At 69.7% G+C, this 110,774-nt stretch carries 75 protein-coding genes, 1 pseudogene and 1 CRISPR repeat array (1 of these 77 only partly in view); of the genes and pseudogenes, 26 read left to right on the top strand and 50 right to left on the bottom strand.

Going from position 1 to position 110,774, the window contains the following annotated elements; genetic code table 11:
• On the bottom strand, positions 1-591 hold the 5' portion of the coding sequence (locus ACFVUT_RS13160) for a peptidase S1 (protein WP_389658793.1). The gene continues 294 nt to the left of window position 1, outside the view; the window shows 591 of its 885 coding nt (coding positions 1-591); it begins with the start codon at positions 589-591; the stop codon falls past the left edge of the window.
• A gap of 333 nt (positions 592-924) precedes the next feature.
• A complete protein-coding gene (locus tag ACFVUT_RS13165) occupies positions 925-2,193 on the bottom strand; it encodes a hypothetical protein (RefSeq protein ID WP_389658790.1) in 1,269 nt (422 codons plus the stop codon).
• A gap of 414 nt (positions 2,194-2,607) precedes the next feature.
• On the opposite strand from ACFVUT_RS13165, the gene ACFVUT_RS13170 reads away from it, so the two are divergent.
• Positions 2,608-5,040 (top strand): GTPase-associated protein 1-related protein, encoded by a 2,433-nt coding sequence (locus tag ACFVUT_RS13170; protein WP_389658787.1) that lies wholly within the window; start codon positions 2,608-2,610, stop codon positions 5,038-5,040.
• Between the two features lie 201 nt (positions 5,041-5,241).
• On the opposite strand, the gene ACFVUT_RS13175 is transcribed toward ACFVUT_RS13170, so the two are convergent.
• A complete protein-coding gene (locus ACFVUT_RS13175) occupies positions 5,242-8,703 on the bottom strand; it encodes a DNRLRE domain-containing protein (protein WP_389658784.1) in 3,462 nt (1,153 codons plus the stop codon).
• Between the two features lie 607 nt (positions 8,704-9,310).
• Between ACFVUT_RS13175 and ACFVUT_RS13180 the strand changes: the two genes are divergently transcribed.
• Both ACFVUT_RS13180 and ACFVUT_RS13185 read left to right on the top strand, forming a co-directional pair.
• On the top strand, positions 9,311-16,147 hold the full coding sequence (locus ACFVUT_RS13180) for an RHS repeat-associated core domain-containing protein (protein ID WP_389658781.1): 6,837 nt from the start codon (positions 9,311-9,313) through the stop codon (positions 16,145-16,147).
• A gap of 87 nt (positions 16,148-16,234) precedes the next feature.
• A complete protein-coding gene (locus ACFVUT_RS13185) occupies positions 16,235-17,062 on the top strand; it encodes a hypothetical protein (protein ID WP_389658778.1) in 828 nt (275 codons plus the stop codon).
• A 117-nt stretch (positions 17,063-17,179) separates the two neighbouring features.
• On the opposite strand, the gene msrB is transcribed toward ACFVUT_RS13185, so the two are convergent.
• From msrB to ACFVUT_RS13205, 4 genes are all read right to left on the bottom strand, one after another.
• A complete protein-coding gene (gene msrB / locus ACFVUT_RS13190; RefSeq protein WP_389658775.1) occupies positions 17,180-17,587 on the bottom strand; it encodes a peptide-methionine (R)-S-oxide reductase MsrB in 408 nt (135 codons plus the stop codon).
• A gap of 9 nt (positions 17,588-17,596) precedes the next feature.
• Complete coding sequence (murC, locus tag ACFVUT_RS13195) at positions 17,597-18,991, bottom strand: UDP-N-acetylmuramate--L-alanine ligase (RefSeq protein WP_389658772.1); 1,395 nt, start codon at positions 18,989-18,991, stop codon at positions 17,597-17,599.
• A gap of 41 nt (positions 18,992-19,032) precedes the next feature.
• The gene (locus ACFVUT_RS13200; protein WP_389658857.1) at positions 19,033-19,485 is read right to left on the bottom strand and encodes an indole-3-glycerol phosphate synthase; all 453 of its coding nucleotides are present in this window, start codon (positions 19,483-19,485) and stop codon (positions 19,033-19,035) included.
• A gap of 143 nt (positions 19,486-19,628) precedes the next feature.
• Positions 19,629-20,420 (bottom strand): pyrimidine reductase family protein, encoded by a 792-nt coding sequence (locus ACFVUT_RS13205; protein ID WP_389658769.1) that lies wholly within the window; start codon positions 20,418-20,420, stop codon positions 19,629-19,631.
• A gap of 281 nt (positions 20,421-20,701) precedes the next feature.
• Here ACFVUT_RS13205 and zapE point away from each other — a divergent pair, with 281 nt between their 5' ends.
• The 4 genes from zapE to ACFVUT_RS13225 all read left to right on the top strand — a co-directional run bounded on the left by zapE (position 20,702) and on the right by ACFVUT_RS13225 (position 25,714).
• Positions 20,702-21,790 carry a cell division protein ZapE gene (gene zapE, locus ACFVUT_RS13210; protein WP_389658766.1) on the top strand — a complete coding sequence of 363 codons (1,089 nt, stop codon included), beginning with the start codon at positions 20,702-20,704 and terminating at the stop codon, positions 21,788-21,790.
• Between the two features lie 117 nt (positions 21,791-21,907).
• Positions 21,908-22,333: an OsmC family protein gene (locus ACFVUT_RS13215; RefSeq protein ID WP_389658763.1), complete on the top strand. Its 426-nt coding sequence runs from the start codon at positions 21,908-21,910 to the stop codon at positions 22,331-22,333.
• A gap of 125 nt (positions 22,334-22,458) precedes the next feature.
• Positions 22,459-23,838 carry an alkaline phosphatase PhoX gene (locus tag ACFVUT_RS13220; protein WP_389658761.1) on the top strand — a complete coding sequence of 460 codons (1,380 nt, stop codon included), beginning with the start codon at positions 22,459-22,461 and terminating at the stop codon, positions 23,836-23,838.
• A gap of 565 nt (positions 23,839-24,403) precedes the next feature.
• The gene (locus ACFVUT_RS13225) at positions 24,404-25,714 is read left to right on the top strand and encodes an MFS transporter (RefSeq protein WP_389658758.1); all 1,311 of its coding nucleotides are present in this window, start codon (positions 24,404-24,406) and stop codon (positions 25,712-25,714) included.
• Positions 25,715-25,818: 104 nt separating this feature from the next.
• Here ACFVUT_RS13225 and ACFVUT_RS13230 read toward each other — a convergent pair whose 3' ends face one another.
• Positions 25,819-27,165, bottom strand: a complete 1,347-nt coding sequence (locus ACFVUT_RS13230) for a carboxylesterase family protein (RefSeq protein ID WP_389658755.1) — start codon at positions 27,163-27,165, stop codon at positions 25,819-25,821.
• The gene (locus ACFVUT_RS13235; RefSeq protein ID WP_389658752.1) at positions 27,162-28,538 is read right to left on the bottom strand and encodes an MFS transporter; all 1,377 of its coding nucleotides are present in this window, start codon (positions 28,536-28,538) and stop codon (positions 27,162-27,164) included. Before ACFVUT_RS13235 ends, ACFVUT_RS13230 begins: the two co-directional genes overlap by 4 nt.
• A gap of 147 nt (positions 28,539-28,685) precedes the next feature.
• Between ACFVUT_RS13235 and ACFVUT_RS13240 the strand changes: the two genes are divergently transcribed.
• Together ACFVUT_RS13240 and ACFVUT_RS13245 are read left to right on the top strand one after the other, a co-directional pair.
• Positions 28,686-29,654 (top strand): LacI family DNA-binding transcriptional regulator, encoded by a 969-nt coding sequence (locus tag ACFVUT_RS13240; protein ID WP_389658749.1) that lies wholly within the window; start codon positions 28,686-28,688, stop codon positions 29,652-29,654.
• A 299-nt stretch (positions 29,655-29,953) separates the two neighbouring features.
• Positions 29,954-32,299: a DUF4158 domain-containing protein gene (locus tag ACFVUT_RS13245; RefSeq protein ID WP_389658746.1), complete on the top strand. Its 2,346-nt coding sequence runs from the start codon at positions 29,954-29,956 to the stop codon at positions 32,297-32,299.
• A 223-nt stretch (positions 32,300-32,522) separates the two neighbouring features.
• Here ACFVUT_RS13245 and ACFVUT_RS13250 read toward each other — a convergent pair whose 3' ends face one another.
• Entirely contained in the window at positions 32,523-34,010 is a 1,488-nt protein-coding gene (locus ACFVUT_RS13250; protein WP_389658743.1) for an FAD-dependent monooxygenase, read from the bottom strand.
• On the bottom strand, positions 34,007-34,642 hold the full coding sequence (locus ACFVUT_RS13255; protein ID WP_389658740.1) for a PadR family transcriptional regulator: 636 nt from the start codon (positions 34,640-34,642) through the stop codon (positions 34,007-34,009). Before ACFVUT_RS13255 ends, ACFVUT_RS13250 begins: the two co-directional genes overlap by 4 nt.
• Positions 34,643-35,186: 544 nt before the next feature.
• On the opposite strand from ACFVUT_RS13255, the gene ACFVUT_RS13260 reads away from it, so the two are divergent.
• On the top strand, positions 35,187-35,909 hold the full coding sequence (locus ACFVUT_RS13260) for a recombinase family protein (protein ID WP_389670953.1): 723 nt from the start codon (positions 35,187-35,189) through the stop codon (positions 35,907-35,909).
• Here ACFVUT_RS13260 and ACFVUT_RS13265 read toward each other — a convergent pair.
• From ACFVUT_RS13265 to ACFVUT_RS13335, 15 genes are all read right to left on the bottom strand, one after another.
• Positions 35,885-37,081, bottom strand: coding sequence for a hypothetical protein (locus ACFVUT_RS13265; RefSeq protein WP_389658737.1), 1,197 nt, complete (start codon positions 37,079-37,081; stop codon positions 35,885-35,887). The genes ACFVUT_RS13260 and ACFVUT_RS13265 overlap by 25 nt on opposite strands.
• A 66-nt stretch (positions 37,082-37,147) precedes the next feature.
• Entirely contained in the window at positions 37,148-40,537 is a 3,390-nt protein-coding gene (locus ACFVUT_RS13270; RefSeq protein WP_389658734.1) for a protein kinase, read from the bottom strand.
• Positions 40,538-40,602: 65 nt separating this feature from the next.
• Positions 40,603-41,910: a hypothetical protein gene (locus tag ACFVUT_RS13275; RefSeq protein WP_389658731.1), complete on the bottom strand. Its 1,308-nt coding sequence runs from the start codon at positions 41,908-41,910 to the stop codon at positions 40,603-40,605.
• 401 nt (positions 41,911-42,311) lie between these two features.
• Positions 42,312-42,668, bottom strand: coding sequence for a type I-E CRISPR-associated endoribonuclease Cas2e (cas2e, locus tag ACFVUT_RS13280; protein ID WP_389658728.1), 357 nt, complete (start codon positions 42,666-42,668; stop codon positions 42,312-42,314).
• Positions 42,665-43,648, bottom strand: a complete 984-nt coding sequence (cas1e, locus tag ACFVUT_RS13285) for a type I-E CRISPR-associated endonuclease Cas1e (RefSeq protein ID WP_389658851.1) — start codon at positions 43,646-43,648, stop codon at positions 42,665-42,667. Before cas1e ends, cas2e begins: the two co-directional genes overlap by 4 nt.
• Before the next feature lie 4 nt (positions 43,649-43,652).
• Positions 43,653-44,429 (bottom strand): type I-E CRISPR-associated protein Cas6/Cse3/CasE, encoded by a 777-nt coding sequence (cas6e, locus tag ACFVUT_RS13290; protein WP_389658725.1) that lies wholly within the window; start codon positions 44,427-44,429, stop codon positions 43,653-43,655.
• Complete coding sequence (cas5e, locus tag ACFVUT_RS13295) at positions 44,429-45,148, bottom strand: type I-E CRISPR-associated protein Cas5/CasD (RefSeq protein WP_389658722.1); 720 nt, start codon at positions 45,146-45,148, stop codon at positions 44,429-44,431. The genes cas6e and cas5e overlap by 1 nt, the downstream gene beginning before the upstream one ends.
• Complete coding sequence (gene cas7e / locus ACFVUT_RS13300; protein ID WP_389658719.1) at positions 45,145-46,365, bottom strand: type I-E CRISPR-associated protein Cas7/Cse4/CasC; 1,221 nt, start codon at positions 46,363-46,365, stop codon at positions 45,145-45,147. The genes cas5e and cas7e overlap by 4 nt, the downstream gene beginning before the upstream one ends.
• Positions 46,362-47,096 (bottom strand): type I-E CRISPR-associated protein Cse2/CasB, encoded by a 735-nt coding sequence (casB, locus tag ACFVUT_RS13305; RefSeq protein WP_389658716.1) that lies wholly within the window; start codon positions 47,094-47,096, stop codon positions 46,362-46,364. The genes cas7e and casB overlap by 4 nt, the downstream gene beginning before the upstream one ends.
• Positions 47,093-48,793 carry a type I-E CRISPR-associated protein Cse1/CasA gene (casA, locus tag ACFVUT_RS13310; protein WP_389658713.1) on the bottom strand — a complete coding sequence of 567 codons (1,701 nt, stop codon included), beginning with the start codon at positions 48,791-48,793 and terminating at the stop codon, positions 47,093-47,095. Before casA ends, casB begins: the two co-directional genes overlap by 4 nt.
• A gap of 686 nt (positions 48,794-49,479) precedes the next feature.
• Positions 49,480-52,446: a CRISPR-associated helicase Cas3' gene (cas3, locus tag ACFVUT_RS13315; RefSeq protein WP_389658710.1), complete on the bottom strand. Its 2,967-nt coding sequence runs from the start codon at positions 52,444-52,446 to the stop codon at positions 49,480-49,482.
• A gap of 240 nt (positions 52,447-52,686) precedes the next feature.
• Positions 52,687-52,897: direct repeats of the CRISPR family, unit length 28 nt; unit sequence CTGCTCCCCGCACCCGCGGGGATGGCCC.
• 271 nt (positions 52,898-53,168) lie between these two features.
• Positions 53,169-53,366 carry a hypothetical protein gene (locus ACFVUT_RS13320; RefSeq protein WP_389658707.1) on the bottom strand — a complete coding sequence of 66 codons (198 nt, stop codon included), beginning with the start codon at positions 53,364-53,366 and terminating at the stop codon, positions 53,169-53,171.
• 14 nt (positions 53,367-53,380) lie between these two features.
• Positions 53,381-53,962, bottom strand: coding sequence for an ABC transporter (locus ACFVUT_RS13325; RefSeq protein WP_389658704.1), 582 nt, complete (start codon positions 53,960-53,962; stop codon positions 53,381-53,383).
• The gene (locus ACFVUT_RS13330) at positions 53,959-54,855 is read right to left on the bottom strand and encodes an ATP-binding cassette domain-containing protein (RefSeq protein WP_389658849.1); all 897 of its coding nucleotides are present in this window, start codon (positions 54,853-54,855) and stop codon (positions 53,959-53,961) included. Before ACFVUT_RS13330 ends, ACFVUT_RS13325 begins: the two co-directional genes overlap by 4 nt.
• The gene (locus ACFVUT_RS13335; RefSeq protein WP_389658701.1) at positions 54,852-55,529 is read right to left on the bottom strand and encodes an AIM24 family protein; all 678 of its coding nucleotides are present in this window, start codon (positions 55,527-55,529) and stop codon (positions 54,852-54,854) included. Before ACFVUT_RS13335 ends, ACFVUT_RS13330 begins: the two co-directional genes overlap by 4 nt.
• Positions 55,530-55,734: 205 nt before the next feature.
• Between ACFVUT_RS13335 and ACFVUT_RS13340 the strand changes: the two genes are divergently transcribed.
• The 4 genes from ACFVUT_RS13340 to ACFVUT_RS13355 all read left to right on the top strand — a co-directional run bounded on the left by ACFVUT_RS13340 (position 55,735) and on the right by ACFVUT_RS13355 (position 59,959).
• Positions 55,735-56,493: a peptidyl-tRNA hydrolase gene (locus ACFVUT_RS13340; protein WP_389658698.1), complete on the top strand. Its 759-nt coding sequence runs from the start codon at positions 55,735-55,737 to the stop codon at positions 56,491-56,493.
• Between the two features lie 197 nt (positions 56,494-56,690).
• Complete coding sequence (locus tag ACFVUT_RS13345; protein WP_389658695.1) at positions 56,691-58,010, top strand: DUF692 domain-containing protein; 1,320 nt, start codon at positions 56,691-56,693, stop codon at positions 58,008-58,010.
• A gap of 5 nt (positions 58,011-58,015) precedes the next feature.
• Positions 58,016-59,074 carry a TIGR04222 domain-containing membrane protein gene (locus ACFVUT_RS13350; RefSeq protein WP_389658692.1) on the top strand — a complete coding sequence of 353 codons (1,059 nt, stop codon included), beginning with the start codon at positions 58,016-58,018 and terminating at the stop codon, positions 59,072-59,074.
• Between the two features lie 90 nt (positions 59,075-59,164).
• Positions 59,165-59,959 (top strand): TIGR04222 domain-containing membrane protein, encoded by a 795-nt coding sequence (locus ACFVUT_RS13355; protein ID WP_389658689.1) that lies wholly within the window; start codon positions 59,165-59,167, stop codon positions 59,957-59,959.
• 195 nt (positions 59,960-60,154) lie between these two features.
• On the opposite strand, the gene ACFVUT_RS13360 is transcribed toward ACFVUT_RS13355, so the two are convergent.
• The gene (locus ACFVUT_RS13360) at positions 60,155-60,349 is read right to left on the bottom strand and encodes a hypothetical protein (RefSeq protein WP_389658686.1); all 195 of its coding nucleotides are present in this window, start codon (positions 60,347-60,349) and stop codon (positions 60,155-60,157) included.
• A gap of 327 nt (positions 60,350-60,676) precedes the next feature.
• Here ACFVUT_RS13360 and ACFVUT_RS13365 point away from each other — a divergent pair, with 327 nt between their 5' ends.
• Positions 60,677-61,204 carry a DoxX family protein gene (locus ACFVUT_RS13365; RefSeq protein WP_389658846.1) on the top strand — a complete coding sequence of 176 codons (528 nt, stop codon included), beginning with the start codon at positions 60,677-60,679 and terminating at the stop codon, positions 61,202-61,204.
• A 331-nt stretch (positions 61,205-61,535) separates the two neighbouring features.
• Here ACFVUT_RS13365 and hemQ read toward each other — a convergent pair whose 3' ends face one another.
• Complete coding sequence (gene hemQ, locus ACFVUT_RS13370; RefSeq protein WP_389658683.1) at positions 61,536-62,249, bottom strand: hydrogen peroxide-dependent heme synthase; 714 nt, start codon at positions 62,247-62,249, stop codon at positions 61,536-61,538.
• Positions 62,250-62,253: 4 nt separating this feature from the next.
• Positions 62,254-63,741 carry a protoporphyrinogen oxidase gene (gene hemG, locus ACFVUT_RS13375; protein WP_389658680.1) on the bottom strand — a complete coding sequence of 496 codons (1,488 nt, stop codon included), beginning with the start codon at positions 63,739-63,741 and terminating at the stop codon, positions 62,254-62,256.
• A 322-nt stretch (positions 63,742-64,063) separates the two neighbouring features.
• Here hemG and ACFVUT_RS13380 point away from each other — a divergent pair, with 322 nt between their 5' ends.
• Entirely contained in the window at positions 64,064-64,912 is an 849-nt protein-coding gene (locus tag ACFVUT_RS13380; protein WP_389658677.1) for a DUF4349 domain-containing protein, read from the top strand.
• 37 nt (positions 64,913-64,949) lie between these two features.
• On the top strand, positions 64,950-66,338 hold the full coding sequence (locus ACFVUT_RS13385) for an FAD-dependent oxidoreductase (protein WP_389658674.1): 1,389 nt from the start codon (positions 64,950-64,952) through the stop codon (positions 66,336-66,338).
• Between the two features lie 28 nt (positions 66,339-66,366).
• On the opposite strand, the gene hemE is transcribed toward ACFVUT_RS13385, so the two are convergent.
• The gene (gene hemE, locus ACFVUT_RS13390) at positions 66,367-67,440 is read right to left on the bottom strand and encodes a uroporphyrinogen decarboxylase (RefSeq protein WP_389658671.1); all 1,074 of its coding nucleotides are present in this window, start codon (positions 67,438-67,440) and stop codon (positions 66,367-66,369) included.
• A 91-nt stretch (positions 67,441-67,531) separates the two neighbouring features.
• On the opposite strand from hemE, the gene ACFVUT_RS13395 reads away from it, so the two are divergent.
• The 5 genes from ACFVUT_RS13395 (at position 67,532) to ACFVUT_RS13415 (ending at position 74,241) form a co-directional block, all read left to right on the top strand.
• Positions 67,532-68,191, top strand: a complete 660-nt coding sequence (locus tag ACFVUT_RS13395) for a DUF3000 domain-containing protein (RefSeq protein WP_389658668.1) — start codon at positions 67,532-67,534, stop codon at positions 68,189-68,191.
• A gap of 259 nt (positions 68,192-68,450) precedes the next feature.
• Entirely contained in the window at positions 68,451-69,113 is a 663-nt protein-coding gene (locus tag ACFVUT_RS13400; protein WP_073785139.1) for a response regulator transcription factor, read from the top strand.
• Between the two features lie 117 nt (positions 69,114-69,230).
• Positions 69,231-70,505 (top strand): HRDC domain-containing protein, encoded by a 1,275-nt coding sequence (locus tag ACFVUT_RS13405; protein WP_389660361.1) that lies wholly within the window; start codon positions 69,231-69,233, stop codon positions 70,503-70,505.
• A 380-nt stretch (positions 70,506-70,885) separates the two neighbouring features.
• The gene (locus tag ACFVUT_RS13410) at positions 70,886-72,115 is read left to right on the top strand and encodes a thiolase family protein (protein WP_389660364.1); all 1,230 of its coding nucleotides are present in this window, start codon (positions 70,886-70,888) and stop codon (positions 72,113-72,115) included.
• Positions 72,112-74,241 (top strand): 3-hydroxyacyl-CoA dehydrogenase NAD-binding domain-containing protein, encoded by a 2,130-nt coding sequence (locus ACFVUT_RS13415; protein WP_389660367.1) that lies wholly within the window; start codon positions 72,112-72,114, stop codon positions 74,239-74,241. Before ACFVUT_RS13410 ends, ACFVUT_RS13415 begins: the two co-directional genes overlap by 4 nt.
• Positions 74,242-74,424: 183 nt before the next feature.
• On the opposite strand, the gene ACFVUT_RS13420 is transcribed toward ACFVUT_RS13415, so the two are convergent.
• The 8 genes from ACFVUT_RS13420 to galE all read right to left on the bottom strand — a co-directional run bounded on the left by ACFVUT_RS13420 (position 74,425) and on the right by galE (position 87,031).
• Entirely contained in the window at positions 74,425-75,735 is a 1,311-nt protein-coding gene (locus tag ACFVUT_RS13420) for a phosphodiester glycosidase family protein (RefSeq protein ID WP_389660370.1), read from the bottom strand.
• A complete protein-coding gene (locus tag ACFVUT_RS13425) occupies positions 75,732-76,463 on the bottom strand; it encodes an Ig-like domain-containing protein (protein WP_389660373.1) in 732 nt (243 codons plus the stop codon). The genes ACFVUT_RS13420 and ACFVUT_RS13425 overlap by 4 nt, the downstream gene beginning before the upstream one ends.
• Before the next feature lie 13 nt (positions 76,464-76,476).
• Entirely contained in the window at positions 76,477-77,280 is an 804-nt protein-coding gene (locus ACFVUT_RS13430) for a rhamnogalacturonan acetylesterase (RefSeq protein ID WP_389660376.1), read from the bottom strand.
• A complete protein-coding gene (locus ACFVUT_RS13435; RefSeq protein WP_389660379.1) occupies positions 77,270-81,826 on the bottom strand; it encodes a glycosyltransferase in 4,557 nt (1,518 codons plus the stop codon). Before ACFVUT_RS13435 ends, ACFVUT_RS13430 begins: the two co-directional genes overlap by 11 nt.
• Positions 81,823-83,064, bottom strand: coding sequence for a CDP-alcohol phosphatidyltransferase family protein (locus ACFVUT_RS13440; RefSeq protein ID WP_389660382.1), 1,242 nt, complete (start codon positions 83,062-83,064; stop codon positions 81,823-81,825). The genes ACFVUT_RS13435 and ACFVUT_RS13440 overlap by 4 nt, the downstream gene beginning before the upstream one ends.
• Before the next feature lie 183 nt (positions 83,065-83,247).
• A complete protein-coding gene (locus tag ACFVUT_RS13445) occupies positions 83,248-84,777 on the bottom strand; it encodes a hypothetical protein (RefSeq protein WP_389660385.1) in 1,530 nt (509 codons plus the stop codon).
• A complete protein-coding gene (locus ACFVUT_RS13450) occupies positions 84,774-85,874 on the bottom strand; it encodes a hypothetical protein (RefSeq protein WP_389660388.1) in 1,101 nt (366 codons plus the stop codon). Before ACFVUT_RS13450 ends, ACFVUT_RS13445 begins: the two co-directional genes overlap by 4 nt.
• Positions 85,875-86,020: 146 nt before the next feature.
• Positions 86,021-87,031: a UDP-glucose 4-epimerase GalE gene (galE, locus tag ACFVUT_RS13455; RefSeq protein ID WP_389660391.1), complete on the bottom strand. Its 1,011-nt coding sequence runs from the start codon at positions 87,029-87,031 to the stop codon at positions 86,021-86,023.
• Positions 87,032-87,211: 180 nt separating this feature from the next.
• On the opposite strand from galE, the gene ACFVUT_RS13460 reads away from it, so the two are divergent.
• Both ACFVUT_RS13460 and ACFVUT_RS13465 read left to right on the top strand, forming a co-directional pair.
• Positions 87,212-88,318, top strand: coding sequence for an LCP family protein (locus tag ACFVUT_RS13460; RefSeq protein ID WP_389660394.1), 1,107 nt, complete (start codon positions 87,212-87,214; stop codon positions 88,316-88,318).
• 39 nt (positions 88,319-88,357) lie between these two features.
• Positions 88,358-88,759 (top strand): NTP pyrophosphohydrolase, encoded by a 402-nt coding sequence (locus ACFVUT_RS13465; protein ID WP_389660397.1) that lies wholly within the window; start codon positions 88,358-88,360, stop codon positions 88,757-88,759.
• 53 nt (positions 88,760-88,812) lie between these two features.
• Here ACFVUT_RS13465 and ACFVUT_RS13470 read toward each other — a convergent pair whose 3' ends face one another.
• From ACFVUT_RS13470 to ngcE, 9 genes are all read right to left on the bottom strand, one after another.
• Entirely contained in the window at positions 88,813-90,324 is a 1,512-nt protein-coding gene (locus ACFVUT_RS13470; protein WP_389660400.1) for an amino acid permease, read from the bottom strand.
• 160 nt (positions 90,325-90,484) lie between these two features.
• Positions 90,485-92,413 carry a 1-deoxy-D-xylulose-5-phosphate synthase gene (dxs, locus tag ACFVUT_RS13475; RefSeq protein ID WP_389660403.1) on the bottom strand — a complete coding sequence of 643 codons (1,929 nt, stop codon included), beginning with the start codon at positions 92,411-92,413 and terminating at the stop codon, positions 90,485-90,487.
• A 213-nt stretch (positions 92,414-92,626) separates the two neighbouring features.
• Entirely contained in the window at positions 92,627-93,943 is a 1,317-nt protein-coding gene (locus ACFVUT_RS13480; protein ID WP_389660406.1) for a sugar ABC transporter permease, read from the bottom strand.
• The gene (locus tag ACFVUT_RS13485) at positions 93,940-94,734 is read right to left on the bottom strand and encodes an ATP-binding cassette domain-containing protein (protein WP_389660409.1); all 795 of its coding nucleotides are present in this window, start codon (positions 94,732-94,734) and stop codon (positions 93,940-93,942) included. The genes ACFVUT_RS13480 and ACFVUT_RS13485 overlap by 4 nt, the downstream gene beginning before the upstream one ends.
• 168 nt (positions 94,735-94,902) lie before the next feature.
• Entirely contained in the window at positions 94,903-96,000 is a 1,098-nt protein-coding gene (locus ACFVUT_RS13490) for a substrate-binding domain-containing protein (RefSeq protein ID WP_389660412.1), read from the bottom strand.
• A gap of 123 nt (positions 96,001-96,123) precedes the next feature.
• Positions 96,124-97,323, bottom strand: coding sequence for an ROK family protein (locus tag ACFVUT_RS13495; protein ID WP_389660415.1), 1,200 nt, complete (start codon positions 97,321-97,323; stop codon positions 96,124-96,126).
• 191 nt (positions 97,324-97,514) lie between these two features.
• Positions 97,515-98,432, bottom strand: a complete 918-nt coding sequence (locus ACFVUT_RS13500; RefSeq protein WP_389660417.1) for a carbohydrate ABC transporter permease — start codon at positions 98,430-98,432, stop codon at positions 97,515-97,517.
• Between the two features lie 91 nt (positions 98,433-98,523).
• Complete coding sequence (locus ACFVUT_RS13505) at positions 98,524-99,447, bottom strand: carbohydrate ABC transporter permease (RefSeq protein WP_389660419.1); 924 nt, start codon at positions 99,445-99,447, stop codon at positions 98,524-98,526.
• A 50-nt stretch (positions 99,448-99,497) separates the two neighbouring features.
• Positions 99,498-100,946: an N-acetylglucosamine/diacetylchitobiose ABC transporter substrate-binding protein gene (ngcE, locus tag ACFVUT_RS13510; RefSeq protein WP_389660421.1), complete on the bottom strand. Its 1,449-nt coding sequence runs from the start codon at positions 100,944-100,946 to the stop codon at positions 99,498-99,500.
• Positions 100,947-101,448: 502 nt separating this feature from the next.
• Between ngcE and ACFVUT_RS13515 the strand changes: the two genes are divergently transcribed.
• Positions 101,449-105,297, top strand: coding sequence for a GH92 family glycosyl hydrolase (locus ACFVUT_RS13515; protein ID WP_389660423.1), 3,849 nt, complete (start codon positions 101,449-101,451; stop codon positions 105,295-105,297).
• Between the two features lie 146 nt (positions 105,298-105,443).
• Here the strand turns inward: ACFVUT_RS13515 and ACFVUT_RS13520 are convergent, their stop codons facing one another.
• The 3 genes from ACFVUT_RS13520 to yicI form a co-directional block, all read right to left on the bottom strand.
• Positions 105,444-106,535, bottom strand: a complete 1,092-nt coding sequence (locus tag ACFVUT_RS13520; RefSeq protein ID WP_389660425.1) for a lytic polysaccharide monooxygenase — start codon at positions 106,533-106,535, stop codon at positions 105,444-105,446.
• A gap of 293 nt (positions 106,536-106,828) precedes the next feature.
• Positions 106,829-107,473: a histidine phosphatase family protein gene (locus ACFVUT_RS13525; protein ID WP_389660427.1), complete on the bottom strand. Its 645-nt coding sequence runs from the start codon at positions 107,471-107,473 to the stop codon at positions 106,829-106,831.
• 402 nt (positions 107,474-107,875) lie between these two features.
• The gene (gene yicI / locus ACFVUT_RS13530) at positions 107,876-110,131 is read right to left on the bottom strand and encodes an alpha-xylosidase (protein WP_389660429.1); all 2,256 of its coding nucleotides are present in this window, start codon (positions 110,129-110,131) and stop codon (positions 107,876-107,878) included.
• A 290-nt stretch (positions 110,132-110,421) separates the two neighbouring features.
• Between yicI and ACFVUT_RS13535 the strand changes: the two are divergent.
• Positions 110,422-110,774: pseudogene (locus ACFVUT_RS13535) on the top strand (xylose isomerase); the annotation flags it as partial.

A 110,774-nucleotide genomic window follows, 5' to 3' on the forward strand; every position in this document is an offset into this window, starting at 1 on the left:
CCAGGCGGTGCCGTCACTGGTGAGGACGCCGATGCGGTTGCCCGACAGGTCGAGACCGATGACGTTGCCGGACTCCTTGACCCAGGTGGCGCTGAGGCCGCCCTCCTTCACCCACGCGGCGCCGTTGCCCGTCACGATGCCGATGCGGTTGCCCGACAGTTCGAGCTCCTTGACCTTGTCGTGCTCCTTGACCCACGTCGCGCTCAGGCCGCCCTCCTTCACGTACGCGTCGCCGTTGTCCTTCAGGACGCCGATGCGGTTGCCCGAGAGCGCGATCTGCTTGACGTCGTCGGACTCCCTGACCCACCTCGCACTGAGGCCGCCCTCCTTCACCCAGGCGGTGCCGTCGCCCGTGAGAACGCCGATGCGGTTGCCGGTCAGCACGACCTGCTTGACGTTGCCGGACTCCTTGACCCAGTTCGCGCTGAGGCCGCCCTCCTTCACGTGCGCGTCACCGTTGGCGCGCAGCGTGCCGATGCGGTTGCCGCCGTTGCCGGAGACCGTGCCGGGCACCGCGTCGGCCGTGGATGCTCCGGTGAGTCCGGCCAGGGCCAGAACGGCGGTGACCGCGGAGAGAGTCTTGAGGTTCATCCGAGTAACTCCTTTACGGAGAGCGACCCTTGGGACCGTATGGCGGCGCCCGCGGGGGATTCATCAATCCGAAGACGACCAACGACCCGGAAGGCGCGTGGTACGTAGGCCATTGGAGTGATGGGGGCGCACTGAGCGATGCTCTGGCCATGCGCCCGCTGCGGGCGAAGCCACGACGGGCTGGCGGGTGGGGTCGGTGGTGCCGTCACCGAGTTGCGCGTCGGCGTTCGCGTTGGCACCCCAGGCGATCACGGAGCCGTCGTCGCAAAGAGCGCCCCATGGCCCCCCGTTCGCCCTCGACTACGAGAAGGGCCGGCAGCGGCGCAGCGGAGTTCAGTCCAGCAGGGTCGCGACGGCCGCGAAGTCCTCGTGGGCCTCGCCGAACTGCTTGGCGGCGAGGAGGAACATGGAACGGTCGGTCAGCGCCCTGGCCCGCGCGGACCGGCCGCTCTCACCGTCCAGGTCGGCCAGGCGGCAGGCGAGCGCCACGCCCTTGTCGAAGACCGGCCGGAGCGGCTTCAGGATGCGGTGGCTCTGCTTCTCCCGGAGGAGTGCCGTACGGATGGTCACCCTTCGGTGCAGGGCGATCAGTTCCGGCAGGGTGCCGTGCGGGTCGGTGTCGGCCGCCTCGGTCAGGCGTGCGGTCGCCTCTTCGAGGGCGGGGAGGGCATCGAAGTACGCCTGCCTGGTGTCGTGCGACCACTCTGTGGAACCGAAGGGCGGCACTGGCGCACGAGGAGACGCGGCGGGCTCGTCCGCCCTGCCGGACAGGCCGAGCAGCATGGTCCACCAGGAGAGGATGTTGCTCCAGTCCTTCCGCTCCCCGGTCCGGTCGAGTTCGGCCAGGACGTCGAGAGCCTCCTTCCGGGCCGCCGCGGCCCCGGTCCGGCGCCCGGCGGCGTCCAGCATCTGGGAGTAGCGGACCAGTTCCCACGTCAGGATGGCCAGGGGCGTGTTCCCCGTATCGGCTCCGCCACGGTCGGCGTCGATCAGGGCCGCGAAGGCGTCCAGGGCCTCGTCGGGGCGTCCGGCCGCGTCCAGTTCGGCCGCCCATTCGACCGTGTGCCAGAAGGCGCCGCGGGCAACGCCTTCCGCGCGTGCGGACCGCAAGAACTGCCCGCAGATGTCCGCGGCCTCCTGGTGGCGCCCCTCCTCCGCCAGTACGGCAGCCAGCCGCCCGTGCCCGTATACGGGGCTCCCCACCTGCCCCCGTTCGAAGCCCTGTCGTCCGGCTTCGGCCATCTCCTCGCATATCGCGAAACCCTCCGCCCGCCGGCCGGAGGCGTACAACTGGTGTTGGTAGGCGGTCAGCGCACGGCAGAGCAGCTCTGTCCGCTTCGGCTCACCCGCGCCGATCCGCCGGGCGACGGCCACCGCCTCGCCGTACAGGGTCAGTTGTACGTCCGGGCGCTCCCGGAACTCCGCCGCGTAACCGAACGAGACCAGCGCCTCGGCCAGTTTCGGCAGATAGCTCAGGGGGCTCACTTCCGCCAGCACCCGGTATGCCTCGATCCTCTGCTCGGCGCTCACCCCACCGGATCCGAGCAGCATCGTCCGTGCTCGCAGCACCGCGTCCTGATCGACGTTCTCGGAGTGATTCATGACGGTGATTCTGAGAGTCGCGGGCAAGCCGTCACAAGGCTTCTGAGCTGTGCCGTCGGTCCTACGAAAAGGGGCGCCGAACTGTCATGATGGAGGTGGTTCACCCCTCGGCGGCCCGGGGCGACGGTCACCGGCGCGAGCGGCCGGACGCGGGGCCCGCTCCACCGCACCCACCCTGCGGGCGCTGTGCACCGTCCCGCCGGACCGAGCGCCCCGGCCGGGTTGCCCCGGTGACCTTTCGGCAGGGTGCGGAGCGGAGCGCCGCGCCTTGATAGCGTCGCTCCCGCGATCGCGGACCGCTCCCCGCCGGGGTCGTCGCCGCGCCCGGACAGCCCTGCCCTCGACGCACGGCCGACGGAGCGGGCGTGCTGACGGTACGGGGACGTTCGCGGCAAGGACGAAGAGGGCCGACGCATGAGCCTCGCGCAGTTGCATTACACCTCTGCCTCTGCGGGGGACGACGGGGGCGGCGCGCGGTTCACCGCGGTCAGCGCCGGGATACCCACGCCGGTGCTGGCCGAGGCCGAGCAGCTTCTCGGCTACGAGCCGCCGACCGGCGCCCCGTACCACCCGACAACCACCGAACTCCGTTCCTTTCCCGAGGCGTTCAGCTACAGCGCACTGTCCGACGGCAGCCATCTGCTGAGCCGCACCGTGGCGCTCGGCGGCCCCGGCGCCGGCCGTTTCCACGCGCACGCGGTGCACCTTCCGGCCGGCACCCGGCTGCCGGGCGACGCGCCGCCGATCACGGCGTGGCGGTCGCCGAACTGGGCCTCCACTCCCCCGCACGGCTCCGCACCCGGCCGCATGGACTCCCTGCCCGCCTCCGCCGCCTTCGGCCCGGAGACGCTGAACGACTTCGCGGTCTCCCGCAGCCCCTGGCTGGCTGCGGTCTTCGCCGACCTGCGGCGGGTGAACGAGGATCCGTCGGCGGCGCGGGTCGTCCTCGTGGAGCGGCAGAGCGCCGACGTGGCCCGGTGGATCGCCCTGGCCACCGCCGTACTCCCGCCGGACAACGCACAGCGGCTGACGTTCACGACCTACACCCGACGGCCGGAGAGCTCCCCTCACCAGGTCGTCGGGGTGCTGCCGGGTGACGCGACGGCAGCGGACGGCCCCGGCGACGGAGGCGGACTCCGGGTGCACGACTGCGCGGGGCCGCGCCCGGAGAAGGCCGTGGACGACGCCTGGGCGGAGACCTGTGCCCGGATCTGGCGGAATCGGTCTCCCGAGCTGTTCCGGGCGGCGGCGGAGCTGCCCGGCGAACCCTTCGCCGCGGGGCCGCTCGCCGTCACGGCACTGTGCGCGGGCATCGGGCTCGGCTCCGTCGAGCGTGCCGCGGCGGCCGACTGGGCGGCCGAGCGGCCGTACGCGCTGGACGAGGAGCGGACGCGACGGCTGACCGACGCGCTGACCGCCACCGGTATCGACCGCACGAGCACCGAACTGTCCGCCGTGGCACGCCTGTTGACCGCCCTCGACGGACGCGCCCCCGCTGCCACGACCGCGTCGCTCGCTGCTCTGCTGGTGACGGAGGCGGTCCGTGGTGGCGATGCCACCCTTGAACCGCCCGCGCGTTCGGTCTTCGCCGCACCGGCCGGGGAGCGCGTCGCCGCCGCCCTCGTCACGGCCCTGGGCGACGACCTCCGTACCGAACTCGCCACCGGCGCGCCCGCCGTGCCGGGCCGCAGTGTGGCGCGCACGGTGCAACTCCTGCGGATCGCGCGGCTGCTCGACGTGGACTGCGCGGACCTGCTTCCCGATGTCGTACGCCGCTTGGCCCGGTCCCTGCTGGACGAAGGGGCGGCCGACTGCGCACCGCTGCTGCTCGACCTCCTGGACGAGCAGTTCGACGTCCGTACCGCGCTGCTGGGCGAGCTGGACCGGATCGCGCCGGACGATCCGGCGGCGACGGAGCGGCTGCTGACCGGTGTCGCCCTGCCGTTCACCGGCACTCAGGCGCTGCCGCATCTGCGGATGTGCGCGGCGGCGCCGGACATCGGGGCGGGCGGCGACCGGGTGAAGGCGCTGCAGGCGGTGCTCCGCACCGGCGGCATGTCCCCCTTCACCGAACCGCTGGTGCTGCGCACGGCAGTGGGACTGGTCTGGGGCGAGGGAACGCCCACGGCGGGCGAGGCCCGGCAGTTGCTGGGCAGTACCACCTCCGACGCGCACCGCACGGCCGGTACCTGGTCCACTCTCGTCGCGGCGGCGCTCGGCGCACCCGCGGACGACGAGGAAGCTCCCGAACTCGCCCATGACCTGTTGCGCGGCTTCCCGCAGGAGATCGACGCGCGGGTGCGCGGCGCCCTGCTGCTCCTGGAGTTCGCGCGGGACGTCCGGTCGGGGGCGGCGGAACCCGGATGGGCCGAACGGGCCCGGACGCTGTGCGCCGGGGCAAGGCCGGTGGAGCCGGGCGTGCGCGATCAGGCGTTCGGCGCCCTGGCCGAAAGGCTGCTCGCACCGGACCGGCCGGAGGCCGAGCTGTACGCGTTCGTCCACAGCGACGACGCGGACCTCATCGCGGCCTACGGCAGGGCCGCCCGCCGCGACACGGTCCTCGCCCGGCTGCGTTCCGAGCCCGCGTACGTGGCCGACTGCTTCACCGTCTGGAGCTCCCACCCGCACGCGGGCCGCGCTTGGAGCGAGACCCGGGCGGCGCTGCTGGAGGAGGTGCTGCGGCCGGTGGTGCGGGGCCTGCCCGCCGACGCGGTGGCCGCCGTCGAGAAGGCGGCCGAACGCACGGGCAGCAGCCGCACGGCGGAGGCGTTCCGGGCGTGGAACCGGCCGGGCGGCTTCGGCCGGCGGCTGGGCAGCAGGCTGACGGCACGGGTCCGGCGGTCGTAGGGGTCGGTCATGGGGCCGGCGGCTGTAGGGCCGTCGGTCGTAAGGGACGGCGGTCGTGGGGGACAGCCGGGGGCCATCGGTCGCGCGGACGGCGGTCGTGGGACCGGCGAAGGCCGGAGATGCGGCGACCCGTCCCACCGGACGCTTCGGGCGTCAGGGCGGGTCCGAACCTCTGGCCCCGCCCTGACGCCCGCTGCCGTGTCAGCCGATGCCGATGCGTGTCTTCCAGTAACTCGCGGCGCCGATGATCTCTGTGCCGGATCCGGACAGCACGGTCCGGCCGCCCGCGTAGAACCGCACCGATCCGTCCGAGCGGACGGTCCAGATGTCGGGTATCGCGTCCCCGTTGGCATCCGGTGTGCCGATCAGGTGCGGGATGTTCGTGCTGGACCAGCCGGAGGCGCCGTACTCGGTGTCCACTCCGCCCGCCGAGTTGACCGCGGCGGCAAGGGAGTTGAGGTCCACGCCTCCGCCGGAGGCCGCGATCCCCTTGCGGAGCAGCAGTCTGCCGGTGACATCGGTGCGGTAGACGAGGTCGGTGATGCCATCGCCCGAGATGTCCTGGACCGTGACGATGTCGCGTTCGGTCCAGGGGGACGAGGACAGTCGGACGGCCTTGTCGATGGAGGCGCCGTTGTAGCCGGTGAAGGCCCACAGCGCGTCGCCGACGGTGGCGAAGAAGTCGGTCCGGCCGTCTCCGGTGGCGTCGCCCGCTGCCACGATCTGGGTGAGATCGGCGGGGCTGGGCGCGCCGGCGGGCAGCAGGATCTCCCGGCGTTTGTCGATGTTGACGGCGCCGTAGCCGTCTCCGGGGTAGACCCAGAGCTTTCCACCGACCCGGACCACCAGGTCCTGGAGTCCGTCACCGCCGTAGATGTCTCCGTTGTGCGTGATCAGGGCACCCTTGAAGTGCCCCGAAGGAGGGCCGATGAAGGGCGGCAGATCGTCTCCCTGCGGATCCTTGTCCGGGTTGCTCCGGTAGGCGCCGGACATGGAGTAGTCCAGGTCGCCGCTGCCCTTGGCGAGGTCGTTGGTGGCCTGCGAGGGATAGAGCGAGAGATTGCCGCCCTCCGTGATCACCATGAGGTCGGGGAGCTTGTCGCCGGTGAAGTCCCCCGGCGCGTCGGCCTGGTCGCGGGGCGAGACGTAGAAGAAGTACTTGGTCGGCTCCGAGACGTTCCCCGCGCCGTCGACGGCGCGGACGTACAGCACGTTGGGGCCGGCGGTCGGCGGCTTGGCGTTGCTGATCGTGGCGCTCACGGTGGTGGCCGTCCCGGCCGTGCGGGCCAGCGAGAACGGATAGCTGGCGGAATTGAAGCCGTATTCGTAGCGGACCGTGTCGCTGCTCAGTGCGCGCACGGTGAACGAGCCGGGCGTGCCGAATTTCTTGGTGCTCCAATTCGCGTCCTCGGCGCCGTTGCCGAAGCCGTTCTCGCTTCCGTCGGCGTTCGGGAAGTCCGTGGAGCTGACCTTCGGCGGCTTGGGCGCCGCGGTGTCCAGGACGAAGCGGCACGGTGTGTTCGCCGGGGAGTAGGCGGAACTCGCGCCGGCGTCGTCGACGGCCCTCACCCGCCACGAGTAGGTGGTGCCGTTGGTGAGTTTGCTGGTCGGGAAGGCGGAGGTGGTGCGCAGCGCGGTGCCGGTGTCACCTCCGACGGAGACCTTGCCCGTGGACCCGAGCAGATCACCGGAGGTGGACAGCTTGCCGGTCGGCCAGAGGTCGAAGTCGAAGTAGTCCAGGTTCTTGTCCTTGTCCGACGCCTTTGCCGTGAAGGTGAGGCTGCCGGACCCCATGCGGACGTACGGCTGGGTGGTGGTGCATTTGGCGTCCGGCCCGAGATCGAGCGAGGTGGGTGCACTCGGCTTGCGGTTGTACACCAGTTCCAGGACCGGGGCGTTGTCCCCGTCGGCCTGGAACTTCTTCCAGGCGTACTGGGACTTCTCGTCCCGGGCGCGCATCCCGAAGGTGATGCTGTCCTTGCCCTGGTCGGCCTGCTTCTGGGCGGCCTTGCGCACGTCGAAGGTCTCGTAGGCGTCGCGGCAGCCGGACTTGTACCCGTGGGCGAAGCTCTTGGCGGCGAACTCGTTGCCCTCGTGCAGCTTGGGCGCGTTCTTCCAGTTGGTGTGCGAGTTGACCGGTCCGGTGAGGTGCACGCTCATCGACCGGGCGCTGCAGGACCAGGCGTAGGTCTCCAGCACGCGCAGTTTCGCGCTGGTGATCTGGGCGCCCTTGAGGTCTTTGTCGAAGGCGATGTTGAAGTAGGACCGCGAGGTGCCCCAGGTGTCGGATTCGAAGCCGACGCGTGCCTCGTGGGTGCCTCCCTTGTTGAAACCCTTGCCGTTGTAGAAGGTGGCGTTGGGGTGGCGGCTGTACGCGGTGGTCCAGTTCTGCGTGTGCTTCTTGACCGACGGGTCGATGAAGACGGGGTACTGGGTCGCCGGGTCCGTGAGGAAGTCCTGGTCGGGGCTGATGGTCCAGTTCGCGCCCGACAGGTCGGCGTCGACGAGCTCACCGCGCGTGTCGGGTGAGGGCCCGTCGATGGAGGGCAGGCTGAGGGTCGCCGCCGAGCCGGACTGCGAGGGTGCGGGGGTCGGCTCCGGCGGTGCGGACGGCAGGGGCGACTCGGACGGTGCGACATAGGGGTCGTCGGAGGCGGACGGCAGCACCTCGGCGTACGGGTCGGTCTGCTCGTCCGCCTCGACGGGTGCTTCTTCGGACGGGCTCTGGCTCTCCTCCCCCGTGGATGTGGGGGTGGGGCCGGGTGTCTCCGACGCGGTCGGCTGGGCGCTGGCTCCCACCGTGCTGTCGGTGACCGCCGGAACTCCGCTGCTGTCCCACATCAGGGGTGTCGAAGAGGACGCGATCTCGTCGCCGTAGGCACTCTCGGCGGTGACGACGTCGGAGACCGGGTCGAGGCGGAAGGTGAGGTCGGGCGAGGTGATGCCGTACGACAGCGCCTTGACGCGCGGGTCGGCCGCGGCCTGCCGGTTCTTCAACACGATGAGCTGCGCGAATCCGTCGTCGTCGGCGGTGAGGACCAGGTCCGCGCCGGGGAAGATCTCCGGGTACAGGGCGCGCGAGCCGTCGATGACGGGTGCGGGGACGGGGCCGGGCCAGGTGAGCTGGATGGTGTACCCGTCGACGTAGAGGGTCACCAGAGGTGTCGGTGTCTCCGCCGCCGCGGCAGCCCCTTCCACAAGGGAGACGCGGCGCACCCCGCCTCGCGAGCTCCGGTCGCGGTCGCCGTCGCCCCGCTCCCCGGAACCGGCGGAGAAGACCATCCGGGTGTTGGTCGCCCTGGGTTCCCAGCCGTCGGCGGTGCGGTGCAGATCGGGGTCGATCGCCTTCCACACACCGTCCACCTCGGCCCGGACCGGAGAGGAGTACAGCTGCTTGGTCATGAGCCCGTCGGGCCGCGCCCACGTGGTGGAGCGGGGTGTTCGCAGGGAGGTCACTTCGACGGGATCACCCGTCTTCGCCGCTCGGGAGATCGCCTGGGACTCGGTGACCGTTGTGGTGTGCCGGTCGCGGCCTGTGCTGTTCCGTTCCGCCGAGTCCCGCGTGTCGAGACCTGCGTAGCCGATCGCGGTCGCCGCGAGAGCCACGGCGGCAACCGCCGCAGCTGCCCGACGGCTGGGCGCGCGGCGCCAATTGGGCGTCATGATGTGGCGGTTCCCCTTCCCCCCGGAACCGGCGCGCGCCGTCAGGGCGCCGCCGGAGATGCAGAACATGGCCGTGCGCGGTGGATCTCCCCGATCCGGACCGGGCACGGCGAAGCGAGCCGATGATGACCCATCAGGCCGGGTTCGTCACCCGTCGTGGACCGACCCGGACAGGCCGCGTCCTCCGGCTCGTTCGTCCCGCTGTTCGGGCTCCGGCCGCGAGCAGGACTGCGATAAAGGGCCGTCCTCGCAGGGCGTATGGAGAAAAAGCGTCCGAAACACCGGCGCAGGGAGGGGTTGTTCGACTGCTTTTCGCCGACTTGGCCACCTTCTGATGGCTCTGGCGAAGAATCACGTCGGGGAGCGCGATAGTCCGCATGCGCGCCGCCCGTACATGAACGCCCCGGTACGGGGCGTGTCGATCATCACATCGAGTCGTGGACAGTGGCGCAGCTTCACAGGCCCCCCACAGAATCTCCGCTATCTGATACGCCATCACGCGAGGTCCGCTTCGGTCCCGCTCTGAGTGGTCCGGGGGGACCTCGTGTTGTTCGGTCGACTTTCCCGTGCCCGCGTTCTTCGAACGCGGCTCCTCGTTGTACCCGCCGTGGGGGCGGCCCTGCTGGTGGGTCTGCTCCCCAGCCAGTCGCTGGCCCTCCCGCCCGACCCCGCTGCTGCGGAGCAGGGCCGCCAGACCCTGGAGCTGGAGCCCCTGGAGAAGGATCTTCCGGTCGACGGCAGTGCCTTCGACAGAAGCCTTGAGTCCCTGAAGGTCGATGTTCCCGACGACCGGGAACAGCCCCCCGCGGGTACGACCGCAGCGCCTGCCGCGGGCTCCGGGACGGTCACTTTCAACCCCCCGCTGAGCCCGGCCTCCACACGCACCGCCGCCCGACGCGTGGCGCTCACGCCGGTGGACGACCTGCCGGTCAGCCTCGGCCAGGCACCGGACCAGCCCGCACCGACGGGGACGTGGGAGGTCTCCGTCACCGACCGCACCGCGTCCGCCGGGCAAGGGGTGGACGGCGCCGTCGTCACGGTGAAGGCGCCGGAGAACGGCTCCGTCCCCGTGTCCGTGAAACTGGACTACTCCGGGTTCAAGAACCTCTACGGCGCCGACTGGGCTTCCCGTCTCCGGTTCGTACAGTTCCCCGAGTGCTACCTGACGACGCCCGACGACGAGGCGTGCCAGCAGTACGTCGAGCTGGAAACGGCGAACGACACCGCGAGCGAGTCCATCACCGCGACCGTCGACACAGCCGCCGACGGGACGACCACCCCGGCCGCCGACTCCTCCCCCTCGACTTCCCGGTCCGGGCCTTCGGTCCAGCAGGTCGCCTACCGCACCTCGGCGTCCGCCGCCGCGGCCGGGGACAGCGCGGTCATCGGAGCCATCGATTCGGGCAGCAGCGCGGGCGGCTCGTTCAAGGCCACACCACTCGCCTCCAACGGCAAGTGGGAGGCCGGAGGTTCCTCCGGTGCCTTCAGCTGGTCCTATCCGCTCGCCGTGCCGCCGGCACCGGCCGGCCCGGCCCCCAAGGTCGTCTTCGCCTACAACTCCCAGAGCGTGGACGGCCGCACCGCCGTGTCGTCGCCGCAGGCGTCATGGATCGGCGAGGGATGGGACTACGACCCCGGCCACATCGAACGCCGCTACCGCAACTGCGAGGACGACCGCAAGACGCTCGATGCCGGGACGCCCAACAACACGGCCTCCAAGGACAAGACTCCCGACCTCTGCTGGGTGTCGTACAACGCCGTGATGTCGCTCGCGGGCTCCACCACCGAGTTGGTGAGGGTGGCCGGCAGCAATCCCGAGAGCGACACCGAGATCTACCGGCCGCAGCGCGACGACGGCACCCGCGTCGAGCACCGCGTGGGCGCCACCAACGGCGACAACAACGGCGAGTACTGGGTCGTCACCACCCCCGACGGAACCATGTACCACTTCGGCCTGAACAAGGTCGGCGGCGGTCACGCCGACACCGACTCCGTCTCCACCGTGCCCGTCTTCGGCAACCACCCCGGTGAGCCCTGCCACGCCGCGGCGTACGCCGATTCCCGCTGCGGCGCGGGCAAGCAGCAGGCCTGGCGCTGGGGACTGGACAAGGTCGTCGACGTGCACGGCAACGTGATGGTCGTCGACTGGCACCAGTCCGTGAACCACTACGCGGTGCGCAAGAAGTTCAAGTCGCCCGAGGCCTACGACCGGGCCGCCTACCCGGACTCCATCGAGTACGGCATGCGCGCCTCGGACCTGACGAAGCCGTCCGCGCGCGTCGACCTGATGGCCGCCCAGCGCTGCCTCGCGTCAGCCACGATCTGCGACGGCGCGAACTTCGACAAGACCGACGACCCGGGTGCCTACCGACCGTGGTGGGACAGTCCCGGCAACCTCAACTGCAAGGCCACCTCCAAGCTCTGCCCCTCCTTCCCCTCGTTCTGGACCCGGCTGCGACTGTCCGCCGTCACCACCTACGCCCAGCGCCCCGGTTCGACCACACTCCAGAAGGTCGACACCTACACCCTGAACCAGTCGTTCCCCGAGGACTGGTACGACACCTCGCCAGGGCTGTGGCTCAACTCCATCACCCGCACCGGATACGGTCCCGGCGACACCACCGGCACCGTCCAGTCCAAGGACGGCGTGAGCTTCGCCCACTACACCGTCGGCTCCTCCTCACCGCTGCGCGCACGCCTGAAGGACCGTCAACTACCCAACCTCGTCCCGACCGGCAGCGGTGACCAGCGCCCCGGCTTCACCCGGCCGCGCATTGGCACCGTCGCCACCGAGTACGGCGGTGCCATCGAGGTCGAGTACACCGGCGGCTGCGCCACCGAGCCCGCGGAGGACAAGGGCAGGGACAACACCACCTGCTTCCCGCTGCGCTGGTCCCCGGACGGCGAGGAGAAGAAACCCGCCAAGGCCTGGTTCAACAAGTACGTCGTCGCTTCGGTCACCGAGACCGACAACGTCACCTCGCACGGCAAGCCCATCCACACGACCTACGCGTACAAGGACCCGGCCTGGTCCAAGAGCGACGACGAATTCACCCGTGCCGCCCTGCGCACCCACAGCGACTGGCGCGGCTACCGGCAGGTGTCCGTCACCCGGGGCAGCAAGTCCACCTCCCAGATGGGGGATCCGCAGTCCCAGTCGTACGCCGTCACCCGCTACTTCCAGGGCGTCGGCGGCGCGGTGAAGGACTCGACCGGCACCTACACCCTGGTGGCGGACGACGCCCGCCAGTATTCCGGCCTCACCGCCGAGAGCATCGCCTATGCCAACTCCGACGGCCGGGTCGTCAAGCGCACGCTGAACTACCCGTGGTCCCAGCAGACCGCCTCGCGCGCCCGCGAAGGGGAGGACGGCAGCACGCTCACCCCACTCCTGGCCCACCGGGGAGGCATCAAACGCATCGACGCCATCCAGACGGTCGACACCAGCTGGCAGGCCGTGCGCACCCTGACCGAGGTCGACGACACCTACGGTATCCCCGTCCAGGTCGAGACCATGGTCGTCAAGCCCAACGGCACCGGTGAGAGCCTGTCCCAGTACAGCTGCAGCCGGACCAGCTACGTGCACAATCCCGCCGCTTGGCTGATCGGTCTCCCCAAGGAGCAACGGACCACCGCCACCAGCTGCGCGGCGTTCGACACCGCGAATCCCGCCACCGAGCTGAAGGGCTCACGGCACACCTCCTACGACAATCTGGGCTACGGCGCCGCGCCCACCAAGGGGCTCGCCACCGAAGCCGCCGAGAGCAACGGCACCGGCACCTCCCACTCCATCGTCACCAAGACCACCTACGACCCACTGGGCCGCGCGCGCACCGTCACCAAACCCGGTGTCGGAACCACCGAGACCCAGTACACCCCCGGTGACGCCGGAGGACCGGTCACCTCCACCAAGGTGATCAATGCCAAGGGGCACGCCACCACCACGACGTTCGACCCGGGCCGTGCTCTCGCACTCACCGTCACGGACGCCAACGGCCGTGTCTCACGCACCGATTACGACGGCCTCGGCAGGTTGATCAAGGGCTGGTCCGCGACGCGGTCGACAGCGTCCACGCCGGACGTGGAGTTCGGCTACCAGCCGGCCGTCGCCACGCCCGACAAGTCCCGGCCCGCCGCCGTCACGATGAAGACCCTCAAGGACGACGGCAGCTACGCCCTCCAGGTCACGATCTACGACGGCCTGATGCGCGAGGTCCAGAACCAGTCCGAGGCACACGGCCCCGGCCGCATCATCGTCGACACCACCTACAACGACCAAGGTCTGCTGTACGAGAAGACCGGTGGGTACCTCGCCAAGGGACAGCCGACGGGCGAGCTCTTCGAGCCCAGGTCGAACACCCTGATACCCAACTGGACCAAGACGCGCTACGACGGTCTCGGCCGCCAGGTCCGCCTGTCCACCTACCACGGCGCGGACTACAAGTACGCCGCGTACACCTACTACACCGACACGAGCACGTTCGTCGACCCGCCCGGCTCCACCGCCCCGTCGAGCAAGTCCTTCACCGACGCCCTGGGCCGTGTCACCTCCGTCCAGCAGTACACGGACGGCAACAACAGCGGGCGCCGGGTCACGTCGTACACCTACGACAAGCGCGGCAACCGCGAATCGGTCACGGACCCGGCCGGCAACGCCTGGTCGTACACCTACGACGCCCGCGGTCGCGTCACCGCCGCGACCGATCCGGACACCGGCACCACCAACACCGAGTACGACGACGCCGACCGCCCGGTCAAGGTCACCACCGCGCGCGGGCAGTCGACCTACACGGAGTACGACGAACTCAGCCGTGTGAAGGCCGTCCGCGAGGGATCCGCGACCGCTCCGCCGGTCAAGGAATTCACCTTTGACAGCCTGCCCGGCGCACTGGGGCAACCGGTCGCCGCCATCCAGCACGACGCCTCCGGCGACTACATCTCGCGCGTCACCAGCTACGACGCCGGATACCGGCCGACCGGGCGGGAAACCGTCATCCCCGCGAATTCCATGACCACCGGAATCTCGGGCACCTACGCCTACTCGTACGGTTACAGCCTCACCGGCCGCCCGCTGACGGTGACGATGCCGGCCACCGGCGGACTCGCGAGCGAGAAGGTCATCACGCGCTACGACGAGGACGGGCTGGCCGAGTCCACGTCCGGACTCTCCTGGTACACGTCGAGTGCCACGTACTCGCCCTACGGCGAGGTCCTGCGCACGGTTTCCGGAGCCCAGCCCTACCGGGTCTGGACGACCAACTTCGTCGACGCGCACACCGGCCGGCTGCAGCGCACGGTCACCGACCGGGAGACCGCCTCTCCGCACGCGATCAACGACAGCTACTACGCGTACGACACCTCCGGCACCATCACCTCCAACACCCGCAGGCTCAGCAGCGCCAGCGGCTCCGTCTGGGACAACCAGTGCTTCACCTATGACGTGTTGGGTGAGCTGGTGAGCGCCTGGACGTCCAGCATCGAGCCCACGGGCAACGGCACCGGGTGCAGGTCGACGAGCGGCGCCACCTGGGGGTACCGCACCGACGCGGCCCCCTCCTCCGGGCCGGTCGCCGACGCGCCCGACTCCGAGACCGACTCCGAAGCCCCCGACCCGGCGCTCTCGGCGTCCCTGACAGCGGCAGCGCCGGCAACGGGCACGGTGTCGACGGGCGCCACCGCCTACCGGCAGTCGTTCACCTTCGACTGGCTCGGCAATCGCGCCACCATGACCGAGCACAACACGGCCGACGCGACGAAGAACGTCGCCTACACCTACGGCTACGGAAAGACCGTCACGGGCAACGGGGTCGGCGAGCCGGTCACGACCCAGCCGCACACACTCGCCTGGGTCGGTTCGACACCGTCCGGCCAGGGAAGCGCCTACACCTACGACGCCACCGGCAACACCGAGGTACGGGATCTGCCGGCGACGACGCAGAGTCTGAAGTGGTCGCCCGACAACAAACTGGAGTCCCTCACCGACGACGGCAACAAGACGTCCTACATCTACGACGCGGCCGGCAACCGCCTCCTTGAGCACTCACCGACCGGTGCGACGCTCCACCTCGGCGAGACCGAGCTGACCACCGACACCACCGGAAAGATCACACGCGCCTCGCGGTCCTACTCCCACCCCGGGGCACCCACCGTCGTCCGCACGACCAGCAACGGTGCCACCACCGGTCACAAGCTCAGTGTCCTGATCGCCGATCATCTCGGCACGGCCGGTACCTCGGTCGAACTGTCCGGCAGCCAAGCGGTCACGCGCCGGGAGTTCAAGCCCTACGGCGAGGCCCGCGGCCCGAAGCCGACGAGCTGGCCCAACAAGCGCGGCTACCTCGGTGTCGGCATCGACGACAGCGCGACCGGACTGACGCACCTCGGCGCACGTGAGTACGACCAGAACGCCGGCCGTTTCCTGTCCGCGGACCCGGTGACCGACCTGGCCGACCCGCTGCAGATGAACGGATACGCCTACGGCAACAGCAGCCCCGTCAGCAAGAGCGACCCCACCGGACTGCTCTTCTGCATGTGCGCGTGGCTGGGCAACCTCGGCTCGGGCGGCGGCGGTGGCGGCGGCGGTGACACCGGCAGCGGCACCGGCGGCGGTGGCGGGGCACCCCCCGTCCAGCGGAACCAAGGAGTCACCAACCTCGGCAACTGCCTGTCCCGGCAGAACACGGCCCACGACGGAGCCGTCTGCGCCAGCGGGTTCGCGGCGGCCTCATGGGCGAAGAAGTACGGGATCGAGGGGTACGTCACCGTCGATGTCGGACGGGGTGGTCATGCCGCCAACGAGATTCCCGGTGCCAAGGCCGACGGGTCCGGGGCCGACGGCAGAGCCGATGTGATCTTCTGGTCCAACGGCACCGTGTACATCTGGGAAGTGAAGCCCACAGCTTCCAAGAAGCCGAAGCCCGGCGACCAGAAGGCGGCGAACAAGCACAAGTACGCCTTCGAGGACGGCCCCGATCAACTGACGCGCTACGTCGACAAGATGGAGGACCATCTGGACTCGAAGGGCGACACCAGAAGGGTCGCCCGAGGACCCGCACTCGCCACGGCGAGGTTCGCCTTCGGAAAGGACCGCACGGGAACGGTCTGGAGCGACAAGGACACCGCCTACGAAGGCATGCGCTACTACGGGGTCGATCCCAAGCGCAAGAGAACGCCGTCGCCGTCGCCCGGCCCCGGCCCGAGCCCGGACGCCTCGGCGACATCCCGCCCCTCGGCGCAGTCGTCGCCGGAGCCCACGCCTTCGGCCACGGGCATGGCGAATCCGCCCGTCCCCGGCCAGCCCTGGTGGAGTTCGGAGTGGGGCAAGGCGCTGATCGTCGTCGGAGGTCCCCTCGTTCTGCTGGGAGGGGCGAGCGGTGGCGGCGGAGTGGCCGTGGGCACGACGGTGACCGTCGGCGGCATCACGCTGTACTCGCTCGCGGCATAGCGCCGCCGGGCCCGTCGGCGGCCCGTGCCTGACAGTGGTTAGCCTGTTCAGCCTGTGCGGGAGATCGTTCCAGGAAGGAGCTCGGGAATGGGATTGCGGGCCATTGCCACGTTCGATGCCGTCACCAGTGGCGGGGTCGGAACCGGGCTTGCTTCCTGGTTCGGCGCCGCCCTCGCGGGACCGCTGCGGAGCCCGGTGGAGCAGGAGGGCCGGGGCGGTGCCTTCTTCTCGGCGAGTACGCGGTCCGACGAGCGGGCCCCGAGACGGGACCACCACCCGCTGTCGACGGGGTGGGAGGCCATGCGTCAGGAGCTGCTGCGGGAGCCCGAGACCGCGCATGTGCTCTTCATGCGGGAGTACTTGGGGAGGCCGCTCGTCCATGTGCGCAGCTCGACCATCCGGGTCCGCCGCCCGAACGCGGAGGCGCAGCTGCTGTTCGGCGAGGAGTGCGGCAGGCTCGACGACCCTGATTTCTGCTCCCGGGCCGTCGAGTTCCTCGTGGCCGCGCTGGACACGGTGAACCCGGCGTTCGCCTGGGTCGGTGCCGACGCGCCGGCCGGTGAGGAGACCAACCTCGACTGGGTACTCAACCGTCGGGTACGCGCCTCCGTACGGGAGGCAAGGAAGCTGCTCCGGGGCTACTCCTGGACGACCGTGTGCCCCGAGGAGCTGTCCCAGCGGCTGGGCGGGCCCGCCGCCCTCGCCGCGACGGGGGCGTTCCACCGCGTGTTCCCGCTCGCGGCCGGCGGGGTCGTGCTCCAGGCGACCGGAACGGCGGCGGAGTACTCGGACGACGCCGTGCGGGGGGTCTTCGAGGCTCTGCACCCCGTCCTGCCGCCCGGGCTGCCCCAGTTCGACCCGGCCCACCCGGAACTGCGCTACTTCCCTGCGGACGCATCCCGCTTCGGCGGGTAGACGCCGTTCCGCCGGCCGTTCCGCCGGCCGTTCCGCCGCCGGGTGGATCCGCTGATGCAGCCGGGCAGCGGTCCCGCCCGGTGGAGCACCGCCCGGCGCACGGTCGGCTACAGGCTCTCAGCCCTCGTCGGGCGTCAGCCGCAGTGAGATGGAGTTGATGCAGTACCGCTGGTCCGTCGGGGTCGGATAGCCCTCGCCCTCGAAGACGTGGCCGAGGTGCGACCCGCAGCGGGCGCAGCGGACCTCGATGCGGACCATGCCGTGGCTGCGGTCCTGGAGGAGTTCGACCGCGTCCGTGTCCTTCGGGTCGTAGAAGGACGGCCAGCCGCAGTGCGATTCGAACTTGGTGTCGGAGCGGAACAGCTCCGCGCCGCAGGCGCGGCAGGAGTAGACGCCTGTGGCCTTGGTGTCGGTGTACTCGCCGACGAAGGCGGGTTCGGTGCCTGCCTGACGCAGAACCGCGTACTCCGCGGGGGTCAGCTCGGCCCGCCACTCCTCGTCCGGCTTCTCGATGTCGTACGGCACGTCGCTCCCTCAGCTCGACAGGTGGTCCAGGATCCGCGGGCCGAGGTCCGTGACGTCGCCCGCTCCCATGGTGAGAACGAGATCGCCGGGCTTCGCCATTCCCGCGACGGCCTCCGGGACCGCCGCATGGTCGTGGACGGCGGTGACGTCGGCGCCCGCGGCCCGCGCGGCGTCGATGATCAGGTCGCTGGTGATCCCGGGGATCGGGTCCTCGCGGGCCGGATAGATGTCCAGGACCACGGAGGCGTCGGCCAGCGCGAGGGCCTGGCCCATCTCGGTACCCAGCTCCTGGGTGCGGGAGAAGAGGTGGGGCTGGAAGACGACCAGGAGGCGGGCGTCGGACGCGGCGCCGCGCATCGCTTCGAGGTCCGCGGTCATCTCGGTGGGGTGGTGCGCGTAGGAATCGATGACCTGCACGCCCGCGGCTTCGCCCTTGAGCTGGAGGCGGCGCTTGACCCCGGTGTACTTGCCGAGGGCCGAGGCGAGGTTGTGGGCCGGGATGCCGAGGGCGACACCGGCTGTGAGGGCCGCGACGGCGTTGAGGGCGTAGTGGCGGCCGGGCACGGAGACCGTGAACGTGAGGTACTTGCCGTTCAGGACGACCGTGACCTCGCTGGTCAGGCCGCGCGGGGTGACCTTGTGGACGCGTACGTCGGCCGTCTGTGCCTCTCCGTAGGTGACGACCTTCACCGAGGACCGGGCCCGCACCCGCTCGGTCAGCTCGACGGCGCCGGGCTGGTCGGCGGAGATCACCAGCGTGCCGTCGGGGACGATCTTGCCGGCGAACGTCTCGAAGGACTCGTAGATCTCGTCGATCGAGGCATAGTTCGCGTGGTGGTCCAGCTCGACGTTGAGGACGATCGCGACCTCGGGGTCGTACTTCTGGAAGCTGCGGTCGCTCTCGTCCGCCTCGGCGACGAAGATCGGGCCCTCGCCGTGCGTCGCGTTGGTGCCGGGGCCCGCGAGGTCGCCGCCGATGGCGTACGAAGGGTCGAGGTTCAGTTCCGACAGGGCGACGGCCAGCATCGAGGTGGTGGTCGTCTTGCCGTGCGTACCGGCCACCGCGATCGCGCGCAGGCCGCCCATCAGGGAGGCGAGTGCGTCGGAGCGGTGCACGACGGGGATCGACAGCTCGGCGGCGCGCACCAGCTCCGGGTTGTCGGAGCGGATGGCGCTGGAGACGACCACGCACGAGGCGTCGTCCGCCAGATGTGCGGCGGCGTGCCCGATGTGGACGGTCGCCCCCAGCGCCCGCAGTGCCTCGGCCGTTCCCGACTCCTTGGCGTCACTGCCCGCGACCTTCGCACCGCGCTGGGTGAGGATCTTCGCGATGCCCGACATTCCGGCGCCGCCGATGCCGATGAAGTGCGGCCGTTCCATGGCGGCAGGAATACCGGGTGCCATGCGTGTGTCTCCCCAGGAGTCGAAACGAGTACCCGCCCAGCCTATTCGCTGTGCGCGAAGAGCTTCAGCACCGGTACGCCGACCTTGTGCCGGGCCCTGGACGCCCAGTCCCGGTGGAAGAACTCTTCCACGTAGTGCGGCGCGGTCAGCACGATGACCTCGTCCGCCTCCGCGTCGTCGACCACGGACTTCAGCTTGTCCAGCGGGTGGTCCTCGACCACCTGTCCGACCGCTTGGGAGCCTGCCTGCCGCAGAGCCTCCAGTGACACTTCGAGCGCCAGTTCGGCCGACTGTCTGGCGTCCTTGCCCTCCGGCACGTCCCCCTCCCGGGCGGCTTCCTTCAGTTCGCCCATTGCCAGGTCGTCGATGGCCCGCAACAGCACATCGGCCTGGTCGCCGCGCGGCTGCATGAGTACGACGAAGGAGATCTGCTCCTCCCCGTGCAGGGTGGTGACGAATTCGACGTCCTCGGAAGTGAGGGGCTTCTCGATCATCAAGACGCTGGTGAACACCACAGGTGCCCTTCTGCTTCGGTAACCGTCGCCAGTCTCTGCTGAAACCATCCTTCCCCGTGCTCGCACGGGGTCTGCGAGACTAATTGTGCCCACCGAACGCTAACCGGAACGGGAAATTCCGCTCATTGTCGGATCCGACGGTACCGAGTGAAGAGGAACCCGGCCTCTTCCAGCATCGATGTCAGGGTGAATCGTTCCGGCACGGCCACCGCGGGACCGGCGGCGATCCGCTGCGCGTCCCCGGCGGTCAGCATCGGCGCCAGCGTCAGACAGAGCTCGTCCAGCACCCCGGCCGCCACGAACTGGCCCAGCATCCTGGGGCCGCCCTCGGTCAGCAGCCGCGGGAGCCCGCGGTCCGCCAGCTCCCGCACGGCCCGGGCGGGATCCACCCGGCCGCCCTCCCCCGCGATCACCACCTCGGCGCCCGCCCGCCGCGCCGCCTCGATCCGTTCCGCGGGGGCTCCGGCCCCGGTCAGCACCAGGGTCGGAACGAGCGGCGAGACGAAGAGCGGCAACGAGAAGTCCAGGTCCAGGCTGCCGGTCACCACGGCGATCGCCGGTGCGGGGCCCTGCCCGGCTGCGGCCCGGCGGGCGGCGAAGGCCTCACGGGCCCTGGCGGGCCGGTAGCCCTCCAGCCGTACGGTCTCCGCCCCCACCACCACCGCGTCCGCCAGGGCCCGCAGCGTGCCGAAGATCCGCATGTCGCTCTCGCTGGAGATCGGCTGCGAACGCCCCTCGTGCTGGGCGGCGCCGTCGAGCGTCGACACCATGTTGGCGCGGAGCCAGAGGCCGTCCCCTTCGGGGTACGCGTACGCGTCGGCCAGATCGTCCAGACTCCATTCCTCCCTGTCGGCAGCCGGTGTCAGGTCGTCATCCGCCGGTGTCAGGTCCGTCACAGGGAAGAGGCGTCGCATGCCCCGCAGTCTGGCACGGCGCTCACGGCCTCCCCCACGACAGGGAGTGGATCAGCGAGCGGCGTCGTGCGGCTTCGATCGCAGGGGCGGAGGAGGAAGACGGATGGGGTCTCCCCTGCGTGAGCGAAGCCGAGAGCTCGCGGAAGGCACGTCGTTGCCCGACGACAACGCGGCGAACGGGGTCGCAGGGCGTCGTTGACCGACGACAACGCCGCGAACGGGGTCGCAGGGCGTCGGGAGCCCGCTCCCCGGCCTGGGAGAGGCCGTTACAGTGGATGGTTGTGTCGTCCTCCACCGCCGTGCCTGGGCAGAGCCCCATAGCCGAAACGGCCCCGCTGTCCCTGTGCGCCCGTGAGCCGCACGTCCCCGCCGACCGCCTGGTCGCCGAGATGGTGCCGCCGCCGCGCTTCGACTCCGTGCGCTTCGATACGTACGCCCCCGACCCCGACCAGCCCAGCCAGATAGAAGCGGTCAAGGTGCTCAGCGAGTTCGCGTCCGGGCTCGGCGGGGCGCACGCCACCGGCTCCGGCAAGCGCAAACTGTTCGGCAGGAGGCCGGCGCCGCGGGCCCGCCTCGGGGTCTACCTCGACGGCGGCTACGGCGTCGGCAAGACGCACCTGCTGGCCTCCCTCTGGCACGCCACGCCCGCCGCGCCCTCACTGAAGGCGTTCGGCACGTTCGTCGAGCTGACGAACCTCGTCGGCGCACTGGGCTTCCAGCAGGCCGTGCGGACACTGAGCGGGCACCGGCTCCTGTGCATCGACGAGTTCGAGCTGGACGACCCGGGCGACACGGTGCTGGTGTCGTCGCTGCTCAGCCGTCTCGTCGAGGCGGGGGTCGCGCTCGCCGCCACCTCGAACACGCTGCCCGGCAAGCTCGGTGAGGGCCGGTTCGCCTCCGCCGACTTCCTGCGGGAGATCCAGGGGCTGTCGGCGCACTTCCGTCCGCTGCGGATCGACGGCGAGGACTACCGCCACCGCGGGCTGCCCGAGGCCCCCGCGCCGTACTCCGCCGAGCGGGTCACCAGGGCCGCGTACGCCACCCAGGGCGCCAGCCTGGACGACTTCCCCTCGCTCCTCGACCATCTCTCCCGGGTCCATCCGAGCCGCTACGGCGCGCTGACGGACGATCTGCGGGCGGTCTGCCTCACCGAGGTCCAGCCGGTCCCCGACCAGTCGACCGCGCTGCGGCTGGTCGTCCTGGCCGACCGGCTGTACGACCGGGAGATCCCGGTGCTCGCCTCCGGAGTCCCGTTCGACCGCCTGTTCAGCGAGGAGATGCTGAACGGCGGGTACCGGAAGAAGTACTTCCGGGCAATCTCCCGGCTCACCGCACTGGCCCGCGACGCGAAGGGGCTGGTGGCGCAGTAGGTTCGGGGACGTACAGCCCGAAGCCTCGCCGAAGCGGGTTCGGGCGGTACGCCGAGGTGCCCCGGGGCGCCTCGTATCTCCCGTATGAACCGCGCAATCCGTTTGAAGGGATCCAGCATGGCTACCACGCGTCAGGCGCACACGGTCTGGGAAGGCAACCTGATCGAGGGCAAGGGCGTCGTCACCTTCGACTCCTCCGGCATCGGCGACTACGAGGTCTCCTGGCCCTCCCGCGCGGAGAAGGCGAACGGCAGGACCAGCCCCGAGGAGCTCATCGCGGCGGCCCACTCCAGCTGCTTCTCGATGGCGCTGTCCAACGGCCTGGCCACGGCCGGCACCCCGCCTACCCGGCTCAACACCCAGGCCGAGGTCACCTTCCAGCCCGGTACCGGCATCACCGGCATCCACCTCACCGTCCAGGGCGAGGTGCCGGGTCTCGACGAGGCGGGCTTCGTCAAGGCCGCCGAGGACGCCAAGGCCAACTGCCCGGTCAGCCAGGCGCTCACGGGCACGACGATCACGCTCAGCGCGTCCCTGGTCTGACATCGCGGGCCCCTGCGGGCCCGTGACACGCAGGAGACCCGGTGGCCCGCGTGGTTCCCGCGCGGCAATACGCGTGGTACACACATGCGGGTCACTTCTCCTGTCCGCCAGCAGGGAGTTGCCTCATGTCATCAGCAGCAGCACCACGACGCGCAACACGACGAAAGGTCCTGGCCGGCAGCGGCGCGGCCGTTGCCTCGATCGCCTTCGCCGGGGCGTTCTCCGAACTCTTCGCGGGCGCCGCCACCGCGCGCGGGTACAGCGGCTACGGTCCGCTCGTGCCCGACCCGGACGGCCTGCTCGACCTCCCGAAGGGCTTCCGCTACCGGGTCCTGTCGCGAGAGGGCGACCCGCTCCGCTCCGGCGAGGGCCAGGTCCCCAGCAATCACGACGGCATGGCCGCCTTCGCGGGCCGAAACGGGCACGTCCGCCTCGTGCGCAACCACGAGAACCGCGTGACCGCGACGATCCCGGTCCCGGCCGTCGAGGGTCTCACCTACGATCCGATGGGCAAGGGCGGCTGTACGGCCCTGGAGCTGGACGGCCGCAACAACGTCCTCGGCGAACGCGTCGCCATCGCCGGCACGGCGGTGAACTGCGCGGGCGGCCGCACCCCTTGGAACACCTGGCTGACCTGCGAGGAGACCGAGGACAAGGCCGGCACCAACGGCTACACCAAGGACCACGGCTTCATCTTCGAGGTGGACGGCGCCGATCCGCGCCGCACCGGCGCCGTACCGCTCACCGCGATGGGCCGCTTCCAGCACGAGGCCATCGCGATCGACCCGAAGACCGGGGTCGTGTACGAGACGGAGGACGCGTTCGACAAACCGTTCGGGCTCTTCTACCGCTTCCTGCCGAACAAGCCGCTCGGCGGGACGGGCTCGCTGCGGGCCGGCGGTCACCTGGAGGCCATGAGGGTGCCGGGAGTCCCCGACCTCTCCGCGATCCAGGAGACCGGTGCGAGGTTCGAGGGCGTCGAGTGGGTTCCCGTACCGGATCCACTGGCTGCCGAGACCCCGATCCGCTTCCAGGACTTCGGCGCGAAAGGCATCACCCACGCGCAGAAGCTGGAGGGCTGCTACTGGGGCGGGTCGGCGGTCTACTTCGTCTCCAGCTTCGCGCACAGCTCGCAGGGTTCGGCGGGCGACCACTACGGCCAGGTGTGGCGGTACGAGCCGGAACGGCGCCGTCTCACCCTGGTGATCGTCTTCGGCCCCGGGACGGACGTCCAGCTGCCGGGCGAGTCCCCCGACAACATCTGCCTCGCCTCCGACGGCGGGCTCATGGTGTGCGAGGACGGCGACGGCGCCCAGCACGTGTTCGGCCTGACCCGGAAGGGCGAGGTGTACCCCATGGCGCGGGGCCGGCAGAACATCGGCACGCCCGAGGAACCGGCGTGGGGCGAGTTCGCCGGGGTCACATTCGCTCCGGACGGCGGGACGATGTACGTCAACTGCTACACACCCGGGACGACGTTCGCGGTGACAGGGCCGTGGCGCTGACGCGCCGGGGACGACGTTCGCGGTGAGGTGACGGGACCGTGGCCCTGATGCGCCGGGGACGACGTTCGCGGTGACGGCGCCCGTGGCGCTGACGCGCCGGGGTCGCGATACGGCGGAGGACTCGGCGTACGGAGGCGCTGGGCCGGCCGGGGGTAGCGGTGTGACGATCCGCCTCCGGCCGGAGTGCCGCCGCCGTCGGTGTTCGACCTCTGGACATGCAGCATGAACGCCGCGCAACTGAGCTCACGCCATCGACGCGTGAAGGGCGCGAGTGGCGCGAATGGCGCGAGTCACATGATCGTCCGCCCCTGCTTCAAACCGTCTTTCCCGCCTGGCCGCCGAAGGCTAGTGTTCGGGTTCGGGTTCGGGTTCGGCGAGTGACCCACGAGGAGCAAAGAGATGCCCGGTCGTCCGAGCGCGCGTTGACGTTGTAGGCCGTGATCGGTCTGTCATCGCGTGCTGCCCTTGATGGTGCGGCACAGCGAGCCTTCCCCTGCCTGAGCCATCGATGCGCCTGTTGTGCGCCGGTGAACGGGCCTCGTTGTCGGCAATCCAAGGAATCCCCGTGCCGTCCGCTTCCTCCGCTGTATCCGATTCCCGTCGGCCTGTCCTTTCAAGCCTGTGGCGGGATGGCGACTTCCGTAGACTCTGGGCAGGTCAGACAGCCTCCCAACTCGGTGAACACGCAAGCCTGTTGGTGTTGCCGCTCTTCGCTGTCCTGACACTCGACGCCGGTGCCGGCCAGCTGGGCGCCCTCCGTGCGGTGGGGCAGGCGCCGATCCTGTTGCTCTCGCTTTTCGTCGGCGCGTGGGTGGACAGATGGCGGACCCGCACGGTGATGGTGCTGACGGACGTCGGCCGGACCGTGGCACTGGGCGGCGCCGCGTTGGCCGGCCTCCTCGGTTGGCTCGGCCTGCCCGCGCTGCTCGTGGTCGCCTTCGCCGTCGGGGCCCTGTCCGTGTTCTTCGACGTCGCATACCAGGCGTCTCTCGTGCGGCTGGTGAGACGCGATCAGTTGGTGAGGGGCAACAGCGCACTTGAGGGCAGCCGGTCCGCGGCACAGATCGGCGGTCCCGCCCTCGGCGGTGCGTTGGTGTCACTCCTGTCGGCGCCGATCGCCGCCGCCTCCAGCGCGCTGTTCTTCGCGCTGTCGTTCCTGTCGATCCGACGGATCCGTCACCGCGAAGCGATCCCGGAGCGCGCGGAACGTCCCCCTCGGGTCTGGCGGCGGATTCATGAGGGCCTCCGTTTCGTCCTCAGCGATACCTCGCTGCGGGCCGTGTGCCTCGCCTCGGCCGCCTTCCAGTTCTCCTTCGCGGCCGTGATGACCGTCTATCTGCTCTTCCTGCCGCGGGAACTGCACCTGTCGGGCGCCGCCGTCGGGCTGGCGCTTGCGGCGACGGGGCCGGGCGCGCTCCTCGGCTCGGTGCTGGCCGCCCGCCTGCCGATCCGCTTCGGCCATGGTCCGGTGCTCGTGTCCGCGGCGGCACTCGGCGACGGCGCGTTCCTGTGTGTGCCCGCGCTGCACGGCTCCTCCGCGGTGACGTTTCCCGTGCTCCTTGCGGTCAGCTTCGTGTTCGGGACCGGCGGCCAGTTGGTGAATGTCACGGTCATGGCCGTCCGGCAGGCGGTCACCCCGGACGGGATGCAGGGCCGCGCGGCCGCGACGATCACGTTTGTCGGCATGGGGCTGACCCCGCTCGGCTCGCTGCTCGGCGGCTTCCTCGCGCAGGAGTGGGGGTTGCGCACCAGCCTCCTGGTGACGGCCGCAGGCATGACACTGTCCCCCGCGCTGATGGCCCTGTCCCCGCTCGCACGCCTGGGACGGGCGCTTCCGGCCCCCGCAGAACGCGCCGCCGACCCGCGATCTCCCTGATTCCCACGCGACCGGCCGCCGTGACGGCCGGTCCGGAACAGGCAGGCAGGCAGGCAGCGAAAATCTCGCCGGAGCCACCCACCGAAGTACGCCGACACACGGTGTCACGAGCGGATGCGGAGAAATCGACGGGTGCCGCCCGGGGAATCGACGCGCTCGCCCCGGGCGAAGCTCGCCCATACGGCGCGGAGTAGGCGGCCGTCTTCATGAACATCGCTCCACGAAGACCCCTTGATCAGCGCTGCCTTCTCCCAGGCCGCTTCGTCACCGAAGAGAAGCGGAAGGTCGATGGTGTGAGCTGCGCCGAGGGGGTTGCCGGCCGCAGACCAGGAGAGGACGTACCTGCTCACCCGTCCGCCTGCCCGGCGGTGACGTCGAGCGAACCCGCGAGCCCCCCGCGAATACACCGCCCAGGTGCAGAAGGCCGCGACGCCGCGTTCGAGGATGCGGCCGAGGAGAGGCATCCGGAACCAGCGCGCCATTCCGGGGAGAGCCGGGAGGAACAGTCGCGCTTCTTCGGAGGTGCTGCCGATGAGCACGTCGATGCGGGGAGCCGTCTTCCGCCATTCGGCGTCGACATCCTGCTCCGCCGGGAGAGGCGGGTATCCGTACTGCGGAGCGATGGGCATCCCTCCCTTGAGGCCGAACGGCGCGCCCGCCCGGATGACGTCGGCCTGCACGTCTGCAACCGCCGCGATCGGTGTCGTGGCCCGGATCGCGTTCGCGCGCCGGGAGAGGGCACGGTTGAGCTTCTCGCGGCCACGCATGATGCCGAGAGGGGCGCTCTGGATGATGGCTCGCGTGAAGAGGGAAGCCGCGTCATCCGTCGCCATGAGATCCACCAGGGCAGCGGCTCCGGCCGACTGTCCGAACGCGGTGACGTTGTGCGGATCGCCTCCGAACGCGGAGATGTTCCGCCGGATCCAGCGGAACGCCTCCCTCTGATCGAGCAGGCCGAGGTTCGCCTTCGGGCCGCTTTCCGACTGGATGAACCCGAGAAGCCCCAGGCGGTAGGTGACCGTGACGACGACGACATTCTGCTCGGCGACCAGGGATGCCGGGTCCATCACCGCGAGATCGCCGGCTCCCGTGACAAAGCCGCCCCCGTGGATCCAGACCATGACCGGAAGCAGGGTCGCACTCGACTGGGCCGGCATCGTGATCGACAGATGCTGGCAGTGTTCGTCGGTGGGCAGAGCGCGCGGGTCGACCCCGAACATCGTGTCGGCGATGGCATCCGCGGGCTGGGGGCACATCGGCGACCAGCCTCGTGCACTGAACGGCTCGGCGCGGTCGTCGACGGGGCGGGGTGCTTCGAAACGCTCCGCAGTGGCGTAGGGGATGCCCGTGGCGCGAACGACGGCGCCGTCGCGCCATCCGATGACCGGACCGCTCGGAGGCTGGAAGCGGGGCTCGGTGACCGACTGCTGCGGCCTCTGGCCGGCGCTCATCGCACCGCTCGCACGCGGCAGATGATGAAGCCGCCGCCGACGGCGACGGCAGCGGCGACGACGTAGAGAACGGAGTACGACTGCGCGGCGATCGCGAGAATGAACGGCGCGATGGCCGGAGCGAGCGCTTGAGGCAGGGTCGACGCCGTATTGAAGATGGCGAGATCGTTCGCGGCATCGTCGGGGTTCGGAAGAACGTCGGTCGCCAGCGCCAGGTCCACGGCGGTGTAGCCGCCGTAGCCGATGCCGCCGAGAACCAGCCCGACGTAGAACAAGGTCAGGTCGTTCGCGCCCGCGATGACGAGGAGGGCACCCGCAGTGATGAACGACGCGGTGATCACGAAGACCTTCCTCCGTGCCAGCTTGTCGGAGAGCCGCCCGGCCACGACGCTCGAAATGATCGTGGCGACCCCCAGGAGAAGGGTTCCCGTCAACACCTTCCCCGGCACATCGTCAGCCGCTGTCCCCAGGTGACTGATCAGGTAGAACGCCTGGTAAGTCGTCAGGAACGCGTAGGCCAGCTGGAGCAGGAAGCGGCTGAGGTAGGCCCAGCCGAAATCGGGGTAGCGGCGGGGGCTCACCCAGAAGGTGGAGACCACCATGGCGACGGTCACCTTCGGAAGCGGGCCGTCGTTCGATGAAGGCCGGTCGTTCATCAATGCCGCGAAGAGCGCGAGGAGGATGACGCCGATGATGGCCGGCACGACGAACATGCCGCCCGAATTGCTCGGGAGGAGGGCCACGATCACCGAGCCGACCACCAAGGCAGCGACCGTTCCGAGCCCCAGGAACGCCGACACCAGACCGCGCTGCCGAACCGGCACGCGGTCCGACATCACGGCCAGCAGGGCCGCGACGCACGAGCTGCCCGACACCGACACGACGGCGTAGCCGATCGCCAGGCCGATGATGCTCGGCACCAGCGCCATGACGAGGGCTCCGACCAGCAGGCCGATCGACCCGAGAACGATCCAGGGGCGACGCCGCCCGAACCTCGAACGGGTGCGGTCACTGAGGCGCCCGATGATGGGGAGGGCCAGCACTTGAAGGATGAGGCCGATGGCCAGAACGGTTCCGAGCACGCCCGGGGCCTCGTCTACGGGCACGGACGCGTTGATCCGCAGCGCGAGGCTCTCCAGAGACGGCGTGAGCAGTACCAGGAGTGCGCCGAACGACGCCAAGGCGTAGACGAGGATGAACCCCGCGCTCACCGTCGACGTCGCGCTGGGCCGCTGTGCGTCGTCGGTCGCGCTCCGACCGCTCGGGGAGTGCGGCCTCCCCGCGGGCGGGACAACGAGTTGCAGCTGGCTTTCATCGAGGTGATTCATGGCTCTCTCGTCGTCGGGGAGCAGGCCGCTGATACGTATAAGCACGATATAAGCAGCTCACAGATCGCTGATACGTATAAGCACGGTACAAGCCGCTCCCCGTGCGGGCAACTCCGCTCGGTAGGATCGGTCTGAGAACCGCATCCGATGACAAGGTGCTGCATGGGAACTGCTCGAGTTACGGCACGGCAGGTGGCAAAGGCGGCCCAGGTGTCGCAGGCCACCGTCAGCTATGTGCTGAACAACAAATCGCTGACGCGGATCCCCGAAGAGACCCGGCGCCGTGTTCTCGAAGCTGCCCGTGAGCTGAACTACACCCCCTCCGCGGCCGCCCGCGCGCTGCGTCTCGGGCGGTCGGACATCGTGCTGATCGTGCTCCCCGACTGGCCTCTGGGGTACGCGATGTCGGGATTCGTGGACGGCCTCACCGAGAAGCTCGAACAGCTGAACCTCCAGCCGGTCATCCGCCGGCTGAAACGGGGGATACCCGTCGGCGATCTGTGGCGGGCGATCATGCCGGCGGCCGTCCTGCTCTTGGACGACGTGGGCAAGGGCGAGCGGTCATCGATGGAGAGCACCGGCATCTTCGTCGCCCGGGGGCTCCTGTGGGACGAGGAACACACCGACAACCCGGTGCTCGCGCGCGGCAGCCTCGTGGGCGCGCTCCAAGTGGAGCATCTGGCCGCACGGGGGCACCGGAGAATCGGATTCCTCGCGCCCAGGGCCGAGCACGACGAGCTCTTCCGCCGGTTGCGGATCGAGGGGGCCGAGGCGGCGTGTCTCGACCTCGGTCTCGACCGGCCGCACGTCGAGAGCACCGACCTCACGCCGAAAGGCGTCGCGGCCGCGCTCCGGCGCTGGTGGGACGTCGCTCCCGACGATCGCGTGACCGCCGTGTGCGTCTACAGCGACGATTACGCCTTCGCTCTCCTGAGCGCCATGCGCCACCTCGGCATCTCGGCGCCGGAGGACCTCGCCGTGATCGGAGCCGACAACATCCCGATCTGCTCGTTCGCCGACCCGCCACTGACGACCATCGATCACAACCAGGACGTGCTCGTCGGCCACCTCGCCCGTGTCATCGTGTGCGGCATCCACGGCGACGCGCCACCGGCCACGCCCCCGCTGCATCCCACCCTCATCATCCGGGAGAGCGCCTGACGGAACCGCTCCGGCGGCGTTGACACGCGATCCTGCCCGCCTCGCGGGGAACAGAGGGGAACAGAGGGGAACAGAGCTGTCTCCGACCGCTCTCGGGGTTCAGCCAAGGTACGTGCAAAAGGGGCCATGACTTGATCTTGAAGCCCTGATCCGACCCGCCCGACATCTACCACCGCCGACTGCCGTCTGTCCTGGGTATCGGGTTTTCGATCTTCGGTCGGCAGCCGGAGCGTGAGCATGCCCGCGCGGGCGGGGGTCGCCCGCGTCGGTTTCGGGTTGTCGGGTTGTCGGGCTTCGGGATGACCTCGATCGAGCGGACCGCGTATCCGCGGTTCAAGCGGCTGATCACCGCGCGTGAGCTGCACCTGTTCTTCTCTCCGAGTCGGGAGGAGGTGGAGTGGACGGTGGTCCGGACGGACTCGGACGGGCACCAGCTCGGGCTGCTGGTGCTGCTGGTGCTGCTGGTGCTGCTGAAGTCCTACCAGCGAATGGGGTGCTTCCCGCGGTGGGAGGAGGTCCCGGAGACGGTGGTCGACTTCGTGCGGCGGGCCGTGGAGCTGCCGGAAGGCGTGGTGGCCGGCTACGGCCCGGAGAAGACCGCGAAGAACCACCGGGCGCTGGTGCGGCAGCGGGTGGGGGTGCTGTACGACGCCGGGCAGGCCCGCAAGGTGGCCGAGGAGGCGATCCGGGCGGAGGCCGCGTCGAAGAACAACCCGGCCGACCTGATCAACGTGGCGCTGGAACAGCTGGTGCAGAGGGGCCTGGAGCTGCCGGCGTTCTCGACGCTGGACCGGATGGCGATGCGCATCCGCACCGAGGTGAACACCGACCTCTTCTCCCTGGTCCACCGGCGGATCGGCGCGGAGGAGCGGGCCGGCCTGCTGCGGCTGGTGACCACGCTCGGCCTGGACCGCAAGACGCTGTTCAACCAGCTGAAGCAGCCCGCGAAGCGGGCGACCTGGTCGCACCTCAAGAAGCTGGCGGACCACCGCAGGTGGCTGGACGGGCTGGGCGACACCGAGGTGTGGCTGGAGGATCTGGCGGCCGGGAAGATCGCGGACTTCGCGGGCGAGGCCGAGGCGGCGGACGCGGCCGTGCTGCAGGACTACGCGGAGACCAAGCGCGTCACGCTGATCGCCTGCCTGCTCCACAAGGCCCGGATGCGGGTGCGCGACGACCTGACCACGATGTTCTGCAAGCGGGTGGCCACCAAGGTGAAGCGGGCCCGAGACGAGCTGGAGGAGATCCGCCGCCAGCAGCAGGGAGCCGTCGAGGTGCTGGTCGGCACCTACCGCACCCTGCTGCGGCAGGTGGACACCGACGGTCCCGCGCAGACGGCGAGGGCGAAGGCCAGCGCGCTGGCCAAGGAGACCCTGGACGCCCTGGAGGGGCTGGACAAGGAAGCGCTACCCGGCGAGGCCTCGCGCCGGTTGAACCGGAAGGTGTCGGTGGCGTTCCTCAAACTCTCCGAGGGGCTGATGGTGCAGTCCAACGGCCTGTTCAGCGTCACCTCGGTGGTGGACGGCTTCGGCGGGTTCGCCGCCCGGTACGACCAGATCGAGAAGGTCTCCGCCCACCACGGCGACCTCTGGGAGGTGCTGCTGCACGGACGCCTGAAGGCCGACCGGCCGGTGATGCTGAACCTGCTGGAGAACCTGGACCTGGTGGCGACCAGCGAGGACAGCCGGGTCCTGGACGCACTCGGGCACCTGCTGCGCTTCCGCACCTCGCGGGACTACCTGCCGAGGCAGGGCCAGGACGACGAGGGCCGGGATACCGGGGTGGTGGACATCTCCTTCGCCACCCAGAACTGGCGGAAGATCGTGCGCGACCGCACCCGCCCGTCCGTCTACGTGCGCCGGCACTTCGAGGCCATGGTGTTCTACTACCTCATCGAGGAACTGCGGTGCGGCGACATCGCGGTGGCAGGCTCCGAGGAGTACGCCGACTGGAGCCAGCAGTTGCTGAAGTGGGAGGACGTCGAAGCACGGCTGCCGGACCACCTGGTCGAGGTCGGCTTCCGCGAGCCCGGCGACGCCGGGCCGTTCGACGCGGCGGCCTTCCGCGCCCAGCTGCAGGAGCGGCTCACCGAGGCGGCGGTGGCGGCCGACTCCGGCTACCCGGAGAACGAGGGCCTGTTCATCGACCCGAAGACCGGGGTGCCGACGCTGGAGAAGTACAAGGCGGACGAGCGGCGCCCGAGCGCGGTGAAGCTGGAGCAGGCCACCAAGGCCCGCCTGCCCGAGCGGTCCCTGCTTGGGGTGCTGGCGCGCACCGCGTACTGGATCGAGTACGCGGCGTTCCGCGAGGTCGGCCGCGTCATCCGCACCATCCAGCTGCTGCGATACCTGACCGACCCGCAGATGCGCCGGCGGGTGACCGCCGCGACCAACAAGGTCGAGGCGTTCAACGGCTTCTCCGAGTGGGTGCGCTTCGGCAACCGGGGCGTGCGCGAACTGCAGGCCGAGGGCCGGAAGGTCGAGCCGGAGGACCTGGCGGAGGTCTCGCCCTACCTGACCGAGAAGATCATGCGGTTCGGTGAGTACTCCACCCACGAGCTCGACCTGGCCCCGGAGGCGTACGAGCCGCACCTGGACGTCGACTTCGCCAAGCTCGACCTGCAGGACCTGGCTGCGGCGTCCTGACGGCCACTCTCGAAGGCGGTCCGCCCTGGAGTCACCATCTATGACTCTGGGCTGGACCGCCTCGTGCGCGAGGCTGAGCTGGTGGGCAGGATGCGCAGGTGGGGGCCGTGCTGGCCGGGCTCGGACGGGACGTCCTCGCATCGGTGGCCGACCCGGGGTCAGGGCGCTTTGGTCCCCCTTTCTGACCCGTCGATTGCACGCGACGGTGGCAGCACCTGGCTCGCTACTGGGACGCGGCGTCGGATGGTGTTGCCGGGCCGTGCCAGTGGTGGAGCGCCTGGTGGAGCCCGTCGGCGTGCTCGTGACTGGCGGTGCGCAGCCAGGCGGTGTGCCCGTCCGGTCGCAGGAGGACGGCGTGGAGTTCGGGGTGGTCGGGGCATGTTGCGGTGACGATGTCCACGCGGTCTGCCCATCCTGCGGCCGACTCGCGGATGGCGCCTCCTTCGGTCAGGTCGAGCAGTAGGCCGTGTCCCGAGGCGAGCAACCCGGTCAGGCTCGTACGGCCGTCGCCCGTGGTCAGGGCGAGGTCGGGGGCCAGGCGGCCCAGCCAGGGGTGGTCGGAGTGGGGGCGCGTCTCGTAGCGGGTGTCCAGTGCGGTGATGGTCTCGGCGAAGGCGCGGTTGCCCGCGGGGTGGCCGGCGACGCGGGTGAGCAGGTCGGTTATCGGGCCGAGCCGATCGTCGGCGTCGCCGAGCAGCACCTGGGCCTGTGTGTTGGCCAGCACATGCGCACCAGCGGTGTGGCGTTCGGCGTGGTAGCTGTCGAGCAGGTGGGACGGCGCGGTGCCGTGCACGGTGGCGGCGAGTTTCCAGCCGAGGTTGAACGCGTCGTCCAGGGCGACATTGACGCCGATCGCGCCGGCCGGCGGGTGGATGTGTGCGGCATCCCCGGCCAGGATGACCCTGCCCCGGACGTACTGGGCCGCCTGCCGGGTGGCGTTGCCGTACCGGGTCAGCCAGCGCGGGGCGCGTAGCTCGACGTGGCGGCCGAGCGCGTCGTCCACAGCGGCTTGGAGCAGGTCCAGGGTGACCGGGGTGTCCTTGTCCGCGGGGGGTTGCCGGTCGGAGGTAATGATCCTGACGTAGCCGGGGCGAGGGATGACGAACACGGTCCCGCCGGGGCCGGTGGTCGCGCCGAACGGCAACGCCTTGGGGTCGGCGAGCTCGACGTCGCCGAGCAGGGAGAAGCGGGTCGCCTCGGTACCGGGGAAGTCGATGCCGGCCTGCTTACGGACGGTGCTGCGGCCACCGTCGCAACCGACCAGGTACGCGGCCCGGACGCGGTACTCACCGTCGTCGGTGGCGACGGTGGCGGTGACGGACTCGGAGTCCTGTTCCAGGGCGCGCAGTTCGTGTCCGCGCCGGATGTCGGCTCCCAGGTCGAGGGCGTGCGCTTCGAGGATTTCCTCGACCCGGGTCTGCGGGATGCCCAGCGAGTACGGGTGGTCGGTGTGCGCGCCCGCGAGGGTGAGCGTCACCGGCAGGCCGGAGAACGCGGCGTGGGGCACCTGCCAGCCCTCTGCGACGAGCCTCTCGGCGAGGCCGCGCCGCGCCAGCAGGTCCAGGGCGCGGGCGTTGAGGTTGAAGCCCCGGCAGTAGCCCGGCCTCTGCGCGTGGCGTTCGACCACGACCGTGTCGACGCCGGCGAGCCGGAGTTCGCTGGCGAGTAACAGCCCGGCCGGGCCGGCTCCCACGATCAGCACGTCGGTCATTGGGTGCTTCCTTCCCGGTTGGTGGGGGCGGACCAGGTCCAGCCCTGTTCGGTTCGTTCGACCTCGGGCCAGAACAGGCTGCCGTCGCGGATCTCGGCGATGGTCTGCCGCGTCCAGGCCAACTCGGCCTCCCAGGCGTGCAAGGCGCACTCGGTTTCGATCATGAACAAACGGGGGACCTTGCCGGAGCCGACCGTGTCGGCCAGCACCGCGCTCGTCTCCTCGATCCGCTGGGCCAGATGCCCCGCCCGTTCGACCAGTGCCTCCGCCGCTCTGTTCGGGCCGAGTGCGCCGAGGTAGGACACCGCAGCCATGAACTTCGGGTACTCCGCGACGGGCGTGCGGAGGAGTTCATCGATCCAGTGGACGAACTCGCTCTGGCCCAGCTCGGTTGCCGCGTACACGGTCCGCTCTGGCCGCCTGCCGTCGCGCGCCGTCTCCACCGGCTCGATCCAGCCGTGCCGGACCAACGCCTCGACCGTGTCGTACAGCGACCCGGAGTTGACCTTGAAGCTGCCGTCCTTGTGCCGCTCCCGCAGGGTGGACGCCATCTCGTACGGGTGCATCGGCTGTTCCTGCAGCAGGCCCAGCACGGCGAGCGCCAGTGTGTTGGAGATCTTCCGCTTCGCCATCTATATCACCGCCTCCTAATAGTAGGAACCGACTATACGGCATCGGCTGCCGGAGGCGCGCCCGCGGATTCAGGTGAGGGTCGAAGGCGAACGCAGATCTCTCACAAACAGCCCTTTCCCGGAGGAAGATCGAGAAGGGATGCCCGGATCGGCCCGGAGGTCCGATCGGTTCCCAGAACTCGCTCTCACTCAATTGGTGCCGGAGCCCTGTTCTGGGAATCGTTTGTGAGAGGGATCCAGGCATGACGGACCACCAGAACACCTACGGAGGCGACGCCGACGACGTCGAGCGTCATGACGGCCCGCGCTGCCAGGTCCAGCCCGGCTCGCCCTGCCGATCCCGCTCGGGTGCCGTCGCCGGGATCTATCACACCGGCCGCTTCAAGAAGGTGGCCCGGCTCGCGAAGCTGCTGCGGGTGCCGACCCCGGCCGACCGCGGCCCCGGCCAGCTCTGGCGGCCCCGCCCACCAAAGACACCCCGGGCGCGGACATCCGCATCGGGTACGCCCGCTGCAGCCACCTCACCCAGGAGCTGCAGTCGCAACTGGACGCGCTCAGCGCGCACGGCATCCCGCGCGACAAGATCTTCTCCGAGAAGATCAGCACCCGCATCCGGGTCCGCCCCCGGTTCGAGGCAGCCCTCACCCTGGCCCGCGAGATCAAGGCCCACGCCCCGCACTGCCGGGTGCTGTTCACCGTCTACGAGATGAAGCGACTCGGACGCGACGCCGCCGAACTCACCGCGCTGGCCGACCACCTGACCGCCCACGGCCTGGTCCTGGAGATGCTGGCCGGCCCGCTGCCCGGCATCTACGACCCGTCCGGCCCCGGGCGGATGCTGTCCGGGTTTTTCGCCGCCATGGCCGAGACCGAGCGCGAGAGCATCCGCGAAGCCACCCTCGAAGGACTCGACGCCGCCGCCCACAAGGGCAAGCACGGTGGCCGGCCGCCCGTCATCACCGACGACATGCTGCACACCGTGCTCCGCCGCCGGGCGGCTGGTGAGTCCGTCGAGCAGATCCGCCCCGACCTGATCATCCCCACCGGCAAGCGCAAGGGCCAGAACCCCGGCCTGGCCAGCATCTACCGGGCACTCGCCGAGCACGAGACGCGCCAGGCCCACCCAGAAGCCGTCACCCGGGCCCATGCCGACTTCGCGGCTCAGGTGCCCGGAAGAAGAAGTAGTGCCAGAGGGGAAGCAAGAGCAGCCGCAGCAGGCGGTACACAGAGCACGGCAAGGACTCAGAGTTCGATGAGGCGGCTGTAGCGTCTGCGGATGACCTCGCGCTCACCGGCGGGGACGGGGTCGATCGCGAAGGCGATCGGCAGAAACGTGGCGGATGTGCGGGGATCATTGTCGAAGCGCGCCCTCGCGGCGGCGATTTCCTGATGGGTGCCGATGGAGATGCGCCGTTCCGACGTGAAGCTCGGCTCGCCGATACGGCTGACCGGGAAGGCCATCGGGCCGAAGACCTTGCGGCAGGCGTCCGTGAGTTGCCGGGCCATGTGCTCGCCCTGGGTCATCACGTGTATGGGCCCTTCGGTTGCTGCGGACAGCCCGGTGATCAGGAGCACGACCATGGTCAGGTCGCGCCCCGTCGGGCGAGGGAAGCCGCCATGGGTGGTGCCGTGCTGGTAAAGCATGAGCGTCACGGCCAATTGATCCGTGCTGGGTACGGAACCCGTACCTCTTCGAATCACCTCGATGAGCACCGGCAGGCGGTCCACGTCAACCTTCGGCGAAGGTCGCTCGATCGGGACGCGCGCGTACAGAACCTCTTCGTTGCGTGTCAGTTCGTTGAGCCACTGTTCCGTCACCGGGTCGCGCTTCGGGTCGAGCGCCGCAGTCACCCCGACCAGGACGTGTCCTTGTGCATGGGCCTGCGAGAAGTCGGCTTCGGAGACGGCCGCATGCCACGATGTCCCGTTGAGCGGGCCGCTCGCGCCCGTCACCGTCAGGCGGGTCGGTTCGAGGTTCAGCCTGAGGCCCTGCACGGTTCCGAACGACGGTGCCCGCTGGGCAGCCGGGGCGAATCCGGCACCTGCGAACCTGTCCAATGTGGCAATCCGCCACGGCCGGTGGCCCGTGCCCGTCCGGGTCAGAATCGCCGCCTCGCACGACGGGTTCACCAGCAGCACCGGTACGCCCGCTGCCTCCCATCCCCGTACGGATGCCCGCCATGTCAGGTTGAGGTTGAAGTTCTCGGCCTCCGTCGGCGAGTGGCGCACCCACGCCGAGGGGCGGCACTCCTGATGATGGAGCGAGGCGCACAGCCCGACGTTCAGGTCGTCGATCGCGAGGTTGAGGCCGTCCGCGTCGGTGATCTCCTCTCCGCATGTCAGACAGTCCACGGGGATCAGGCCGGCCTGCAGTGCGCCGATCGTCTCGTTGCCGAGGACCGCGCGGATGTCGTCGGCAACGGCGAGAGGGTTGCGCATGAGGTTCCCCTTCCAGGTTCTCCATGGTGGTCGGCGCGACGGCGGAGGACACGTCCGACAGCGTCTTCAGGAATCCGGTCCGGCGAGCTCCCAGTCCAGCTCCCACAGGCTCGCCGCGCCCTCGAACCCGCCGACGAGCAGGTACCGCCCGTCCTGCGTCACCTGCATGTCGAGCACGCCGCTCTGCCCTGTCTCAAGGGTGTGCACCAGCTCACCGGTCCGAAGGCACCAGACCGTGATCATCCCTGCCGTATCGCCCGCGAAGACGAATCGGCTGTCCGGACTCAGGGCCAAGGACACGAGCTGACCCGACTGCCCGACGAATTCATGGACGCACTCGCCTGCGGCGTTCCACATGCGCAGGTTCGGCGCTTCGTCCCCGCACGCGAGAACGAACCGGCGATCGTCCGTCGCGCAAACGTCCCACGGGTAGTAGGCGTCGTTGACCGGGATGTCGATCAGACAACCACCGCTCGACAGGTCCCAGACCCGGATGGAGCCGGGCGCCCCGGAGACCGCGGTTCGCCGGTCCGTGCTGATCCGAACGGCATTGACGCGTGCGGTGTGCCCGGTGAGAGTACGCAGGCGCCGTCCGCTGGTCAGGTCCCAGAGGTGGAGTGCGTGGCCGGTGTCGGCCGCGACCATCCGGTCGAGGTCGGCGGAGATGGACGCTGCTGTGAGGATGTGGGGGTCCACCGGGACAAACGAGGCGAGTTCCGTCCCGCTCGACGTCGACCAGACGCACATGGTTCCCGAGGCCAGCACACCCGCGACCCGTCGGCCGTCGGCGTCGAGCCTCGTCGTCAGCGTGCCATCGGGAAGATCGAGCAGTGGCGTGCCCCCGTGCAGATCCCACAGGCTCGCCGCACGTTGAGTTCCGCACGTCGCATATCGACCGTCATCAGAGAGACCCATCCCGAACTTGTTGGATGCCGTGCCTTGTACGGACATCGTCCGCGTGATCCACGCTGCACGCAGTCCGGTTCGGGAGAGCCGCTCACCAAGCTCTCGCCAGGCCCGCAGGAGCCTCACGTCGCGCTCATAGCCGGAGATCGCACGCGCCTTGCCGAGAAGTTCGTGTGCGGTCCGGTAGCGGGACGTGGCGATGGCCGCCTCGGCCCGGACCGCCAGCTCACGCACTTCGTCGCCGAAGCGGGCGAGGTCGACAGCGGGGTGGGGTCGGCTCACACGCAATGCGGCTCGATACCCGACAGGGACGCTGAGATTCCATGCGCGGACGGTGTTGTCCGCGGCAGCCGATCGCGCGTGGCGGCCGTCCGGGGAAAGCCACACGTCGCACACTCCCGCCGTGTGCCCCTGCAGCGTACGAAGACAGCGCAGTTCGGCGAGGTCCCACAGGCAGACTGTGCCGTCCTCGTTCCCGGTCAGTGCCCATCGGGCGTCCTCGCTGAGGGCCAAAGCCGTGATGCCCGCCTGCGTCGTCATCCGGCGCTCGCACTCACCGGTCCGCACGTTCCAGACCCGGATCGACCGGTCGTCGCTCGCGACGACCACGCGGGAACAGTCCGCGGTCCACGCCATGGCTGACACCCGAGCACAGGCATCCGTGAGAACGCGAGAGCGGTCCGGGGAGCCAGGGCGCACGAGATGCAAGCGGCCCTGAGTGTCTCCGTGATGGATGAGCAGCGCGGATCCGTCGGGGCTCACCTCCATCATGGAGAAAGTTGCACGCTCGTCGAAGGGCTCGCGGAGAACGAGCCCGCCTCGTGCCATGGTCGTTCCCTGCCGGAGATTCCAGCCGAGCAACTCGCCGTACTCGGTCACCGCATACGCTCTGGCCTGGTCAGGGGTCATGCACAGGGCATGGACGGTCTCGTTTCCGGCCGGGGTGAACATGCGCAGCGAACGCCCCGTCTCAAAGTTCCAGAGGCGAACGCACTCGCCTCTGATGAGCGTCAGACCGAATCTGCCGTCGACACTGCTGACGCGGATGGACCAGCCCGCGCCGCTCGCGCAACTGCGCAGGCACTCACCGGTGGAGGCGTCCCACAGGCGCGTCACGCCGCTCGAATCGCCACTGATCACGCGTGTCCCGTCACGCGTGAATCCCACCTGGCCGAAGGGCGGGAGACCCGGATCCGGGTACCACGGCAAGGGCGTCGTCCGGGCTGCGGTCAGGTGACCGAGGTCCCGGGAGCCCAGGGCCTGCTTCGCGGATCGCGTTTCCGGTTCGTCGGCATGCTCACCCGTGACCAGCTCCAAGAGCTCCCGCGCGCTGTCCATGGCACCGCGCTCCAGGTGCGCTTGTGCCGTCAACGTGTGTGCGTACCAAGGGTCTCCGGCATGGCTGCTCGCGGCGCGCAGCACGGAGAGCATGACCGCATCGCTGATCTCGCCGCGCCGCCACCGCAGCAACCCCGCGTTGTACGTTGCGTCGAGATGCTGGGGGTCCGCTTCGAGTGCCTTGCGCAACTGGTCCGCAGCCTGCTCCTGTTTCCCGAGGTCGAGCAGCGACAGGGCGCGGTTGTTGTGTTCGGCCGCCCTCAGCTCGGCTTGCGTCGGCGGCATCAGCCGCGGGGCATCAGGGGCGTACTGGGCGTGGAGCTCCTCAAGCTCGACCGCGATCGCCTCGATCGAGTCCGGCCGTGACCGTGGATCCTCCGCCAAGCAGCGATCCAGCAGTACGGCAAGGGGGCTCGGTATCTGCCACGTCGGCGCATCCAGGGACGGGGTGCTGCCGCGTGTCGCACGAGTGAGCGGCCCGACGGTCGTGGAGGACTGCGCCGACGAGGCGCCGCTGAACATCTCTTTCACAGATACCGCGAAGCTGTATATGTCGGACGCCCTGCCCAGTGGCTTCCCCTGCATCTGCTCCGGTGACGCGTACGCGGGAGTCATCCCACCCCCGCCCTGAGCCACCAGGGTGGTTCTGCTCCCGGACGGACCGCCGGGAACCGCGGTCAATGCCTGAGCTATCCCGAAGTCCGTGATCTTCGCGACTCCGTCGATGCCACTTTCGAGTAGCACGTTGGCCGGTTTCATATCACGGTGCAGTACGCCGCCGGCATGGGCGAATTCGAGTCCGCGCGCCATCTGGCTGCTGATGCGCAGGATGCGTGTGACGACGGTCCCGGAGTCTCCGGCGTACAGAGCGCCGGTGTCGATCGACTCGCGCAGGCTGCCGCCACGGACGTACTCGGCGAACAGACGCGGGACACCGTTCAGCACGCGCACGTAGTAGCAGCTGCAGACGTTCGGGTGCAGTCCCAGGGACACCCAGGTCTGCGCTTCGGCGACGAAGCGTTCGATGTCGTCGGCGTGCACGAAATACTGCGGCAGCGGGGACTTGACCGCCAGGTCGATGCCCCATCCGAGGTGTCGCACGCGGTGGACGACGCCCATCCCGCCATGGCCCACGATGCGGGTCAACTGGTAGAGCCCGTCGATCACATCGCCCGTGTTCCACCGATCCACCTGCTCTGCGGAAGTGCTCACCAAGTCATCTCCTTCTCTCCTTCAAGCTGTCAGGGCCGGCTTCCCGAGGAGAAAGCGCGCTGGTGCTAGCCGATGGAAAGGGACACGCGTTCGTTGAGCACGACGGTGTCGTGTCTCTGGACGAGCACGACCGCGTCGCGGCGGACGGGGACGGCTTGTTGCCCCTCGCGGAGCAGCACGGCATCGCCGGCGCCGCTCAGGTGGGTGTACGACCAGCCGTCGTCGGAGAGTTCGAAGGCCCCGTGCATGCGGCTGATGTCGGGCCGGCTGATGCTGATGTCCTTGAGGCTGCGACCGATCGTCACGTAACTCGATTCGGTCCGATGCGTGGCGACCACGGCATCGTCCACGACCACCGACACGTCGAGGGCATCGTGGAGGGTCGGGCGACCTGTCGTCAGTGCGTCGTCGTACACCACGCGCAGAGAGCGGCTGTCAGGAAATCGCAGAACGCTTCCGTTCGGAACGAATACCGTCGTGCCTGGGCGGATCTCCGGCCCCTGGCCTTCGCCCAGCACGACACGGTCCGAAGATTTCTGGATCCATTGGAAGCCGGGTCTTCCGTCGACGCTGTCGAACCAGCGGAAGGCTCCGACAACAGCGCCTTCGGCATCTGGCGTCCTGACGGTCGGCCCCTCCGCTGTCATGGAAAGCGGCAGGTCCAGCGGACGGCCGAGGTAGAACCGCACCGCGTCCCCGGCGTCCCCCGCGTCCCCCTCAGGCTCTTCGCGATGCCCTTCGAGGAGGACGAGAGTCGTGGCCGCTTGCGGAGAACTCTCAGCGACCAACGGCGACCACACGCGCTGTTCCACGGACTCCGAAGACACGCGCCGCAAGAGGTCGCGAGCAGCACTCACCCGCGCCGTCATCTCCAGCCAGCCGTGCCGGACCTCGCCCTGCCGGACGAAGAACCGGAACTCCCGGCTGCCGGCGGCTTGGCGGCGTCCGCCCGGGATCGCCCACTCCAAGTGCGTCGTGCCGATTCCGCCGACGTTGCTGACCAGTTCCTGACGGCTCGTCGTCCGGTCCAGGCCACCGCTGACCGTGCCGATACCTGGTGTGACCGAGACGTTCGCACTGGTCGCCGCCTGGACGTGGACGTACTCCACGGACGGCGACGGCGCGTAGGCCACCGGAGTCGGGCAGCCACGAGGCGCGTGGAGCCGTGCGGAGACCACGAGGTCGAGGTCGGCTTTCGGGTGCGCGGACTGGACCGTGACGGGGATCGAGATCGCGAGATAGCGCGACGCCTCGCGCGCCGACCCGGCAAGGTCCGTGCCTTCAAGCATCGCCGAGGTCGCGATGTCGCAGTCGATCTCACCTATGACAACCGCCGACGCCCGTGCGCGCGGGCCGCCGCCATGTCCAGGCATCGATCGGCCTCCTGCGAATCGAAGTGGGATCAGCGCACATTCATCATGCCCGACACCACTGATGTGCGGGGCACAGCTGGACAATTGAAAGGAATGAGGGTAACCGGGACGCCGGTGCGGCGGAGGCCGCCTCTGCTCGGCGACACTGGCCGCCTTCGGGTACGTCCCTGCGGGCGCGGGGAGCAGCGTCGCCCCGACGTCGAGGTAATGCCCGACCCTGGACCATCCCCGCGGGCGCGGGGAGCAGTGCCGCCGTCGATCGCGGCCCGGGGCCCGGTAGGGACCATCCCCGCGGGCGCGGGGAGCAGGCTTCGCGACCTGCGGGTTTAGCGCGGGCGTGGGCCGTTCTGGAGTACTTTCATAGATTCCGGCAAATCGACCGAACAGTGCATTATCGGCGTTCATGCCCTCCCGAAGCGGCGCCGCTTGGAGGCCTTGCTCCAGCCCGGCTTCGGGCTCTCGCTGCCGCTCCGCGGTGCCGCCGCAGTGTTCGGGCGGCGGATCAGCGTCAGGCCCTCGTGGTCGACGGGGTGCCAGTTGTGGTCGTGGGTCCGGAAGGTGAAGCCTTGTTCGTTGTTCGTCGTATGGGCGAGCAGGGCCCGGCCCTGACCCGCGTACTGCTGCACCTCGTCCCACAGCACGTCGCGGATTCTTGCCGACGGGTTGCCGATGAAGACGCCCGCGGAGATCTCAAGCAGCCACCGAGTGAGGAACCCCCGCAGGCCGACGGGGCAGTTGGTGAGGACGATGACGGTCACCAGAGCATCGCCTCCTCCTCTCCATGGTCCCCGTTCCCGTCTCCGTGACCGTAGTTGCGGCCGGCCGGAACCTTGTGGCCGCCGTCGCTCTGGAGCGTGACGACATCCTGGTCACCGGAGACCGCGGAGCCTGCGCCGTCCGGCAGCAGGAGACGCTTGATGTCGTCCACGCAGCGGTCCAGCAGCGATGTTTCGTTGATGCGGTCGCGCAGGGCTCTGCGGGTGCGGGAGGCGACGTCCTCCTCGTCCTCCGCGGCGATGTCGAAGGCCAGGGGGATGCCGATCTCGGTCTTGTAGAGGTCGGTGATGTCGAGGACGAAGGACAGTTCGTGGCCGGAGTGGACGAAGCCCAGCGCCGGGCTGCAGCCGAGGGAGGCCACGACCGCGTGGGCGATCCCGTACATGCACTGGGCAGCGGCGGTGATGGCCTGGTTCACCGGGTCGCCGGCGGCGAAGTCACCCGGGGTGTACTTGCGGCCGCGCCATCGGATACCGGTGCGGGCCGCCTGGGCGCGGTAGCAGTCCTTGACGCGGCGGCCTTCGCTGCCGAGGAGTGCCTGGCGGGTGAGTCCGGCCGGGTCCTCGTCGGGAAAGCGCAGCCGGTACATGGCGCGGGCGACGGCCAACCGGCTGCGGGCGTTCGCCCACTGGACCGCCTGGGCCTCGGCGAGCGCGGACGAACGGGTCAGGGCGCGCCCGCCCGCGTAGTAGCGCACGCCTTGCTCTCCCACCCAGGCGACGGCGGCGCCGGTCTCGCCGAGGACGCTCATCGCCTGGTGCGTGATGCGGGTGCCGGGCCCCAGGAGCAGGGTGCCGATGGTGGCCGACGGAATATGGGTGGTGCCGTCGGCGTCCTCGGCGGTGATGGCGTTGGCATCCCGGTGCACCGTGCAGCGCTCCAGGTAGATGAAGGACAGCCGTTCGCCGGTGCGGGTGAGGTGGCGCGGGGTGAGAGCCGTGCGCTGGGAGATCGTCGTCACCATTTCACTCCGTGCCGGGGGTGAGCGGTGCCAAGGTGATGAGGCCGCAGCCGTACGCCTTCGCCTTGCCGATTCCCTGGGTGAGGGTGCGGCGCAGCGCTGCGGGGTCGGTCACTTCGAGCCGACCGTCGAAGGTGACCGTCACGATGGTGACGGGCTTCTTGCGGGTGCCGTCGTCGCTGCGGGACTTGTCGAAGGACAGGCCTTGTTTGTCCCGGACCGTCAGTTCGTACTGGTCCCCGAAGTGCTCGTGCTTCTTGAACGTCGTCCCGCCGGGGAGCAGGCGTTTGCTGTCCGGCTTCTCGAGGATGCGGAAGCCCCTGTCCTTTTGGCGGTCGAGCAGCCAGGCCATCTGATGTACGGGATTCAGATGGGCGGTGCGTTTCGTCGGCTCGTCCGCCTTGCGGCGGATGTGATGGATGGGGTTGGCGGTCAGTCGGAATGCCCACTTCTGTCCTGCGGCCAGGCGGTCGAGGAACGGGGTGTACGGCTTGGTCTGCCAGCCCGGGGTCTCCGGGTCGGTGGCCGCCGCGGGCCAGCCGGCCTGTTCCACGAGATGGGTCAGGTCGGGCCGGGCGGGGCTGACGATGTACAGCAGCACCTCGGCCCGTGCGTTCCGGTCGAGGCGCCACAGCACCCGCGGCCCGTCGGGAGCGGGCATGTCCGAGGGGAGCAGGCCGGGAAACGATGCCATGACTGCCGCGTGGAGCACCTGGGGAGAGGAGAGCAGGCGGCGGGAGCCGGGGCGTGCGGTGTTCACGCGAAAGCGGGTCAGGAACATCAGGCGCTCTCCTCCAGGGCCTCGAACGGATCATGCCGGGGATGCCGGTGCACGGCGGCCGGGTTGGGGACATTCACCGTCCTGCTGACCACGGTGCGCAGGGCGTGCCGGCGGTGCTCGGCGGCGAAACTGAGAGGCTGGTCGCGCTGGAAGTCCGCGTCGTGCTCGTCGTCACCGGCCTCGCGCAGGACGACGAGGGACACCATGGCGTCGCTGCGGCGCTGTCGGCGGTACCAGGGGGCCGCCTGCCATTCCTCGTCCGTCAGTGCCTGGTGGAGTGAGATGCCGTCGTGGAGCCCGAGTTCCACGGGGCGGGCCGGTGGGCAGGAGCGGCGGCCCAGGAACGGCGGGTACACCGGTGCGCGCAGGGCGGCGTGCAGGGAAGCGAGATGTTCCCTGTCGCCTTCGAGCGCCGCTACGAAGACCGCGTCAGCCAGGTAGAAGCGCTCGGACAGCGGCATGGAGGTCTCGGTGACGCTGTGGTGTGCGGTCTGGAAGTCCCGTACCCGGGTGCCCGGCTGGTCGATGCGTACGCCGAACCGGAGGGCGCCCAGCCTCACCAGTGCCGCGTCGTCGCCGCGTTCGGTGCCGGACGCTGCGGCGAGCATGCCGATCACGCCGCTCTTGGTCGGTGCGGACTCGGTGGTACGGCGGGTGAAACGGGCGGAGGCCCCCCAGGACTGCAGGGGGCCCGCCAGCCTCAGGGTGAGCACACTCATGCGGGCTTCTCCAGGAGCTCGGTGACGGCCTGGCCGACCGAGGCGACGAGCTCGGTGATGTTCGCCGATTGGGTTCCGAGGCCGGCGAGCTTCTGTGTGTTCGGGCCGACTCGGAGCACCCAGGTGAGGGTGGAGTCGTCGTCTCCGTACGCCCGCTCGATGTCGGGGACGTACTCCGCCAGGCGCGCGGACGCCTCGGCAACATGGCCGCCCTGGTCGCTGCGGACGGGCTCCTCGAACGCGGCGACGAAGCTGATGGGCCGCGTGGTGCGGAGCTTGACGATCACAGCGTCGGGCAGGGTGTGGTGTCCGAAGGTGTTGATCTTCCCGGTCGGGAGTGACTTGGTGAAGCCCTGGACGAATGCCTCGACGGCGCGGCGCACCGGGGTGGTGCGCGACTCGTCCTCGCGCAGCCCCTCGCCGAGGTTGGCGGCCAGCTGATGAACGCCGAGGCCCGCGTAGCGGTAGAGGGTCGCCGAGTTGAAGTCGACGGTACCGATCATTCCGGCGCCCGGCTCCGAGTCCTTGTTCCGGTCGTCGACGGCTGTGAAATAGTCCGACTCGTTCTCGACGCGGTGGACGCTGATGGCGTGGGCAACCTGGACTGCGGCATCGACGTTGAAGTCGGCGTCGTCCGCGACCATGCGGCCGAACAACGCAATATCAACGGAGTGGTGGGTGTCGGCGATCTGCTTGGCCCGGGCTTTGTTGTCCTTGTGTTTCAGGAACGCCTTGATGTCGGCGGCTCCCTCCACGGCGAGACGGGCGAGTCCGGCGAACTGACGGGTGCTGAGAAACACGAGGTACTTGGACTGGGGAGCAGTGTCCGCCGTACCCTCCTCGCCCGCTCCGTCCTCGGCCGCTGTCTTCTTCGCGGGGCTCTTGCGCTTGGGCACCTCGGTCTTCAGGCCCGTGGCGGCGATGACCTCTGCCGCCAGTTTCAGCGCGTCTGCCTCCGCCAGCGAGGGGTCGACATCGCAGATGCGGTCGGCCAGGACCTCGACAACCTTCTTGGTACGCACACCCAGTTCGCTCGGGTCGAGGAGACTCTCGGCCTTGAAGTAGTCCCGGGTGGCCTTCTTCCATGCCTGGCTGGAGACACGGGCCCGCGGCACTCCCCCGTACACCGCACTCTTCGGAGCACCGGTGTCGTCCCGGTTCAGGTTGCTGGGCGGGACGGTCTGCAGGGCGTGCACGTCGAGGTAGAAGCGGTTCACGAAGCGTCCTTGTCGGTGGTGGTCGTGTCAGGGGTGGCAGTGGTGCCGGTGGTCGTGGCCGTGTCTCCCGCGGGCGTCCGTTCCTCGGCGTTCTGGTCGTCTTCGTGCCAGGCGTGGAAGGAGCGGCCCCATTCCCCACGTACGGCGTCCGGACCGCCGGGCTGCTGCCAGTGGTAGAGCTGTCCGGCGAGCAGGGCGTAGTCGAGCGGGAACTGCTCGCGGCGCAGCAGCAGGACGATGTCCCGCAGGCGCTGGGCAAGGGCTGTCAGATCCGGTGCCGTACCGACCCGGACCAGGCGTTTGCGCAGGGGTTCGTCGATCTCGCCCGGCTTCATCATGCGGCGCACCGCGGCGCCCACTCCGCGCGGCTTTCCGGGACTGCCGGTCTGATGCATTCCGGCCTCGCCGCGGGACTGCTGGTGCAGGGCCCACAGCGTGAGAGCGACGTGCAGGGCGTCTTCGGCCCGGGCCAGTTGCCTCTCGCTCAGCGCGTGGGGGCCCTCGTGCGGCTCGTGCAGCGGTGTCGTGTCGACGAGATTCCAGAGGTCGGGGAGTTGTCCGGCTTCACGGCCCGCCCCTCTGCGGAGCCTGGCCAGGGCTGCCACGTCCTTCGGGTTGTCGGCCAGATATCCACGCTGGAACGCGGTGATGCGTTCGGCGGCAAGTCTCTCCACGCGCTTGCGGGCAGTGGGCCATGTGGTGTCGGTGGGCGGAGCGGCGGCGGTCGTCATGCGTGCACCTTCGTGGCGGTGTCGGTCGCCGTGGCGCTGCCCGCGCCCGGCAGTCGGTCGGAGAGATTCGGGTGGCCCAGGCACTTGTTCAGGCGGGATCGGAACCACTTGCCCGCAAGAGTGGAGTTGAGCCACTCGGTACCGCTCTTGCGCGTGATAATGCGGCCCTGCCAGGCGGCGTCGCCGGCCTCGGCCATGAGGCGGTCGCCGAGCCTGCTCACGGTCCGGTACACCTGGCGCTGCCATGCGGTGCGCTGCTCGTACGGATCCTCGTGGCGGTCCAGGCCGGCCAGCCATGTGCGGTACGGGGTGTCGAGTGCGGCAAAACCGAGATCGCGTGCCGTGGCACCGGGCCCATCGCTTTCGCTGCCCACGGCACGGGCAAGGTCGGTGGCGAGGTCGCCGAGTGCGTTGACGGCGTCGTCCGCATCGGTGACGGCGCCGACGGCCTGCTCGGCGAACTCGCGGTTCTGCTGGTGGAGCAGGGCCACTGCCATGGAGATGTGGTCATCGACGACTTCGTCGATGACGGACTGCTGCGTGCCGTACCGGGCCCCGACGATCCGGGCCCGGACCAGATACCCCTGCTCCAGCTCTCCGGCCGTCACCAGATACGCGATCCATTCAAGGACACCGGGCCGCAGACGGTTCGCGGCTTCCGCGCCCTGGAACGCCTCGGTCCGGTCGGCGATCAGAGAGGCGATCCCCCGCCACGCGGAGCGGGCCGGGTCGTGTTCGCGGGGCATGTAGACCAGGGGTTCGCCGTGCTTCTTCTCCTGCGCCGTACTGCGCCGCCAGGCGGTCATCGGCTCGTAGCCGTGCTTGTTGCGCGCGTGGAGCGGGTCACCGTAGCCGAGAACCACACCGTGTACGCCGTCGGCGTCGGCGTGCAGGAGCAGGCGCCGCGACTGCCAGGTGTACAGGTCGCGTACGCCCGTGGGCGGACGGTTCGGTCCTTCGCCCGGCCCGCACGCCTCTCGCCGCCAGGCGGGGAGGTCGTTGCCGCCGTCGAAATTCAGGCCCGGGGTGTCGGCGGGGGCCACGAGGTTGAGCAGGAGGGTCTCACGCAGGGTGCGCCCCTCCGCGAAGACACCTCCGAGGTTGCCGGCCCATCCGACTCCGAGCGGATACACCTTGCCGCCCTTGACCCGGTCGTCGCCCGCGACGCCGGTCTTGATGCCGGAGGTGTCGTAGGCGTGTGTGTGGACGACCCAGCGGGCGGCCTCGGCGAAAGTGAGCCGGTCGACGGCGGGCATCCGCGAGCTGAAGAAGGGCTCCCCATTGGGGACATCAGCCACGATGCGGTTGAGCGGGAAGACCTCGTTCTTCGTCGTGTGCAACCCGGCAACCTGGAAGAACGGCGCACGGGCGTCGAGGAGGTCGAACCGGTTTCGGTACGTGTCGAGATAGTCGGCCAGCGGCGCGAAGCAGTCCTCGTCCTCCCACAGATCTGCCCAGTGGTCGGAGTCCCGCGGCCCTTCGAGCGCGTCGTGGGCCGAAGCGAGCAGCAGGCGTAAGAGGGCGAATTCCTGGGTGGGCAGATCCCCGACGAGCCGACGCAGGGCGCCTGCCTGCTCGAACACCTCCCCCAGTGACACATCGCCCTGAGTACCGTCCAGTCTCAGCACCGGAATCCAGGGCTGCGTAGTCAGGTCGAACGACAGCACGCCCGCCGTCTCTTCGCTTGTTTCAGGCACTGGTCACCTCAAGGCCGTCGCTCTCGCTGTATCGGAGTGAGAACCCTGCCAGACGGGTCCGACAGTCCTCGTCGAGCAGACGGACCGGTTGTGTGGCGAGCCACTGGCCCACAGAGGCGTCAATGTGAACTGGCGCGTGGCCGGGGACGACCGCCGGACTAAGGGGTGTGTCATGAGGTCTCGGGATCCTCTTTTCCAAGATAATGCAACACACTAAGGGGAAGGTTGACTGCACGACTGGATCCGCTAGAGTGCGTTCTCCAGTTCTGCAACACACTAAGGGGAGCCGAGAGTTGAACGGTTGGATCCGATGGTTCCTGGTGATGATGGGCATCGTCACCATCTTCTGGTTAGCCCTCTTGCTGGGTCGCTTGCTGCCGTTAGGCGGCCCTGCAGACGAAGCTGTCAGGTGGGGTGTCGCCACAGCCCTTGCAAGTGCGGTATCTGCCGTGGCGGGCCTGCCTTTGGTCCGGTGGGCAGAGAAAGCCCGTCGGCTGTCGGAAGAAGGGTGATCCGCCCTTCGCTGCTCGCGTTGCGCCAGCCGCAAAACAAGAGTCCGGCTGCGTGGAAGGTCTTCGAGTAGCATGCGATCACTGCTCCCCGCCAGGACGGGGATGGCCCGAGACTGAGGGGCGTACCAGGCTTGGTACCTCACACTGCTCCCCGCCCATGCGGGGATCCTCTGCTCAACCACTGCGCGCCGCCTTACCCTCCTGCCCTTCAGCGTGGATCACCTCAAGGCCGTCGCTCTCGCTGTACCGGAGTGAAAACCCTGCCAGACGGGTCCGACAGTCCTCGTCGAGCGCGAGAATCAGCTGGCCGGACAGCCAGTGACTGTCCTTCACCTGCCAGGCGGGAACGTAGAGTCCCTCCAGCTCCTCGATCGCGCGGTCCATGACATCGGCGTACGAGAACTGGATCGGCAGCCTCAGCCCACAGCTCGCCGCCGCCCGTGCCGTTCTCGTCGGCGGCACCTGGTCCCGGGGCAGCTCCAGCCCTGCGAGCCGGTTGCCGTGGCGGTCCGGGGCCAGCCAGGGCACCGTCGTCAGCGATCCATCGGCACGCTGCTGCACGACAACGACTTCCAGGCTCTCCCTGCTGTCGCGGACCTGGGCCCGCCCGGTCCGGGTGTCGTCCGCGTCGCCCACTCCCGCCGCCACCCATCCGAACAGCGGCTTGCCGTCTCTTCCGGCCTCCTCCAGCCGGAACACAGCAGCCCGTCCGGCCTGGTCGGCACAGTGTTGTTCGTACCGCTCGAACGCCTCGGCCATCGCCGGCGCCCAGCTCTCCGGACCTGCGGGACCATCGGCGTATGCCGTCTGCACGAGCAGGCTGATGTCCTCGGGCAGCCGTACGGGACGGCTCTTTCCCTCTTCGAAGTGGGGCAGGAGCGCGGCCGCGGACCGCAGGAGCGCGTGGGCCCCGTACACGGCGAGCGACCCCCGCACCGGCGTCGGCACGTCGGCCGTCCAGTCGGCGCCCGTGACCAGACAGCGCGCCCGGCGCAGCCGCTCGGGGCGTTCGTACTGCCCCTCGCCCCGCTGATGCCGGTGAAGACGGCCCATGCGCTGGAGCAGCAGGTCGACCGGGCAGAGGTCGGTGACAAGCAGGTCGAAGTCGACGTCGAGGGACTGCTCGGCCACCTGGCTGGCGACGACGATGTGCGGCCCGGTCGGGCGGTTCTCCGCTTTGCCCGGCGGCCCGAAGCGTTTCAGAAGATCTGCGTCCTTCGCCGCCCGGTCGACGTCGATGAAGCACGAGTGGGCGACCGTCACGTTCTCGTCGCCGAACCTGGCCCTGAGCGCCTGCGCTGTCTCCAGCACCCGCCGCACCGTGTTGCGTACGACCAGCACGCAGCCGCCGCCGTCCAGTTCGTCGGTGAGCCGGTCGACGAGGGCATCGAGACCGTCGCCGGTCCGTTCCAGGACAACGTCCGTGCCCCGGGCGGAGGCCCCGGGGCTTCTCAGGAACGGTTCCCCACCAGGCGTCACGGCGGTCAGCAGCGGATAGGCGCGGGCCTCGCCCAACGCCTCGAACTCCGTGGCACTGCGAACTGCCGCCGCCTTGCCGCCCGCGTACGCCTCGACAAGCTCGCGGCGCCTGGCCGCAGGCAGAGTCGCGGACAGCACCACCACCGGCACCCGATACGCGCCCAGCCACGACAGCACACGGTCGAGATAGACGCTCATGTACGCGTCGTAGGCGTGTGCCTCGTCGATGACGACGACTTTGCCGGCGACCGCGAGGTGACGCATCGCCAGGTGACGGCTCTTGAGCCCGGCGAACAGCAACTGGTCGACGGTTCCCGTGACGAAGGAAGACAGCATGGCCTTCTTGCGTCCACGCAGCCAGGCATGCGCGACAAGCTCGGCAGCAGCGGACCGCGTCTTGTCCGAGGGACGCCACCGCGGTTGCTCGGGTGCGTCCACGTCGACGGCAACGATCCGATGGCCGCTCTCGCGCATCAGCTCGGCGAACCTTTCGTTCAATGCGGCCTTCGAGTGGGCGAGCAGGACCGAGTACCGGGCGTCCTCGGCTCCGGGCAGCCGGTCGAGCCAGTCCAGAAGGCGGGGGAACATCGCGTTGCCCGTGGCCATGGTCGGCAACGCGAGGAACACACCGCCCGCACCCGAGCGGGCAGCGAAGACCTCGGCGACCGCGAGAGCAGCCTCGGTCTTGCCCTCCCCCATCGGTGCCTCGATCACCATCAGTCCCGGCTCGTCCATCGTCCGCGCAAGCTCGACGGCGGCTTCCTGCACCGGCCGGACCTTCGCGCCCGGCGGCAGCCCGAAGCGGGAGGCGAACAGTTCCTGAGCGTCGCCCTCGGGATGGTCCGGGCACCAGGGCGCCGGAAGGTCCAGTCCGCGCCAGGCCGCAGCCACGCGCTCCTCGCTGCTGCGGGCGATGTCCTGAGGGAAGTACGGGAAGAGGTCCGCGTTGCTGGCGACCCAGTCGGCGACGATCACCAGCGCCGTGAGCAACACCTGCACCGGCTGCGGCAGTTTCACCGACCGCCACTCGTCCAGCCGGTCCCGTACTCCGTACTCGTCGGCACACCCGTCGAGCAGCTCGTCCTGCACCCGCCGCCATTCGGCCCGGCTCGGCCCCGGAGTACGCAACAACTGACCGTGCTTGTGCAGGGCAGCGATCTGCCCGGGCTCCGGAGGCACCCCGTGGTGCCCTCCCACGACGACCGTGACCTGCCCGGTCTGCTTCACCGTCCAGCCGTGCCGCTCCTGCAGCCACTCCCCCAGCAACGCCTGCCCGGCCAGCCCGTGCGGCGCGATCCTGCGATCCGGTCCCATGGCGTCCCGCGAGCGCATCTTCAGCCCCTGCGCATCCATACGGTTCGCAAGCTGGTCGACCTGACAGGCGAACGCGGGCGTCGCCTTTCCGATGTCGTGCACCCCTGCCAACCACACGGCGAGCCGCCGCGCGTCCTGCTCACCGCTGGGCAGCGCCGAGGCGATCAGCCTTCGTACGCTTGCGGGCAGCCACGTGTCCCACAACAAGCCGGCAACAGCGGCGCTGTCCTCCATGTGCCGCCACAGCGGCAGCCACCCGTCGGAATCCCTGTCGTGCTTCGCCCACACCGTGAGAACCGGCCCGTCAAGCCTGTCCCGCAGGGAGTGAGACTTCCCCTCACCCGTCATGCCAGATGAATACAGGCAAATACCGCTGCAGGATGCCTATATGACGAAGATTCAAGAAAACGGCGTCCGATCCCGGCGCAGCCCCGCGAGAACAGACGGGAAGGCTCTAAGATGGTCGTTTTGCGCTGCCGTCGCCTGACACTTGCACGAAAGAGCCGATGAGATATGCCCACTTTGTCGGAATCAAAGAAAGTGCGGGAACCTGACATTTCCCCGCGCTAAAGCCGCAGGTCAAGCAGCCTGCTCCCCGCACCCGCGGGGATGGCCCCTGGCCGCCGCACCAGCCCGAGCCGCCTCCTCCCTGCTCCCCGCACCCGCGGGGATGGCCCTCCGTCGGAAGTAACGTGATCTTGCTTCGCGTTCTGCTCCCCGCACCCGCGGGGATGGCCCCGCCACCCCGTACGTGAGGGCGCACGTGGCCGTCTGCTCCCCGCACCCGCGGGGGTGGCCCACTGACGGCTCGTCAGGACTCAGACGGCGAATCCCACGCTCGTCCAGGAAGTCCTGGAGGGCGGTCGGGGAGGTGTAGCCGCCGTCGACCAGATGCTTGGCGGGCAACAGGCCACGCCGCGTCGGCTGTCTCCGAATCTGCTCGCCGGAACGGGGCCGGAGCGACAGCGGACACCTCGACAACTGCATCAACTTTCGAAGCAGCCCCGAGCATGCACCCTGATCATGCTGCCGCCGCACCGAGAAGCTCCAAGGTCCCCGGCAGAGTCGGGCTAGCCGGAGCACGCCGTGCGCTGGGCCTCCTGCCATTCGCAGACCGGGCAGAGCGTGATGCCCTTGGTCGACTCCGGGTACTCGGTCGGCTTCCGGCACAGCACGCACTCGGCGTACGGGAGTTCCGCGACGGTCTCCGTCCCGGCTGCGGGCGCGGGGGGCATGGCGGGTGTCCCGCAGTACGACTCGTCATCCATGCGTACGAGCGTACTCAGCCGCGCAGCGAAGTGAGCCTGCAGGCGAGCCCGGTCACCGCCGCGGCGAGAACGGCGGCCGCGAGGAGCGGAAGGAGCGGCAGGTGCACCGTGCCGCTCCGTGAACCGGTGACCAGCCCCGTCACAGCACGGTTCGCGGGCGAGCCGCTGGTCACCAGGGCCAGCAGGGCGGCGATCACCGTGGCGGCGAGGGACCAGCCGCGCCGGTGCAGCAGCGGCACCCGAACGGATCCGTCGGTGCTGGTCGGCTTGCTGATCAGCAGCACGATCAGGGTGGCGACCGCACCCAGCAGCCCGGCGCATCCGAGCGCGCTCAGGAGCGACGCCAGATGGACCCGCGGCGCCCCCGCCACAGCGGCGGTGACGGTCCGGGCAGCGGGCGGGTCCTGGTGGGCACAGAGCTGTACGAGCCAGGCGGTGACGGGCAGGAGCCCGGCGGCGGCGTACCCCAACGAGTCGAGGACGGGCTGCCCCGACTGCACACCGACGCCGACGAGGGCCGCATACAGCAGGACGGGCGCGAGCCAGCGCTGGGAGCGGATCAGCAGGGCGGTCTGGTAGCGGAGGAGGGCGGTCATGGAGCCTCGGGGGTGGAGCGGGCACACGAGGTCGGAGCGGCCGTCGGACACGGAGCCGGGCCCGGGGCGGTCGTCAGTTGTCGGATGTGCCAGGGCGGGCGGGAGGTGAGGAGGGCTCGCAGCAGCGCGTCGGAGTGCACAGCCGCGACGGTGAGCCGAACACCTCCGTCGGCCGCGGGTGTGCGCTCAGGCGCACCCGGCAGCCCGGACGGCAGCGCGACGCCCGGTGGGCCGGCCGCCTCGATCCGTACCCGCGGCCCCATGCCCGTGCCGTGCGCCACGGGCACGGCGGCGAGGCCGTGGCTCTCGACCCGGAACGCGGCATCGACGGTGCCGGCGAGTCGGCGCGGATCGTGGTCGACGAAGACGACGGTGGAACCGGCCGCGACCCGCTCGGCCACGGCCCGGTCCAGCTCGTCGCGGGCCGCGGTGTCCAGGCCGGTCCATGCCTCGTCCAGGACCAGCAGCTCCGGTTCCGCCAGGAGCGCCTGGGCGACGGCGACCTTCTGGCTGGTCCCCTTCGAGAGTTCCGCCAGCGGTGTACGGGCATGGCCGACGGCCCCGAAGCGGGCGAGCCACGACTGCGCCCGGTCGGTCGCCTCGGAGGTCCGCAGACCGTGGATCCGGCCGAGGTGGACCAGGTACCCGGCCGCGGTGAACGGCAGCGCGGCCGAGAAGCGCTCGGGGACGTACGCCGTACGGGGCCTGCGGCCGGTGATCCGGCCCTCCGTAGGGCTGTCGATCCCGGCGAGCAGCCTCAACAGCGTCGACTTGCCGGTGCCGTTGGCACCCTCGATCCGGATCAGGGTGTGCGCGGGCAGGTCGAGGTCGACACCGCGCAGCACCCATGGTCCGCCGAGGCCGTACCGACGGCCCACCCCGCTCAGGTTCAGTTGGCCGACGCCTTCTCGGGCTTGACCTCGCTGGGCCGTACGATCACGAACCCTTCCCCGTCCAGCCGCAGTTGGACAGCCTCTCCGGAGCCGCCGCGCATCATCGAGCCGAAGCTCTGCGAGCGGTGCAGCGACGTCGTCAGGTTGGCACTCCACCCGACCACCGCGTCGGTGTCGACGCACACCGGCTGATGGGGAGTGATGGGGATCACGATGGGGTGGCCCTCACACATCAGGCCGAGCTTGCCGTACCCGGTGAAGACCGTGTTGAAGATGCCGCCACCGGCTATCCCGGCGCCCTTCACCGTCTTGATCTCGTAGGAGAGCGTGGCATCGAAACAGAGCACGTTGCGGCCGTTGATGGTGAGGGTGTCCCCCTGCTCCATCTCCACGATGAAACAGTTCTCGGCCTCGTGCGCGAACCAGGCCTCGCCCTGGCCGCGGACCGCCATCAGCGGCAGCCCCTCGCCGGTGACGGCGCGCTTGAGCATGCCGCCGATCCCCTGACCCTTGCGCTCGAACTGCAGATCGCCGCGGAAGGCGATCATCGATCCCTGGCGGGCGTGCATCTCGCCGTTGACGGCGTACTTGATGGATTTGGCGTTCTGCAGGGACATCCCGGGGGCGGTTGCCTGCTGCGCCATGTTCTCGCTGGAAAAGAGATCGCTCTTCATGCCGCGCATCCTCACCCGGAGCGCTTCATTCCGCCAACATCCGTGAGATCCCGACGCTGCTCAGCCCGAATCCCGACGCCGCTCCGCCGGAATCCCGACGCCACTCAACCGAATCCCTACGCCGCTCAGCCGGAATCGGCGGGCCCCGGTGCCGTGGCGAGGTCCGCCGGGAATCGGCACTCGGGCGGCTGGCAGACTGGGACGAGTGAGCGACAACGACATCCCCGTATCCCCGTCCGCATCCCCGGTCCTGCCCTACTCGCCTGCGACGGACAGCCCGTTCAGGTCCGAGCGGACCAGCCGTGACGAGGCTCCGCAGTACGTGCTGCCGCTGGTCGTGCACATCGAGAAGACGGCTCCCCCGGCCCGTACCGACGCGCTGCGGACCGCCGCCCGCGCGGTCCTCGTGATGCTCTCCGACGAGCGTTCGGACGGCGAGGGCGAGTGGGCGCGGCTGATGCGGGACTGGCAGGACGCCCGGATCCGCAAGGTGGTGCGGCGGGCGCGCGGCGCGGAATGGCGCAAGGCGTCCGCACTGCCCGGCATCACGGTCACGGGTGAGAACGCCGAGGTGCGGGTCTTCCCGCCGGTGCCGCTGGACGGCTGGCCGAAGGAGCTGGCGAAGCTCCAGGTGTCGGGGACGGACCTGGACGACCCCGAGCCCCCGGCCGCACCCGATCCCACGGGTCCGGTGCTGTGGCTGAACCCGGAGCTGGACATGTCGGCGGGCAAGGCGATGGCGCAGGCCGGGCACGGCGCGCAGCTCGCCTGGTGGGAGCTGTCCCCGGCGGAGCGCACGGCGTGGCGCGAGGCGGGCTTCCCCCTGTCGGTCGCCGTCGCGGAGAAGGAACGCTGGCAGGAACTCACGGTGAGCGGACTTCCCGTGGTGCGTGACGCCGGATTCACCGAGATCGCTCCGGGGTCGTGCACCGTGGTCGCCGATCACCCCGCACTGCGCGCCTGAGCCGACCGTCCCGGGACATGGCCCCGGGGAGACGGTCCCTGGGAGTACGGGGCGCCTCCCGCTCGCTCCGGTCCGGCCCGGTCCGGCCGGGAACCTCAAATCATCCTCTGAACGTCCCCGTCTTCGGATTCGACACCGCCTTCCAGGGCCATGAGCCCTGCACGGAGCGGAGGAGGGGGACGGGGATGGGGACGGGTATGAGGCTGGGAATCGGCATCGGCTGGCGGCCGGAGATCGCGGACGCCGTCGAGACACTGCCGGGCATCAACTGGGTGGAGGCGGTCGCGGAGAACATCTGCACCGACCATCTGCCGGACGCGCTCGTGCGGCTCAGGGCGCGCGGTGTCACCGTCGTCCCACACGGCGTCTCGCTCGGCCTCGGCGGCGCCGAGCGCCCCGACGCCGGCCGGCTCGCGGATCTCGCCGCCCGGGCCGAACTGCTCGGCACTCCGCTGGTCACCGAACACATCGCGTTCGTACGGGCCGGGGGGCCACGCACCGCTTCGCCCCGGCTGGAGGCGGGCCACCTGCTGCCCGTCCCGCGGACCTGGGACGCACTGGACGTGCTGTGCGAGAACGTACGGATCGCACAGGACTCGCTGCCGGTGCCGCTGGCACTGGAGAACATCGCGGCACTGATCTCCTGGCCCGGCGAGGAGCTGACCGAGGGGCAGTTCCTCGCGGAGCTGGTCGAGCGCACCGGTGTGCGGCTGCTGATCGATGTCGCCAATCTCCACACCAACCACGTCAACCGCGGCGAGGACCCGGCCACCGCGCTCGACGAGCTGCCCGTGGAGGCCATCGCGTACGTCCATGTGGCGGGCGGCGTCGAGAAGGACGGCGTCTGGCACGACACCCACGCCCACCCGGTGACCGCGCCCGTGCTCGACGTCCTCGCCGAACTGCGCTCCCGGGTCGACCCGCCGGGCGTACTGCTGGAACGGGACGACGACTTCCCTCCGGCCGGGGAACTGGCGGACGAACTGACCACCATCCGCGCGACGCTGGTCGGGGCCGCCGTCCCCGACCGTGACCGCAACCTCCCGACCGTCCCAACCATCCCGATTGCCCCAGCCGCGCCGCGCCCGCCGAGCGCCACGGCCCCGGAGGCCGTACGCGACCGGGTCGCGGTCGCCCAGACCGCGCTGCTCTCCGCCCTCGTCGCCGGCACCCCGGCCCCGCAGGGCTTCGACCATCACCGTCTCGGGGTCCAGAGCCGTGCCCTGGCAGCCAAGCGCGCCGGAGTCGTCGCCAAGGTGGCACCCGAGCTGCCGGAGATCCTGGGGGCCGGCTACCGGAACGCCTTCCTCGCGCACGCCCGGGCCCGGCCGCTGTCCGGCGGCTACCGGCGCGACGCGCTGAACTTCGCCGAGGGGCTGCTGATCGCCGGTCTGCCCACCGACGACGCGGCACGTCGCCGACTGACCCGCTGGTGGCAGGACCGGGCCGGCGCGCGACCGCCACGCCGCTCCACCCAGCTGGTCCGGGCAGCCCGCGCGGCACTGGCCGGAAGGTGACTGGCGTGAACCTCCTCGCGTTGCTCGTGGATCTCGGCATCGTGGTCTCCTCGGTCCTCCTGATCGTGGGGCTCGTACGCGCCCGGAGCGGGTCCGGCGGCTCCGTCCACGACCTCTTCGAAGCCGCGTTCCTGAACGGTGGTCCGGGCAGAGTGGTGGACACCGCACTCACCGCGATGCAGACGGACGGGCGGCTCACCGTCGGTGGTCCCGGCATCGTCGCCGTCCAGCGGGCGGAGGCCCGTGATCCGGTGGAGCGCGCGGTGCTCCAGGAGCACGCCGCAGCCCCCAACGGCGCCCTCCACCCCCTGCGCGACGCGGTGATGCGACACCCGGCGGTACAGGAGATCGGCGACGGGCTCGCGGCCCGTGGTCTGCTGGCCTCGCCCGCCGCAAGCCGCACGTGGCGCCGCTGGGGCATCGCACAGGGACTGTTCTGTGTGCTGGCCCTCCCGGCGTCCGTCCTGGTGACGGTTGCGCAGGCCATGGCCGACGACTCGTACGGCGTGGACGTCCCCGTGCCGTTCGTCTTCACGGTCCTCCCGGCACTGCTGACCGGTATTCCGGTCGGCTTCGTCTGCGCCGCTGTCGCCCGGGGCCGGGTCACCGGGGCCGGGCGCCGGGCCTCCGCGGCGTACCGCAGTGCCCACGCGCACCACCCGCATCCGGCCCATCTGGTGGCCACGGCCGGACTGCGGGCCCTGCCCGATCCCGTGCTGCGGGCGCAGCTCATCGCCGCGGCCCGGATGCCCACGGTGGGGCGTTCACCGCGTCCGGGCTCGTCTTCGTTGTCGTCCTCGTCGTCGGACTCCTCCGGCATGTTGCTCGCACCGGCGATCTGGTGCGCCGGTACGAGCCCCGGCAACGGCAGCTGCGGAAGTTCCAACGACGTCGGCGGAGGAGGAGGAGGAGGCGGCGGCGGGGGCGGGAGCGGCGGAGGCGGCGGTTGCAGCTCGGGGTCCAGTTGCGGCTCGGGATCGAGCTGCGGTGGGTCGAGCGGCTCCAGTTGCTCCGGAGGCGGATCCAGCTGCGGCGGCGGATCCAGCTGCGGCAGCAGCTCCTGAACGGCGGACGGCGGACGGCACCTTTCCACGGCGCCGTCCGCATGATGAACGGCCGTGGTGTCCCACGCCCGCCTCGCATAGGAATCAACCATGCTCTGGACTCTGTTTCTGCTGGTCGCATGGGGTGCAACAGCCATCTCATGCGTCCGGCTCTGTGTCGTGTCCACCCGTGCGGGCCTGTTGCCCGACGCGTCGACGGATGCCTCACGGCAGGTGAGTCGCCGTCATGAACTGACCTTGTACGAGACCGCGTTCCTGGCCGGTGGCCCGTCACGGGTGGTCGATCTGACGCTGGTCGCCATGCATCTGCGCCGACGACTGCTGCTCGCCCACACCGGGTGGGCGACGGTCGTCGATCCGGACGGCCGTGACGACATGGAACGCATGGTGATCCATGCCATCGGTCCGGAGGGCCAGTCACGGATACCGTCGATACGGACGGCCGCGACCGCCGCCGACCCCCTGCGCGCGCTGGCCGACCGCCTCGTCACGGCGGGGCTGGCACTCCCCCGCGGCGCCGGGACCGATGTCGCCACCGCGGTCCGGGCGGTGCGGGGGGCGGCTCTGCTGGTGGTCGCGCTGGGAGCTGCCGCGCTACTGATGCCCGGTCAGGACGGCGGCGGCGACAGCCCGGCGGTCTCGCTGCTCGCCTGGTTCGGGCTGCCGCTCACCCTGGCAGTGGGCTGTCTGGTCATCGTGAGAGTCGAAGCCCATCCGTACAACTCCTGGGCCTCACCCGCCGGGCAGCAGTTGCTCACCGCGAGCGGAGCCCCGCCGGGCGGGTCCGGTCACGACCTCCTGGCGACGCTTGCCGTACGGGGGGTGAGCGCCGTGGACGATCCGGCGCTGCGGGCCGCACTCGACGTCCGCCACCCGCACGACTGAACACGTCCCCGGCCGCCCGTACCCATGGCCGAGGGCGGCTCCACGACAGACCTCCCTGCGTGGTGACAGGCTGTCAGTCGAGGTCACGGAAACCGCCGTCGGCACACAGGCCGACACGTCGGGCCGGCAGACCAACAAAAAACGTCGAAAACGGTAAAACGGTGAAAGCGGCGGACCAGCCGACACCGGAACGGTTCAGCCCTGCGGCCGGCTCGAAGCGATGAAGCCGCGCCGCCCGCCACCCGCCGCTGATCCCGTGTCGCCCGCAGCCCGCAGCCCGCAGCCCGCAGCCCGCAGCCCGCAGCCCGCCGATGGTTCCACGTCGCCCGCCGCTGATCCCGCTTCGCCGCCGGTCCGGTCGATCGCGACCCCTTCGCGTCCGTATCGCATGCACGTCTCCGCCCCGGACTCGGCACGAGGGGAGGAAAGGAGTAATGATGGGAATCAACAAGCCGACGTCACGTATTGCACGTATTTCACGCATTTCATAACGAGAAATGACCGGCGGCCTTACCGGGCTGACGCGAGAACGGCGGCGGTCCAGCGGACTTCCTGTTCCGATGTGTCCCGGCGACGTCGCGGTCTCCGCACGTGGCACTCCCCCGCCAACGCCTGCGACGGAAACAACCCGCCCCGCCGATTCTCCGGCGGTCGGTCGGCACCGCCCCGGGATCTCGGAGCAGAAGAGAGCCCCCGGTGAAATACACAGTCGAGCAGTTGCGCGCCCCTCCCGAGTCCGCGGACCACGTCGCGGCGGGGCGGGTGTCCGCCCACGACTGCGGACTGCTCCTCATCAGAATCACGATCGGCCTGCTGCTGGCAGGACACGGCAGTCAGAAACTCTTCGGTCTCTTCGGTGGCAACGGCCTCACCGCCACGGGCCAGTACTTCGCCTCCCTGGGCTTCCGCCCGGGAAAGATCTACGCCGTCATCGGTGGCGGCTCCGAGTTCCTGGGAGGCATCGGTTTGGCTCTGGGGCTGTTCACGCCGCTGGCGGCGGCTGCCCTGATCGGCGTGATGATCAACGCCATGGTGACCGTCACCGCGGCCCACGGGGTGTGGGAGACGGAGGGTGGCCTGGAGTACAACGTGTGCATCGCGCTCATCGCGCTCGCCATCGCGGCCACAGGCCCCGGGCGGCTCGCCCTCGACCGCCCCTTCCGCTGGGGGAAGGGCGGTTGGCGTGAAGCCGCCTTCGCGCTGGGCCTCGGCGGCATCGGCGCCGCCGTCGTGCTGAGCCTCTAGTACCGGGAAGGGCACCGGTGCTGTCGAGCGCGCCGCGCCACGCCGCGCAGACCGTCGCGGTCGAAGAGAAGGCTGTCCCGTACCGGCTCGACACCTTCGACGGCACCGCGGGCGGGGACACCGTCAGACAGGAACCACGCACCGCGGGCGGGGACAGCAGCGTCGGACGGGAACCACGCTCCGCGTGCCTCTCCGTGGGATTCGGGGTCGCCGCAGGTCGGAACCTGCGGCGAACCCGAAGCCAAACCCGGTGTCGCTGGAACGACGGGCGGCGCACAGCGTCGGTGCCCGTCTTCTGATCTTCCGGGTCGGGGTGGTCGAAGCCCGCTCGCTACGCGAGCCCGGCCACCAGGTCTGCGACCGACTTCCTGCGCCCCGTGAAGAACGGAACCTCCTCGCGGACGTGCATCCGCGCCTCGGAGGCCCGCAGGTGGCGCATCAGGTCGACGATGCGGTACAGCTCGTCGGCCTCGAAGGCGAGGACCCACTCGTAGTCGCCGAGCGAGAAGGAGGCGACGGTGTTGGCCCGGACATCGGGGTAGCCGCGCGCCATCTTGCCGTGGTCCGCGAGCATGCGGCGACGGTCCTCGTCCGGCAGCAGGTACCAGTCGTAGGAGCGCACGAACGGATAGACGCTGACGTAATTGCGCGGCGTCTCGTCGGCCAGGAACGCCGGGATGTGCGCCTTGTTGAACTCGGCGGGGCGGTGCAGCGCCATGTTCGACCAGACCGGCTCCAGCGCCCGGCCCAGCTTGGTGCGCCGGAAGAGGTTGTACGCCTCCTGGAGCTCGTCCGCGGTCTCGGCGTGCCACCAGATCATGACGTCGGCGTCGGCCCGCAGGCCGGAGACGTCGTAGGTGCCGCGGACGGTGATGTCCTTCGCCGCGAGCTGGTCGAACAGCTCCTGGACCTCGTCGGCGAAGCCCGCACGGTCCACGGGCAGGACATCACGCAGCTTGAAGACGGACCACAGCGTGTAGCGGATGACCTCGTTGAGGTCCTTGGCCTTCTTGCCGGCGTTCGGGATCTTCTCAGGCGCACTCATACGGCTATTGTCCCGCCTCGCTCCCTGTGCCCTGAACCGGGGTCGGCGTGGCGATGATCTCTTCCCTCGCCCCGCCGGTGAGGCCGGCGGCGATCTCGTCCGCCGCCCGGTGGGCACTCGCGACGCACGCCGGGATGCCGACGCCGTCGTAGACCGCTCCGCAGACCCTCAGGGCGGGCAGCTTGGCGATCTCGTCCCGGATTCGGGCGACCCGGGAGAGGTGGCCCACGGGGTACTGGGGCAGTCCGCCGATCCACCGGGTGACCTCGGTGTCCACGGGTTTCGCCGCGAGTCCGGTCGCCTCGGCGAGGTCGCGCAGCGATACGCCGACGAGCTCGTCGTCCTCGCGGTGCAGGTGGTCCTCCTCGCCGTAGCGGCCGACGGAGGTGCGCAGGACGAACAGGTCGGGGGCCGCGTCGGCGACCCAGTTCCACTTGTGGGTGGAGAAGGTGGACGCCTTGATCGTGCGGCCGTCGACCGGTGGCACGAGGAAGCCGGAGCGGCCGTCCAGCGCGCCGGTGGCGGCCACATCGGAGCGGCGGAACGCCATGGTGACGAGCGCCATCGACGCGTACTCGACCCCGGCGAGTTCGGCGGAGGCGGCCGGGGACTCGGCGGCGAGCAGCGTGGAGGCGGACCAGGCGGGGGCGGCCAGCACGATGCCGTCGGCGGTGATCACCCGGGCGTCCGTGCGGACGTCCCAGCCGTCGGCGCCACGGGTGAGGCCGAGGACGGGGGTGGCGGTGAGGATCTCCCCGCCGGCCGCGCGCACGGCGTCGGCCACCGCGTGCGGCAGGGTGCCGATGCCGCCGTCGATGCCCTGGAAGACCGGTCCGGTCTGCTGCCGGGCCGCGGCCCGCTCCTGGATGCGGCGCACCCCGTCGAGCAGCGAGCCTCCCTCGCGCGCCACCTCGAAGAGCTGCGGCACTGCGGCGCGCATCGAGATCCGGTAGGCGTCGCCCGCGTACACGCCGCCGAGCAGCGGTTCCACGAGCCGGTCGACGACCTCGCGGCCCAGCCGGTCGGCTACGTACGCACCGACCGCGACGTCGTCGCCGACGGCGGTCGGGACGAGGTCGCGCTCCTGCGCGATGCGCGCGAGGCCCTGGGGGGAGAGAAGTCCGCTGAGCGCCGCCGGGTCGCCCGGTACGCCCATGACATGGCCCTTGGGCATGGGCCGCAGGGCGTCGCGCGTCCAGACCGAGGCGGTGGCGGTGGCGGGCGGCTGGAGGCGGTCACCGAGCCCGACCGCGCGGGCCAGGTCGACCGCTTCCGGGCGCCTGGCCAGCATCGACTCGGCGCCCAGGTCGACGCGGGTGCCCGCGATCTCACCGGTCATGAGCTTGCCACCGAGCCGGTCGGTGGCCTCCAGGAGGGTGACCCGCAACCCCGCCCCGAGGAGCCGGTGGGCGGCGGCGAGACCGGCGATGCCACCGCCGATGACGACGACATGCCCCGTGCCTGTGTCCGCGCGGTTTGTTGAACGCTGCATGCCCCCACTCTCTCAAACCTCTTCCGAGTCCCGAACGTGACCGCTTCGAAACCCGGATCCGGCAACCCGCACCCTGGCCGGGCACGTCGAACCGGCACCATCAACCACCCGTCCGGGGGGAACAGTTATGCAGACAGAGCGGTATCCCGACCGTTCATCCGTCCGTCGTTCGCGCACGATCCTTGCCGCAGGCCGTTCACGCACGGTCCTTACCGCAGGCCGTTCACGCACGGTCCTTACCGCCGGCCGTTCGCGCACGATCCTTGCCGCCGGTCTCCTGACCGGCCTGCTCACGCTGACCGCCTGCGGCGGTGCGAGCGACATGAGTGACCGGAGCGACCAGAAGGCGGCTGCCCCGGCCGCGCGGGGCGCGGCCGGCTCCGCGGCCGAGAAGTCGGCGCAGGGTGCCGACGGTTCGTCGGCGTCGTCGAAGAAGGCCGACGCGGTGCCCTCCGGTACTCATGTCATCCGCACCGCGACGCTCTCCGTGGAGGTGAAGAGCGTGCCGAAGGCCGTCGCCGCCGCGCGTTCGGTCGCGGAGAGTTCGGGCGGTCTGGTGGCCGGTGAGGAGACCGAGCGGGTCGACGACACGCACGAGGTGTCGCATCTCGTGCTGCGCGTTCCGCAGGGTGAGTACGACGCGGCGCTGCGGGAGCTCGCGGGCGCCGGGAAGCTGTTGTCGCGCACGTCGTCCGCGAAGGACGTCACCGACCAGGTGGTCGACGTGGAGAGCCGGATCGCCACCCAGCGGGCGAGCGTGACACGGGTGCGCAAGCTCATGGACCGGGCCGACAAGCTCACCGACGTGGTCGCGCTGGAAGGCGAACTGAGCAGCCGTCAGGCCGCGTTGGAGTCGCTGCTCGCCCAGCAGGACTCGCTGAAGGACCGCACCACGCTCGCCACGATCACGCTCGACCTCTCCGAGCCGGAGACGGTGGTGAAGGACGGCGACGACGACCCGGGGTTCGTGGACGCGGTGGGTGGCGGCTGGCACGCGTTCGTCACGATGCTGCGCTGGCTGGCCATGGCGGTGGGCGCCGCGGCCCCGTTCCTGGCCGCGGCCGCCGTGCTCCTGCTGCTGTGGCGGCTGCTGCGGAACCGGCTGCCCGGACGCCGCGCGCCGCGGACGCCCGAGCCGTCGGAGCCCTCGTCCACGACCCCGGCGTCGTAGCGTGGTCCCTTCGGACTCGACGTCGGAGGGACCAGGCATGGCGGCGGAGCGACTGGTGGTCATCGGTGGTGACGCGGCGGGCATGTCCGCCGCGTCACAGGCCCGCAGGCTCAAGGGCCCCGACGAGCTGAGCATCGTCGCCTTCGAGCGGGGCCATTTCACCTCGTACTCCGCCTGCGGCATCCCGTACTGGGTCGGCGGCGATGTCACGGAGCTCGACGACCTCATCGCCCGTACGCCCGAGGAGCACCGGAGCCGCGGCATGGACGTGCGGCTGCGCACCGAGGTCACGGAGATCGATGTGGCGGGGCAGCGGGTGCGGGCCCGGGACCGGGACTCCGGTGAGACGTACTGGACGGATTTCGACAAGCTGGTGATCGCGACCGGGGCCCGGCCGGTGCGTCCGGAGCTGCCTGGCATGGACGCGCCCGGGGTGCACGGAGTGCAGACGCTGGACGACGGTCAGGCACTCCTGGACTCGCTGGACCGGACCCTGCCGGGGCCCGGGCGGGCGGTCGTCGTCGGGGCGGGCTACATCGGGGTCGAGATGGCGGAGGCGATGCTGAAGCGCGGCTTCGAGGTGACGGTGCTCAATCGCGGGGAACAGCCGATGGCGACGCTCGACCCCGACATGGGGCGGCTGGTTCACGAGGCGATGGACGGGCTGGGCATCACCACGGTCAACCGGACCGAGGTCACCGCGATCCGCACCGGCTCGGACGGCCGGGTGTCCGCGGTCGCCGCGGGCGACACCTCCTACCCGGCGGACGTGGTGGTACTCGGTATCGGTGTCGAGCCGGAGACGGCCCTGGCGCGCGCCGTCGGCCTGCCGCTGGGGCCGCACGGCGGGCTGCTCACCGATCTGTCGATGCGGGTCGTCGGACACGGCAACATCTGGGCGGGCGGCGACTCCGTCGAGGTCCTCGACCTGGTGGCGGGCCGTACGCGCCACATCGCGCTGGGCACCCATGCCAACAAGCACGGTCAGATCATCGGGGCCAACGTCGCCGGCGGCTACGGGACGTTCCCGGGGGTGGTGGGCACGGCGGTGAGCAAGGTGTGCGATCTGGAGATCGCCCGCACCGGGCTGCGCGAGAAGGACGCCCGCGCGGTGGGCCTGCGGTTCGTCACGGCCACGATCGAGTCGACGGGCCGGGCGGGCTACTACCCGGGGGCACGGCCCATGACGGTGAAGATGCTCGCGGAGTACCGCACGGGGCGGCTCCTCGGGGTGCAGATCGTGGGCCGGGAAGGGGCGGCGAAGCGCGTGGACATCGCGGCGGTGGCGCTGACGGCGGGGATGACAGTGGATCAGATGACCGCCCTGGACCTCGGCTACGCCCCGCCGTTCTCGCCGGTCTGGGATCCGGTCCTGGTGGCGGCCCGCAAGGCCGTGACGGCCCTGCGCCGGGCGGGCACCGCCTGAGAGCCTGGTGCCCGGTGCCCTTCGCCGCTCAGCGCGCGGTCCGTTCGTGGACGTACTCCACTAGGCGGGTCAGCGCGTCCGGGTCCATCGACGGCATCACGCCGTGGCCCAGGTTGAAGACATGGCCCTCCAGCCCCGCTGCCGCGTCCAGCACCTCCTGGGCCTTCTCCTCCACCGCCGCCGTCGGCGCGAACAGCACCGCGGGGTCGAGATTGCCCTGGAGTGCCTTGCCTGGGCCGACGCGGCGCGCGGCCTCGTCCAGGGATACGCGCCAGTCGACGCCGACGACGTCCGCGCCCGCCTCGCCCATCAGGCCGAGGAGTTCGCCGGTGCCGACGCCGAAGTGGATGCGCGGGATCTCGTACGCTGCGACCGCGTCGAAGACCTTCGCCGAGGCGGGCAGCACCGAGCGGCGGTAGTCGGCGGGGGACAGCGCGCCCACCCAGGAGTCGAAGAGCTGGACGGCGGAGGCGCCGGCCTCGATCTGCACCTTGAGGAAGGCGCCGGTGATCTCGGCGAGCCGGTCGAGCAGATCCGCCCAGAGCTCCGGGTCGCCGTACATCAGGGCCTTGGTGTGCTCGTGGTTGCGGGACGGGCCGCCCTCCACGAGGTAGCTCGCGAGGGTGAACGGCGCTCCCGCGAAGCCGATGAGGGGGGTGGCGCCCAGTTCGGCGGTGAGCAGCCCGATGGCCTCGGTGACGTAGCCGACGTCCTCGGGCGTGAGGTCGCGCAGGCGGGCGAGATCGGCGCGGCTGCGGATCGGGTCGGCGATGACCGGGCCGACGCCGGGCTTGATGTCGAGATCGATCCCGATGGCCTTCAGCGGCACGACGATGTCGCTGAAGTAGACCGCGGCGTCGACCTTGTGCCGGCGGACGGGCTGCATCGTGATCTCCGCGACCAGCTCCGGCATCATGCAGGAGTCGAGCATCGGGATGCCTTCGCGGGCCTTCAGGTACTCCGGCAGCGAACGTCCCGCCTGGCGCATGAACCAGACCGGTGTGTGCGGCACGGGCTCGCGCCGGCACGCCTTCAGGAACGCCGACTCATGGGTGGCGGAGGTCTTTGTCTGCTGGCCCATGGGGCGATCGTTGGCACTCACACCAGAAATCTTCGCACGAAGCCGTAAGCAGCCCGTCCCGGCCGGGTGTCCCTCCCTGCGCGCGGCTCCGGTTCCGCCTACTCTTCCCCGCATGGCTCCGGCTCAGGGACAGTTCTCCGATCAATCCGATGGCGCTGACAGCAAGGACAGCGCGGAGGGTGGTTCCGTCCCGCCCGCGTTCCGGTCGGCGGTCGACGCGTTGCGCTCGGCCCGGCTGCGCCCGGAGCTCGACGTGGAGCCGACGCGACCGCCGAAGCGGCTCGCTCCGTACGCCTACGCCCTGGAGGCCGCGGCCGTCGACGGCGAGAACGATCTCGCCGACGGCCGCCTCGTGCTGCTCCACGATCCGGCCGGGCACGAGGCGTGGCACGGCACCTTCCGCCTGGTGACGCTGGTGCGGGCCGAGCTGGAGCCGGAGATGGCCTCCGATCCGTTGCTGCCGGAGGTGTGCTGGTCCTGGCTGACCGGTGCGCTGGAGGCGCGCGGGCTGTCGTACGGGGAGGCGGGCGGCACGGTGACCCGGGCCGGGTCGCACTACTTCGGCGCGCTGGCCACGAGACGTCCGGCCACGCAGATCGAGATCCGGGCGTCGTGGACGCCGCGCGAGGGCCGTGGCGGTGTGCCGGACGCGGCGGCGCATCTGATGGCGTGGGGCGATCTGCTCTGTCAGATCGCCGGCCTGCCGCCGTCCGGACCCGCCGACGCCGGAGTGGTGACGCTCCCCCAGCGGCGCGGCCCGCACGGCCCCTGAGATTTCCTGAATCTGTCCTGAATCCATCTGAAGCCCTCCCCTTGCCGGTAACGCTGCGTCATAGTTGTCGCAGAATTACCGGCATTTTTTTCGTACAATCGATCGCATGTCCGATTTGCCCGAATTGTTACTCACCAAATAGTGATCTTCCTCTAAAGGAGGACGGGTCTGCTGCCGAAGAGGTCAATGACCCTTCAAGCACGGTTCGCCCCGGCTTCATCCCCGAGCCGGCCCGTCCCGCCACTCCCCAGGAGGCCTGGTGTCCGTTCTCCTAGAGCAGCCCGCAAGCCTGGTCGCCTACCGCCCGAACAAGCCGACGGCCATGGTCGTCGTGGCCGACCCGCGCGTCCGTTCCACCGTCACCCGCCATCTGTGGGCACTCGGAGTACGTGACGTCATCGAGGCGTCGTCCATCGCGGAGGCCCGCCCCCGCGTCGGCAATCCGCGCGACATCTGCGTAGCCGACGTCCATCTGCCCGACGGTTCCGGGCTGACCCTGTTGTCCGAAACCCGAGCCGCCGGCTGGCCGAACGGCCTCGCCCTCTCCGCCGCCGATGACATCGGCGCCGTGCGCAACGCCCTCGCGGGCGGTGTGAAGGGTTACGTCGTCACCGGCACCCGAACCAATATCGGCCACCCCACCCGTCCCGGCGCCGCCCCCATCGGCGCCAACGCCGCCCGTATGCACCGCCGGCCCCCCGGCACCCCGAGCCACCCGGGCGGCTACCGCGAACTGTCCGGCCGCGAGGTCGAGGTCCTCCGGCTGGTCGCCGAAGGCCAGTCCAACAAGGCCATCGGCGTCTCCATGGGCCTGTCCGCCCTGACCGTCAAGAGCCACCTCGCCCGCATCGCCCGCAAACTCGGCACCGGAGACCGCGCAGGCATGGTCGCCGTCGCCCTGCGAACGGGCATCATCCACTGATCCCCTCTCATCGGCGGGTCCGTACAGCTCCGCGGACCGGCTGGTTTACATACATCGGCGCCCGCCGACGGAACGTTCCGTCGGCGGGCGCCGCGTATACACCGATACCCTTGACACGTGACCGACGCCCAAGAGACCGCAGCAGACACATCACTGCGAACCACCGGGGGCGCTCCCCCGGACGACGTCGCCCCGGCGCCGATCCCCTTGCTCGAACCTCGCGAGGGCATTCCCCCGGTGGTGGCATCCGACGACGCCCTCGCCCAGGTGATCGCCGCCTTCGCCGCGGGCTCCGGCCCGGTGGCCGTCGACGCCGAGCGGGCTTCCGGCTACCGCTACGGCCAGCGCGCCTACCTCGTGCAGCTGCGGCGCGACGGCGCGGGCAGCGCCCTCATCGACCCCGTCGGCTGCCCCGATCTGTCGGGACTGGGCGACGCCCTGAGCGGCAGTGAGTGGATCCTGCACGCCGCCACCCAGGATCTGCCCTGCCTGCGCGAGATAGGGATGACTCCCACCGGGCTCTTCGACACCGAGCTGGCCGGACGGCTGGCCGGCTTCCCGAGGGTCGGCCTCGGCGCCATGGTCGAGAGCGTGCTCGGGTACTCACTGGAGAAGGGCCACTCCGCCGTCGACTGGTCCACCCGTCCGCTGCCCGACCCCTGGCTGCGCTACGCGGCGCTCGACGTCGAGCTGCTGATCGATCTGCGCAACGCCCTGGAGGACGAGCTCGACCGGCAGGGGAAGCTGGAGTGGGCGCGCGAGGAGTTCGACGCGATCGCCTCGGCGCCGCCGGCTCCTCCGCGCAAGGACCCCTGGCGCCGCACCTCCGGCATGCACAAGGTCCGCCGCCGCCGTCAGATGGCGGTGGTACGGGAGCTGTGGAGCGCCCGTGACCAGGTCGCCCGACGCCGGGACGTCTCCCCCGGCAAGGTGCTGAGCGACGCCGCGATCGTCGAGGCGGCACTCGCACTCCCGCCGAACACCCATGCGCTCACCGCGCTGCCCGGCTTCGGTCACCGCATGGGGCGGCGCCAGCTGGAGCAGTGGCAGGCGGCCGTCGACCGGGCCAAGGCGCTGCCGGACGCCGAACTCCCGCAGCCCGGCCAGGCCGTCGCCGGTCCGCCGCCGCCCCGCGCCTGGGCGGACAAGGACCCGGCGGCGGCGGCCCGGTTGTCGGCCGCCCGCGCCGCGGTGTCGGAGCTCGCCGAGCGGCTGCACATGCCGCAGGAGAACCTGATCACTCCGGACACGGTGCGCCGGGTCTGCTGGGAGCCGCCGAAGAACACGACCGCGGACTCGATCGAGTCCGCGCTCATCGCGTACGGGGCGCGGCGCTGGCAGATCGAGCAGGTGGCCCCGCTCCTGGTCCGCGCACTGGCGTCGGCGGCCTGAGAGCCTGCCGGGTGGCCGCTGAGAACGCTCTGCCGAGGGGCGTCATCGCGCCAGATTGCGGGGACCGGGCCGCTCTTTGTCCTCGATCGCCGGACGGGCCGTTCTCATCGCCCCGCCCGGTGAGCGGCGCCTCCGGCGCACCCCGCCGTCCGGCGCACATGTCCACGGCATCCGGTTCCGGCAGGACGGCCCCGGGCTCCGGTCCCCGGCTCGTCGCAGGACAGAACAGCACGTGTGGCCGTCACGCCCGCATGTGACCTTCGCCGCTCCGGACACAAGGGGTGGGCAGTCTGGTTACCCGCAAGTAGCATGAGGGGAGCGGCGCGCCTGCACGGCGTGCCCCGCAGCAGTGCCATCCCGCACCCTGGAGGAGAGCCACCGTGCCTCGTACCATCCGGGACGTCGTCTTCGTCGACGGCGTCCGTACCCCGTTCGGCAAAGCGGGCCCGAAGGGCATCTACCACGAGACCCGCGCCGACGATCTCGTCGTGAAGGCCATCCGGGAGCTGCTGCGCCGCAACCCGGACCTGGATCCCGCGCGGATCGACGAGGTCGCCATCGCGGCGACCACCCAGATCGGTGACCAGGGTCTGACGCTGGGCCGCACCGCCGGGATCCTGGCCGGTCTGCCGCAGTCCGTCCCCGGTTACTCCATCGACCGCATGTGTGCGGGCGCACTGACCGCCGTCACCACGACGGCCGGCTCCATCGCCTTCGGCGCGTACGACGTCGTCGTCGCCGGTGGTGTCGAGCACATGGGCCGCCACCCGATGGGCGAGGGCGTGGATCCGAACCCGCGCTTCGTGTCGGAGAAGCTGGTCGACGAGTCCGCCCTGTTCATGGGCATGACCGCGGAGAACCTGCACGACAGGTACCCGCAGATCACCAAGGCCCGTGCGGACGAGTACGCGGTCCGTTCGCAGGAGAAGGCCGCCAAGGCGTACGCCAACGGCAAGATCCAGCAGGACCTGGTGCCGATCTCGGTGCGCCGCACCAACGCGGAGGCCGGTGAGACGGGCTGGGGCCTGGTCACCGCCGACGAGCCGATGCGTCCGGGCACCACGCTGGAGTCCCTGGCCGGCCTGAAGACCCCGTTCCGCGCCCATGGTCGCGTCACCGCCGGTAACGCCGCGGGGCTCAACGACGGCGCCACCGCCTCGCTGCTGGCCGCCGAGGACGTCGCCCGCGAGCTCGGCCTCCCGGTCAGGATGCGCCTGGTGTCGTACGCCTTCGCCGGAGTCGAGCCGGAGGTCATGGGGTACGGCCCGATCCCGGCGACCGAGAAGGCCCTCGCCAAGGCCGGGCTGACCATCGACGACATCGGTCTGTTCGAGATCAACGAGGCGTTCGCGGTACAGGTGATCGCCTTCCTCGACCACTACGGCATCGCCGACGACGACCCGCGCGTCAACCAGTACGGCGGCGCCATCGCCTACGGGCACCCGCTGGCCTCCTCCGGTGTGCGTCTGATGACGCAGCTGGCCCGCCAGTTCGAGGAGCAGCCGGAGGTCCGGTACGGCGTGACCACCATGTGCGTCGGCTTCGGCATGGGCGCGACGGTCGTCTGGGAGAACCCGCACTTCGACACGGCAGACGGAGACAAGGCATGAGCTCCACCACCGAGCTTCTGAAGGGTGCGGCCGAACTGTTCCCCGGCGAGGTCGTCACCCAGGCGCACGTACGCCACCTGAACCTTCCGGCAGGTGCGGGCCGCTTCGCCCTCATCACGCTGGACAACGGCCTGGACCACACCAAGCCGACCACCTTCGGACCCCAGTCGCTGGCGCATCTGAACGCCGCCGTCGACCAGGTCGAGAAGGAGGCCGCCGAAGGTGCGATCACCGGCATCGGCATCACCGGCAAGCCGTTCATCTTCGCGGTCGGCGCCGACCTCAAGGGCGTCGAACTGCTGAAGAACCACGGCGACGCGCTGGCCATCGGCAAGGGCGGCCACGACGTCTTCCGCCGTCTCTCCGGCCTCGCGGTCCCAACGTTCGCGTACTACAACGGCGCGGCGATGGGCGGCGGTGTCGAGGTCGGTCTGCACTGCTCGTACCGCACCGTCTCCAAGGCGCTGCCCGCGTTCTCGCTGCCCGAGGTCTTCCTCGGTCTGGTCCCCGGCTGGGGCGGCTGCGCGCTGCTGCCGAACCTGATCGGCGCCGACCGCGCGGTCTCGGTGATCATCGAGAACTCGCTGAACCAGAACCGTCAGCTGAAGGGCAAGCAGGTCTTCGAGCTCGGGATCGCCGACGCTCTCTTCGAGGGTGCGGACTTCCTGGAGCAGTCGCTGATCTGGACCGCGGACGTGCTGAACGGCACGGTCGTGGTGGAGCGTCCCGAGGTCGACCGCGGTGACGCCTGGGACCAGGCGGTCGCCCGCGGCAGGGCCATCGCGGATGCCAAGGTGCACGGCGCCGCGCCGGCCGCGTACCGCGCGCTGGAGATCATCGCCGCGGCGAAGGACGGCGACCTGGCCGCCGGTTTCGACGCCGAGGACCAGGCCCTCGCCGACCTGATCATGGGCGGTGAACTGCGCTCCGGGATCTACTCCTTCAACCTGGTCCAGAAGCGCGCCAAGCGCCCGGCCGGCGCTCCGGACAAGTCCCTGGCCCGCCCGGTCACCAAGGTCGGCGTCGTCGGTGCCGGTCTGATGGCCTCGCAGCTGGCACTGCTGTTCCTGCGCCGTCTGGAGGTGCCGGTCGTGCTGACCGACATCGACCAGGAGCGCGTCGACAAGGGTGTGGGCTACGTCCACGCCGAGATCGAGAAGCTGCTCGGCAAGGGCCGGATCAACCAGGACAAGGCCAACCGCCTGAAGGCCCTGGTCTCCGGTGTGCTGGACAAGGCGGAAGGCTTCTTTGACGCCGACTTCATCATCGAGGCCGTCTTCGAGGAGATCGGCGTCAAGCAGCAGGTGTTCGCGGAGGTCGAGGCGGTCGCTCCGGCGCACGCGATCCTCGCCACCAACACCTCGTCGCTCTCGGTCACCGAGATGGCGTCGAAGCTCCAGCACCCCGAGCGGGTCGTCGGCTTCCACTTCTTCAACCCGGTCGCGATCCTCCCGCTGCTGGAGATCGTCCGCGGTGAGCGGACCGACGACGCCTCGCTGGCCACGGCGTTCGGTGTGGCGCGGAAGCTGAAGAAGACCGCGGTGCTGGTGAAGGACGCCCCGGCGTTCGTCGTCAACCGCATCCTCACCCGCTTCATGGGCGAGATCCAGAACGTCATCGACGAGGGCACCCCGGTCGACGTCGCCGAGAAGGCCATCGAGCCGCTCGGTCTGCCGATGTCCCCGCTGGTGCTGCTGGAGCTGGTCGGCCCGGCCATCGGCCTGCACGTCTCCGAGACCCTGAACCGTGCCTTCCCGGACCGGTTCACCGTCTCCGAGAACCTCGCGGCGGTCGTGAAGGCCGGCAAGCGCGGCTTCTACGTCTACGATTCCGGCAAGCCCGAGCTGGACCCGGAGGTCGCCGCGCTCCTCAAGCAGGGCGATGTCGTCCTGTCCGCGGAGCAGGTCCGCGACCGTGTCCTGGACGCGGTCGCGCAGGAGATCGGTCTGATGCTGGACGAGGGCGTCGTCGCCGAGGCCCAGGACATCGACCTCTGCCTGATCACCGGTGCGGGCTGGCCCTTCCACCTGGGCGGCATCACGCCGTACCTGGACCGTGAGGGCGTATCGGAGCGGGTCAACGGCAAGAAGTTCCTGGCACAGGGCGTGGCGAGCGTTCCCGCGTAACACCCGGTCGAGAACGACGAGCGGGCCGTACGGAGAACTCTCCGTACGGCCCGCTCGTCGTGTCCGTACGGCGCTCAGCAACCCGGTCGGGGAGTCGTGTCCGTACGGCGCTCAGCAACCCGGTCGGGGAGTCGTGTCGTACGGCGCTCAGCAACCCGGTCGGGGAGTCGTGTCGTACGGCGCTCAGCGACCCGGTCGGGGGATGACGGCGAGGGCGTCGGAGACCGCCCGTCGGCGCCGGTCACCGGTCGGGCCCCGGTCCGAAGGGCTGTTGTACACCCGGTCGCGTACCACCATCGTGCTCGAACCCCCGCCGTCGAGGTTCATCGCGTCCACCGCGCCCAGGTCGCGCAGGATCAGTGCTGCTTCCCGGAGCGTGACTCCGGCGCTCGTGGACGTACGGCCGTCGAAAACGACGAGCAGGAGGGAACCGTCCTTCTTGATCCCGGCCACCGTCCGGGGCAGGCGTTCGGTGGAGGTGTCCGCGGTGAACCCGTTGGCCGCGGCGTTGATCCACACCTCTCCGCGGCGCAGGAGTGCGGGCCCCGCTCCCAGCACGGACACGCCCGGTGCGAGGATGTCCCGCCCGGCCGCGTCGGTCACGCTCGTCCGTCGTGCGACCCGCTGCCCCTGCCGCGCGTGCCGCCGCAGCCAGTCGGCGCCCTCCCCCACTCCGACAAGGGTCGAGCCGGTCCGGGGAATCTCTCCGCCCGCGGGGCTGCGGAGCCGTGTCACCCGTCCGTCGCCGTCGAGCACCGCCTCCGTGCTGCCCGGCGCACCGGGCGGGGAGTGCACGCCCCAGTCCGGCGTGAAAGCGATGATCTCACTGTCGTCCAGGCAGAGCCGGTTGTGCCGGGGCCGCTGCTCCGGCAGCCCCGTGGCGGCCGACCGGTCACCTCCCACGCCTCCGCAGCCGACGATCCTGCCCGGCACGCGGTCGACCCCGTCCAGTTCGCGTGACGCTCCGTCCGGTACGGACAGCCGCAGGTCGGAGCGCACCTCGTCGATGCGGGCCGGGACACCCGGTCCCGGGAGGACCAGTGCGGTGCGCCCGTTCGCCGCCTCGCTGAGCAGCGCGCCGTCGATGACGAGGATGCCCAGCGGGTCTCCCGGATAGCCGCTGAACGCGGAGGACCCTGCGATGTCGAAGAAGGAGCCGTTCACCGCGGCGACGGCTCGGGCCCGCTGCGCCATCCGGCCGACGGTCTCGGTGGTCGCGAGGTGCTCGCCGATGACGGGGCGCACCGTGACGCGTGCGGACGGCCGCACGGTCAGGGCACTGATCGAGACCTTTTTGCCGCCCGTCAGCCGGCGCGTGATCCGCTCCGCCTCCACCCCGCACGGCAGGGCGGATCCACACGTCGTGGCCGAGCGCGACGCGCTGGGGGCGTCGTCGCGCGGGGAAGGTGCGTGCCCGGTGCACGCCGAGGCGGTCGTGACCGCGGCCAGCAGGCCCGCGCACCACCGGGCCAGGGGGCCTCCGCGCCGGCTCACCGTCCTCCGAGCAGGCCGGGGGTCGCACCGAGGTCGCCGACGTGCACCGTCACCCGGCCGGACACCAGGTGACCGCCGCCGGCGTCGAGCACGTAGTCGAACCAGTCGTAGCCCAGGTGACCGGAGAACGGCTGGTAGGTCACCGCTCCGTCCACCTCGACGCTCGTCACCCCGTGCCGGGCCGGGCCGACACCGACCAGCCGTACGTCCTCGCCCGTCCCGGCGGTGAGGTCGGTCAGCACGGCGCGTTGGCCGGGCACCACCGTCATGCTCCGGCCCTGCGGCGGCAGCGCGGCGATCCGGTAGCCGTGGTTCTGCAAGGAGAACGTGGTGGAGGTGAGCCCCTTTCCGCCGTCGGCGATGATGCCCGCGCGCAGGACGGGGACGAGGAAGGCGTCGGGTGCGACGTGCCGGTTCACGCGGAGCGAGAACCTGGCGACCCGCTCGGCGTCCGGACCCGTCGATGTCGCGTACCGGTCCCCCGAGGGCAGCAGGCTCAGACCGGCCATGTTCTCCATGGTGGCGAAAGACGTGAACGAGTCGGCCATGAGGTACCCGTAATAGCGGGTTCCCTTGCCCTCCGGGGCCAGGAGCCATTCGAAGTCGATCTGCTGCCCCGGTCGGACGGGCAGGCGCGGGTCCGTCGGGGACCGCAGCTCCATATGGGCGACGATCGAGGGATCGTCCTGCTGGACACTGCGCATTCTGGCCAGGGTGAAGGTACTCATGATCCTCCGACTCTCAGTTCGAGCCCAGCGTGCGCGTCTTGGTCAGCTCGGCATGTGTCTCCTCGTCGAGCCAGGTCACCCACTCCGGAGGAAAGTCCCGGCGGTCGAGGTTGACGGCCCAGTGCGGCGGAATGATCCGCTGCTCCACCAGCGCGTAGGCGACGTAACGCGCGCACGCGATGGCCCCTTCCGGCGTCATGTGACCGGGGTCGTGGAAGCCCTCCGGGTAGTTCGGGTGTTCCTGCGGTTCGAGATGGATGAAGAAGGGGCGCACGCCGTGCGGTCCGAGCTCCTCCCACCAGCCGTGGCTCTGGTCGTAGAGATTGATGTACGGGACGCTGCACTCGACCGCGAGGTCGCGCATCGCCATCGGATACTCCGTGATACTCCGCGGCATGTTGCCGTGCACATCGTGGGTGTCCCGTTCGGGCGGGCTGACCAGTACCGGGTGGGCGTTGCGTGCGCGCGCCCCGTCGACGAACTTCCTCAGGTGCTGCGGGAAATCGCCGTACGCCTCCGTACCGAGCCACTCCTCGGGTTTCGCGTCATTGATGCCGAACGAGGTGAGCAGATAGTCGCCGGGACGGATGTTCTGCAGGATCCAGTCGAGCCGGCCCCGTTCGCTGAATGTCCGGGCGCTGGCCCCGGCCCGCGCGCAGTTGACCACTTCCACGTCGGAGGTGAAGAAGAAATGGAGCACCTGGCCCCAGCCCGCCATGGGCGCTTTGCTCGCCTCCCGGGTCACTGCGGCCGAGTCACCCGCGAGGAAGATCCGGCAGGGCTGCCTCTGCGCTTCGGGGTTCCAGTCAGACTGCACGGTCCCACCCACCGTCGTTCGTGCCGTGGCTCATTTCGTGCATGGCCGTGCCGTCGGATCCGGCCAGGCTCCGCAACCCCTCGTGGTCCTGGCGTGCGCGCGGGAGCGGCAGAGCGGCGACGGGTTCCGCAGGGCCGAGGTCGGCGGCGCTCGCCGTCCCCAGCGCGTCGATCGCCGCGTAGACGCGTGCGCAGTTGCCGTCGCCACGGTGTGCGAAGAAGTGCTCGGCACGCTCCCTGTAGGGGCTCTCGACCGTGAAGCTCCTGGTCATGGCGGCGATGATCTCGTCGACCGCCTGGTCGACGCTGCGGCAGACCGGGCCGAAGCCGTGCTCCGTCAGATCGAAGTAGCCCCGCTTGTAGTGCCTCCCGTAGAAGTCCTCCTCGTCGAAGGGCACGTAGACGAGCGGGATCCCCATATAGGCGACGTCGAAGAAAACAGAGGAATAGTCCGTCACCATGAGGGAGCATTCCTTCATGGCTTCCTGGACATTACGTGTCTTCGGGTCTGCGACCTCGATCGCCTCGGAATCGATCCGGAAGTTGTGCAGATACGGACGGATTTCGTAGTGCGGGAAGAACTCCAGGTCGACACCGAATTTTTCCAGGGCCGCGGCGAGCCGCCGGTCGGACAGCAGCGAGCGGTAGAACCGGAAGTACTCGGACTGGGTGAACGCCGTCTTCGCCGGGCCCGCTGACTTCTTGTAGGAAGCCGTCACGATCCACTGCCGCCACGTCGGCATGAGCAGAATGCGCGGGCGCTTCCTCGGCTCGCGGCTCAACGCGTCGAATCGGGGCAGACCCGCCAGCACCGCGCGGTCACCGAAGCCCGCCTCCAGCGCGAGGTACTCGCGCTCCTGGCGCCCGGTGGTCACGATCATGTCGTAACTGGTGATCCGCTGGTCGACGCCGGAGGTCACGTCGTTGTAGATGATGCCGTGCTGCAGGAAGACACGCTGGTACTTCAGCAGCTCGCCGAACCGGTGCAGGAAGAGCACCTTGCGGTACCCCTCGGGCAGCAGATACGACTCGGAGTCGTACGATCCGATGAGCTTGGTCGCGTGCAGCAGGTACATCCGGTGCTTGAACGAACCGAGCTTGATCACCCTGCCGTAGCGGGCGACCTTCCGGTAATCGGGGGAGTTTCCGTCGATGACGTAGTACGCCTTGCGGCGCTTGCGGTGAGTACGCATCCACTTGAAGAAGTGGTACGAGTTGTCCTGAGCCGTGTCCGACCGCTCGCCGATGAGCCAGATTTCGCGGGAGTTGAGAAACGGGTATACGAGCCAGTACGCCAACCGCATGCGCCAGCCCGGATTGCGGGTCTTGAGAATGCGTATTTCACGGGCCATCCGCCACAGGGCGTGCTTCGCCCGCGCGCCGGTCTTCCGGCCGACGAGGCGGAAGTGAAGCGCCTCCTGGCCTCCGATGGTCAGCATGTAGGGGTGCCCGGCGATGCGGCCCGGCCCCTTGAGACGGTGCAGCGGAAGCCGTGCCTTCATGACGACGTTGCGCTGCCGCGAACCGTCCGCGCGATACACCCGGAGCCGGAAGTCGCCGACACCGAAGCCGCCACGCGCGAGATCCGCGACCGGGATCTCCGCGTACCAGCCGGCGTACAGGTCCCGCCCGTTGCGGGAGTTCCACAGATCGCGGCGGGCGACCTGGCGCAGCGGGACCGCGATCTTGGCGTGCGCCGTCTGGTAGACGAACTCCAGCACGTTCTCGACCGGGCCGTTGATGTCCATGCCGGGGAAGGCCAGACATCCCTCCACGACCAGTACGTCGCCACGGGTACGGACCGATTCCACCACGACGTTGGGGTCGTTGACGCGGGCGGTCCGGGTGTTCTGAACGCCTCCGTCGAAGGTGCGGTAGAACCCGTCGTCGTCGACCTCCAGCGCCAGAGCGGCATTCTCCAGAGCGGGTTCCGGACTGCAGAAGAGCTCGAAGTTCCCGCTCTTCGCCGCGTAGTGGTCGAGCTGCTGGGCGGGGTTGGTCGCGTATTCGAGGATGACCTCGTCGGGGATCTGCGCGTAGTGGCGGCAGATGTCCGGGAACATCTCCTGGAGCTGCGCCCGGCCCATGACGTTACGGGCGTTGCAGAGGAAGCCCTTGTACGTACGGGTCGCGTACCGGTGGAACATCTGCCGGATGTCGGCCCGTTCGTCGGCGGTGTAGTCCAGCAGGAAGTGGTTGAGCCGCAGGTGGTCCCGGTAGTTCGCCGGCTTGCTCCAGAGGGAGTCCATGATGGAGGAGCCGTCGGGGCGTCCGCGGTAGTAGTACACGGGCTCGTCGACCAGGCTGATCGCTTTCGCCCGCAGCAGGCACGGCAGGGTGACCCAGGCGTCCTCGAAGTGGACTCCCTCGCCGAAGCGCACGCCCAGCCGTCGCAACAGGTCCGTGCTGAACACCTTGTTGCACGCGGATCCGCTGAAGATCAGATCGGGTACCGAGGCGAAGTCGTCGATGCGCCGGTCGCCCTTGCCGAAGTACTGCTTCCACGGGCCGTACGGCCGGTCGGGGAAGTTCACCAGGTCCCCGACGACGACCTCGGAGCCGTCCCGCCACGCCGCCTGCAGCATGTGGGACAGGGCGCGCTCGCCGAGGATGTCGTCGGAGTCGAGGAAGGTGACATAGGGCGCGGTGACCTGGTCCAGGCCGTTGTTCCGCGCGTTTCCGAGGCCCCCGTTGACCTGGTGGACGACCGTGACATTGGCGTAGTACCGCGCGAAGTCGTCGAGGATCTGCGGCGTCGCGTCGGTGGCGCCGTCGTCGACCAGGATGACCTGGGTGGCGGCGAAACCCTCCTGTGCCGCGATCGAGCCGAGGCAGTCGTCCAGGTACTTGGCGACGTTGTAGCAGGGCACGACGACGGCCATCTCGAAGGGGTGGTCAAGGGTGGCGATCGGCGGATGGATCCGGTCGCGCCACCACATCCACGGCGCGTCGGGGTCGTTCTGCGCGGACTCGAAGGTCCGGCGGCCGGCCGTGGCCGCTCTCAGGGCGAGGTTGCCGCTGACGGTGCGGTAGCCCTCCAGCTCCTCCTCGTTCGCCACGAAGGTCAGCCCGGAGAGTTCGACGTCACGCACGTTGAGCGGGGACCGGGACCTGGCGCGGTTCCACTCGACGATGACGGACACGTTCCAGACGGTGCTCTCGGAGAACGCGTCGCCGAGCACGGACGGCAGATCGACCGTGCCGCCGAAATCGACGAACCGGTCGTCGACCCCGGTGCGGGCGAGCGGCACCGTGACGTCCTTCTTGGAGTGCCTGTTGCGCACGGCCAGGGTCAGCTTCAGGTCGTGACCGGACTCGATCCGCCCGAAGCGGTTGACCAGCCTGCCCTCGAAGCGGAGCTTCCCGTCGTCGACGGACCACGTGTCGAGCTGGGCGAAGAGAGGTTCCTGGGCCAGCTTCTCCGCCGACAGGCCGAGCACCGTCACGTCGAGCATGCGCCGGGCGTCGGGCAGGTGCAGATGGTCGCCCGACCAGTACACCCGTCCGTCCTCCTCCACGAGGAAGGACGACAGCACGCTCTTGCGCTGCATGTAGTCGAGCGTGGTCAGCGCGGCCTCGATCTCCTGGTACATGACGAGATAGGCCCGGACCCGGTCGACCGGGTCGCAGAGTTCGAAGGCCTCTTCGCTGATCGAGAAGAGGTAGTTGCTCGCGATCTCGGCGAACCCCTGCTGGAACTCCGGGTCGCCCTCCGCGAGCGCCCGCATGTACAGGCGCAGGTCGTGCGCGAGGAACTTCGAGTCCTTGCGTACCTTGAGCTGCCAGTGGCCGCGGTCGATGAGGAACGCGTCCGTGGCGCGGTGCACCGCGACCCGGTCCCTGATGGAGCGCAGTTCGCCCGTGCGGCCGGTGATCGATCCGCCGTCGGATTCCCATATCCACCGGTACACCGGCTCGGTGATGACGGTGATGCCCTCGGCGAGGCAGCCCGCCACGGTGGAGAAATACGTGTCCTCGTAGAACACGCCCTCGGGGAACCAGACCCCGCCGTCCCGGAGGAAGTCCACCCGGTACAGTTTCGCCGCCGCGATGGGGTCCGTGAGCATCAGCGGGAACTCCACGAGGCTGGGCACGGTGCGCCCCATGGCGTACACCTCCGGGGCCCATCCCTCGCTCTCGCCGGTGGCCCGGTTGACCCGGACCGCCTTGCCCGCGGTGATGTCGCTGCCGGTCTCCAGCGCGCCGGCCAGCAGCAGTTCGCAGGCGCGGGGCGGCAGTTCGTCGTCGGCGTCGAGGAACATCACGTAGCGGCCGGCCGCCTGCGCGATGCCCAGGTTGCGGGGCGCGCCGACGCCGCCGCTGTTCGTGGGCCGGCGCAGCACCCGTACGCGCTGGTTGTTCCCGGCGAAGTTCCTCACGACGTCGAGTGTGTTGTCGGTCGAGGCGTCGTCGACGATGACCACCTCGACCAGTTCGTACGTCTGGTTGACCGCCGACTGGAGAGCCTTGCCGATCGTCGTGGCCGCGTTGTAGGCGGGGATGACGACCGTCACCCAGACGTCCGGCGTGTCCTGTTCGAGGTTCATCCGATGGTCTCCCGGTCGCCCGGATGTCCGTGCTGCGGGGGCACGGTGTAGGGGGCGTACAGCGGCTGCCCCTGGACCGGTCGGTCGTATCCGTGCGCGGGTGGCTGCTCGTACGTCAGCGGCTGGGTCTGCTCCATCGGCGACGGGTCCTGCCGGCCGTACGACGTGTAGGGCTGCGGGTACGGCTGGAAGCCGGGATCCTCATCGGCCTGCGGAGTCAGGAACGCCGGGTCGGCGAGCGGATCGCCCTGCACCCCGCGGCGGTGCCGGCCGCGGTGGAGGTGGGGAGCGATGGAGCCCGCGTTGGACGGCGCCTCGGTCAGTTCGGCCATCACCTGCGTGAAGTCACGCGTGGAGAGCCAGAACTTGTACATGATGATCAGCTCGAAGATCCCCAGGAGGATCGCGGAGACCATCGTGGTCCAGAGGATCTGCCCGATCAGCGGCGCCACGATGAAGACGAACATCTGGAACTCGATGCCGCTGATGAGATGCGGCCTGATGCGGCTGCGCAGCAGTGCCTGCCGCACCCTGCGGTACCAGGGGAAGCGGTGGCGGAACTGGGCGTGCAGGTCGACGACCTGGCCGGAGCCCGCCTGCTCCTTGATCGTCTCCGCCTCGGCCTCGGGATTGTCGCGCAGCAGGTCTTCCATGAACCGGAGCTGCTCTGCCTCGGGTTCGGCCTCGACGGCACCCGCGGCAGCGCGTTCGGCCTCCTTGCGTTCCCGGGTGACCTTCTCGATCTTCGTCCGCATCGACATGCGCATCTTGTAGATCTGCAGGGCGTCGACGTACCGGAGCATGTCGAGGAAGACGACCATCAGCGCGGCCAGCAGAAACCTTTCGTCACCGTGCCGCAGGTACTGACCGCCCATCAGCGCGAGGGCGCAGAACAGGACGCGGATGCGGTCGAAGACGTAATCGAGCCAGCCGCCGAAGACGGTGCCGTTGCCCTTGAGCCTCGCGAGCTTGCCGTCGATGCAGTCGAGGATGAAGCTCAGGTGGTAGAGGGCCGCCCCGATGACGAGGGACCGGGTGTCGCCCTTGAGGAAGAAGCCTGCGGAGCCGAGCCCCACGAACAGCGCCGCCCACGTCACGCGGTTGGGCGTGATGAATTTGAACCGCGCCATGACGATGAGCATGCGGGTGGCCACGGGGTCGACCAGGATCACCGTCCACCAGGCATCACGCTTCTTGCAGGTGAGCTTCTGGACAGCACGCAGAGACAGCTTGGCCATAACCCCTCAGTCACGAGAACGACAGCGACTAGGCCCCCGTCCATGCACTCGCAGGCGTGGGTGTCCGGACATTCACGAGACTCCCCCGCATCCTTCACATGAAAGATTCACAGACTTTATCAATAACTGAACAGATTTCAGCCAGTGCAACGTCTAAAAATGATCACGGCCGACGACCGAATGTCACACTGTGTACCAGCGGTCGAAGTCGAAGCCGTCCGAAGGTGACTCTCGGTGAGAAATGGCGAGCTGTGCACCCGCTGTGACCGCGGCCAAAGTGACCAAGCCGGTATGTTTTCGGACGGCTGCGGTCAGCCTGCCCGACTCCGCGCCCAGCTCGTTCCACCACACACCCGCGTCGGCCCGGCCCTCCGCGTACGCCCCGACGGCACAACCGCCACCGGAACCGGACCGGACCAGCAGGGAGTACGCCCAACCGTCCTTCTGCACACCACGGACACCGGTGACGGGTCCGTCGCCGTCGGTCCCGCCGAGCGGCACCGGGGCCGTCGCGCCCGGCCACCAGAGACAGGGCTCGTTGGTCAGGAGGTCACGGAAGACGAGCGTCCCCGGTTCGGGGCCGGCCGCCATCGATCCCGGACGCGGCGAGAGGGGCACGGTCCTGTCCTCGGTCCAGGCACCGTCGGGGCCCGTGCGGTACCACCGGACCACCGCCGCGGAGTCCCGTGCCCGGGCGAGGAGTTCGACCTCGCCCCGGGCGGTGGTGACGGTGACGAGCTCGTCCGCGACACGGACGCCCCGCAGATGCTGCCACGGAGCCCAGACGCCGTCGGCGCCCTGATACCGGTAGCTGACGCTGTGCCCGAAGTTGCGTGCGAAGACGACGAGGCCGCCCGCGGCATCGAACCCGGCCGCCGGGAAACCGACCTCGCGGCCCCTGTGCCGGTTGCCGGGGTTCGGACTCCCCAGGGAGTGCCAGGGGGTGAGCGGGCGTCCGGTGCGGTACTGCGCGGCCCGCACGATCGAGACCTCGTCGCCGCCGCCCTTGAGGCCGGTCCGGCGCAGCGCGAAGAGATGCGGGAACCCCTGGAGGTCGCGGACCACCCTGAGGCCGGGCATCAGCCTCGGGCCGGGCAGCAGTTCCGGACCCTGCCAGGCGGCGCCGCCCGGCTCGGACTGGGTCCACCGCACCACACCGGCCGCCGAGGGCTGGAAGGCGGACAGCCGGCCGTCGAATCCCTCGGTGAGCCAGTGCGCCGTCCGCGGATAGCGCAGCGTCGACGCGGTGCCGAACCGCTCGTCCGCATCGGCGCGACGGCAGTCGACGAAGACCGGGGATCCCGACTCCAGCTGGTAGTCACGCACCGCCGAGAGCGCGTCCAGCGCCACGGCGGCGTGCTCCTCCGGCACGTCGTACACGGGGACGTCGCGTTCCTCGTCGTACCCGACATGGACCGGATCGGGATCCTGCAGGCACACTCGCCGCGGGCACAGCGCACGCAGTTCGCGCAGCAGCCCCGCCGCGGCGCCGCCCTCCTGCATGCCGACGGTCTTCGGGGCGCCGACGATCCGGCAGCCGCGCCGGCCCGCCTCCGCGAGCGCGCGGTCCAGCGCGGCGCGTCCGTCCTTGTCGTCCTCCGCGACGCAGAGCACGCCGATCTCGGCGCCGGGCTCCTCCGCCGCGACCAGGGGCACGGCATCGCGGTGCCGCGCGACGACGACCGCCACCCGCTCGGTGACCGCGGCGCTCATATCCGGCTCCAGTCGCTGAGGGTCAGCCCCTGGCCGTCCTGCTGCCGCGCGACGGCCGGCCGGCCGTCGGGGCCGACGGCGGCGACGACCAGCCTGCCCCGGCCGTCCGCGGCCAGCGCGGGATCCCCGGCACAGTTCATGCCGGTGCCGGTCCACCACACTCCGCCCTGTTCGCCCTCGGTCGGACAGACGCCGAGGTTGACCGTGCCGTCGGCGCCACGGAGCGCGAGCACCGTGCAGTCGTAGCCGTCCACCGTCGTCCTGAGCGCGGCGATGCGCCCGTCCCCCGGGGCGCCGCCCAACGGCAGGGGCCAGTTGCCCGCCCGGAAGGCGACGACACCGCCGCCCCGCGCGTCCGTCAGGTAGTACGTCAGTCGGCCCGGGGCCGTCTCCAGCGCGGTCACCGATCCCGGCAGGGGGACCGCCCCCACGTCGTAGCCGCGCTCCAGGGCGCCGCCGGGCTCGGACTGCCGCAGATGGAGTGCGGCGGTGCGGGTGGGGACGAGAACCTCCACGAGGCCGGACGAGGTCGCGGCGGGTGCCGGTGCGTCGGTGCCGCCGGCCACCTGGAGCTGGGTCCAGGCCTGCCACTGGCCCCGCTTGTCCTCGCGGCGCAGGGCGACGCCCCCGGATCCCGTCGGGACGCAGACGTGCAGGGCGCCGTCATGGGCCACGGCGGCGGCCGGAACCCCGACCTCCACCGCCTTCTCGATCTCCTTGAACGGATTGCCCAGCGAGCGCCACTGGGTCAGCGGGCGGCCCGTCTGGTACTGCGTGGCGCACATGATGTCCACGTTCGTCCAGCCGTCGGCCCGCGGGCGGACCCGGCGTCCCAGCAGATGGGCGTACCTGTTCGGCCCCTGCACCACCACGAGTTCGGCGATGTCCTTCGCGGGGAAGACCGTCGGCCCCTCCCAGCGCCGGTCGCCGGGAGCGCTCTCCGTCCACCTCAGCACCGCACCGTCGGTGTGCACATAGGCGGTCAGCCGGCCGTCGTGTCCGATCAGCAGCCACGGGCCGCTCCGCGCGTCGGCGGACGGCGCGGTGGCCGCGGGCTCGTTCCGCTGCCCGGATTCGCGTAGGGAGGCGCTGCGCATCGTTGTTCGTCACCCTCCCTGGTGGCAGGCCCGTGGTGCGCGGGCTTCGGATCGAGACATCATAAACAGGCGGAGAAACGATTAAGCAGGCATATCCGTGAGGCGCGGACGACAGGCAGCGGGTGCCGGAGACCGCGGAGAAACGATCAAGCAGGCATATCCGTCAACCGCGGACGGCGAGCGGCGGGGTGCCGGAGACACCAGCCCTCCCACGCCGACTCCACCATCGCGCGGACGTCGCGTCGGGCGGACCAGCCCAGTTCGGCACGGATCCGGTCCGCGGAGGCGACGACCCTGGCCGGGTCTCCCGCCCTGCGCGGGGCCGTCACCGGAGCCGCCTCGGCCCCGTACCCCGTCACCTCACCGATCAGTTCGATCATCTCGCGCACCGAGACGCCTTCGCCTCGGCCGATGTTGACCGTCAGGTCCGTGCCCGGCTCCCGGTCGAGGAGCGCACGGGCGGCCGCGAGGTGGGCCGAGGCGATGTCGTCGACGTGGATGAAGTCACGTACGCAGGTGCCGTCCGCGGTGGCGTAGTCGTCACCGAAGACGACCGGGGCCGAGCCCTGCGTCAGCTTCTCGAAGACCATGGGCACCAGGTTGGACACGCCGGTGTCGGCGAGCTGCGGGGTGGCCGCACCCGCGACGTTGAAGTATCGCATCGAGGCGGTGGCGATGCCGTGCGCCTTCCCCGCGGCGCGCACCATCCACTCGCCGGCGAGCTTGGTCTCGCCGTAGGGATTGATCGGGGCGCACGGAGTGTCCTCCGTCACGAGCGGTACGTCGGGCATGCCGTAGACGGCCGCCGAGGACGAGAAGAGGACGGCGCGCACGTCACTGCCGGCCACCGCTTCCAGCAGGGTCTGCAGACCCTGCACGTTCTCGCGGTAGTAGTGCAGCGGGCGCTCGACGGACTCGGCGACCTGCTTCTTCGCCGCGAGGTGGACCACACCGTGCACCGGGATCTCCGACAGGGTCTCCTTCAGCCGGGCCTCGTCGAGCGTGGATCCCCGCACGAACGGCACGTCCGCGGGAACCCGGGAGCGGTCGCCCGTCGAGAGGTCGTCGTACACGGCGACCGATTCGCCGGCCTCTCGCATGGCACGCACCACATGTGCGCCGATGAAGCCCGCCCCGCCCGTGATCAACCAAGTCATGGGCGAATGATAGTTCGAGATGCCCAGGTCACCATTCCGGCTACCAAAACACCCATTCGCACGATCCTCTGTTCTATAGTGCTCCGTCAGTCATGCATACACGGACCGGCCACACCCCCCACCCGAGTCCCACGCACTTCACCGCCCATCCCGGGCCATGAGATTGAGGACTCGACCACGATGAGCCACGACCCCATGCCGACGGGCACCCGGGACAACCGTCCGGACGCGCATGACGGCGGACGGAAGCGGCGAGGCGCGCCGCGCAAGCGCCGCCGCGGCCTCAAGATCACCCTGGGCGTTGTCCTCGTGCTTCTCCTCGCCGGCGGGGGCACCGTCTACTGGCTCTACAGCAGCCTCGACGGGAACATCAAGGGCGTCGACATCGACAAGGCGCTGGGTGACGACCGCCCCGAGAAGCTGCCGACCAGCGGTCAGAACCTGCTGGTTCTCGGCTCCGACTCGCGGGCCGGGGCCGAGAACAAGGAGCTGGGTGGCGGCGGCGACATCAGCGGCGCCCGGTCCGACACCGCGATGGTGGTGCACATTCCCGAGGGCCGCACCAGGGCCGTCGCCGTGTCCATACCCCGTGACACCCTGGTGACCCGGCCCGAGTGCACGAAGGCCGACGGTTCGACCGTGGCGTCGGCGAACCGTGTGATGTTCAACTCCGTCTACTCGCAGGTCGGTCCGGCCTGTGTGGTCAAGACCGTCGAGGCGATGTCCAAGGTCCGGATCGACCACTACCTGGAGATCAACTTCGCCGGGTTCAAGGATCTGGTCGACGCGATCGGCGGCGTCACCGTCGATGTGCCGCAGGACATCCACGACACGTCGTCCGGCCTCGACCTCACAGCGGGAGAGCACAAGCTCGACGGCACCCAGTCGCTGGCGTACGTACGCACCCGGCACGGCATCGGGGACGGCAGCGACCTCGGCCGCATCGGGCTGCAGCAGCAGTTCCTGCTGGCGCTGCTGAGCGAGGTCAAGTCGCAGGACCTGCTGGGCAGCCCGACGAACACGTACAAGATCGCCAACTCGGCGACCAAGTCGCTCACGACCGATGACGGCCTCGCCTCACTGACGTCGCTCTCGAAGTTCGCCCGCTCCATGCACGGTGTCGATCCCGCCTCGATGGAGACGATCATGCTCCCGGTGGCGTACGACAAGGTCGATCCGAACCGGGTCGTGGCCTCGCAGCCGCAGGCCAATACGCTGTGGAAGGCGATCCGCGAGGACGCCGAGATCCCGGAATCCGCGAAGAAGTCCCCTGCCACCGGCGGCTGACGGGCCCGCGCCGCAGTGGGCGCATGGCACCCTTCGGGGATGCGGAGCGATACGACCCTGGTGATCGTCGACTCGGCCAATGTGGTCGGGTCGGTACCGGACGGCTGGTGGCGGGACCGGCGTGGTGCCGCCGTACGGCTGCGGGACTCGCTGGTCCCGTTCGCCGCCGACGGTCCGGCCGCCGTTCCCGGCCCCGTCGAACTGGTCCTGGTTGTCGAGGGCGCGGCCCGGGACGTCGACTCGGTGCCCGGGGTACGGGTGGAATCGGCGCCCGGCAGCGGTGACGACCGGATCGTCGAACTGGTCGCCGCCGCGATGTCCCCTCCGGCGCCCCGCGTCTGCGTGGTCGTCACCGCCGACCGGGAGCTGCGGCGGCGGGTGGAGGCGCACGGGGCGCGGTGCCTGGGCCCCCGGACGGTACGGCCGCCGCGCACCGGCTGAGCCGGTGCTGCGGCCGGACGCCGCGAGCCGGTGAACCCCTCCCGGTCGCGGCGCTACGGACGGCGGGCGGACTCGTTGATCCGGCTGTGCCCGCGCCCGTACGCGAAGTAGATGACCACGCCGATCGCCATCCAGAGGCCGAACCGCAGCCAGGTCTCGGCCGGCAGATTGAGCATCAGCCAGACCGAGGCGGCCACCGAGAGGACCGGGATCACCGGCACCCACGGGGTGCGGAACGCACGGTGCAGATCGGGGCGGGTGCGGCGCAGCACCAGGACGCCCAGGGCCACGACGACGAACGCGAAGAGCGTGCCGATGTTCACCAGCGTCGCCAGTTCGTTGATGCTCGTGAAGCCGGCGACGATCGCGATGATGACGCCGAGCAGGATCGTCGGTCGGTACGGCGTGTGGTAGCGGGGGTGCGTCACGGAGAAGAACCGCGGGAGCAGCCCGTCGCGGCTCATGGCGAAGAACACCCGGGTCTGCCCGAGCAGCAGGATCAGGCAGACCGTCGTGAGGCCGATCGCGGCGCCGAAGCTGATGAGTCCGGCGTAGACGGGATGGCCGACGGCCTTGAACGCGTCGGCCAGCGGCGCCTCGACCGACAGGTCGCTGTAGTGCTGCATCCCCGTGACCACCAGCGACACGGCGACATAGAGCACCGTGCAGATGAAGAGCGAGGCCAGGATGCCGCGGGGCATGTCGCGTTGCGGAACCTTGGTCTCCTCGGCCGCGGTGGCCACCACGTCGAAGCCGATGAAGGCGAAGAAGACGACGGAGGCGGCGGTGAAGACGCCCATGACGCCGAAGTTCGTGGGTGTGTAACCGAACATCAGCTGGAACAGCGGCGCGGTCAGTCCGGAGCCGGCGGGCTGCGGCTGCGCCTCGGGGATGAAGGGCGTGTAGTTGGCGGCCTTGACGAAGAACAGTCCCGCGATGATCACGATCAGGACGACGGCGATCTTGATGGCGACCACGATCGAGGTGACCCGGGCGGAGAGCTTCATGCCGAGCACCAGCACGACGGTCAGGACGAGCACCAGGGCGAAGGCCAGGATGTCAAAGCCGAATCCTTTCGCCACGTCGGTTCCGGACAGCACCCCGGGCATGCTCCAGCCGAAGTTGTCCATCAGTGAGCGGACGTATCCGGACCAGCCGACCGCCACCACCGCCGTGCCGAGTGCGAACTCCAGCACCAGGTCCCAGCCGATGATCCAGGCGACCAGTTCGCCGAGCGAGGCGTACGAGAAGGTGTAGGCGGAGCCGGCGACAGGGACGGTCGAGGCGAACTCGGCGTAGCAGAGCGCGGCCAGGGCGCAGACGACGCCCGCGACCACGAAGGCGAGGGCGGTCGCGGGGCCCGCGGTCTCCTTGGCGACCTTGCCGGTGAGCACGAAGATGCCGGTGCCGATGATGACGCCCACTCCGAAGACCGTGAGGTCCAGCGCCGAGAGGGTCTTCTTGAGCGCGTGCTCCGGCTCCTCGGTGTCACGGATGGACTGTTCGATCGATTTTGTCCGGAAAAGTCCATCACCGCGAGATGGTGTGTCCTGCTGGGCGGTCACCGGCGTACCTCCACGCACTCGTCGTATACGCCATGATCAGGACCACGCCGTGGGCACAGTGCCGCTCACGGGGCGATTTCATGCGAATGGGCCGGTCGGACCACCCTGCAGGGTGGTCCGACCGGCCCATCGGCGGTGGCGCGCGCCGGGGTCCGGCCTGTCAGTCGCGGACGGGCTCGATCACGGAGGCGCTGTCCGTGCCCGTCCCGTAGCGGCCGTCGAGCTTGGCGACCAGGCCGGTGACCTGACGGGCGATGTCCGGTGCCGTCAGCCCGATCTCGGCCATGACCTCCTTGCGGGAAGCGTGGTCGAGGAAGCGCGGCGGGATGCCGAAGTCGCGCAGCGGTACGTCGACTCCCGCGTCACGCAGCGCCTGGGCGACGGCGGAGCCGACGCCTCCGGCCCTGCTGTTGTCCTCGACGGTGACGACGACCCGGTGCTGCTCGGCGAGCGGGGCCATGGCCTCGTCGACCGGCTTGACCCAGCGCGGGTCGACAACCGTCGTCGAGATGCCCTGGGCGTCCAGCAGGTCGGCGATCTCCAGGCACATCGGGGCGAGTGCCCCGACGGAGACCAGGAGGACGTCCGGCCGGGTGGTGCCGGGCTCACGCAGGACGTCCATCCCGCCGACCCTGCCGACCGCCTTGACCGCCGGGCCGACGGCGCCCTTCGAGAAGCGGACCACGGTCGGTGCGTCGTCGACCTCGACGGCCTCGCGCAACTGGGCGCGGACCTGGTCGGCGTCGCGCGGGGCGGCGATCCGGAGCATGGGCACGCACTGGAGGATCGACATGTCCCACATGCCGTTGTGCGAGGCGCCGTCGGTGCCGGTGACGCCGGCCCGGTCCAGGACGAAGGTCACACCGCACCTGTGCAGCGCGACATCCATCAGGACCTGGTCGAAGGCGCGGTTGAGGAAGGTGGCGTACACCGCGAAGACGGGGTGCAGCCCGCCGGTGGCGAGGCCGGCCGCGGAGACCGCACCGTGCTGCTCGGCGATGCCGACGTCATAGATCCGGTCCGGGAACTCCTTCTCGAACCCGGTCAGGCCGACCGGCTGGAGCATGGCCGCGGTGATCGCGACGATGTCCTCGCGCTCCTTGCCGAGCTTGACCATCTCCTCGCCGAAGACCGAGGTCCAGTCGAGGCCCGAGGTGGCGACCGGGAGGCCGGTGTCGGGGTGGATCTTGCCGACGGCGTGGAAGCGGTCGGCCTCGTCGAGCAGGGCGGGGGTGTAGCCGCGGCCCTTCTCGGTGAGGCAGTGCACGATGACGGGGCCGCCGAAGCGCTTGGCACGCTGGAGCGCGGACTCCAGGGCCTCGATGTCGTGGCCGTCGATCGGGCCGACGTACTTCAGACCGAGGTCCTCGAACATGCCCTGCGGGGCGATGAAGTCCTTCAGCCCCTTCTTGGCGCCGTGCAGCGTCTCGTACAGCGGCCTGCCGACGACGGGGGTGCGCTCCAGCAGGTCCTTGCCGCGGGCCAGGAAGCGCTCGTAGCCGTCGGTGGTGCGCAGGGTCGCCAGGTGGTTGGCGAGACCGCCGATGGTCGGGGCGTAGGAGCGCTCGTTGTCGTTGACGACGATGACGAGCGGGCGGTCCTTGGCGGCGGCGATGTTGTTCAGCGCCTCCCAGGCCATGCCGCCGGTGAGCGCGCCGTCACCGATCACCGCGACGACGTGATCGTCCTTGCCCAGCACCTCGTTGGCCTTGGCGAGGCCGTCGGCCCAGCCGAGCACGGTGGAGGCGTGCGAGTTCTCGATGACGTCGTGCTCGGACTCGGCTCGGGAGGGGTAACCGGACAGGCCCCCCTTGCTCTTGAGCTTCGAGAAGTCCTGGCGGCCGGTGAGGAGCTTGTGCACATAGCTCTGGTGACCGGTGTCGAACAGCACCTTGTCCTTCGGCGAGTCGAAGACCCGGTGCAGGGCGATGGTGAGCTCGACCACACCCAGGTTCGGGCCGAGATGGCCGCCGGTCTTCGACACGGCGTCGACGAGGAAGGTCCGGATCTCTTCGGCGAGCTGGACCAGCTGCTCGGGAGTCAGCCGGTCCAGGTCACGCGGTCCACCGATGCGGGTCAGCAGGGCCACCCGTGCCTCCTTGCGTTTCGAGCTGGTCGAGCATGCCGATCCGATGAGTCTAGTGTTCCGTCCGCCGTCGCAGGCATCGGGCGGGGGTGTGCTGCCACACCCCCGGTACGCACGACGGTGCCCGGCGCCTGGATCGCGGCGCCGGGCACGTGGTCGGACGGGCGTGCCGCCAAGGGTTTGCGGGGAATCAAGGTGTTGCTTCCCCGCAAGCCCTCAGGCGCGGCCTGCGGTCTTCTGCGTACGGCGGGACACCGAGTCGATGACCACGGCGGCCAGGAGGACCGCACCGGTGATCATGTACTGGATGGCGTTGGCCATACCGATCATGTTCAGGCCCTGCTGGATCGACTGGATCACGACCATGCCGAGCAGCGCGGACCAGACCTTGCCCCGGCCGCCGAAGAGGCTGGTGCCCCCGATGACGGCGGCGGCGATGACCAGCATCAGGGTGTTGCCGCCGCCGATGCTCTTGGTGGCACCGCCGGAGAGGCTCGCGATGAAGAGTCCTCCGAAGGCGCCCAGCGTGCCGGACAGCGCGAAGACGGTGATCCGGATCCGGTCGACGTTGATACCGGCCCGGCGCGCGGCCTCCGGGTTGCCGCCGACCGCGAAGACCTGCCGTCCGAAGCTGGTGCGCCGGGCGACGAAGTCCGCCACGACCAGGACCACGAGGAACAGCACCAGCGCCAGCGGAAGGCCGCGGGCACCGTCGGGCTCGTTCAGGACGTACGCGACGACGAAGCACAGGATCGCGACGACGGCGGTGCGCAGCACGACCTCGGCGACGGGGCGGGCGGGCAGGCCGGCGGCCTTGCGGCGCTTGCTGTCCACCAGGAGGGAGGCGGCGTACGCGAGGACGGCGACCAGGGCGAGTCCGTAGCCGACGGCCTTGTCCTCGAAGAAGTAGTTCGTCAGGTTCTCGACGGTGCTGCCGGAGGGCGTGTTGATCGAGCCCTCTCCGCCCATCATCCAGTCCTGGAGACCGCTCCAGCCGAGGAAGCCCGCCAGGGTGACGACGAAGGCCGGTACACCGATCTTGGCGAAGAAGAAGCCGTGCACGGCGCCGAGAGCCATGCCGGAGAGCACGGCGGCGAGGATCGCCAGCCATTCGTTCCAGCCGTGGTTGACGTTCAGTACGGCCCAGACAGCCGCGCCGACACCGGCGACGGAACCGACCGAGAGGTCGATCTCGCCGAGCAGCAGGACGAAGACGATGCCGACCGCCATGATGCCGAGGCCGGAGCTGTAGACCGCGATGTTGGCGACGGAACTGGCGGAGAGGAAGTTGCTGTTCTGGAACTGGAAGACGATCGCGATGACGATCAGGCCCACGAAGACGGGCAGCGAGCCGAGCTCGCCGCCGCGCACCTTGCGGGTGAACTCCGACCAGTAGCCCTTGAAGCCCTCCTCGCGCACCAGGAGTCGCGGATCGACCGCGGGTATGGGCGCCGCCGACGGCTCGGCGGCCGTCGCCGCCCCGGGGGCGGACTCCTCGGTGGAGGTCGCGGGGGTCTTGGCGAGGTCGCTCACTTCGCCACCTCCTTCGTGGACGTGCGCGCCTTGCGACGCGTGACGGCATTGTCCGTGGCGCCGGTGATCGCGGCGATGATCTCTTCGTGGGAGGTGCCCGCGACGTCGAAGACACCGTTGTTGCGGCCCAGCCGGAGGACCGCGACCCGGTCCGCGACAGCCTGTACGTCGGCCATGTTGTGGCTGATGAGGATGACACCGTGGCCGCGCTCGCGCAGGCGCTCGACGAGGTCGAGGACCTGGGCGGTCTGCTCGACACCGAGGGCCGCGGTGGGCTCGTCCAGGATGACGACCTTGGGGTCACCGATCAACGCGCGTGCGATGGCGACGACTTGGCGCTGACCGCCGGAGAGCGCGGCGACCGGGATCCGGACGCTCGGGATGCGGATCGACAGGGTGTCCAGCAGTTCCTTGGCGCGCCGCTCCATCGCGATCTCGTCGAGGACGGACACCTTGCGCAGTTCGCTGCCGAGGAAGAGGTTGGCGACGACATCGAGATTGTCGCAGAGGGCCAAGTCCTGGTAGACGGTGGCGACTCCGAGCTCCTGGGCGTCGTTCGGCCGGTTGATGCGGACCGTCGCGCCCTCCCACTCGATGGCGCCTTCGTCGATGGGGTGGACGCCCGAAATGGTCTTGACGAGGGTCGACTTGCCGGCGCCGTTGTCGCCGACCAGGGCGACCACCTCGCCGGAATGAATCTCCAGGTCCACATCGGTGAGCGCCTGGACGGCGCCGAACCGCTTGGAGACTCCGCGCAACGCCAGCACGGGCGTAGCGGACACGTGAATCATCTCCTTCGCCGCCTGACCGGCGGGGATGGTGCTGCTGAGCAGAGGGGGGTACGAGAGAAGTCCGGCCCCCGCCCCCGCTTGCGGGGCGTTTGTCGGGGCGGGAGCCGGACCGGCTTGTGGCGTGCCGGGCGGGGCCCGGCAGACGTCCTCAGATGCTGCCCGCGGGTGCTACTTGATGCCGGCTGCCTCGCAGGCCGCCTTGTACTCGGGGGTGCAGATCTCCTCGGCCTTGTAGACCTTGTCCGCGATGATCGTGGAGGCGATGTTCTCCTTGGTCACGATCTGCGCGTCGTACAGCTTGGACGGGGTTCCCTTGAACTCGCCCGAGAGGCTGTCGACCTTGGTCGGCGTCAGGGACTCGAACGACTCGCCCTTGAGGAGCTTGACCGCGATCTCGGCGGTCGTCTCGGCCTCCGGCTTGATCTGCTTGTAGATCGAGAAGGCCTGGTCGCCCTTGAGGATGCGCTGGAGACCGGCGAGCTCGGAGTCCTGGCCGCCGACCGGGACCTTGAGGCCCCGGGTGTTGAGAGCGGTGATGATGCCGCCCGCCATGCCGTCGTTGGCGGAGTAGACGCCCTGGAAGCCGTCCTTGCCCAGGGAGTCGATGGCGGCGTTCATCTTCTTGTTGGCCTCTTCCGGGGCCCACTCCGGGATGTCCTGCTCGTAGACGACCTTCTTGACCTGGGTGTCCAGGACGGTGTGGGCGCCCTTCTTGAAGAACGGGGCGTTCGGGTCGGTCGGCGAGCCGTTGATCATCACCACGTTGCTGTCCTTGGCCTTGGCGCCGAGCGCCTTGACCAGGGCCTCACCCTGCAGCCGGCCGATCTTCTCGTTGTCGTACGACACGTACGCGGAGATCGGACCCTCGGCGAGCCGGTCGTACGCGACGACCTTGACGCCCTTCTTCTCCGCCTGCTGCACCCAGGACTTGGTGGCCTTGTAGTCCACGGAGTCCAGGATGATGACCTTGACGCCCTGGGTGACCAGTGCGTCGAACTGCTTCTTCTGGGTCTCGCTGTCCTGCGCGGCGTTGTTGTACTTGACCTTGCAGTCGGCGCAGAGCGCGGTGATCTTCGCCTCGATGATCGGGCGGTCGAACGTTTCGTAACGCGTGGTCTTGTTCTCCGGGAGCAGCAGACCGATGGTCTTCTTGTCGCCGCCGGAGTCGCCCTTTCCATCATCGCCCGCCTTGCCACAGGCGGCGAGGGAGACGGCCATGGAAAGGGCGGCCGTGCCTATGACGATGCGTCGCGTCGTTGCGTTCATTTCGGGTGTGCCTCCCTGACGAGGCCGCGACGGTGCGGCCGAGGTGGCTGGAAGTCAACTCGGCCGTGACGCCAGCGTCAAGGAGTAAATTCTTAACGAGATGACAACGGTGCCATTCATTATCTAAGTGAAGGCAGGGGAGGCCGTCGACAGCGTGCTTTCCAAAAGGGTTGAATCCCCCATCTCGCTCAGCACGAGGGCCAGCGCGCCCAGCACCTCGGCCCGGCCGCCGAGCGCCCCGGGCAGCACCGACAGCTGCCTGGCGGCACTGGGGATGGCATAGCGGGAGACCGAGTCGCGGATCGGCGCGAGCACCAACTCGCCCGCCTCGGCGAGCGATCCGCCGAGCACCACCCTGCTGGGGTTGAGCAGATTGCAGAGGTTGGCCACACCGCTGCCGATGTACCGCCCGACGTCCCCGATCACCCGGCGGCATCCCGGATCGCCGCCGCGGCCCAGCTGGACCACCCGTTCCATGGTCAGGTCGGGCCCGTGACTGGGCTGGAGCAGCGGCAGGACGTACCGTGCGGCCGTGAACGTCTCCAGGCACCCCCGGTTGCCGCAGCGGCACACCGGGCCCGATTCGTCGAGCGTGATGTGCCCGATCTCGCCGGCCGTGCCGCCCGGTCCCCGGTAGATGTGCCCGTCGATCACCAGACCGGCGCCGACACCGCTGGCGACCTTGATGTAGGCGAGATCCCTGACCCCTCGGCCGCTCCCCCAGACCAGCTCGCCGAGCGCCCCGAGGTTGGCGTCGTTGTCGACGTAGACGGGCACGCCGAGGCGGCCCGCGAGTTCGTCGCTGGGGTTGATGCCCGTCCAGCCCGGCAGGATCGACGTGGAGCCCAGCGTGCCGGACTCGACGTCGATCGGGCCGGGAACACCGAGGCCGACCCCGATCACCTTGTCCGGGCCGATCCCGGTCGTCTCGATCAGCCGGTTGACCAGCCGCTCCGCCCGTCCGAACCCCTCCGCCGCCGAGGCGTCGACATCCATCGGCTCGGACTCCTCGGCCAGCACCTGGTGGGCGAGGTTGCCGACCGCCACCCTCAGGTGCGTGTGCCCGAAGTCGACGCCGATCACGATGCCCGCGTCGCCGCTGAGCGAGACGCTGCGGGCCCGGCGGCCCCCGGCGGACGTGGGGGTCACCTCGACGGTGCCGCCGTCCTTCAGTTCACGAACGATGTTGGAGACGGTGGCCGCCGACAGGCCGGTGCTCCGCGCGATCTCCGCCTGGGTGAGCGAACCGGCCATGCGTACCGCGCGTACGACCCGCTCAAGGTTGGCGCGATGCAGTGATGTCTGCGACCCCGGAGTCTCCATCGACTCTCTCACTCCTGCCGTTTTCTCTAACATGTGAACTCTAAGCTGAGCGTTTTGGGGCACTCCTCGTCAAGACCTTGAGCATGCGAAGCCTCGGATGAGCAGTGGCCGCGCCGGGACGGCCGCACGGACGAACCGCCCACCGGCGCTCGGCCGGTGGGCGGTTCGTCCGTGCGCAGGAGGGACGGGCGCTACTTCAGCGCACCCGCGGTGAGGCCCGCCACCACCTGGCGCTGGAAGACGATGTAGGCCGCGAGGACCGGCAGCATCGCCATCACCAGTCCGGCGAAGAGACCGGACCAGTCCCCCTTGTACCCCTGGCTGTTGGCCAGCTCGACCAGCCCCTGCGAGAGCACCCGGTGGCCCGGATCGGTATTGAGCACCGTCGGCAGCATGTACTGGTTCCACTGCCCGAGGAAGTTGAAGATACCGACGCTGATCAGGCCGGGCTTCGCCATCGGCAGCATCACCTGGAAGAACGTCCGGGTGTGCGAGGCCCCGTCGAGCATCGCCGCTTCCGCCACCGAGCTGGGCAGCGTCCGGAAGAACGAGGTGAGGAAGAAGACGGTGAACGGCAGCGAGTACGCGATGTAGACCAGGATCAGTCCGTGCCGCGTGTTCAGCAGGCCCACGTTGTTCATGACGAAGAACAGCGGGACCAGCGCCAGGATGATCGGGAAGCTCATCCCGCCGATGAACAGGTAGTAGATGAAGCGGTTGCCTGGGAAGTCGAACCGCGCCAGGACGTACGCCGCCATCGACCCGAGCAGCAGCGTGCCGACGAGCGAGCAGCCCACCACCACGACGGTGTTGAAGAAGTAGTCGCTCATGTGCGCCTGGCTCCAGGCGCGCGACCAGTTGTCGAGGTGCAGCTGGTCCGGCAGCGCCCACGGCGTCGACAGGATCGAGTCGTCGGTCTTGAACGACGACATCACCGCCCACAGCAGCGGCAGGACGACCAGGATCGCCCAGATGATCAGCACACCGTGCGAGAAGACGTTGAGGACGTGGCCCTCGCCGCTCTTCGCCTCGGCGGCCGGCGCGGGCTCCTTGGACACGGGGGCCGGGTCCGCCTCCGGGGCCGCGGGAGCGGTGTCAGTGGTCTTCACGTGTACTCACCTCGTACTGTCGAGCCGGGCGCGGAGGCCGACCGGTGGTGCCTGCTGGGGGTCCGGGGGCCGTCTCCCGTCGATCGCCGCATCAGAACTCCAGCCGTTCGCGCCGGCCCAGTCGCAGCACGATGGCGGCGAAGGCCATGGTGACGACGAGGAGTCCCACGCCGATCGTCGTCGCGTATCCGGCCTGCCCGTCGCGGAAGGCCGTCTGGTACACGTACAGGGGAAGGACCGTGGTCGAGTAGTCGGGGCCACCGGGGCCCACGGTCATGACCTGTACGGCGGTGAACGCCTCCACGCCGAGGGCCAGGATGCCCATGTAGACCCAGCCCGACTGCACCGTGTCCCAGAGCAGCGGCAGCGTGATCCGGAAGAACGTCGTGAAGCGGTTGGCGCCGTCGAGGAGCGCCGCCTCGTAGAAGTCCTTCGGAATGGACGCCATCCCGGCCGAGAAGAGGACGACGAAGAAACCGACCGTCGACCAGACCAGCACGGCCATGACACAGACGAGCGCGAGGTTCGGGTCACCCAGCCAGTCCGGCTGGATGGATCCCAGACCGATTCCCTTCAGCGTCGCGTTCAGCATGCCGCTGCGCGGGTTGAAGGCGAACTGGAAGAGCAGGGCGACAATGACGATCGAGAGCACCTGCGGGAAGAAATACGCGATCTTGTAGAAACTCGACCCGCGCACGCCGGAGATCGCGGCGTTCTTGCGACGCCGGCCCCCGACATTGAGCATGAAGGCGAAGAACAGCGCCAGACCCAGCGTCACCAGCGGCAGCAGCAGCACCAGCAGTACACTGTGCTGCAACGACTTCCAGAAGATGTCGTCCTTCAGCATCCTCGTGTAGTTGTCGAACCCGACCACCTTGAAGTCCGGGCTCAGGCCGGTCCAGTCCGTGAACGAGTAATAGATGGACTGGATGAACGGCCAGATGACGAAGACCGCGTACAACGCCAGTGGGACCACCAAGAACCCCACGATGAAACGGTACTTGCCGTGCTGCATCGTTTACCGACCCCGATCTTTCCGCGGGTGCCGCCGCTGGTGACGGTTGCTCACTGGTGCTTGTAGTGCTTGATGGACTGGTTCTTGGCCGCCTCGTCGGCGAAGGCCTGGATCTTCTTGATGGCTTCCGCCGGGGTCGCGCGACCGGCCATCATCTCGCCGATGCCGGCGGTACCGATCTGCTCCTTCTGGAGCTTGGCGTACCAGTCCTGCAGGCGCGGGTTCACCACGTTGTCGCCGGCCTTCTTCAGCGCGTCGACACCGGCCTGCATGGCCGTGGACAGGGTCAGGCCGTCGGTGCCGCCGTTGAAGGCGCTGAGCGACTTGACCTGCTTGGTGAAGTTCTTCGAGGACTCCTCGGAGAGCATGATGCGCAGCTGCTCCATGCCGCCCTCGGGGTTGTTCGCCTTGGCCGGGACGATGAAGGGCTCGCCGCCGGAGGCCCAGATGGTGCCGAACGGCAGCTTGTCGGACGAGTCCAGGCCGGACGGCGCCGCGACCATCATCTTGAAGTCCTTGGGCGTGGTCGGCGCCGCCTCGTTCTCCACCCACGAACCGTTCGGGATGAAGAGCGCCTTGCCCTTGGTCCACTCGGTCTGCGACTGGATGTGGGTCAGTCCGGGGGTGCCCTTGAGGATGTACCCCTTCTGGTACAGCTCGTAGTACGCCTCGAACGCCGCCTTGACCGCGGGGTCCTTCCAGGCGTTCGGCTCCAGGTTGTCGATCCTGTCGAGAACCTCCCGGCCGCCGATCTTGGCGATGAACGGGTAGAGCGAGAACGGCAGGTAGTACGGGTACTTGCCGGCGTACGTCCAGCCGGCGATGCCCTTCTTCTTCGCCTTCGCGCAGAGGGCGAGCATGTCGTCCCAGTTCTCGGGGTACTGCGCGTCGAGGTTGTCGAGCGCGGTCTGCGAGTACCAGACGCCGTACACGGTGTACGCGTAGTACATGATCCAGACCGGGTCGCCGTCGAACTGGCCCATCTCCAGCACACCCGGACGCAGCGTGTCGCGGACCTTCTTGCTCGGGTCGTCGATGGACGGGGCGTCCATCAGCGGCGTCAGGTCCAGCAGCTGCTTCTTGCCGACCAGGACACCCATGTCCATCTGCTCGGCACCGGAGTTGTCGATCAGGTCCGGCGGGGTGCCGCCGTTGAAGCGCGGCTGCAGCTGCGACTGGATCTTCTGCGTTCCGGCGTGCTTGACCTTCGGCGCCTTCGGGAACGCTTCGTTGTACTTCTTCTCCGCGTCGATCGCGTACTGCTGGCCGAAGCCGCCGTCGAAGATGACGACTTCGAGCGGAGCCGTCTCGTTGACGCCGAGCGGGTTCGCCTTGCTGGTCTTGCCCTTCTCGACCTTCTTGTCGCTGCTGCTGTCACTGCTCGCACACGACGACAGGAAGCCCATCGTCGGGACGGAGATCAGACCGAGTGCGGCAGATCGCTTGATCACATCGCGACGGCCGAGGCCCTCATTCTTGTGGGCGGAGGTGGATCCCATGCTCAAGTCCTCGCCTTCTCCAGGACTCAGGCGGTGTGTACCGGTCGCCCGTCGAAACTCGCCTCAGGCGAAGGGCCCCGCCACCGCGTTCAGTTGCGCTTGGGTCGTGCTGATTTCAGGCTAGCCACATGCAGTGAGGGGCTTCAGGAAGATCGGACAACGGATACGCGTAGCGTGCGCTCCTTGACCGTTTCCCCCGTCCCCCTGGTCCGGGCCGCCGGAAAAAAAGCGGTGCGGACGCCGACAGGTATAGTCCACTCCCGGCCGACTGAGCAAGATCGAATGCAAGGTTGAACAGGAGTCTTTCCCGAGTTGAGACCTCGCGGAAACCTGGATCCCGCACGCCTCGGCCCGGGTATAACGATTCCCGCATTACGGTCGATTCGACCGGTGATTCACACGCAACACCCTTGACACATCGCGACACTTGGCTCCCTACTGGACCCTGCGCATCTTCATGACAACGTTGTCCAGCGCACTTCCTCGGGAGGAATGGCTCGGCATGCAGCCCCGACACGGATCCCGCAGCAGACGGAGCCGTACGGCCGCGTTGATCGCGGCTTCACTGGTTCTCGTCGTGACAGCCCCCGGCATGGCCGCCGCACAGTCGGCCGAATCAAACGGAAAGGGCCATTCCTCTTCGGCGGAACGGACATTCAGCTCATCCTTCGAAACAGACGAAAAGCAGCCGGACTGGCTCAACACCGTCGAAGAAGGCCCTGACGGAAAGAAGCGGTCATCGGGTGTCGATGGCGGCTTCTCCACAGGAATTCCGGGCAATGTCACCGACAAGGTGACGGATGTCCGCGCCAGCGCCGAGAACACCGGCGGCGGGGAGGTGAAGGAGAACCTGATCGACGGGGAGTCCGGCACCAAATGGCTGACCTTCGAGCCCACCGCCTGGGTCGAGTTCGACCTCACCGAACCGGTGAAGGTCGTGACATACGCGCTGACGTCGGCCAATGACCACGACGAGCGCGACCCGAAGGACTGGACCCTGCAGGGCTCCGCCGACGGCCAGGACTGGAAGGACCTCGACTCCCGGACGGGCCAGACGTTCACCGAGCGGTTCCAGACGAAGTCGTACGATATCGCCGCTGACACCGCGTACCCGCACTACCGCCTGCGGATCACGAAGAACAACGGCGCCTCGGACGCGACCCAGCTCGCCGACGTCCAGTTCTCCGACGGCGACGTCTCGGCCCCGGCACCCGACTCGATGCGCAGCCGGCCCGACCGCGGCCCCTCCGGCTCCCCCACCGCCAAGGCGGGCGCGGGCTTCACGGGCCAAAAGGCCCTGCGGTACGCCGGCACGCACAAGGCGGACGGCCGGGCGTACTCGTACAACAAGGTCTTCGACGTGAACACGGCTGTCACCCGCGACACCGCGCTCTCCTATCTGGTCTATCCGCAGATGGGCGAGACGGACCTCTCCTACCCGGCGACGCACGTCTCGGTGGACCTGGCGTTCACGGACGGCACGTATCTGAGCGATCTGGGGGCCACCGACAGCAACGGCGGCCCACTGACCCCGCAGGGGCAGGCCGACGCGAAGCGGCTGTACGTCAACCAGTGGAACAAGGTCGAGTCGACGATCGGCACGGTCGCGGCGGGCAAGACCGTGGCCCGGATCCTGGTGGCGTACGACTCTCCCAAGGGCCCGGCGAAGTTCCAGGGCTGGATCGACGACATCGAGATCGCCCCGAAGGCACCCGAGAAGCGCCGCGCGCACCTGTCCGACTACGCGTCGACGGTCCGTGGCACCAACTCCAGCGGTGGCTTCTCGCGCGGCAACAACTTCCCCGCCACCGCGGTCCCGAACGGCTTCAACTTCTGGACGCCGGTCACCAACGCCGGATCGACCAGTTGGCTGTACGACTACGCGCGCGGCAACAACGACGACAACCTGCCCACCCTCCAGGCGTTCAGCGCCAGCCATGAGCCGAGCCCCTGGATGGGCGACCGGCAGACCTTCCAGCTGATGCCGTCGGCGGCTTCCGGCACCCCGGACGCCTCCCGTACGGCGCGCGCGCTGCCGTTCCACCACGAGAACGAGACGGCGAAGCCGCACTACTACGGTGTGACGTTCGACAACGGCCTCAAGGCCGAGATGACACCGTCCGACCACGCCGCCCGGATGAGGTTCACCTTCCCCGGTGACGACGCGAGCATCGTCTTCGACAACGTCTCCAACGACGGCGGGCTCACCCTCGACCCGGAGAACAGCTCCTTCACCGGCTTCTCCGACGTGAAGAGCGGCGGCTCGACCGGCGCCACCCGGCTCTTCGTCCACGGCGTCTTCGACGCACCGGTCACCGCGAGCGGCAAGCTGTCCGGCGGCGGTGGCGACGACGTCACGGGCTACCTCCGCTTCGACGCGGGCAAGGACCGCACGGTCGGGCTGCGCCTCGCGACGTCACTGATCAGCGTCGACCAGGCGAAGCGGAACCTCGCTGCCGAGATCCCCGCCTCCCGCTCCTTCGGCCGGGTCGAGGACGCCGCCCAGCGGGCCTGGGACGACATCCTGGGCAAGGTGGAGGTCGAGGGCGCCACGGGCGACCAGCTGACCACCCTGTACTCCAGCCTGTACCGGCTGTACCTGTACCCGAACTCGGGCTTCGAGAAGGTCGACGGCAAGGACAAGTACGCCAGCCCCTTCTCCCCGCAGGTCGGCTCCGACACCCCGACCCACACGGGCGCGAAGATCGTCGACGGCAAGGTGTACGTCAACAACGGTTTCTGGGACACCTACCGGACGACGTGGCCCGCGTACTCCCTCCTCACGCCGGACAAGGCCGGCGAGATGGTGGACGGCTTCGTCCAGCAGTACAAGGACGGCGGCTGGATCTCCCGCTGGTCGTCCCCCGGCTACGCCGACCTGATGACCGGCACGTCGTCGGACGTCGCGTTCGCGGACGCCTACGTCAAGGGCGTGAAGTTCGACGCCGAGGCGGCGTACGACGCGGCCCTGAAGAACGCCACCGTGGTCCCGCCGTCCTCGGGCGTCGGCCGCAAGGGCATGGAGACGTCCCCGTTCACGGGCTACGCGAACACCTCCACGCACGAGGGCCTGTCCTGGTCCCTGGAGGGCTACCTCAACGACTACGGCATCGCGCAGATGGGCCGGGCGCTCTACGCGAAGACGAAGAAGGAGCGGTACAAGGAGGAGTCCGCGTACTTCCTGAACCGCGCCCGCAACTACGTCCGCCTCTTCGACAGCGAGGCCGGCTTCTTCCAGGGCAAGGACGCCAAGGGGGACTGGCGAGTCGCCTCCGACGCGTACGACCCGCGGATCTGGGGCTACGACTACACGGAGACGAACGGCTGGGGCTACGCGTTCACCGCCCCGCAGGACAGCCGCGGTCTGGCGAACCTGTACGGCGGGCGCGACGGCCTGGCGAAGAAGCTCGACACGTACTTCACCACGCCGGAGACGGCCGGTCCCGAATTCGTCGGCTCGTACGGCGGCGTCATCCACGAGATGACGGAGGCGCGCGACGTACGGATGGGACAGTACGGCCACAGCAACCAGGTCGCGCACCACGTCGCTTACATGTACGACGCGGCCTCGCAGCCCTGGAAGACGCAGGAGAAGGTCCGCGAGGTCCTCGGCCGCCTCTACACGGGCAGTGCGATCGGCCAGGGCTACCACGGCGACGAGGACAACGGCGAGCAGTCGGCCTGGTACCTCTTCTCCTCGCTCGGCTTCTACCCGCTCGTGATGGGCGGCGGCGAGTACGCGATCGGCTCCCCGCTCTTCACGAAGACCACGGTCCATCTGGAGAACGGCCGCGACCTGGTCGTGAAGGCACCGAAGAACAGCGCGAAGAACATCTACGTGCAGGGCCTGAAGGTCAACGGCAAGAAGTGGACCTCGACGTCCCTGCCGCACGACCTGCTGGCCAAGGGCGGCGTGCTGGACTTCGACATGGGAGCCCGGCCCTCGTCGTGGGGCACGGGCAAGGACGCGGCGCCGGCCTCGATCACCACGGACGACGAGGTGCCGTCGCCGAAGGCGGACGTGCTGAAGGGCGCGGGCGCCCTGTTCGACAACACCTCGGCCACGACCGCGACGGTGGCCGGCCCGGTGGAGCTGCCGGTCGGGGCGGCGACGGAGGCGGTCCAGTACACGCTGACGTCGGGCGCCGCGGCGAAGGCTCCGACGGGCTGGGTCCTGCAGGGCTCGTCGGACGGCACCACGTGGAAGGAGCTCGACAAGCGGTCGGCGCAGTCGTTCGCGTGGGACCGGCAGACACGGGCCTTCTCGGTGGCCACCACGGGTACGTACGCGCACTACCGTCTGGTGCCGGACGGTGAGGGGACGCTCGCGGAGGTGGAGCTGATCTCCTGACCTCTCCGCTCCGTGGAACGGCCGGTACCCCGTGGTGGGGTACCGGCCGTTCCTTCGTTCCGTTCCCTCATTCACGCCGCGGTGCGTCCATGCCGCCGGGCATTCGTCCCGCGGTACACGCGCCACGGTGCTTCATCCCCGACGCCTCATCCCACGGTGCAGGCGAACTCCGTCGTCGGATCGGGCTCCCCGCCGGAGGAGACGTAGGCGAACGTCGAGGACTCACCCGGATCCAGCGATCCGTTCCAGTCCACGTTGTGAACCATCACGTCCTGTCCCTGCACGGTCATCGCGCCGTTCCAGAGACTGTCGACACTCTGGCCGTCCGGCTGCTTCCAGCCGACCATCCAGCCGAGCATCGGCACATCGCCGGTGTTGGTGACGGTCACCTCCGACTGGTAGCCACCGTTCCAGGTGTTGGTGGTGCGGTTGGTGGCGGAGCAGAGGCCGGGCGGCGGCTCGGTCGGGGTGGTCGGGTCCTTGACGCCCGTCACCTCGCCGTTGCCGCCGTCGAAGACGACGTCGGAGCAGGAGTAGAAGGTCTCCTGGCTGTCGGAACGCTGCCAGACCATGTAGATGATGTGGCGGCCGTCCTTACCGGACGGAAGCGCTCCGGACCAGGAGTAGTTGGCCTCGACGGTGCCCGGGCTCCCGTTCAGCGGCGGGTGGTCGACGGTGAGGAAGGGGGTGTCCTCCATGTCGTCCCAGGTGAGTGTCTGCGTCGGGTCGAAGCCGTCCTTGGTGATGTAGACGTAGAACCAGCCGGGGTGCGCGGCCCAGGCGTTGTAGGCGAAGTCGACGGTCGCGCCCGAGGTCAGATGGGTGAGCGGCCAGTCGTCGCGGGCCTGGTTGAACCCGGTGAAGTTGGGGTTCCCGCCGCTGCACAGCTCCCCGTCGGGCACGAAGCCCCGGGTGCGCCCGCCGCCGTCCGAGCGGAGCACGGAGAACCAGTTGTAGAACGGGGTCGTCCCGCTCTGCTGCGCGGCGCCCGCGCAGGCGGGGTTGGTCGGCTTGATCTCGCCGGTCTCGGTCAGGGCGTCCTGCCAGCACAGGAAGGTGCGGCTGCCCGGCTTCATGGGCGTACCGTGCGCCTGCGCGGAGCCCCCGGCGGTGACCACGAGGCCGAGGGCGGGGATGGTCGTGAGCAGGGCGAGGAGGGTGAGGAGGAGGGCTCTGCCACGCGTGGTGGCGAGGATCCGGCTCCCGGCCGCTAATCGGCGGCTCGACGGATGGTTCACGATGTACGTCCCTTCGCTTTCGGTGGGGCGAGCGTGCGGGTGGACGAACACGGAGCGCGAAGCGGAGCTTACGGAGCTTGGGAGCGCTCCCACTTTCACTGCGGGAGGGTAGCGCGGGGCCGATTACCTGTAAACGCCTGACGTCACGCGGGTTTCGGAGCGCCGGACCGGTGGGTTCGCGCCACCGGGACCGCCCCGGCATGCCCCGGCACGCCCCTGGCGGCTCGGCGTCGGCGGGCCGGTCGTCCGGGTGGCGGGATCCTCCGGTCGGCCCGGGGCGCGGGATCCTGTGGTCAGTCCTGTTCGCGCGGCTCCGGCAGGGCCGCGTGGAAGAGGCTCTCGGGAAGGGCAAGGTTCAAGGCGGTGATGACCGGGTTCCCGTGCTCGGTCCCGAGGCGTGAGACGGCCCCCGTGGCGAGCTGGAACAGTGTGCCCTCGGCCGGGGTCAGCCCCAGATAGCGGGCGGTGAGCACGCGCAGGAAGTGGGAGTGCGCGACGAGGGCGACGTCCGCGTCCCCCGCCGTCCCGGCGGCGGCCCGGACCTCGGCGAGCACCCGGTCGGCCCGCTCCCCCACCTCCGCCGGCGTCTCCCCGGGATGCGCCTCGGGGCCGGGCGCGACCCCGTCGGTCCACAGATTCCAGGTGGGCCGCGTGCGGCGGATCTCGACCGTGGTCACGCCCTCGTACCCGCCGTAGTCCCATTCGTGCAGCTCGGGTGTGACGCGAGGTGCGGCAAGCCCGGCGAGCTCCGCGGTGCGCCGGGCCCGCAGGGCCGGGCTGACCAGGGTGAGCCCGATCTTCCGCTCGGCGAGGAGCGGAACGAGAGCGCGGGCCTGGCGCTCGCCGAGGGAGGTCAGGGGCAGATCGGTGTAACTCGTGTGCTGCCCGGACCGCGACCACTCGGTCTCGCCGTGCCGGATCAGGATCAACTCGCCCATGGGTGCTGCCCGCTCTCTGTGTCTCTGCGCCGGTCGCGGTCTCTGCGCTGATCGCGCCGTGTGCCGCGAAGGGTGCAAACCCGCCGGCCCACCCTCGCATTCCGGACTGCCTCAGCAGCCCAGCCACCTCGCCGAGCGGCCCCGTTCCCGCGCACGCGTCGACCCGGTTGCCGCAGAGGAGTCCCGGCGTCCGGGCCTCCGGGCCTCCGGGCCTCCGGGCCTCCGGGCGCTCGGGCCTCCGGGCCTCCGGGCCTCCGGGCGTCCCGTCGGGAGCAGCTGAACCGGGACCGGCCGGCGGAGACGAGACGCGCGCGTCTCCGCCGGCCGGTATGCCTCCCGCTCGGCAGGCGCGCCGGGCGACGCGTGGAAGCGTCCCGGACCGGGCCCGCCGGGGGAAGGGTCTCAGCCCCCGGCCACCTCCAGGCCCTTCTCGCCCACGACCGTCACCGTGTACGGACGGTCCGTGTCCGCCGTGACACGGATGGTGTTGCCCTCGCGGACCACTTCGTACGTGGCGGCGGGTGCGCCCGTGAGGTCCGGGACGGTGACCGTGCGGGCGAAGTCGCCGGTTCCCTCGGGCGCGAAGACCCGCAGTTCCAGGTTCTCCAGCCAGTCGCCGTCGGGGCGGGAGGTGTCGGCGCCGAGCGCGAGGACCGCGCCGGGGCGGACCAGGAGCGGAAGGCTGTCGAAGCCGTGGGTCTCCCGGCGCCAGGCCGGCCCCGAGACCGTTTCGCCGGTCAGGAGGTGGGTCCAGGTGCCTTCGGGCACGTAGTACTCGACGTCGCCGTCCTCGCCGAAGACGGGGGCCACCAGGAGGTCCGGGCCCAGCAGGTACTGCCGGTCCAGCGTCCGGGTGGTCGGGTCGTCGGGGAATTCCAGCAGCATCGGGCGCATCGTCGGGATGCCCGTGCGGTGGGCCTCCACCGCGGCTCCGTACAGGTACGGCATCAGGCGGTGCTTGAGGTACGTGAACTGCCGGGCCACGTCCACGGCCTCCTCGCCGAACTCCCACGGCACCCGGTAGGAGGAGGAGCCGTGCAGGCGGCTGTGCGAGGAGAGCAGGCCGAAGGCGAGCCAGCGCTTGAAGACCGCCGGATCGGGGGTGCCCTCGAAGCCTCCGATGTCGTGGCTCCAGAAGCCGAAGCCGGAGAGGGAGAGCGAGAGGCCGCCGCGCAGGGACTCCGCCATCGCTTCGAACGAGGACCAGCAGTCGCCGCCCCAGTGGACCGGGAACTGCTGGCCGCCGGCCGTCGCCGAGCGGGCGAACAGGACCGCCTCGCCCTGCCCGCGCTCCTTCTCCAGGAGCTCGAAGACGGCCTTGTTGTAGAGGTGCGTGTAGTAGTTGTGCATCCGCTCCGGGTCGGAGCCGTCGTGCCAGACGACGTCCGTGGGGATGCGCTCGCCGAAGTCGGTCTTGAAACCGTCCACACCCTGGTCGAGCAGGACCTTGAGCTTGCTCTGGAACCAGGCCGTCGCCTCGGGGTTGGTGAAGTCCACCAGCGCCATGCCGGCCTGCCACTTGTCCCACTGCCAGATGTCGCCGTCCGGGGTCCGGACGAAGTAGCCCTTCTCCGCCCCCTCCGCGTACAGGACGCTCTTCTGAGCGATGTACGGGTTGATCCAGAGGCAGATCCGCAGACCCTTCTCCGCGAGCCTGGCGAGCATGCCGACCGGGTCGGGGAAGGTCTTCGGATCCCACGTGAAGTCCGACCACTGGTACTCGCGCATCCAGAAGCAGTCGAAGTGGAAGACGGACAGCGGGATGCCGCGCTCGGCCATGCCGTCGACGAACGAGGTGACGGTCGCCTCGTCGTACGAGGTGGTGAAGGACGTCGTCAGCCAGAGGCCGAACGACCAGGCCGGGGGGAGCGCCGGGCGACCGGTGAGCGCGGTGTACCGGGCGAGGATGTCCTTGGGCGTCGGGCCGGCGACGACGAAGTACTCCAGCGTCTGGTCCTCGACGCTGAACTGCACCTGGCCGACCGCCTCGGAGCCGACCTCGAAGGACACCTTGCCGGGGTGGTTGACGAAGACGCCGTAACCGCGCGAGGAGAGGTAGAACGGGACGTTCTTGTACGCCTGTTCGCTGCTGGTGCCGCCGTCGGCCTGCCAGATGTCGACGACCTGGCCGTTCTTGACGTACGGGGTGAAGCGCTCGCCCAGGCCGTGGATGGTTTCGCCGACTCCCAGGGCCAGTTGGGCAACCATGTGGTGGCCGCCGTCCGGGACGGTGGCGAACGCGGCGCCCTTGCGTCCTGCGGAGGTGAGGGGCCGGCCGGCCGCGTCCAGGAACTCCAGGCGGAAGTCGCCCTCGGTCGGCACACGCAGGGTGAGCGGGCCGCTGGTCAGTTCAGCGGTGGCGCCTTCCGTGCGGGTGGTGACGGCCAGGTCCTTGGAGGCGCCCGGAAGTTCGAAGTCGGGGCCCGGACGCCGCTTGCCCGCCAGGTGGGTGAGGCGTACACCGATGACGCCCTCGGCGGGCGAGTGGGCCTCCACCGTGATCAGCGGTGCGTTCAGGGTGTCGCCGCGCCGTTCGACGCGCTTGACAGCGGCGTACGCGGTGAGGTGATCGGCGTCGAGGCGCAGATCGCGGACTTCGGTGGCGTACGAGGCGTGTACACCCGCCCGCATCTGCCAGAAGCCGTCGGTGAACTTCATGGGGGGTCCTTAGCCAGTCAGGGGTGAGCCCTCGTTCCAGTGAGTCTCATTTTGATCGTACACAAAACAAATCACGCAGAGGCGCCCCGACAGGACGGAATTGCCCCACCGACCTGCCCTGATCCGACCCCGCGTGTCACGGCCGCGACTGCCACGTTGTGCCCGTGTGACCGGTCTGTCACAGATACGGTCTAGCGACGCGCGCAACAATGGAGTATTAGTACTGCGAGTAAACAAATCGGTCGGTCGGCAGTGCAGCTGGCCGGGCCCCGTCGATCAAGAGGCAGATCATGTCGGATCGCTTCACCCCCACCTCCGCGGACAGGTTCACCTTCGGTCTGTGGACTGTCGGCTGGCGTGGTAACGACCCCTTCGGTGACGCGACGCGTCCCGCGCTCGACCCGGTCGAGTCCGTCGAGCGCCTGGCGGAGCTCGGCGCGCACGGTGTGACCTTCCACGACGACGACCTGATCCCGTTCGGTTCCACGGACGGTGAGCGGGCGGCGATCGTCTCCCGTTTCAAGGACGCCCTGGAGCGCACCGGGCTGAAGGTCCCGATGGCCACGACGAACCTGTTCACGCACCCGGTGTTCAAGGACGGCGGGTTCACCTCCAACGACCGCGACGTGCGCCGGTACGCGCT

This window comes from Streptomyces sp. NPDC058051, from assembly GCF_042885475.1.
Lineage (GTDB): Bacteria > Actinomycetota > Actinomycetes > Streptomycetales > Streptomycetaceae > Streptomyces.

Excerpts from the sequence above, each read along its gene's own strand:
- ACFVUT_RS13165 (WP_389658790.1), bottom strand. The coding sequence starts at position 2,193 with ATGAATCACTCCGAGAACGTCGATCAGGACGCGGTGCTGCGAGCACGG.
- ACFVUT_RS13170 (WP_389658787.1), top strand. The coding sequence starts at position 2,608 with ATGAGCCTCGCGCAGTTGCATTACACCTCTGCCTCTGCGGGGGACGAC.
- ACFVUT_RS13175 (WP_389658784.1), bottom strand. The coding sequence starts at position 8,703 with ATGACGCCCAATTGGCGCCGCGCGCCCAGCCGTCGGGCAGCTGCGGCG.
- ACFVUT_RS13185 (WP_389658778.1), top strand. The coding sequence starts at position 16,235 with ATGGGATTGCGGGCCATTGCCACGTTCGATGCCGTCACCAGTGGCGGG.
- murC (WP_389658772.1), bottom strand. The coding sequence starts at position 18,991 with ATGGCACCCGGTATTCCTGCCGCCATGGAACGGCCGCACTTCATCGGC.
- ACFVUT_RS13200 (WP_389658857.1), bottom strand. The coding sequence starts at position 19,485 with ATGATCGAGAAGCCCCTCACTTCCGAGGACGTCGAATTCGTCACCACC.
- ACFVUT_RS13205 (WP_389658769.1), bottom strand. The coding sequence starts at position 20,420 with ATGCGACGCCTCTTCCCTGTGACGGACCTGACACCGGCGGATGACGAC.
- ACFVUT_RS13215 (WP_389658763.1), top strand. The coding sequence starts at position 21,908 with ATGGCTACCACGCGTCAGGCGCACACGGTCTGGGAAGGCAACCTGATC.
- ACFVUT_RS13220 (WP_389658761.1), top strand. The coding sequence starts at position 22,459 with ATGTCATCAGCAGCAGCACCACGACGCGCAACACGACGAAAGGTCCTG.
- ACFVUT_RS13230 (WP_389658755.1), bottom strand. The coding sequence starts at position 27,165 with ATGAGCGCCGGCCAGAGGCCGCAGCAGTCGGTCACCGAGCCCCGCTTC.
- ACFVUT_RS13245 (WP_389658746.1), top strand. The coding sequence starts at position 29,954 with ATGACCTCGATCGAGCGGACCGCGTATCCGCGGTTCAAGCGGCTGATC.
- ACFVUT_RS13250 (WP_389658743.1), bottom strand. The coding sequence starts at position 34,010 with ATGACCGACGTGCTGATCGTGGGAGCCGGCCCGGCCGGGCTGTTACTC.
- ACFVUT_RS13255 (WP_389658740.1), bottom strand. The coding sequence starts at position 34,642 with ATGGCGAAGCGGAAGATCTCCAACACACTGGCGCTCGCCGTGCTGGGC.
- ACFVUT_RS13265 (WP_389658737.1), bottom strand. The coding sequence starts at position 37,081 with ATGCGCAACCCTCTCGCCGTTGCCGACGACATCCGCGCGGTCCTCGGC.
- ACFVUT_RS13275 (WP_389658731.1), bottom strand. The coding sequence starts at position 41,910 with ATGCCTGGACATGGCGGCGGCCCGCGCGCACGGGCGTCGGCGGTTGTC.
- cas6e (WP_389658725.1), bottom strand. The coding sequence starts at position 44,429 with ATGTTCCTGACCCGCTTTCGCGTGAACACCGCACGCCCCGGCTCCCGC.
- cas5e (WP_389658722.1), bottom strand. The coding sequence starts at position 45,148 with ATGAGTGTGCTCACCCTGAGGCTGGCGGGCCCCCTGCAGTCCTGGGGG.
- casB (WP_389658716.1), bottom strand. The coding sequence starts at position 47,096 with ATGACGACCGCCGCCGCTCCGCCCACCGACACCACATGGCCCACTGCC.
- cas3 (WP_389658710.1), bottom strand. The coding sequence starts at position 52,446 with ATGACGGGTGAGGGGAAGTCTCACTCCCTGCGGGACAGGCTTGACGGG.
- ACFVUT_RS13320 (WP_389658707.1), bottom strand. The coding sequence starts at position 53,366 with ATGGATGACGAGTCGTACTGCGGGACACCCGCCATGCCCCCCGCGCCC.
- ACFVUT_RS13325 (WP_389658704.1), bottom strand. The coding sequence starts at position 53,962 with ATGACCGCCCTCCTCCGCTACCAGACCGCCCTGCTGATCCGCTCCCAG.
- ACFVUT_RS13335 (WP_389658701.1), bottom strand. The coding sequence starts at position 55,529 with ATGAAGAGCGATCTCTTTTCCAGCGAGAACATGGCGCAGCAGGCAACC.
- ACFVUT_RS13345 (WP_389658695.1), top strand. The coding sequence starts at position 56,691 with ATGAGGCTGGGAATCGGCATCGGCTGGCGGCCGGAGATCGCGGACGCC.
- ACFVUT_RS13355 (WP_389658689.1), top strand. The coding sequence starts at position 59,165 with ATGCTCTGGACTCTGTTTCTGCTGGTCGCATGGGGTGCAACAGCCATC.
- ACFVUT_RS13360 (WP_389658686.1), bottom strand. The coding sequence starts at position 60,349 with ATGCGATACGGACGCGAAGGGGTCGCGATCGACCGGACCGGCGGCGAA.
- hemQ (WP_389658683.1), bottom strand. The coding sequence starts at position 62,249 with ATGAGTGCGCCTGAGAAGATCCCGAACGCCGGCAAGAAGGCCAAGGAC.
- hemG (WP_389658680.1), bottom strand. The coding sequence starts at position 63,741 with ATGCAGCGTTCAACAAACCGCGCGGACACAGGCACGGGGCATGTCGTC.
- ACFVUT_RS13380 (WP_389658677.1), top strand. The coding sequence starts at position 64,064 with ATGAGTGACCGGAGCGACCAGAAGGCGGCTGCCCCGGCCGCGCGGGGC.
- ACFVUT_RS13385 (WP_389658674.1), top strand. The coding sequence starts at position 64,950 with ATGGCGGCGGAGCGACTGGTGGTCATCGGTGGTGACGCGGCGGGCATG.
- ACFVUT_RS13395 (WP_389658668.1), top strand. The coding sequence starts at position 67,532 with ATGGCTCCGGCTCAGGGACAGTTCTCCGATCAATCCGATGGCGCTGAC.
- ACFVUT_RS13415 (WP_389660367.1), top strand. The coding sequence starts at position 72,112 with ATGAGCTCCACCACCGAGCTTCTGAAGGGTGCGGCCGAACTGTTCCCC.
- ACFVUT_RS13425 (WP_389660373.1), bottom strand. The coding sequence starts at position 76,463 with ATGAGTACCTTCACCCTGGCCAGAATGCGCAGTGTCCAGCAGGACGAT.
- ACFVUT_RS13435 (WP_389660379.1), bottom strand. The coding sequence starts at position 81,826 with ATGAACCTCGAACAGGACACGCCGGACGTCTGGGTGACGGTCGTCATC.
- ACFVUT_RS13440 (WP_389660382.1), bottom strand. The coding sequence starts at position 83,064 with ATGGCCAAGCTGTCTCTGCGTGCTGTCCAGAAGCTCACCTGCAAGAAG.
- ACFVUT_RS13445 (WP_389660385.1), bottom strand. The coding sequence starts at position 84,777 with ATGAGCGCCGCGGTCACCGAGCGGGTGGCGGTCGTCGTCGCGCGGCAC.
- ACFVUT_RS13450 (WP_389660388.1), bottom strand. The coding sequence starts at position 85,874 with ATGCGCAGCGCCTCCCTACGCGAATCCGGGCAGCGGAACGAGCCCGCG.
- galE (WP_389660391.1), bottom strand. The coding sequence starts at position 87,031 with ATGACTTGGTTGATCACGGGCGGGGCGGGCTTCATCGGCGCACATGTG.
- ACFVUT_RS13460 (WP_389660394.1), top strand. The coding sequence starts at position 87,212 with ATGAGCCACGACCCCATGCCGACGGGCACCCGGGACAACCGTCCGGAC.
- ACFVUT_RS13465 (WP_389660397.1), top strand. The coding sequence starts at position 88,358 with ATGCGGAGCGATACGACCCTGGTGATCGTCGACTCGGCCAATGTGGTC.
- ACFVUT_RS13485 (WP_389660409.1), bottom strand. The coding sequence starts at position 94,734 with ATGATTCACGTGTCCGCTACGCCCGTGCTGGCGTTGCGCGGAGTCTCC.
- ACFVUT_RS13490 (WP_389660412.1), bottom strand. The coding sequence starts at position 96,000 with ATGAACGCAACGACGCGACGCATCGTCATAGGCACGGCCGCCCTTTCC.
- ACFVUT_RS13495 (WP_389660415.1), bottom strand. The coding sequence starts at position 97,323 with ATGGAGACTCCGGGGTCGCAGACATCACTGCATCGCGCCAACCTTGAG.
- ACFVUT_RS13505 (WP_389660419.1), bottom strand. The coding sequence starts at position 99,447 with ATGCAGCACGGCAAGTACCGTTTCATCGTGGGGTTCTTGGTGGTCCCA.
- ngcE (WP_389660421.1), bottom strand. The coding sequence starts at position 100,946 with ATGGGATCCACCTCCGCCCACAAGAATGAGGGCCTCGGCCGTCGCGAT.
- ACFVUT_RS13515 (WP_389660423.1), top strand. The coding sequence starts at position 101,449 with ATGCAGCCCCGACACGGATCCCGCAGCAGACGGAGCCGTACGGCCGCG.
- ACFVUT_RS13525 (WP_389660427.1), bottom strand. The coding sequence starts at position 107,473 with ATGGGCGAGTTGATCCTGATCCGGCACGGCGAGACCGAGTGGTCGCGG.
- yicI (WP_389660429.1), bottom strand. The coding sequence starts at position 110,131 with ATGAAGTTCACCGACGGCTTCTGGCAGATGCGGGCGGGTGTACACGCC.